We start from the raw sequence: 115,343 nt of genomic DNA, 5'->3' as shown, positions 1-115,343 counted from the left end.
ATAGAATAATCGACCGAGTGTACACGGTGAAACGTTTTTTAGGTCGTATCTAATTTTTTAATATAATTACTTGGTGTATCATTTTTAATCATTTTGAAAGCTTTGTTAAAAGTAGATTTAGAATTAAACCCAGAATCTAAGGAAAGTGCTAAAATAGTATGCTGAAAATGTTCTCCTTTTTGAATCTTGGAAATAAATTCTTGTACTCTATACGTATTGATGTAATCATAAAAACTACATTGATGTATGTTATTTAGTAACCAGGACACATTATTGCTAGATGTATTTAGTTCTTCGGAAAGATCTTTTAACGTGAGTTCATTATTAAGATATATTTTTTTATGTACCATAAGCTCTTCTAGCCCTTTCTTCAATATCTCCAACTCTTCTCCATCCAATCGCTCTTTCTTAACTTTCCGTTTCTTAATCACAGGAATTCTAAAAATTTCTGGTTGTTTTAGACTAAAAAAGCCAACAATATAAATGAATATCGGTATGGAAATCCAAATCAAATGATAACTGATAAAACGTAATTCTTTTAATCTCAAAAAATAATTAGCATACCCTATAATCCATAGAATTAAGAATACAAAAACTCCCGATAACAAAAACCATAAGAAAGTGTGTACATTTTGTGCATAAGATAAATTATTCTTCTCTTCGATTTTATACACTCTAATTAATTGATATGATAAAAAAACATATAAGATATTTGATAACAACCCAGTAGTCTCCACAATAAAATAGATGACGTTAAAATCACCATTATTGATCATGGTTTTTATGTCATCAGAGGAATAAAACAAGGTCCAACTAAAAAAACATAGGTGAAGAGCAGCTGGAATAAAATGATACCTTGAGATTTTATAATTAGGAGATTCTTTAAAAGTCAATCTTCTTACGTATGTATATAATAAAGGGCTAAAAATAAAAATAAGCGTATCTACAAAACTTGCAATTCTGAAAAAGAAAACTCCTTGAAATTTTGGATAAAATATTCTACCTACAAGCATTAAAGAAGCAATCAATAGTATAAACGATAAAATCTTGTTGGCAGGTTTATTATTATTGTGCAACAGAGAAAGCGTTATAGCAAGAAAAACACCTTGACTAATTCCTAAAAATAATATCAAATCTACTATTCCAAAAGAATTCATATATAAAGTTAAAAGTTATACTCAAATCTAATTCTATTGAGAAAAATGAGCGACCGATTGGGTACATTCGTACTTTTTAACCAATAAGAAGGTAAAATGGAAAACAATATGTTTTTAGTAAACCACATTTATCGGTGGTTCTCGTAAAAAGCAGGTTTATTACTATTTTGAATCAATCCGTACTCCTCATCACCTAATGCTTTTAATTTAGAGGTTGTGATACTCTCTAGCAAATGTTGTTCTGTCCTGATTCCAATTACCGCAGAAGTAATTGATGGATGTTTCAATACATATTGAATTGCCGTTTGACCCATTAACTTATCTTCTCTAGACACATTTTTTAATACCTCAATAGTTTTTTTCACTTCTGAAGTTGTATAATTTAAATAGTCAGTTACTGGTTTTCCTGCTAACAATCCTTTGGCAACAGATCCTCTCGCGAGAACTCCAATAGTATGCTCTTGTAATAAATTTAAGCAAAACTCTTCCGGTCTGCGATCCAAAAGACTATACTGCATCATCACACTAACTATATTAGAACACTTTACATATTCTCTAATCACATTAGGTCTTATAGAAGAAATACCATAATACCTAATCTTCCCTTCTTCTTTTAATTGTTCAAACGCCTCAATAGTTTCATCAATGGGATCATCAATTGTACCGCCGTGTAATTGATATAAATCAATATAATCTGTTTGTAATCTTCTCAGGCTTTCTTCAACTGATTTTATGATATATTTCTTACTTGGATTCCAATCCCAACCACTTCCATCTTCTCTTAGTTCATTTCCTACTTTTGTACCTATAATTATTTTATCCCTAAAGCCTTTTATTGCATTACCTAACAACACCTCGTTTTGACCATTTTGATATAAATCTGCTGTATCGAAATAGTTTATTCCTTTGTCAAAAGCAAGCTGAATTAATCTCATTGCGTTTTTAAGGTCTCCCTGTAAGGACATACATCCAAAAGAAACTTCACTAATTTTTAATTCTGAATTACCAAGTTTACGATAGTTCATTTCTTTTATCTTATGATGATTAAAATAGTATCAAAAATGATAAAAAGCATCCTCCAAATGTTCAATTCTGGTTCCTAGTTTATTTTTTATAATTGCAACAATATCAAAACGTACTTCGACATCCAGATCGTGTTCAAGTACATAGTGATCAATTGCTTTTACCAATAATTGAATCTGTTTAGGTTTTACAAAATCCTGAGGGTCTCCAAACTCGGGAGTGCTTCTTGTTTTTACCTCAACCACTACAATGATATCTCCTTTTTGAGCAATGATATCGATTTCGGCTTTAAGATATCTATAATTTTTTTCCAAAACTACATATCCGTGTTTCTCTAAGAATTCAACAGCTAATTTTTCTCCTTCTTTACCGAGCTTATGATGTTCTGCCATTTTTACAAATATTTTAAGGTTGTTACATCGTCGGAAACATGTAACGAAACCTCAGCTCCCAAAACCAATGCTCTGTTGTCTTCTATATGACCCATAGGAAAATCAAATGCTACAGGAAAATCATACCCTTTTACCACATCCCAAATAATTTCTTCAGCATTTTTCCCAAAAGAAGTATTATTATCGTGCATTTTAGTCATCCCACCAACAATTAAACCCGCTAAATCGTTAAAATATCCGTTACGTTTTAAATTCTGAAGCATTCTGTCGATATGATATAAATATTCATCCAGATCTTCAATACATAGTATTTTGCCTTTAGTATCCACTGAAGATACAGAACCGCAGAGCGAATACAAAATAGACAAATTCCCACCTATAAGTTTCCCACTGCAATTTCCCAATTTATTCTTTTTGGAAGAAGTAATGGTATAATTTTGCTTCCTACCAAATAATGTGTCACGCAGTGAGTGTCTAGACGCTTCAGTACCTTTATGGATATCAATGGGCATAGCTGCGTGCAATGTTGCGATATTTAAATTATGAATATGAGAATGTAATACTGTAATGTCAGAATATCCAATAATCCACTTTGGATGCTTGATGAAACCAGAAAAATCCAGTTGATCCATGATCCGCACAGTGCCATAACCTCCACGAGCACACCAAATTGCCTTAATTTCTGTATCATCTAGCATTTTCTGAAAATCTAATCTCCTTTCTTCATCTGTTCCTGCAAATTGATTGTTCTCCAATCCAATTGTAGTACCAATAACAGGATGCAAACCCCAACTTTTCAGAATGTTAGTAGCTTCATCAATTTCTTTCTGAGTAATTTTTCTTGCTGTAGCAACTATTGCTATTTTATCTCCTTTTTGTAAAGAATCAGGCTTCAACATTTCTTAAAATTTCAATTTAAGATACTAATTAACAAATGTTTTCGTTCTAAACTATTATATTACAGTGAAAATCGTCCCTTAACACTAATAAACCTATTTGCCTATGATCTCTGATACTTCTTGTAACTTAGCATCTTTGGATCCTTACGTGCCTACTGTAGAGAACCCCTGGAACGTAAGTAAAATAAATCATTTATACCGGCGAGTCGCCTTTGGAGCTACTAAAACACAGGTAATTGATGCTTTAAACCAAAACAATCCGTCAGCTTTAGTAGATTCATTAATAGACGAAGCTATTGCATTGGCTCCCAACGCTGCTCCAGAATGGGGTTTCTGGAATCGGGATCAATTTGAAGCCGCCGAAATGGCGAATGAAGATAATGATACTAGATTTTACCGTAATGAAGGTAAAAGACAAATGATTTATGACTTCTTGCAAAATGGATTGCGAGATCGCTTAACATTATTTTGGAGCAATCATTTTGTTACTGAAGATCAAGTATATAGAAGTCCCGCATATCAGTACCAGTATTACAATCTCCTGCAATTACATGCTCTAGGAGATTTTAGACAATTTGTATATGACATTGGGATTTCTTCTGCCATGCTAGTATATCTTAACGGTGATGAAAACACTAGAGATAGACCTAATGAAAATTATGCACGTGAACTTTATGAATTATTTACATTAGGAGTGGATAATGGATATAATGAAATGGATGTTATCGAAACCGCTAAAGCCATTACCGGTTGGGTAGAGACGAATGATATTCCTTGGGGTCCTATTACGTTTAATCCAGCTCGTTTTAGTAATGACACCAAAACCATTTTTGGACAATCAGCGAATTTTGGATATTATGGGTTGGGCAGTCCTGATGATGTAATTGCTCATTTATTTACACAGCGTGAAACCCTGATAGCTAATTTTATCTGTGGTAAATTATACACTTATTTTGTAAGTCCAACGTGTAATGAAGCCATTGTGGCTCAAATGGCACAGACGTTTATTACAAATAACTGGCAGATTGCCCCGGTATTGAGACAACTTTTTAAAAGTGAGCATTTCTTTGATCAACAAGCAATAGGTGCTATTATAAAAAGTCCTATTGATTTATTTGTTAATTTCTTTAAACAATTGAATTTTGAATCGCCCCCTACATTAGATTCTTTGAACTCTTTACTGGGAAGAACTACTACGATAGGACAAGAAGTTCTAAATCCTATTGATGTAGAGGGTTGGCAAGGAGATGAAGACTGGATTAGCCCGGATTATTTAATTGGAAGATGGGAAGGTATTCAAAGCATTCTCAACAGTTTTTACTCACAAAATCAAACACAGTTTGGTGATTTCTTAAATGGCTTGCCTATTGGAACATTAGCAGATGGTTTTGTAAATAGTAGCTTGCAAGGAGAACAGGTAAATATTGTTGTAAAAGCGATACTGGATTATTTCCTTCCGAGAGGATTAGAAGATCAAACTTTATTTGATGAAGCCTTGGCTATTTTCAAAGAGTTTTATCCCGATAATTATTATGAGCCGGACGCAGTTGCTCCATTTATTTGGACTCTAGACTTGCCAGGAGTTTCTGACCAGTTCTACGCCTTATTGAGTCATATAGATGAAGTCCCCGAATTCCAACTTAAATAATAAGCTTATGTGTAACACACACCACCATATTAATATAAAGGAAAGCAAACCCAATTCGAAAGAAGGAGTTTGTAATACCGATGATCACAAAAAATGGAACCGTAGATCTTTTTTACAAGCTTTAGGGCTAGTAGGAGGTGGTTCTATGATGTTAGCAAATACGAATCTTACAGTTTCCAGACCTTCCCCATTATCCTTAGCATTAAGCCAAGCTGAATCTGATAAAATATTAATTATTTGTAGATTAGGAGGAGGAAATGACGGGTATAATACAATTATCCCGGTCAATCAATATGATATTTATGCAAATGCACGACCTCTAATTAAAATTCCACCTAGTGAATTTATAAATTTAGAGGAAAATGAATATGCGATGCCGAAACCTATGAATAAATTAGAAAATTTATGGGGCGACGGTATGATGAAAGTAGCTCACGGAGTTGGGTATGAAGATCAGACGTTATCTCATTTTAGAGGAACCGATATTTGGGCAAATACCAACCTGACTGAAGAAGAGCAATCTGGGTTTATGGGTCGGTATTTTCAAAGATTGTATCCTAGTTATATTACTAATCCACCACCTAGTCCACCATCTATTCAGATAGGAAGTATCGGAAATCTTATTTTTAAAGGCCCTGAAAATGATTTCTCTTTTGCCATTTCTGATCCTCGAAGATTAGAGGCTTATATTGAAAACCAAGGGTATAGTTTAGATCCTTCACCAGATTGTACATACGGCGATCGTCTTAATTTTATTAGAGAAAGTACCAATGTGACTTACACCTATGCTGAAGCAATTTATGAAGCTTTTAATAGATCTACAGATTTTGGAGGTTACTTAGAAGATGATAACTTTGCCAGACAAATGCGAATTGTTGCGCGGTTAATTAAAGGAAACTTAGGAACCAAAGTATTTATGGTCACGTTGGGTGGATTTGATACTCATAATAATCAAGTACAAAGGCACCAGCAATTACTGAACTCTTTTTCTGAAGGAATCAGTAATTTTTATGCAGATTTACAAGCTTCCGGATGGGATGATAAGGTATTAACTATGACGATCTCGGAGTTTGGAAGAAGGTTAGTAGAGAATGGTTCTCTAGGAACTGATCACGGTACCGTAGCACCAATGATGTTTTTTGGAACAGGATTGAACGGAAATGGTTTTATAGGAGATCATCCTGAACTTCCACCAAACCCTACTGTAGGATTTAATGCAGAGCAAACCAACGACTTCAGACAAATCTATTCTACCATTATGAAAGAGTGGTTATGTATTCCAGAAAATATCGTGAGTGAAGCATTACTTGGTGCAGAATTCGAATCATTAGACTTAGGTTTTTCTTGTGGAGGAGTAAGCCCTAACATACCGGGAGATGGAGAAACACTGTCACATATAGTAACGTATGATGGAGGACAAACCTTTATTAATATCAATAATCCTGAAACAACTCACGTAGATATTACTTTGTTTAATATCATTGGACAAAAAGTAGCAACACTAAGAAATGAAATGCTTCTTGAAGGTCAGCATATAATTAATGTCAAAGAATCTGCTGGAAACCGGTTAAGTACCGGTCAGTATATATACAGGATTGAAACCGGCACAGGTGAATTCAGTAAGTCTCTGTTGATTTCTTAAGAACATTATAATATTTAGATTTAGAAAGCTCTGATTGTAAATAATCAGAGCTTTTTTTGTTTCAAAACACCTTCTTTCTCAAAATAACAACAAGCTGTTTTTAAGAAGATTATAACTTCTTTTAACGTGTTTTAACAGTCATTTAAAGCGTTAAAAAACAAATACTCACTGATCCACACCGAATACTAAAAACATCAACATATCTGATCTTAATATCCCTAACTTTAAAAATTGGTTTTTTGTTTGAAAGATTTAATATAAAAAGATAACAAAACAAAAAATTGTCACAACAAGAGCTAAACGTTTCTTAACAAAAGACTAACTATCAAATAATTACGTTTCAAAAATCTAACTAACATAAATTCTTAACTAACACAAACTTCTATGATGACAACAAGTACTTCTTGTAATGTTGCTTCATTAAATGTCTATTCCCCAACGAATATAAATCCCTGGAATAGACAAAAGGTAAATCATATGTACAGAAGACTTGGTTTTGGGGCAACTCCTGAGATGGTGGATAATGCTCTTAACCAAAATCCTTCTGTTTTAATTGATAATCTAATTGATGAAGCACTGAATCTAAACCCAACTCCCGCGCCAGAATGGGGTTATTGGGTAAAAGATGACTTTGATGCTACACCAGAAAATCCTTCTGCATACAGAAGAGAATGGAAAAATCAAATGGTAGCAGATATGTTTCAAAACAACCTACGAGATCGTTTGACTTTATTTTGGAGTAATCATTTTGTAACAGAAGACAGTGTATACAGCAGTCCTGCTTATATGTTTCAATATTATAATTTATTACAACTCCACGCATTAGGTAATTTTAAAGACTTTACGAGCGATATCGGACTTTCTTCAGCGATGTTGATTTACCTTAATGGGAACCAAAACACCAAAAATAGACCCAACGAAAATTATGGAAGAGAACTTTATGAGCTATTCACATTAGGCGTAGATAACGGATATACCCAAAATGATATCGTTGAAACAGCAAGAGCACTAACCGGCTGGAATGAAAGAGAAGTGCGTTGGGGACCTATCACCTTTGACGAAAACAAATTTGACAATGAAGAAAAAATCATTTTTGGTCAAGCCGGTAACTGGGATTATTACGACGTAATTAGAATTCTTTTTGAACAAAGACCGCAACAGATAGCCAAGTTTATATGTGGTAAATTCTATAGATACTTCGTTAGTCCGGTTGTTAATGAAGATATTGTAAATCAACTTGCGCAGACCTTTCTCGATAATAACTTTGAAATTGCACCGGTACTAAGGCAATTATTCAAAAGTGAGCATTTCTTTGACCAAAGAAGTCTTGGAGTCTGCATTAAAAGTCCTGTCGACATACAGATCAATTTCTTTAAAGATCTAAATTTCGAATTACCGGCAGATTTTGCATTCAACAACAAAATACGCGCTGGATGCCAAGAACTAGGACAAGATCTCCTGAAACCAGTGGATGTTGCTGGATGGCAAGGAGATAAGGATTGGATAGACTCCAGTACTTTAACCACCAGATGGGACAGGATAGGCTGGTATCTTTGGAGATCCTGGAGACATAACGAAGAACAGTTTAAAACACTTGCGATTAATATTATGGGTGGTAATTCTAGCGATGTGGAACTTGTGTCCAGATCGATTTTAGATAATTTTCTTTCTAAAGAGTTACTAAGTGCCACAGAATATAGCCAAGGATTGGAAATTTTTAAAGATCAGGTTCCCGAAAATTATTTTGAAGATGGTACCTGGAGTCTTGAATGGAACACCACTCCTAGACAAGTCTACAGGCTTTTACAATTTCTTATAACAATTCCTGAATTCCAACTTAAATAGAAAAACCATGTGCGATACTCATTATAAAAACTTGACTCCAAAACCTGGTAGTTGTGATAATCAGGAACATAAAAAATGGAACAGACGTTCTTTTCTGCAAGCTTTAGGTATTGTTGGTGGTGGTACCGTAGCGTTTGCCAACACAGCATTATCTGTTTCAAAACCTTCACCTCTATCAGCTGCTCTTAACGAATCAGAGACAGATAGAGTACTTATTATTGTAAGACTTAAAGGGGGAAACGATGGATTAAACACGGTAATCCCAATTAACCAATATGACACTTATGCGAATGCGCGTCCTAATATCAGGATACCACAAAATCAGTTATTTAATCTTAATGACGATTATGGAATGCCTAATTACGCTAATAAATTTGAACGATTATGGGGCGAAGGTCAGATGAAAATAGTACACGGCGTTGGGTATGAACAAAGCGCCTTATCTCATTTTACTGGTTCTGATATTTGGGCAACATCCGATGTAACTGATGAAGAAAGTACCGGATGGATGGGAAGATATTTTGAAAATCTATATCCTGATTATTTACTAAACCCGCCCGAGCGTCCTGCAGCAATACAAATAGGAAGTAGTGGTAACTTAATATTCAATGGTGACCAAAACAATTTTGCCTTCTCTGTAGCTGATCCTAAAAAACTTTATGAAATTGCCCAAAATGGATCTCTTTATGACCTTAGTAATCTTCCTGATTGTACGCACGGAGAAAAGGTAGGATATTTAAAAGGTGTTGCGAATACTACTTTTACATACGCAGGTGTAATTAATGATGCTTATGAAAGTGCTACTGACTTTGGAAATTATCCAGACAATAAATTATCACAACAATTAAGCGTTGTATCCAGGCTTATAAAAGGAAATTTAGGAACCAAAGTATACTTTGTAACCTTAGGTGGTTTCGATACTCATAATGATCAATTAAACAGACAGGAAGAATTGATAACCCAGCTTTCAGAAACTATGTCTCATTTTTATGATGATCTTAAAGATGCCGGATGGGATGACAAGGTTGTTTCTATGACGATTTCCGAATTTGGAAGAAGGGTTAAAGAAAATGGATCTCGCGGAACAGATCACGGCACTGCGGCACCTATGATGCTTTTTGGAACCGGATTGGATGGTAATGGTTTTGTTGGAGAACATCCCGATCTTTTGAATTTAAACAGAAATGGGAACCTTTACAATACAAATGATTTTAGACAAGTATATGCCTCAATAATGAAAGAATGGTTGTGTATAGATGCCAATATTGTCGATCAAGTTCTTTTAGATGAACAATATAATTCACTGGATTTAGGTTTTAATTGTAACAGTCTTAACACAGGAGAAGAAATACCAGATCCTAAAAACTTCAATCACCTCGTTACTTATTCTGAAAATCAATCTTTTATTCATTTAACGAATGCACAGGCAGGTCATATTAATATCGACTTATTCAATATGACAGGACAAAAAGTAGCAAACTTAAAGAATGAAATGCTTTTGGAAGGAGAATACGTTGTTAATGTAAAAGAAGCAGCTAAGACGACACTATCTGAAGGGTTTTATGCCTATAGAATTACAAAAGGCAAACAACGGTATAGTAAATCCATAATGATCTTGTAACTAACATTTATAATCTTATTTTTATACAAAGCAGTATTGGTATTATCTCTGATGCTGCTTTTTTTTTAAATCACTCCCTTGTATTTTTTATCTCTAAAAATACCTTTAAAATACTTTAATAATAGTATGCCAAATAAGATTTTCATTAATTGACTAAAGCCTGTATAATTTATCTTAGTTTATTACCTTTGTGCCTCATTTTTACAAGCGTTATGAGCACACCTAAGAGATATACAATTACATCAGCTTTACCATATACTAACGGTCCTATTCATATTGGCCATTTAGCCGGAGTTTATGTTCCTGCGGATATTTACGCCAGATATCTTAGAATGACCGGAAACGATGTGGCTTTCATTTGCGGTAGTGATGAACACGGTGCCGCCATACCGATGCGTGCAAAAAAAGAAGGAGTTTCTCCGCAGGTGATTATAGATAAATACCACACCATCATCAAAAAATCCTTTGAGGACTTCGGGATTACTTTCGATAATTACTCCAGAACCTCTGCTCCTATTCATCATGAAACCGCTTCAGAATTTTTCAAGAAATTATATGAAGATGGAAAATTTATTGAGGAAACCTCAGAACAATTATATGATGCAGAAGCAGATCAGTTTCTTGCAGATAGATTTGTAACTGGTACTTGCCCAAAGTGCGGAAACGAAGAAGCGTATGGTGATCAGTGTGAAAATTGTGGTAGTTCATTAAATGCTACAGATCTTATAAATCCAAAATCAACTATTTCAGGAGCAAAACCAACACTAAAACAAACCAAACACTGGTTTTTACCATTAGATCAATATGAAGATTTTCTGAGAGAATGGGTATTGGTTGGTCATAAGAAAGACTGGAAAACCAATGTCTATGGTCAGATCAAATCCTGGGTGGATGATGGTCTAAGACCCAGAGCAGTTACTCGTGATTTAGATTGGGGAATCCCTGTTCCGGTAGAAGGAGCCGAAGGAAAAGTATTATACGTATGGTTTGATGCTCCAATTGGTTATATATCTTCGACTAAAGAATGGGCCGCTAGAGAAGGTAAAGATTGGGAACCTTATTGGAAAGATAAAGACACTAAGCTTGTACACTTTATTGGTAAAGATAATATCGTATTTCATTGTATTATTTTTCCTAGCATGCTAAAAGCTGAAGGAAGTTATATTTTACCTGAAAACGTACCTGCTAACGAGTTCTTAAATCTGGAAGGAAACAAACTCTCTACGTCCAAAAACTGGGCAGTTTGGTTACACGAATATTTAGAAGATTTTCCGGGTAAACAAGATGTATTGCGATATGCCTTAACAGCAAATGCTCCGGAAACTAAGGATAATGATTTTACCTGGAAAGATTTTCAAGATAGAAATAATAATGAATTAGTAGGTAATTTTGGGAATTTCATTAATCGAATTGTTGTACTAACTAACAAATATTATGACGGTGTAGTTCCTGCTCCAAATGAATTTTCTGAAGTAGATCTACAAACATTGACCGAATTAAGAGCATATCCAAGTGTGATTAGCAGTTCTATAGAAAGATATCGTTTTAGAGAAGCTGGTCAGGAATTAATGAATGTATCAAGACTAGGAAATAAATACCTGGCGGATGAAGAGCCATGGAAACTAATTAAAACAGATCCGGAACGTGTAAAAACGATTATGTATGTTGGTTTACAAGTTGCAGCGGCTTTAGCCACCTTGTCAGAACCCTTTTTGCCTTTTACTTCGCAGAAATTAAAAAATATCCTAGCTGTAACGTCGAGCACTTCGACTTCGCTCAGCACAGGCTCCGTCGAGACGAATTGGAATGAAATAGCTACCAAAGAAGTATTACTTCCTGCTGGTCATACCATAGAAAAAGGAGAGTTATTATTCTCTAAAATCGAAGATACCGATATCCAAAAGCAATTAGATAAGTTAGAAGCTACTAAAAAAGCTAACGAAGCTGAAAACAAAACCGTAGAACCACAAAAAGCTACAGCAACTTTTGAAGATTTTACCAAAATGGACCTAAGAGTTGGTACCATTGTGGAAGCGGATAAAATGCCGAAAGCTAAAAAGTTATTGGTGCTTAAAGTAGATACAGGAATTAACACTAGAACGATCGTTTCAGGTATTGCAGAACACTTTAAACCAGAAGATCTTATTGGTAAAAAGGTAACTGTTTTGGTAAATCTTGCTCCACGTGCATTGCGAGGCGTAGAAAGCGAAGGAATGATCCTAATGACAGAAACTCCTAATGGAAAATTAGTATTTCTAAATCCAGATGAAAATGATGTCAATCCTGGAGCAGTGATTAGTTAATGACATAATTAGTTTATGTCTGGTCGAGCGCAGTCGAGACCTAATTATGAAAACTGGATTTGAAATTATATTATGTATACATATTACAATGCTCAGATGGGTTAACCTATACTGGTGTTACCAATAATATTACCAGAAGATTTGAAGAACATCAAAAAGGATTGAATAAAAGTTGTTTCCCCTACAAACGTAGGCCTTTAAAACTTATATTCTCGCAGGAATTTAACGATATAAACCAAGCAATATATTTCGAAAAGAAACTAAAAAAATGGAGTAGTAAAAAGAAAATTGCGCTTGCCAATAATCAATTTGATCTTTTACAGGTTTTAGCAGAATGTAGAAATGCAACACATTCAGATTATAAACCTGACAATAAATATTGAGGTCTCGACTGCGCTCGACCAGATATTCTAAAACAAATTATAAATACTGACAATAAAAAATCAGAGTAACATTTTACCCAATTACAATACTTATAATGATATGAATAATACGATTAAACAATTTCTGCTATTAATCAGCATGTGCCTTATCGGTTATTCGATTAATGCCCAAGAGAAAGTGTTAGAGCTAGAAAATGGTTTTGTAAAATTTCAGTCTAAAAAGGAATCTTACGCATTACCTAATCAGCTTACTGACGATCTTATGCTTTTACTAGAAGAAGGTAGGCAATTCCACGGGCATTTACTAGATAGCAATTATACTACAATATCTAAAATTTCTACCAAAACAATCCCTTCTAAATACAAATATATCTTAGGGTATAATGTTGTAGGCAATACATATTCCATTTTCTTTAGTGATAGTTGGAGTACCAAATTTGGAGTTCAAACTTTTGATTTTGACACAAAAACTGCTAAAAACACGTTTTTAGACTTCAAGATTAAAGGCGAAAAATATGTTGAAAGCGTCGTTTACAATAATAAAATTTATTTAATCACTATTACAAAAAGGTCATCAGACCTAAATATCTATACTTTTGACAAACAATTTACACCTACCAAAAACACGATTTCCTTAAAAGAATTAGAATATCCAAATCCTGGAAGCAGAAATCATACGATAACAGGCTATTACTTACTGCTTTCTGATGCTGGAGGAATGTCACGCTCGGTGATAGATGTTGAAAAAATAGAGGGAAGTAATCCTAATGTAATTGAAACAACATCAAAAGAAAATAAACTATATCAGTTTAACAATCAATTGATTTTTAGCTTTGATTATAATATCAAAAAAACTCAACTATGTTTTATAGATTTAGAAACATTTGAAGCTGTAGTAAAATCATACGATAAGCCTTCTAAAACCGAAGAAGGATATCATAAAAGTAATTCGTATATATTCGATAATAAGCTTTTTCAGATCGCAAGTTCTAACCAAAAAATGAAATTTACTGTTCTAGATTTGGAGACTGAAAAAATCATTAAAGAATATAAAGTAACGAAAGAAGATACCATACGATTTAAAAACTCACCTATCATTCAGGAAGGTGGAGGCATACTTCCTGGTTTTTCTGAAAATCGAGTTAGAGAAATGGAAAAAACATCTAAATACCTTAGAAAAATCTCTTCCTCTGATTTAGGAATATCAGTGTATAAAGTAGATAATGAATATAATATCGTACTTGGTGGTACAAAAGAAATTACTACGAGCAATGGATATGTCGGAATGAACGGTTTTAGTGGTGGATTTGGTATGGGAGGGACTGTTGGCGGTTCTACCGGTGTTTGGATTGGTTTTAATCCGACGTTCTATAACTATGGCAGCTATACGACCACAAAATCCACATACATCAACTGTCTGTTTGACAATAACTTTGATCATCTACAGGGTGATATTAAAAAGAACAGTTATGATAGATTATTCGAATTCGAGGACAGTTTGGATATTGAAATGAAAGCGGTTAATATCTTTTTACATAAAGACAACTTACATTACGGGTTCTTTGATCCTAAGAAAAGAACTTATGAATTATATAGCTTCAAAAAATAGTTTCCCATGCTCAAAATAGCATACCATCCTATATACAAACATCCTTTACCCGAAGGGCATCGTTTTCCGATGATGAAGTATGAGTTATTACCAAAACAATTATTGCACGAAGGAACGTGTGCCGAAGAAAACTTCTTTGCACCTCAAATACCGAATCCACAGCCTATCTTAGCAATTCATACTGCACAATATTATGAAGCACTTACCGAACTCACTTTAGATAGAAAAGCAGTACGTAAAATTGGTTTCCCTTTATCGAAGGAACTTGTTGATAGGGAAGTCATCATAGCAGATGGCACCATAAAAGCTTCAGAATACGCTTTGACAAATGGTGTGGCCATGAATATTGCCGGAGGAACTCACCACGCATATACCAATCGCGGCGAGGCTTTTTGCTTGTTGAACGATCAGGCTATTGGCGCCAGATATTTACTAAAAAAAGAGCTGGTAAAAAAAGTGTTAATTGTAGATCTGGATGTACATCAGGGAAACGGAACTGCAGAAATTTTTGACAAAGATACAGATGTCTATACATTCTCTATGCACGGAGCTGGTAACTACCCATTTAAAAAAGAACAGTCGGATCTTGATATTGCTCTTGATAACGGAATAAGAGATGAAGAATATTTAAAAATACTTAAAGACACACTTCCCAAACTAATAGAAACTCAAAAGCCTGATTTTATATATTATCTCTGTGGTGTGGACATTTTAGCTTCAGATAAGTTAGGTAAGTTAGGATGTACCATTGATGGATGTAAAGAAAGAGATCGGTTTGTGCTACAAACATGTAAAGATCTTTCCATCCCGGTCATGTGCTCTATGGGTGGCGGATATTCTCCTGATATAAAAATTATCATCGACGCACACGCAAATACATTTAGATTGGCGCAAGATATATTCTTTTAAGAACGGCTGTTGTTAAATATTTCTATCTGGATGTTTAAAAAATCCATTAAACCGTATTTTTTATATCAAATCATTAATCAAACCCAGGTTTCATTTGATAAATCACTAAAATTCAACGTCAATTAAAAAGTTTTCATAAAAGTAACAACAATTTATAATAGTCATAATAGCAGAATACTAAAAGCAAAAATCCTAACGTTACCAGTTATACAAATCATAACTAAGCTTAACTAAAATGAAAAAAATCTACATCCTGCTTTTGATGGCATTTTTGGTGTCATCAAAGTACGCTAATGCTCAAGAAAATTGTCAAGGTAACTGGTTAACAGTAAATGGTAATAAATTATTAGATTCAGGTGGTAATGAAGTCTTGCTGGCCGGAGTTAACTGGTTCGGATTCGAGACACAAAACAATCTTATTCACGGTTTATGGTCTCGAGATATGTACTCTGTACTTCATCAAAGCAAAGAATTAGGATTTAATTGTTTTCGTATTCCTTGGCACAATTTAATGCTTCGTGAGGGTGTTGAAATTTATGATCCTAATGAGTGGGTACAGGATATTTTAACCGATAACAATGGCTCTGGTCCATATTCAAACTTATACCTTCAAGGAATCACCAAACCTATTGAAGCATTAGATAAAATCGTAGAATGGTGTCAGGAAAATGACATGAAGATTATTTTGGATTGTCATTCTCGTAATCCGGACGGATATCTGGCCGAAAACTTATGGTATACCGACACTGTTTCTGAAGAAGAATGGATTGCGGATTGGGTTTTTATTGCAGAACGCTATAAAAATTATGATGCAGTAATCGGTATGGACCTAAACAATGAACCCCACGGAAAAATTGATGACCCTACCGGAGCAAGATGGGGAAATAACGATCCTGCAACCGACTGGAAATTGGCAGCAGAGAAATGCGGTAATGCAATTCTCGAAGTCAATCCCAATGTACTAATTATAGTTGAAGGAATTGAAGCCTACACGAAACCCGACGGTACCAATACAACATATTGGTGGGGAGGAAACCTACAAGGCGCAAGAGATTATCCAATTATACTAAGCAATCCTAATAAATTAATGTATTCTCCACACGAATATGGTCCGACCGTGTTTGATCAAACCTGGTTTTCGGCTCCGGATTTTCCAGATAATATGCCTGATATCTGGGAAGAACAATTTAATTTCCTGAATACTAACGGAACCTCTCCATTATTTGTGGGCGAATTAGGTATACAGGGACAAGGAGGAAAAGATGAAATATGGTTTGCCAAGTTTATTGATTTTATTAAAGAACAAAAACTACATTATACCTTTTGGTCTTTAAACCCTAACTCTGGAGATACCGGAGGTATTTTAGACAACGACTGGAAGACTGTTGTACAATGGAAAATGGAGTATTTACAACCAATTTTATCAAGTCCTATACCTAACTGCTCTTCAGTTTTAAATATTACTGATTTCTCGAGCATTGCATTCAGTATTTATCCAAACCCCGCATCTGGTTTAATAAATTTCTCCTTTAAACAAGGAACAATCAAATCCATTAATATTTATGACCTTAATGGAAGAAAAGTACATCAAATTCTGGATCAAACTTTATCATCCTCTGATCACTACGTATACGATATTTCTAAGCTCGCAAGAGGAATGTATATTTCCGAAATCACTATAGCTGGCTCTAAAGAAACCTTTACTAAAAAGATCGTGATCCAATAGAAGAGAATACTATTATTTTCGAAACGCAACTTATTGAACTTTAAGTTGCGTTTTATTTTATGGTTTAATATAAATTGCATTTTATATCCATTTACAAACGTTTAATTCGGATTATTGTATCTTGCTATCAAATAATTTTTTATGCAAAAAGATTGCCCAGAATGTGGAGAGAAAATTATCGGTCGTGCCGATAAGAAATTCTGTAGTGATTATTGTAGAAATGCCTTTAACAATAAGATCAATAAGGACAGCAAAAATCTGGTAAGAAATATCAATAACCGTCTTAGAAAAAACTATAGAATTCTTGAAGAACTCAATCCAAACGAAAAAACAAAAACTACCAAATCAAAATTAATAGCCAAAGGGTTTGATTTTCAATTTTTCACCAGTATTTATACTACAAAAGCCGGTACGATCTATTACTTCGTGTATGATCAGGGATATCTTCCGCTAGAAAATGAGTATTATGCTTTGGTTAAAAGAAATAGCTAATATGTTTGATTATATTATTCTTGCTCAAATAATTTCTAATGAATATCTGATAATCATTGCCCTAATTTTGATTGCGGTTCTATTAATGTTTTTTTCTTACTATTTTAGTCGTAAAAGTAGAATACTTCGGAAACTAAACGAATTTCCTTACGGTAAAATTCAACTTTGTAAGGATAACGACTATATCAAAATAAAAGGAAAGGCTTCCGCACTTGCTTCGCCTTTAATCTCTCCTATTGGTCAAAGAAAATGTGTGTATTATAAAATAGAAGTAGAAGAAAAACGTAGTAGTGGTAAAAACCGCCATTGGAGTACCATTATTAAAGAAGAAAAATTCCAGAATTTTATCATTGAAAGTCAAGGAGAAAAAGCCCTCGTTGTGACCGAAATCCCAGAGGGCAATAAAATGACATATCTTCAAAAAGATGTAGAATATACCTCGGGAACCTGGAATGATCCACCTGAGTTTTTAGAGCACTACCTAAAATCACACGGAAAAAAAAGCGCTGGTTTTCTAGGATTCAATAAAAGTATTCGTTACAAAGAAGGTGCAATCGAGATAGGAGAAATAATTACAATACTGGGCATAGGAAACTGGAAAGAGTCTGATCATAATCTCGATCGATACTCTTCTAAAAGTTTATACATATCAGGTGATAGTGAAAACAAACTAATCATTACAGATGATCCTAAAGCACAAGAGTTAAAGAAAAAATAAAAACTATTTATCCCTCCAATTTTGACTATTCATTTTTAAAGCTGCTTTCATCACGTCTTTCTGACTAATTTGCCCAACTAATTTACCATCCTCCAAAATTGGAAAACGCCTTCTTTTAGTTTCTAAAAATTTATTGGCTGCATCAAAAATACTGATATTTCCATCTATCGTTTCCACATTTTTAACCATAAATCTCTCTACATTGGCATCATCTATTGGCATGTTATAATAGCGACTTTCATTTAATTGTTTGATGCAATCTCCTTCAGAGATGATTCCTAATAATTCGTTCTGCTCGTTAACTACCGGACCTCCAGAAATTTTGTTCTTTACTAATGTCTCCATGACCTCCATAACCGACTGTTTTGGAGAAAAAGTGATCAAATTTCTAGTCATATAATCCGATACTTTGATTGGTGTGTTATCCTGCTTTTTAACTTTGCTTCTAGCGCCCTGAAAACTTATAATTCCCATAATAATAGTGATTTAGTGAATCTTAAATATAGTCATTTTAGGTTACTTATTCAATATCATTTTAACATTTATCTTAATAAAACCATATTTTATTACCTTTATCTCAGCCAATAAAACAGATGAATTTTAGTTATTCTTAAAAATAAATAATACTTCATAGGCCCATCTTAATAGATATCGAACAAATGAAGCGTATTGAAATCAAATTGATAAAAGTTGGATTGCCAGCATTTCTTTTTTGTATTTCTACAATGCTTCCAGAATTTATCATTTTTAATCTTCATTCAAACTAACTCAAATCAATCATAACTGATGAAAAAAATTCTTTCAGTACTTACTCTTTTGTTAATTATCCTTTCGGTATGGTATACATTTTATAGCAGTATGCCACAACAGATTTCGGGGTTGGACACCCCTGAAAAAGAATTTTCCACCTTAAGAGCGCTAGAACACGTAAAAAAAATATCTAAAAAACCTCATTACCTCGGAAGCTCAGCTCATAGCGAGGTTAAAAATTATTTGATAGAAGAATTGAAAAAATTGGGCTTATCACCAGAAATTCAGGAAGGTTTTTCTATTGGTGATAAAGGAACTATGAGCAAGCCGCAAAACATTGTTGCTAAAATTGAGGGATCCCAAAAAACGAAAGCATTATTACTAATGTCGCATTATGATAGTAGCCAGCATTCTTCATATGGAGCAAGTGATGCAGGCAGTGGTGTTGCCACAATATTAGAAAGTATCAGAGCATATTTATCCCAAAACATAACTCCAAACAATGATATAATCATCTGTATTACAGATGGTGAAGAACTGGGCTTAAACGGAGCTGATTTATTTGTATCAGAACATCCTTGGGCTAAAGACGTGGGGCTTATCCTCAATTTTGAGGCCAGAGGAAGTGGAGGGAACTCTTACATGTTGATGGAAACCAATGGTAAGAATGGAAGTATGATTGAAGAATTCATAAAAGCAGATCCGCAGTTTCCTGTAACTAACTCCCTGGCATATAGTATTTATAAGTTATTACCTAACGATACTGATTTAACAGTCTTCAGAAAACATGGTGATATTGAAGGGTATAACTTTGCTTTTATAGATGACCATTTTGATTATCATACCGCTAATGACACCTGGCAGAATCTTGATTTAAACACTTTGCAACATCAAGGCAGCTACCTTATGCCATTATTAATCTATTTTTCTAATGCTGATATCAGTAATTTAAAATCGGACCAAGACTTTTTATATTTTAATGTTCCTCTTTTTAAAATCATCAAATATCCTTTTTCCTGGATCTATCCTTTATTAGGCTTAGCAATTATTCTTTTTATCTGTTTAGTCTTATATGGAAAATACAAGTCTCGTATCAAATTTGGTGAAGTAGGAAGTGGTTTTTTAGCGTTTATTATTTCAATGGGTCTAGGTGGAGTGTTAGGGTTTGGTTTATGGAAATTGGTTTTGATCATTTATCCTGAATATAACGACATACTACACGGTTTTCCATATAATGGTTATTATTATATTGCTGCGTCTGTTCTATTGGGCATTGCGGCGTTTTTTAAAGTTTATAGCATTTTTGACAATGTAGAACAACTACCAGGTATACTGGTAGCGCCTATATTTTTCTGGATAGTAATTTGTGGAGCAGCTGCTTTCTATCTGGAAGGTGCCAGCTATTTTATTATCCCCGTCCTACTTTGTCTCTTATGCCAATTTGTTCTGATCAACCAGAAACGACCTTTTCCACTGTTAATGCTTCTTTTATGCCTACCTGCTATTTTTATGATTGTACCATTTATTGCAAGTTTTCCTGTGGCCCTAGGTTTAAGAATTGCTTTTGCTTCCTCTATACTCACTGTTTTACTCTGCACTTTGTTATTACCTGTCATTGGTTTTTATACTAAAAAAAGTATGTTAGGAACGGCTGCTTTTATATTGGCCTTAACCTGTTTAGGATTGTCTCATTTTAAATCTGATTTTGCCACAGAAAGGCAAAAACCTAATAGTTTAGTATATATCATACACGAAGATCAAAATAAAGCATATTGGGCATCATATGATCACACGCTAGATTCCTGGACCAAAAATTATATTGACCGACTTAAAAATCTGGCAAAGGATTGGAATCAAAATACTATTGAAAGTAAGTATAGTAATTCTTTTAATTACGTAAATAATGCCCCCCTAAAGAAAATTCCATCTTCTAAAATAGAAGTATCTTTAGACACTATTATTAGAAATGAAAGGCTATTGGACATACGGATTAGTCCACAACGAAATATCAATAGAATGGATTTATTTGTTCGCAAATCTTTTAAGTTTGAGAGTTTACTCGCTAATGGGGCTACTGCAAAAGACATCACCGGAAAAGATCGTTTTGTACGTGGTTCATTTACAGAACGTAGCGATAACCGATTGTTAACATATCATCTAAGAGATAATGAGCCCTTAGAATTGAAAATGCAATTTCATAAAGATTCTATTCCAGAAATTGTTTTATATGAATCCTCATATGATTTGTTAGAAAATGATCAATTCTCAGTTCCAGAAAGATCTGAAACGATGATTCCAAAACCTTTTGTGCTTAATGACGCTATCATCATTAAGAAGACCTTAAAATTACGATATATAGAAAAATCAATAGATTCGACAGCATTACTTACGGCTCAACCTTTAAATACATTGAATGAGCAAACAGATTAGTATTCTAGGCACAGGATGGTTAGGGTTACCATTGTCAAAAGCTTTACTCAAAGAAGAATATTGCGTTAAGGGCTCTACAACCTCAGAAAGCAAATTAGATCATCTATTTAATGAAGGAATTTCTCCATATATCATCAAAGTATCAGAAGAAGGCCCGGTAGGTGCTATAGACTCTTTTTTGGAAGAAAGTGAAATTCTCATTATCAACATTCCTCCTGGATTAAGAAAAAATCCAGAAAGCAACTTTGTGGGCAAAATAGAGAATCTGATTCCATTCATAGAGCGATCCGCGATTCAGAAGGTGCTTTTTGTGAGTTCTACTTCTGTTTTCGAAGATCTTGAAGACTTTCCGATTATTACTTCTGAAAACGTTCCTAACGCTTCTTCAAATGCCGGAAAACAATTGATAGAAATCGAACAGCTTCTACTCAGTAACCAGAAATTCGAAACTACGATTCTCCGATTTGCAGGTCTCTTTGATACCCGAAGACATCCTGCAACAATGCTTTCGAAAAGAAAAAGCATCAAAAATCCGCTTGCACCAGTAAATCTAATTCATAGAGAAGATTGTATCGGTGTTATCAAAAAAATAGTAAAAACTGATAGTTGGAACATAACTTTTAACGCATCCTATCCAGATCATCCCAAAAAATCAACTTACTACACCAGAATCTGTAACCAAATGAATCTACCGAAACCCGATTATGACTTTGAAACCCGATCAAAAGGAAAGGTTATTGATTCGGATAAGGTGGAAACAAAATTAGGATACACTTTTAAGAGAAATCTGTATTTATTGAGAACGTAGTCCTAAATTTAGTCGCTTAATCAAGGAATCGATCAATTGTTTTTCTCGATATGGATTAGGAAGTGTAAATCGTTTACCAAATTTCATTCGATGTAATCTTTCCAGATAAAAGGAAAAACTACCAGGATTCAGATCACCACTTTTATACGCTTTGTATAAATAATCAAAATATTTATTCTTTGTTTCTATAGTCCCAGAATGATGGATTACGATATAAGGAGCTCTAGTTGCACGTTCCCCTTGTTTAGCGATAGAAGGATAAACGTATTTTTCCAGATATAATTCGATTTTTTTAAGATTGCTTGCGTCGTCTTTCATTGCCTTAAGCAAGGCCTCTTTTCTTTCATTGCTTTCAAATCCAAATTTTATTTCTACTTCAGTAACATCTTTACGCGTCTGTTGATCTTTTTCATAAATCTCTTCTAGGAAAAGTCTTTTTTGTTCATCCGTTTTTAATGAGGCTATTTCTTGAATAAGTTCTTCCTTTATTTTATCTTTTTGATTACAGCTGGTTATGGTTAATGTAATAATCAAACCTAATAAGATTTTATTCATATTTTCTAAAAATAAAAAACTTCAAACCAAGAATAATTTGAAGTTTTTTCGTTTAACAAAAATGTAGTTTTATAACGTATCGTAATACGCGACTAACCTTACCAAATCCACTTCTTTTTTAAAATCTAATCCTTCCTTAATGATATATTTTTTCAATTCAGGTTGTTTATCCGGAAATGCTTTCGCAATCTTTCTTTTATTCATTTTGACATGTACTAACTTTCCATCGATTTCCATATAGTACTTTTCTGTATCCAAGAATTTTGCCGGCTCGTTTTTATGGTACGAAGTTTGTGCCCTTTTTGGAAGTTTAAATGTCTTTGTAAGCTCTTTGTATACATTAATATCAGCATTACATCTTAGTTTTATTAAATATCCTTTCTTAGGTTCACCATAAGCATCAGTATATTCTTTATAATGATACTCTTTATTACCTATACGTACAAAAACTTGATCTGATTTTATTACAGCACTGATATCTTCACTCTTTGGATGTTCTTTAATTTCTATTTGATCATTATATACATTATATCTGAAGGACATTCCTACGATTTTTTTATCAAAACTTAAATCTATCAATTCACCTTTTTTGAATTCTTTTTGCTCATATGGTGACCCTATTGCTGCAGAAAGATCTACTCCTTCAAATTCTGATGAACGAGTGTAGTCTGGTTTAAATAACTCTTCAATTGGTGTTAATATGCTTCTGTTTATACGACTTTGTGCCTCAACATTACAGTTTAATAATACGACAACAATAAATAAAATAGTACCTCTCATTTTACTCGGTTTTGATATTTATAAATAAAAATAGATAATAAAAAGCTCTTGTAATAACCTTTTAACTTAGTTCAATTAAAACACAAACTTTCCGTTCTCTATATATTAATGTCATTCTTGCACAAAATGTTACCAAAAAGTATTCCTTTTCTACAAAAAAACTCCAAATCTTGTGATTTGGAGCTTTTTAATAATACTTTTTATTATAATTATACTTGTTACCCGGCCGCCAAAAAAGAAAGCTAGGTATCAAAAAAGACTTTATCCTTTTAGGCTTGCTTTAAGATATTCACGATTCATACGCGCAATATTTTCTAAAGAAATCCCTTTTGGACACTCTATTTCGCAAGCTCCGGTATTAGTACAATTACCAAAACCTTCTTCGTCCATTTGATTTACCATGGCCAATACTCGCTCTGTTGCTTCTACTTGTCCTTGAGGAAGTAATGAAAACTGTGATACTTTTGCTGAAGTAAACAGCATTGCTGACGCATTTTTACAGGCAGCCACGCACGCTCCACAACCTATACAAGTTGCAGCGTCCATTGCTTGATCTGCATCCTCTTTACGAATCGGAATTGCATTTGCATCAATGGTATTACCAGAAGTATTTACAGAGATAAAACCTCCTGCCTGTTGAATACGATCAAAAGCACTGCGATCTATCATCAAATCCTTTATAACAGGAAATGCTTTTGCTCTAAATGGTTCGATGTAAATCGTATCACCGTCATTAAATTTCCGCATATGCAATTGACAAGTAGTAATTAAACGATCAGGACCGTGAGGTTCTCCGTTAATTTGTAAGGAACAAGATCCGCAGATTCCTTCTCTGCAATCATGATCAAACACTACCGGTTCTTCTCCTTTAGCAATTAATCCTTCGTTTAACATATCTAACATTTCTAAAAAAGACATGTCTCCTTCAATTCCGGATATTGGATAATCTACTATCTTTCCTTTAGATTGAGCATCTTTTTGACGCCATATTTTTAATGTAAGATTCATATTATTTTAGTTTTTGGTTGTCAGTTGTTTGTTGTTAGTTTCAAAACATATACTATCTATAAACTAACAACTAGCAACCATCAACTATTTATAACTACGTGTTTTTAATTCAATATTTTCGTATACCAATTCTTCTTTATGAAGGACTGCGTCCTTTGGCTCCCCCTTATATTCCCAGGCAGAAACAAATTTGAAATTTTCATCGTCTCTTAATGCTTCTCCTTCTTCAGTTTGGTATTCTTCTCTAAAATGCCCGCCACAAGATTCATTTCTCGTTAAGGCATCTTTAGCAAATAACTCTCCTAATTCTAAGAAATCTGCAACTCTTCCGGCTTTTTCTAATTCAGGATTCATACTATTAGGATCTCCAGGAATTTTTACATTCTTCCAGAAATCTTCTCTCAAAGCAGCAATTTCTTCAATAGCTTCTTTCAGTTCTTTCTCATTACGAGACATCCCGCACTTATTCCACATGATTTTACCAAGTTTTTTATGGTAATAATCTACAGAATTGGTTCCCGATGCGCTCATTAGCTTCTCGATACGATCTTTTACATCCTTTTCTGCTTGATCAAACTCTGGTGTATCCGTTGGAATTTCTCCTGTACGAATATCTTTTGACAAATAATCTCCGATGGTGTATGGTAAAACGAAATATCCATCGGCCAAACCTTGCATCAAGGCAGAAGCTCCTAATCTATTTGCTCCGTGATCAGAGAAATTAGCCTCTCCGGCAGCGTAGCACCCTGGCACGGTCGTTTGCAGGTTATAATCAACCCAAAGACCTCCCATAGTATAATGAACAGCCGGATAAATCATCATAGGTGTTTTATACGGGTTTTCGTCCACTATTTTCTCATACATTTGGAATAAGTTACCATATTTGGCTTCTATTACTTCCTCTCCTAATTTAGTAATCTGTTCTTTTGTTGGATTATGAATACCTGATGTTAATGCTTTTTCTTTTCCGTAACGCTCAATCGCAGCTGCAAAATCTAAATACACAGCTTCTCCGGTTTTATTGACACCGAAACCAGCATCACAACGTTCTTTGGCTGCTCTGGAAGCCACATCTCTAGGCACAAGATTTCCAAATGCCGGATATCTACGTTCCAGATAATAATCTCTATCTTCTTCTGCTAATTGTGTCGGCCTGAGTTTACCAGCACGAATAGCTTCCGCATCTTCCTTTTTCTTCGGTACCCATATACGTCCATCGTTTCGCAGAGATTCTGACATCAGTGTTAATTTAGACTGATTTTCACCAGAAACAGGAATACAAGTTGGATGAATTTGTGTAAAACAAGGGTTTGCAAAGAAAGCTCCTCTTCTGTGGGCTCTCCAGGCTGCCATTACATTACTCCCCATGGCATTTGTACTTAGGAAAAATACGTTTCCATATCCACCAGTTGCCAACACTACAGCGTGAGCCGAGTGCCTTTCTATTTCTCCTGTAACCAAATTACGAGCTATGATTCCGCGAGCTTTCCCGTCGATCTTTACCAGATCCAACATTTCGTGACGGTTGTAAGCTTTTATTTTACCACGATTTATCTGACGGTTCATCGCAGAGTAAGCTCCTAATAATAATTGCTGACCTGTTTGTCCTTTGGCATAAAAAGTACGTGATACTAAAACTCCTCCAAATGAACGATTATCTAACAATCCGCCATACTCACGTGCAAAAGGAACTCCTTGAGCCACACATTGATCAATGATATTACCAGAAACCTCGGCTAAACGATATACGTTTGCTTCGCGAGATCTATAATCACCTCCTTTTACGGTATCATAAAAAAGACGGTAATCAGAATCTCCATCTCCCTGATAGTTTTTAGAAGCATTGATTCCCCCTTGCGCCGCAATAGAATGCGCTCGACGCGGAGAATCCTGATAACAAAATGTTTTTACATTATATCCAAGTTCAGCCAGTGTAGCGGCTGCACTTCCACCTGCTAATCCAGTACCAACAACAATCACATCGATGTTACGCTTGTTGGCCGGGTTTACAAGATCAATAGTATTTTTATGTTTTGTCCACTTATCTGCCAGTGGACCTTTAGGTATTTTAGAATCTAAAATTGACATATATAGTGGTTTTTAATGATTAAAATGATGAACAACTGCAATTACTACAAAACCTAGTGGAATAGCTACTGCAAATATTTTTGCAAACTTGGTAGCCCCAGCAGCATATTTGTTATTAAAACCTACGGATTGAAATGAAGAAGCAAAACCGTGCCATAAGTGAAGTGCTAAAAATACAAACGAAAGCACATACAAGCCTGTACGGATTGGACTTTCAAACTTATGTACTAATTCTTCATAGTATCGCGTAGGCATTTCAGGATTTACTTCTACATACTTGTATACAATTTCAGGAACCCAAAAATCGTAGAAATGCAATCCTAAAAAAGCCAAGACTACTAATCCTGAATAAATCATATTTCTGGATACCCAAGAAGCATTTGCGCCTCCATTATACTTTGCATACTTTACAGCTCGTGCTTTATTATTTTGAAGCTCCAATACAAATCCCATTACAAAGTGAAAAATCACCGCAAAAAGAAGGATAGGTTGTAATGCAAACTGTACTACCGGATTCGTCCCCATAAAATGAGAAATCTCATTAAATATTTCCGGACTAAAAACCGACGTAAAATTAATACTGAAATGCTGAAGTAAGAAGAATACTAAGAAGAGTCCCGAAAGTGCCATCGCTACTTTTCTAGCTATTGAAGATTTTATCAATCCACCCATTTTTAAAATGTTTAAAATTTCGATAGCAAAAGTAAGGCTCGCAGGTCTTTTTAACAACATTTCTAGTCGCTTTATATCGTATTTATAATGAATTTAAAATATAACATCCTTTTTGTTTAAGTTTTAGTTCGAAATCGTTTGCGTAATGCATTCAAGATTCAACAAAAAAATACGGATCAGTTTAAAAATATCTTACTTTTACTATATGCAAAATATCAAATCTAAACTAGCTGATGTATCAACCACCATCTTTACAATAATGAGCAAGATGGCAAACGAATACGACGCCATCAATCTTTCTCAAGGTTTTCCAAATTTTGAAACCGATAAGAAACTAATTGATTTGGTTACTCTTGCCATGAGAAAAGGATATAATCAATATGCACCCATGCCAGGATTATTGTCCTTGCGAGAGATAATTGCTCAAAAAGCTAATGATCTATACGGCAGCAATTACGATCCTGAAACCGATGTAACCGTTACTTCTGGAGCCACACAAGCGATTTTTACCATAATTTCGGCATTTATACAACCTGGAGATGAGGTGATCATTTTTAAACCAGCTTATGATTCGTACGAACCTTCTATAGAACTATTTAACGGAACGATCGTTCCGATTCAACTGTCAGCACCTAATTTTACGGTGGATTGGAAAGAAGTTGCTGGTAAAATTACCAACAAAACCAAAATGATGATTATCAACACTCCACACAACCCGACAGGAACTATTTTATCCAAAGAAGATATGCTTCAATTGGATATCCTTTTAAAAAATACCAATATCATTTTGTTAAGTGATGAGGTATATGAGCATATCATTTTTGATGGTAAGGAACATCAGAGCGTTGCAAAATATCCCGGTTTGGCAAAAAGATCTTTTATCACCGCTTCTTTTGGAAAAACGTTTCATACAACAGGCTGGAAAATGGGATACTGTATCGCTCCAAAAGATCTGATGACAGAATTCAGAAAAGTACACCAGTTTAATGTATTTTGCAGCAACCACCCTATACAATCTGCATTAGCAGAATATTTAAAAATCCCTGAACACTACGAATCCCTACCTCATTTTTACCAAGGAAAAAGGGATTTGTTCCTTTCCCTAATTAAGGGGTCTAGATTTTCCTTCACTCCTGCAACAGGAACTTATTTCCAGCTATTGGATTATTCTAAGATAACAGATGAGGAAGATGTTGCTTTCGCCGAAAAGCTAACAAAAGAACATAAGATCGCGTCGATACCAGTTTCAGTGTTTAATCTAAATCAACTGGATGATAAAGTATTACGATTTTGTTTCGCTAAAACTGATGACACTTTAAAACGTGCTGCTGAAATTTTGTGTAGGATTTAAGTCTATCGTTAACTCCTAAAAGTTTTTAGTTCCTTCGTTTTTGTAACGATCTGATTCACAATTTTTCGGTATATATTTTAAACCCTTGCTGTAAAAAAAAGAGGCAAAAAAAGCCTCTTTTGACTAGAAGATAAGCAGTTTATTCGAAGCAAGCCCATCTACCTCCAAATCCTTCAGTACAGAAACCGTCGCAATTTGATTGACATTCTGCCAGAGAGTTCCAGATACCACCTTGAATTGACTTTTGTTCGGACTTACTTAATAGTTTTCCAAAATCAGAAATGTTTTCTAACATAATAATATTATTTTGAGTTAATAAATAAGACAGAAATATACGTAAAATTATTAACTAAAAGAGGAATATTCCCTTTTCAATATTGTTTTTCAATTCTAATTTTCTATCTGTTTTTTGTACATTTAGATTAGAATTTCTATAACAGATTACTTCGACTAATTAACATTTAAGAAAATCAAGTAGCTTTCTCTAATATATAAGTAAAAGAATATGAAATCAATTTCAATGATCCATCTTAACCCTATTTGAAATCATCTTCTGAGCTTTTGTTTTTTAAAAACTATCTATTTCCCTTCAAGGCAACATAATTGACCAGCACAACTGCTACGGTATCATCTTTTAGAATTTGATTTGTTGTTAACAGATCTAAATTTATGATCGGAACTAAAACCCAAATATATTTCTTCCGATCGGGAAAATATTCATTCACAATATGATAATCCTTATAACTGGTAGAAATTCCCACTTCCGGTTGATCGTTTAGTACATCTTCTATGATCTCAATATTTCTTTTTAGTTCGGTGGTCTCTTTCTTTGTTAAACCGCCTGGCAGGTAATAACTTGTTTTGAAACCTATGTCTGAAAAAACGGGTAATACTTCAGGATAACGGGTTTCAATCAATATCTTTTCTAATGGATAATTTCGTTTCTCGAAAATACCAACCAATTTATTCAGTATTGCTTTTGCTGTTTTTTCATTTAAGTTTTTAATATCCAACCATAAATACGGATACTGTTCGTTTTCCAACGTATTCATGTAATTCTCAAATTTAAGACCTATAGAAGGTGACAAAGAATGATTGACATCCAGAAAATCTTCACTTTCATTATAAATCAAGTCTAATTCTACCCCATCATAGAACTGTAATGCCGAATGAAGCTTATCAATACTATTCGCCCTATGCGCCCATATTTTATTGTAGTATCCCAGAAATTCTAATTTATAAGGACTTAACCGATATAAAAATAAAAGAACTACGATGCCAATAACCATAGTAACTCTAAATTTGACCTGTTTGGTAAAAGTAATCATACGCGCAAATTACAGTTTAAATCAGGAACCCACACAACCTGGCGTAGAGTTTCTAAAAATCGAATTTCAATTGAATAATTTCTACTTCTTCTTTTTCCTTCTTCTTTGGATCTTTTTTACCAGTATTTAAGTTAGACAAGGAAATCCCTAATAACCGAACAGAGTTTTTCATTTCGGACTGATATAGTAACTCTTTTGAAGTTTCTAACAATATTGCCGAATCATTTACGTAATACGGTAACGTTTTACTTCTGGTCTGAAGGGTAAAATCGCTGTATTTGATTTTTAATGTAACGGTTCTTCCGGCTACTTTGCTTTTTTTAAGGCGTTTTTGCAATTCTTCAGCAATATTTTCAAGCCTTTCCAACATATAAATCTCTGAAGAGATATTCTCGCTAAAGGTTCTCTCAGCCGCCAGTGATTTTCGTTCTCGATTAGGTTTTACTTCACTCAGATGTATCCCTCTTACTATTTGATAGTAATGCCCGCCGGATTTACCGAAATGTTGTATAAGAAACTCTTTAGACTTCGCTTTTAAATCCTTACCGGTGTATATCCCCATCTGATACATTTTGGCCTGCGTTACTTTACCTACTCCATAAAATTTTTTGACATCTAAATCTTCTAAGAAACCTACAACTTCTTCTGGATTTACAGTCTTTTGACCATTTGGTTTGTTATAATCACTAGCCACTTTGGCAACGAATTTGTTTATCGATATGCCAGCAGAAGCCGTTAATCCAACCTCATCAAAAATCCGTTGTCTGATTTCTTGCGCGATCAATGAAGCACTAGGATTCCCTTTTTTGTTCTGTGTCACATCCAGATATGCTTCATCCAGAGATAATGGCTCGACTAAATCGGTAAACTCATAAAATATTTTCCGAATTCGTTTAGAAATTTCCTGATATCGATCAAACCTGGGTCGAACAAAAAGCAAGTCAGGACATAATTTTCTTGCTGTAAATCCCGGCATTGCCGATCGCACTCCAAATTTTCGTGCTTCATAACTTGCAGCACTTACTACTCCTCGTTTACCACCTCCACCTACCGCCAATGGTTTCCCTCTAAGCTCTGGGTTGTCCATTTGCTCTACAGAAGCGTAAAACGCATCCATATCGACGTGTATGATTTTTCTGTGACTTTCCATCCAATCTATCCAACAAAAATAAGAGATAAAATATATATAAAAGGCTTCACCTTGTCTTGTACCTGCGTACCAATTATATACTTCTAAAGAGTAAATAAGTGAATACTAATCTCTTCTTAAAAAATGATATTACTATATTTGTATAGATTTTATAAGATAAAAATAATATCTTGCTTTATTGATCCCAATCAATTTTGAACTAAATTATATGTAAAAAATGAAAAATTACGCCCTACTTCTACTCTTTGCTCTGATCTGTTGTAAATCAGAAAGCAAGTCTTCTAACGACACTGAAAAAAGAAATCAAATAAACGCTACCGAAAATATTGAGAATCTTAGTGCCGAAAATAGTGCTGCAATAATGATGCAAAAGACATATACAGCTGTACTGAAAGATGCTAACAATAATTTTACTCAAAATTTGACTGTTTCGTGGCTATCAGACGACACCATACAATACGTTTTGACATTTGAGAATCAGTCTTGCAAAAAAACTACTATTGGCGGAAGAGCAACAATATTGAATCCCGGTAAAGAGCCATTTATGATCTCTTACAAAGGAGCTTCTGTTGAAGTAAATAAATATCAAGATCAAAAAGAAGGTCTTAAACTTCAATTACAGATTGATACTACAAATCAAGACAAAGCTGTTGTTGATGTGTGGTCTACTGAAGATGGTGATAACGAGAACTGCAAACCTAGCAGTGTTGTGATGGTCGAACAGAAATAAGATCTTTCTGTTTTAGTCTTCGATAAAATAAAATACACTACGCTCCTTCTTGTTACCTTTGCAATATGGCCAAAACAGCGATTATCTTAGGGGCAACAGGATTGACCGGAGGAATTCTTTTACAAACATTACTGGAAGACGAACGATATGACAAAATAAAGTTATTCTCCAGAAAAACGGTTGGAGTGTCTCATCACAAAATCGAAGAGTATATTATCAACGTATTACAGCTAAACACTATAGCACCTGATTTTACCGGCGATGACTTATTTTGTTGTATTGGAACCACCAATGCAAAAACCCCCGACAAAGGTTTATATCGTAGTATTGATTACGGAATTCCGGTGACAGCTGCTCAGCTCTGTAAGCAAAATAGAATTCAAACTTTTATTGTAATCTCTGCATTAGGAGCAAATCCAAAAAGTACCGTCTTTTATAACCGCACCAAAGGTGAAATGGAAGAAGCAATACTTTCTTTGAATATCAAAAAAATCCACATATTACAACCTTCTTTAATTGGGGGTAAAAGAAATGAAAAAAGAGCGGGAGAATATTTCTTTAAGCAATTAATGAAATTGATAAACCCTCTTTTATTTGGGCCTTTTAAAAAATACGGAACGATTCATCCTAAAACCATTGTTTCTGCTATGATCTGGCTGGCTAACCATCCATATAAGACAAAAAGAATCGTTTCTGACGAAATAAAGGAGATTGCAAATTCCTAAAAACAAGTTCAATTTCTTCTTAACTTGTTAATACTACTTTATTTCATCATCTGATGAGTACACATACAGTATTTGTACTCCTTAAGCCCCATTTTACATAGGATTATTGAAAGCTGAGACTATATTTGTTTCCATTAAAAAATCTCAAAATCAGTTAAACTTATGAAACATTTAAAAACTTTATTAGTCGCCACAGCTTTGGTAACAAATCTGTTTAGTGGCATCGCACAATCCAAAACAAAATCGTACTCGTTTAATAAAGGTGAAGTATTGGATATCATATTTCTTACTACCAAACCAGACGTGAAACAAAAAATACAACATTATTTCAAAACAGCATTTCCTGTAGCAGAGAGGTTAGGTTACCACAGCTTGAAGGGTTTTACTATTAAAGAAAGTCCGACCCTTGGAAATTACCATCCACAAGCCATGATTTTTGGATACTGGAACGATCTCAACGGACGACAGAAATTCTTGGAAACTATTGAACAAACCATGCCCGATTTTCATCAGGAGCGCAGAAATATTTGGTCCACATTTGACCTTACTTATTACGAAATGAAAGAAAACACTTCTTTCGAAATTAATACTGAGAAACATAACGTAGTGACTTCTTATTGGCAAAAGGATCCAAAAGCTTTTCAGGAATACATCAAGGAATTGGAACAAAAAGTTCGAAAAGCGGGCGGTCTCATTAAAGTTGTTTTGACTAACGGAAGGTCTCCTAAAGGCTATTACCACAATCCGGATTATCTGACCATAATTGAATGGAGGGACCCATCAACTTTTGAAAAGTTTTATGCAGAGAATTTAACCCAACATCATCCTTCGGTATTGCAAGTAAATCAATTTAAAATAAATTAGTTCGTCCTTATTTACAGGTATATTTATATTTGAGATCACAAAAAATAAGTCAGGTAGCTTTTGATCAAAACTACCTGCTTTCTATCATATTATGCAATCATTTTTGAATCAACTTGTATATTTTGCTTATTTCCAGAGTCTGTTTTTGCTCATCATTTATGCATTTTCTCCTAATAAAAGAAAAAACATCAATAGTTACATAGTCGTTTTGGTTTGCGTGTTAGCCATTGGACTTACAGGAAGAGTATTCTACATTTCAGGAGTATTTGGCAATAATTATCGATGGGTCATTTTTTCAGAATTTGCCACCTTGCTTTTTGGAGCCACCATTTATCTCTTTACACGATCCAGTTTAAGAAAGAATCCTTTTTCCTATAAAGAATTGTGGCATTATGCTCCTGCACTGGTCTATAATATTTTTGTTGCCGTCGTTTTTATACTACCCTCTGATGAAATCTTACAAAAAAGAGAACTAAGCGGAGAGAGTTTTAGGTATGTTCTGCTATTTATAGCAACCGGTTTACTGTTTAATATCACATATCTTATACTAAGTTTTCGGATATTTCTACAATTCAAAAAAGAGGTTCAAAATGAGCTGAGCTATCATATAAAGTCTCAATTTTTTATGAACTTTCTGGTTGCCATAGCCCTATGTATGTTATGTTGGTGTGCTATGTTTATAAATTGGATGCTGGATTATGAGCTTTTCGATAGAATCAGTTGGCAGGTCATCTGGATTAGCATCGCCTTAATCATCTTATTTATTGCTTTTTACGGAATGAAAGAACCAGATTTATTTAAAATCTCATCTTTGATGCCTTCTAAAAAATACGCACAGTCAAAATTATCATATCAAGAATTAGAAGGGCTCAAATCCAAATTAGAGCAACTGATGGAAGAAAAGAAGCCGTATTTAAATAGGAAACTTTTAAAATCAGAACTCGCTGAGATGTTGGGAGTCAGTAATCCCGAAATCGCCCGTTTACTGAATGAACGAATCGGGATGAACTTTTTTGAGTATATCAATTATTACCGCATCAAAGAGTTTATCCAGCTAGCCAAAACAGGAAAAGCAAAGAATATGACCTTTTTCGGACTTGCACAAGAAGCAGGTTTCAATTCTAAAACTACATTTAATAAATCCTTTAAAGATTTAATGGGAACAACCCCTAAGGAGTATTTTTCCAATCTTTAACAATGAAATTAATAACTCATGTTCAAAATCATATTTATAAATATCATCACTATTGCTAGTATTCAGGCTCAATTAGCAATACCGGCATTAAGCCCCATTTCAAAAACAGTTCAAACCGTAGGATTTACCGAAATCGAAATTACCTATTCAAGACCCAGTAAGAGAAACCGGGTTGTTTTTGGCGAAAATGGTATTATTCCATATAATGAGCCCTGGAGAACCGGTGCCAACGCAGCAACAAAAATTAGCTTTTCTGATGATGTAAAAATCAATGAAACTCTTGTAAGAAAGGGGGAATATTCAATTATTACCAAACCAGGGAAAGAGCAATGGGAAATAAAATTTTATGAGTATACATCTAAAAACTGGAATTCATATGTTACCAATACCCCGATAGCAAGTTTTACTTCCAAGAATATTAAACAAATAGATGTACTGGAAACGTTTTTAATTTATATAGATCAAATCTCTTTAGATAGTGCAGAATTAGTATTTGCTTGGGAAAATAGCAAAGTAAGTTTACCTATCAAATTCCAAGTACATGAAAAAGCAATGAAAAGTATCCACAATACCCTATCGGGGCCTACCCATTTTGACTATTTTCAGGCCGCGCTCTATTTGCACGAGACCCAAACAGACCTTGACACAGCACTAGAGTATATTCAAAAAGTTACAAAAAAAGATAACCCGCTTTTTTTTCAGGTTTATAGAGAAGCATTAATTCTTGCAGATTTACATAGACCTGAAGAAGCTGTTGTAGCAGCCAAAAGATCTTTAGAACTATCCAAAAAAGCCGAGAACAAAGATTTTATTAGATTAAATCAAAGATTTATTGAAAAATGGTCTAAATAAGTAATACTTTTCATTATCGAAGAACTTTGATATCTATGAAATATTCAATATTATTTCTATTTCTTGTTATTAGCTGCAAAGAGACTGATAAAAAGGAAAAAATCATAAAAGATAAACCTGAAACACAGGTAGTCGAAAAAAAAGAAAAAGGTAAAGCATCTCACACATCTTTTGATGCTGTTTTTGTTGCTAAATTGGAAGGTACCGATGATGATTTTTTGCAGGAATTATCAATGAATTGGATTTTAGACACTAAAGTAGCGTATAAACTTAAATATGACAACCAATTATGTTCTGGCGAATGTAGTGGAGAAGCTATATTAAAAGATTCTAATATACGTACTGAAATTTTGGAATATCCTGAAGGGTCTTATGAATTTTCGTTTATTCAATTTGAAGATTTAAAAGAGGATTTTAAAATCGTCATTAGGATAGAAGCTTCAAAAGAAAACGAAGCGACAGTAACCTTTGAGTCTGAAAATGTTATTGGAGACTGTAGTCCTTATGAAGCAATTATGTTACGTATCAAATAAGCAGTGAAGCAAAACTCTAATTATGATTGAAATAGAACGCAAATTCCTGGTTACCTCAGAGAGCTACCAGCAAGAGGCTACCAAAAGTACTCTTATCGTACAGGGATTTCTCAATACAGATCCCGCAAGAACTGTTAGAGTTCGTATTAAAGGAAAACAAGCTTTTATCACCGTAAAAGGTATTGGAAATGCATCCGGCACAACACGGTTTGAGTGGGAAAAAGAAATACCTGTGCACGAAGCTGAAGCCTTGATTAAAATTTGTGAGAAAGGAGTCATCGAAAAAGTTCGATATGAGATCCTATCAGGAAAACACACCATAGAAGTTGATGAATTTCTTGGAAAAAACAAAGGATTGACCATCGCCGAAATTGAACTTTCTGATGAGCATGAAGACTTCCTAAAACCGGATTGGCTAGGAAAAGAAGTAACAGGTGACTCAAGATATTATAATGCTCAACTAAGTAAAGATCCGTTTAAAAGTTGGGATACATAAAATTTGTGTTCATTTTTTATTTTCTCAAAAGTTTCTTTTTTTATAAAGCCTATTCATTAAAGGTCATTTGCAATCCTTTTACCGGATGAAAAATCATCAAGAAAACAAGTGGCAAAAAAAGAAATCCTCAATAAACAACCTACGAAAATAGCAGTACTTCAATTAACATGTTTTTAAAGTTTTGCTGTGTTAAGTGAGATGAATTTTCCCGTCAAATACATCTTATTAACCTTAAATATTAATTTCATGTTACACAAATTAAAAACGCACCGACTTTTGGGGCTTATGTTGTTTTGCCCTCTATTCACAGTTATTGCACAATTTCCGGTCAACGGATTTTATGCTGAAAAACAGACGCTAACCATCGCCCCAAGTTATTCATACAAAAGCTTTGATCAGTTCTACAGAGGTACTGAATTATCAGAAGGAAACCCGGCAGGATTAGGAGATATTTCATCCTACATATTTTCCTTGTACGCTTCATACACTATCAATGACTGGTTATCTGCTGTCGTTACCTTACCTTACATTACTACCCAAAGCCAGGACGGAGTGCTGGATCCTGTACAACAAACAGATCGGGTAGACGGAATTCAGGATCTAGGTATTTTTGCAAAAGCAAAAATTCTAGAAAAATCGTTTAAAAATAATGCCAAAGTTACCTTAGGTGGCGCAGCAGGCATTACGTTTCCAGCCAGTGATTATGATGGAGCCGGAGTACTTTCTCTGGGTAATGAAGCGACTACTATTAACGGAGCCGCCATTGTAAATTATGTGAGCCCGTATCAAATCTTTGCAGAAGCTCAAGTGGGATATAGCAATCGTGATAGTAAGGACTTTGATATCCCTAATGCGATGTTATATGGATTCAAACTGGGGTATTTCAATCAGTTCTTTTATATCCACGCTAATTTAGAGATACAAGATTCTATGTCTGGTTTGGATATCGGAACACCAGAATTTGCGGATGCCGGAGGACCTAATATTCTTCCGGAAACCGAAGTAGATTTTACCAACCTATCTTTCAATCTCTACATTCCTGTATATCAAAATAAACTGGGTGTGTTTACAGGGTATACAAGTACTCTGGACGGTCGTAATTTTAGTAAAGAATCCGCACTAAGTTTTGGATTGGTTTACTCCTCGCTTTAATTTTTAATAAAAATGAGGAGGCTTTAAAAATACCTGTATACGTGAAATTAAACGAAGTTGAAATGTGATCGTATTTGCTTATCAATTTTTAAACCTCCTCATTTTATCTTATCACTCTTTGACCTCAATTTTTCTCTTTAATTCATTCCCTTTCTCGTCTAAAACAGTAATAAGGTGTTCGCCCGGGTCTGGTTTCACAGGCATTTCATGAAATTGTTTGGTAACTCCGATGAATAGGTTGTCTAAATACCAAAATACTCTCGTTTCTGGTTGTGTATGCGCAATTTTCAAAACCACTTCATTTGTTTTACCATCAAAACCTTTAGGTAAATACACGCTACTATTGCCCTTGGGAAAAATAAAGTCCATATTGGCTACAGATTCTTTTATGCAATCAGCTCGATATGCTGGCAAAGACCGATAATCTGCATTTTTAGTTTTATAATAATATGCCTGCAAAGGAGGTAACACAAACCAAGGCTCGTGAATCATAGCTTCTACCGGTTCACAAGAAGAATTGACCCGATATCTTCGGCTATTATCCAGATGGATCAATTGATGATAAGGACACGGTTTCGTTTTTAGCCCTAGAATTGGGATAAATGTTTCATTCTTCGCACATAATTCTCCTCCCAAAAAACCACTTTCTGTACAAATATTTGCCACCACCAAGTCATCATATGGAGTCGGAAACCATTTAGAATTGGGCAATAAATTAAACACATCAAACAAAACAGGAGCAGCAGAATTTAATCCGGTAAGCTCCGGTCTTCCTTCTCCGTCTGCATTACCAATCCAAACACCTACTACATAATCCTTACTGGCTCCTATCGCCCAGGCGTCCCGGTTCCCAAAACTGGTTCCGGTTTTCCACGCAATTTCTCTCGAAGAATCATAAAATTCCCAAGCCTCATCTCCCTGCGGACGGTTTACCTTTTTCATGGCCTCAAAAGTTAACCAGATACTACCGGCTCCAAAAACAGGTTTTTGTTTTACCTTTTTACCAAAATCTACTTTCTCATCAGTTGTAAGTATCGGTTCAACAAATTCAGTTGTGAAATATTCACTAGATGATTCTTCATAATGATTTAAGGTTCCTGCAAGTCCTGCATATGTTTTGCATAAATCCCATAAATTCCCTTCGGCGCCACCCACAATGAGTGATAACCCATAATGATCAGCACTATAGCGAAGGTTTTTTATGCTAAAAGCGTTCAACTCATCCCGAAAACGCTGTAATCCATATTGCTGCAGCAATCTTACAGCGGGAATATTTAAAGATCTTGCTAATGCTCTGTTCACAGGCACCGCTCCACTAAAGGTTTCATCATAATTTTTAGGCGTATATCCGGCAATAACGGTAGGTACATCAGACACCAACTGAGTTGGTAATAGCTCTCCTTTATCCATCATAGCCGCATACAATAAAGGTTTTAAGGTGCTTCCTGTACTTCTTCCGGCCTGGATGATATCTACATCTTTTTGGTGTGCTTTATCTGTTGGTGTATTTCCCACATAACTTAATACTTCCCTCGTATTCACATCCAACACCAGCACAGCCATATTATGCACTTCGTTTTGACGTAAATATTCGTAGTGTTGTTGTACCTGTCGATTAATCTGCTGCTGTAATATTCTATGGATAGTGGTTTGTATGCGTTTTCCTTCGTTTTTCTTTGCTAAATGATTTAATAAATGTGGTGCCGTCTGCGGAAGGCTATAAGGTTTTTGGGGCAAAGGTTCACTAACAGATAGTCTGTAAGTTAAAGAATCTATGGTTTGTTGCTCCAATAATGTTTTCAGTAATCGATTCCTTTTTTCTAATAACTTTATTTGGTTCTTCCCGGGATAAATAAGTGAAGGTGCGTTGGGCAAAACAGCCAGCGTTGCGCTTTCTGACCAAGAAAGCTGCTCTGCAGGTAGTCCAAAATATCGCCAGGCAGCCATATCAATACCTACAACGTTTCCTCCAAAAGGAGCGTGTGAGGCATATAATTTCAGGATATCTTCTTTGGACGCTCCTATTTCTAAGCGTGTGGCTAAAATTAGTTCAATCAGTTTTTCGAAATAGGTTCGTTCTTGACCTTTTCGTGCTAATCGAATGACCTGTTGTGTAATGGTGCTACCACCCCTTATCACCTTGCCTGCTTTTATATTTTGGATGACGGCCTCTGTCATAGCAACTGGATTAAAACCAAAATGCCTATAAAACTGCTGATCTTCGAATGCCAAAATACAGGATTTAAATTTCTTCGGAACACTGTCTGTTTCAGGAAACCTCCATTGACCATCTTTTGCAATTTTTGCACCCAATAACTCACCGGATTTGGTTTCTAGCACGGTAGCTGTAGGATCATCAAATAATGGTTTTGGTAACGAAAAATAATACCATATCATCAATACTGTAATGATGATGAACCTTTTGGGGTGTTCTATTACATAGCTTTTAAACCTACTAAACACGATCGCGTATAATTTGTATAGATATAGACAATGGTACTAAATTTTATGTATATGTCGAGCAATATTACTCAAAACTCTGATTCGATTTCAAAATTCGTTTATTTTTGGCTTATTCACAGACATCATCTAAAAAGTAAAATAGAGAAATATTCCCCTTTTTTATTCGAGATGCGATCTATACACACAGCTTTTCCCATTTAATTTAGGTAATAACCGCCATAATTTTAGTAAATTATGTCACTCTTAAGAACAATTTGGCTGTAAACGTGTACTCAAATCTATCTCGAAATACTGTGGCTTAAAATATAAAAATGGAACATTAGATTATTTGAATTCAAATCTCCATTTTTGATTAAAAATTGTTTTGCATTGAAAAATATTACTCCCTACATACTTGGCTTTCTATTTTTTGCTATCACCTATTCTCAAGAAAAACCTTCTTTTCAGAGAATTGATAGTTTAGATGTTTTATTGCGTAAGTCAGAAACTTCACGTAGGGATAATGATATGTATCAAGCGCTAGAATATGCGTTTAACGCCGTGAACTATGCTCATGAATTGCAAAACAATCATTATTTATCCCACGGATATTTATTAATGGGAACGGTTCAATACGAGCTTATTGATTATGAAAATGCTACAAAAAATCTCTTGAAGTCTTTAGAATATACAGAGAAGACAAAAGATAAAATACTCCTACCCTACGTTTTACATAGCTTGGCTAATATATATTACGACGGTAATAACGATCTGGAAAGCGCTCTTAAATATTATAAAAGAGCCGTTATATTAGGTAAAAATAATCCTCATATCCAGCAATATCAAATACCGCTACACAATATGATCTGGACATTGATGGATATGAAAAGATTTGAGGAAGCGGCTATATATATGAGAGAAGCAGACAGTATTGATAGCACTATACCAGATAGTATACAAATCGATCGAAGCTCTTTGTATTTATTAAGAGCCAGAAATTATGCACACCAAAGAAACATAGAAAAAGCAGAAGAAAACTTCGACAAATCATTTGAATACCTCAAAGATGAGACCTATTGGCCAAAAGGAAAAAGTTACTTTTATCAATACAGATCACAGATGTATGAGGATATTGGTGACTATCCCAAAGCTATTGCCGATCTAAAAGCGCTCAATAAAAATGACCGGAAGGTTTTTGACAATGCGCGATCCAAGAGTGATGAAACTACAAAAATCAGATTTAAGGTAGATCAATATGAAAAAGAATTACAAGTTGCTAAAAGAGAAAAGGCGCTACTAATGGATATTGACAAGAACAACAAAACCATTATATTTATATCTTCTGCTGCGTTATTATTATTGGCCGGAATGGTATTCTTTTATTACAGAGGATATCGATCAAAGAAAAAAATAAGCCAAATTCTTGAGGTAAAAAATGCAGAGCTCTATGAGGCAAAATCGCAGGCAGAACAATTAAGTAAGATTAAATCACAATTTATCTCTACGATCAGTCATGAATTACGAACCCCTTTGTATGGTGTCGTTGGTATCTCTTCTATCCTGCTAGAAAACGAATCCAAAACAGAAAAGGATAAAAAACTATTGAATTCTCTAAAATTTTCTGCAGATTACTTACTAGACCTAGTGAATAAAGTTCTGAAAGTGAGTAAAATTGACTCAGAGAAAAAAGAACTTGTTAATACTCCTACAGACCTATTTTCTCTAGCACAAAACATTTTACAGTCGTTTGAGTATCAAGCGCAAAAAAAGAACAATAAACTGGTTTTGGAGCATACGCATAGCATTCCTAAACTGGTTAACATCGATGCACTACGCATCTCTGAGGTGTTAATCAATCTTATCGGAAATGCTATAAAATTTACTGATCAAGGGACTGTATGGCTCCGCATTAGACCGCTATCAAATACTGATAAAATGATTAAAATTCGTTTTGAAGTAGAAGATACCGGTGTTGGAGTCCCCGAGGACCAAAAAGAATACATATTTGAAGAATTCTCTCAAGTAGGCAGTGTCTATGACAATAAACAAGGCACTGGACTAGGTTTATCTATCGTAAAGAATCTGGTTCAGGTAATGGGCAGCCAGATTGGTTTTGAAAGTAAAAAAGACGTGGGTTCTATCTTTTATTTTGATCTAAATGTAGAAATTGCCGAAAGTCTAAATGATAAGCAAAAGCAATTAGAAAATCCTGAGAAAGAAGACACCTTATCCGCCAAAATTTTGGTAGCCGAAGATAATAAAGTCAATCAATTGGTAACCAAAAACCTATTAAAAACGATTGGTTGCAAATGTAGCATGGTAGAAAATGGTTTGGAAGCGGTCAATATCTTAAAAAAAGAAGCTTTTGATTTGGTGCTAATGGATATTAATATGCCGATAATGGATGGCATGCAAGCCACATTAGAAATTAGAAAATTTGATACTGCAACACCAATTATTGCCTTGACGGCCTCTGAGCTTAGTGAAGTTGCCGATGAATGTAAAAATGCTGGTATGAACGATTTGATAAACAAACCGCTCAATAAAAAAGACCTTAGATACGCTATACAAAGAAACCTCTCGGTCAATAATTCTGAAACGAATGGGTGACTTTCTATTTTATCATTAATCCTTCTGACACGTTCTTACTTCTTGGTTAATTTGTTTTGATTTGTGCCATTTTTTACGATTCGATTTGTGCCACATTTCGGTAAGCTCAGCAGCCTTACTCGAAGCCCGAAGTCATAAGTCGTCAAAATGAGTATATAAGGTATGAACTGATATCGAGATGGGGATGGTTTTACTTAATGCTGCATCATTTGATATACATAAATTGCCGCCGTAACCAATATAGCAGCCACTAAGACAGCTATTTTACCTCTGATCGTGTTATTCTTATAGGACTCTCTATTTTCTTTTTTAGACCAATATAGGATCAAAAATAAGACAGACCCCACGGCACAACCTATAGCAATATTTAATTTGGTTTGTTGGTCAAATAAAGAAGTTCTATTTACAAAAAGCACGCAAATCAAAAAAAGTACAAAGGGTAGGAGCTGGATATTTTTTTTAATTATTTCCATATACTAATATATTGGTTGAATAGAAGTGTTTTTTTATAATCAGGTAAGTTACTTGTTTTGCAGATAATTTTAGAGGTAAATTAAGATATTAAATTAAAAAAGGAACTACCTACATCTTAAATGTAAAGTAGTTCCTATATTTATAGTAGTTTTACCAATTGATTATCAAAATCTCTGTATTGTTCAGGTTGCCAGTGATCAATGAATAATTCCATTAATTTTTCCCAGTTTTCACGTACACAATAGGACTCATAAATTTCTCCTTCGTACGGAAAAGTTAAAACACAATTATTTGTCCCTATTTTTGCATCACCTCCTAGAGAAAATCTTATGCCATAAGATAAAGGGTCGGTTTGCGCACCATTCCAGAAACCAGTTAAAAAAGTAAATTCGGGAGGATAATCACCATCTTCACATTTCTTACAGAGGCTTTTTTTTATGTAATCATAGTCTAAAACAACTCTATTTTTCATTCCTTCTTTTCGATTATTTGCACGCTCATACCAAACTCCTAATCGATTATCAAATCTTTTAAGTCTTTTAAGAAATATTATTAAGTCCTCTGTGGATTCTTTAATAGTTTGTAAACGATTAGTCCATATAACAGATATACTAGGAATAAAATTTTCTTTCATTTTATCTAGGAGTATGTATAAATTTAATATTTAAGTTTTCAAGGCTTAAAAGGCTTTCAAAAGCCTGACGAACTAAATCGTGTTCAAAGTGCCATTCAATAGGCAAGTCATCTGCTACCTGTCTTTGCCTTCTTGCTTGGTTAATAATAGCCTCTTGTCCATTGAAAAAAGGTTTAAATTGCCCATTAGCATCCACAAAATTAAGCATTCCAGATTTAGCTTCTTGAAAAACTGCATTTTTAATACCGTCAAATTTTACAGGCCCCGGCATTTCAAAACTTTGGTTCCAAGGTTTACCACTAATCAATTCTTGGTAAGATTTGGCGGCATCACTCATTGATTCATTTACAGTTTTCCAACTACCTTTCCCTATTACTTTTAGATAGTCAGATAATACTTGTGCGGTAATAGTACCACCACCTCTAATTGCCAGAAAAGCACCTCCATTAGAGCTTGGAGTTAAAACACCAAAAATATCAACAAAAGTAATAGCAGCATCCAGATATGCTTGGTACCATTCTCCCGCTGGAACTACATGCATTTCTCCCTGATGCTGGTACCTAACCTTAAAAAGCCTACCCAAAGTCTCATTACTAATTGAACTGGAAATATCTAAGCCGGAATTTTCAGCAATTATCCTAACAAATCTACCTTCCTCTTCATCAGAATAAAATAAATCTTCAACCATTTTAACCAAGTTGAACATACCATCATAAAAATTTATTGCTATAGAAGCTGTAAAATAAGCCATCTTAGTGCTAATATCATTAGGAAACTCATCATTACAACATTGTTGGTAAGCAGAACCTTCTAAAGCAATGTTTAATGCTTCTGATATGTTACTAGATAGAACCGCATTTACAAATCTTTTTTGTTGTAGTGTTCCTGATTGTAATACTTCTAAAGTATACCTGGAAAAATTAATAGTTTCTAAGATTTTTTCATTAGTCCCTAATAAAATAAACAATGCGTTGGCCTGATCTTCATTTATTAATTCCTGACCTAGTGCATTACCAATTTCAGAAAAAACCTTAACCGTTTCAATATTCTCGGTGCTTTCTAATAATTTGATGGCATCCTGTTTTGTGATTACATCATTAACGAATTGGTTCAGAATTTCTATCGTGGAAGCCTTGGCAGTTTCTAATTGTTCAGGATTGTCTTTAAAAATCCATAGAAAGTTCCCGGATGCATTTACCAGGTCTTGATTTGCATCAAACAATAACTGCATTCTTAGGTTACGGTCTGTAATATTTAGGAATTCTACTAGTTGATAATCATCTACACCAAACTCCCCATTGTTGATAGGGCAATCACCGGTATCGCTAATTGGGCAATCAGAGGTTTTAGCAATACCGCTTTTATTGGCTGGACAGTCTATAATAATACCTGTTGTTATACAATTGGAACCTTGTGGCCACCAAGGTGGTAAATCTCGACTTCCTCTACATTCTATTACCAATCTAATTCTGCAACCACCTCCACCAGCGTTGGTTCCACCTGTGGATGAGCCGTTATCGTATGGATCACCTCCGTCATCTCCAGTTGAATCTGAATCCCCTGAGTCTCCTGAACCAGATCCTCCACCGGTTCCGCCCAAGGAGTTGTCATTATATACGTTGACTTCTGAACAAGGACAAGGCAAATCTGCGGATTTAGCAATACCGGAATTCAAAAAGGTATCCAATGAATATTTGTTGATAGTTCCATCAAACGAATCCATCGTTTTCTGTCCGAAAAATAACCCATTGGCTAATTCTTCAGTCATTTTATATTCCAATACAAACGCAACTAATTCATCACCATCCACTGACGGATTTACGATAAGATTATAAAATGTATTAGGTTCCGGATTATTGGGATAGATTTTAAAGGTATAGTTGGTATTACCATCCAAATCAATGACTTCAGTAATGTTTTCTAAAGGGATTTGGCCAAAAGAGGTTTCTACATAGGTACCGCTACCAGATGATTTTTGCGGCAAGCCTTTCATTTTGTTAGCAACAAAGCTTTGTAAAGCGGGAACATCCTTTGCATCCACCATATTTCTAATAGTACCTTTTTCTATAGCACTATTCTCGACAGGTATTTCAAGTTCTTCCTGCTGGCAGCTGACAAAACAGCAAAGTACAAATAGCACACATATGTACTGCGTAACTAGTTTTAAATAATGTTTCATAATTAATATTTGATTGTTAATTGTTTTTAAGAAGCATAAGTAGGTGTTCAGACTTGGAGCTGGGCATTAGGGGAATCAATATTTTGCCTATCTATATCCATATTTGGATCATTCTATCCCAAATTTTGCCCTTAATAAAGGGGGCAACCCCTGACCATACCTCAAACTTTGCCTACCCTGGCCAAAATTTGGGTATGAAGGTGGGGGTCACCCCCTTACCGCTAGGGGTTAGACCCCTATCCAAATCCTAAATATGGATCGATTTGATCCAAATCTGGGGTGTTGGGTGCTAATTACTCTTCACTATCAGGAGTATTGTTGGTTCCGGTACGATTAAAGAGTACGCGCATATCTTCATGCACTGCTTTTGCTCCGGGTTCATTCTCCCCGGCAAGAAACCGGATCATTCGGTAAAAGCTTAAAGCATTGTTGTAGTTATCGTGATCGAGTAAGGTTTTCGTATCAATAAGTTGGGTAGAGAGATTTTCTAGTAGTTGTACCCTGTTTTCTATTTGTTGTCTTGCAGTATAGTCACGGTCAAACTCCGCTTTGTCTACAAATCGTGGAACCCAGTCTGGATGTTGCTCCATATAGTTTTTGGCTTTGTCTACGATCAGTTTGTTCTGATTGGCGATACGCCCATATTGTCGACGTTGATCTGGAGTAAGGTTGACGGTCTTACCATTTAGGATTTGCCGTATCCCGAGTAAATGTTGATCTAGCTGTGCTAGTTCTTCTTCTGTAAAGCTTACGCTTATCAAATTCTCTAATGCCATTTAAATAATTTTATGATTATTAAATTTGATCCGTATTTTGATAAGTGCACTTGTTGTTTTGGATCGGGGCAAATGTAATGGAGAGAAAGTGGTGGATGCAAGGAGAGGTAGTCTCAATTCGTGAATTATTGGTAGTCAATTTATGAATTGAGAGTTCTAATTATTGTATGCAAACCCTTTTTTTTCAAGCATACTAATAAAATAAGAAGGTCTAAGGCTAGTTTTTTTATAAAATGCTCTAGCAAAAGTTTCTGAGCTATTAAAACCTGCTTCTTGTGCTATGGCTTTTATTTTAAAATTTCTAAATTGACTATCATTTTTCATCCTGTCAATAACATATTCGATTCTTAAGTTATTAAGATATTGACTAAAATTAATCTCGTAATGATAATTTATAATTTTAGATAAATATTTCGAGTTTGTATCAAACTCTTTTGCCAAAGAATTGATCGTAACTTTTGAATTTAAAAACGATTTTTTACTTTCAAAGTCTTGCAGTTTTTTTAAAATTTCTTCAACTATTTCCTTCGAAATTCCTATGTTATTATTTTTACTTGGAACTTCTTTAAGTGGCTTCACTTCAACAATAGATTTTTTATTGATCAACTTTTCGAAACGTATCTTATATATTTTTTTCTTTCTATATTGATAATAAAATAATGCACTTACAGATATTAAAATAAAAATTAGTAGTGCAATTAAATCTTTATAATTATCATTTTTACCATCAATTTCTTTCAGTAACGATTCCTTTTCAGAGAGAAGCAACGGCGTGTCGTAATCAGCTTGAATTTTGTTATTTATCACTTTGTAGTTTGCCGTTAAAACACTGTCTGTATAAAGCAAATTATTCACATATTTTAATTGGTTTTTAAGATCATTCGTTGACTTGTAATAGTTCAATAGTTCTTTATATACTTCTCTATCGCGGACAGTAACATAATTTGAAATATCAATTATTGAATCTATTTTTTTATAGTATGAAATTTGCTTTTTCGTATTAGCCAGCTTTCCATAAGATTTACCAATATAAAGATATAAATCGATCAAATGATAATCTTCAAAAAATTCTCGATTGGACTTTTTTGAAAATTCAGGTATAATAGATTTTAATGTTTCGATTGATCGATTAAACTCATTATCATAGTAAGCATGAATACCGTAGTTCAATGAATATAAGTAATGAGTCTCTTTCTTTTTAAAAAAATCCCTTTCCTTCTGATTGAGAATCTTGGCAGAGTCAATTTCTTTACTGTAACGATAAGTAGTAATCAATTCAGAAAGTGTAACTATGTATGATAGAGAATCAATTTTAGTTTTATTTTTTTTGCTACTCTCATAATTTAAGCATTCTTTTAACAATTTTTTAGCCTCATTATATTTTCCTAATCTTCTTTTTAAAACAGCGATGTTGTGCTTTATTATATAGAAATAATATTCGTTTGTGTTTTTTTGTGCAAATTCCAACCCCTCCAAATAGTTATCGATAGCTTCTCTAAACATTCCCTTGTTCTTATAATAGTTGGCCTTATTTATAAGTAACAATGTTGGAAAACTTTTATCATCAAGTTTTTTACTTATTTCAATTGCCTTATCTAGATGATACATCCAGTTCTCATGATCTATTCCATAATACACCGCTAATAAATAATGCCCCCAACTTTTATAGATTTCTATTTTTTCGATCTCGGCTTTTTTCAAATAGGCTTTCGCAAAGTTTTTTGAATGTATCTTTTGAGTTTCATCGTTTAGATGCTGATAAAACTTTTTATATAAATCATCAAAAGAGTTTTCTTGGATAGTATCGGCTACATTGAGTTTTTCTTGACAATAAGAGGAAAATACAATTAATACGGATAGATATATTAAATATTTCTGAAGTCTTAATGAAGATGTTATAATATTTAGTTTAGTCATTTTTAATGACGATTTGGAATAAGGTATAAATAATTCTAATGTAGATTTATAAGAATAAACAAAAATCAAAAATAATCTAAAAAGTAATAACAAAATTCCTGAATTTCAACACTAAATTCATGAATCGAGATCACCTCCCCTTGCACTAACGCAATTCTCCCCCATATATTTGCTTCGAACAAAATGTAGTTCTAAAAATCTGATCAGTTACAAAACTACAGTAAAAATCAATACTAATTTTATAGAATTCCGTAATGGCATTAGAGAATTTAATAAGCGTAAGCTTTACAGAAGAAGAGTTAACACAACTAGATGGGCATCTGTTAGGGATCAGACAAATCTTAAATGGTAAGACCGTAAACCTAACCCCAGATCAACGCCGACAGTATGGGCGTATTGCCAATCAAAACAAACTGATCGTAGACAAAGCCAAAAACTATATGGAGCAACATCCTAACTGGATCCCTAGTTTTTTGGATAAGCAAGAATTTGATAGCGATTATATCGCCCGCCAACAAGTAGAGGGTCGTGTACAGCTATTAGAAAATCTTACACAACAACTGGTAGATACCAAAACACTACTGGATCATGACAACTATACCAATGCACTTAGTTTTTATCGTATGAGTCGATATCTGGCCGGAGAAAATGAACCAGGAGCCAAAACCGTCTATGAGGATATGAAAGTACTGTTTAGCAAAGCGACGACGCCTAATAATGAGGACACAACCTCTTAGTTTACTAATTACAAGAGATGAGTTAGCCAATATGTCTCATAGTATACCACTCACAAGTATCATACAAATAGTGGTTACCCCACCCAACAGCACTTCGAAGGATCAATAAACTATTTCGAAGGATTAAAATACTAGTTATAACCCCAGGAAATAGGGCTGATAACCTGTACATCGAGCCTTATAAGCCATCAAATAACGTTTATAAGGATCAAATTGATTCCTAGAAGTGCTTAGTATAAGGCTGATGAGTATTAAAATGATGCTTATAAATAGTAATGTAACAGATAAAAATACTATGAAAAGGGGTTAGCAGTCTAGATGCGTCACATCGAGTGCGTATCGAGATGAAGGAGTTTGGAGCACTACGACCAATAAGAAATAAAAAATCTAAAGATCGCAAGATCCAATAATCCAATAATCGAAAGATCTAATGGATCAAAACAAATAAGCCGTTACGCAGCGGACAAGGTGGAAACCGAAAAGCCTTTTAAGAATAGAGTAGGTAATTAAAACAATTTTTAATAATAGTTATATGAACAAGTCATTTTATAAAATAGTAACCGTAGTATTAATTGGTATTATCACTTTTTCTTGTGCAGAAGAAGAGGACGAAGCTCAAATTCAACCAACGTTTGAAAACTCGGCTGTGATTATCCAAAATGGATTGAACAAAGGAAAAAGTGATGGTGCTGAAGTTAAAACTATTGAAATCATAAGTTTCAATGAAGAGTACCAATTAGCAGAAGGATATAATATCGAAGGAAATAAGTATAGTGATGATGGACAGTTTAATGATGAGCAAGCTGGTGATGGAATCTATACTTTTATAGAGGATGATAAAAATTTTAACCCAACTGAAAACACTAATGAACAGCTTACTACTATAAATTTTGGGGAAAACTTTAAACATCTTGATAAATTAAATAGATATTTAAAAATTTCAGGATTGAATAAAGTAGGAGGTAAAATAGGGTGTAGCGTAAGAACAACTACTTGTGTAGAAACTAGCTGGTGGAATAGCTGCTGGCCAATGAAAAGTCCTTGCACTTGTGTAGAGTTTTATGATTGCAAAATTGAAGTGTCTTTTTAATATCCTATGTAAATTTTGTGGATTTAATAAGTAAATTACCTTTGAAAAAGCTTCAAAGCATTTATATCTCGATGATCGAGTGAATTTAGAAATCAGTACAAAAAAATGACCACATCCTTTAAGACCCTTTTTACAGTTTTATTGTCCGTATTAGTGATCAATACAATAGTTACTAATGTAACCTTATGGTCTGAACTTGGTTTAGAGCCGCAATTTATAATACTGAGTTTGTGGAAAATATTACTTACGGGTATGGTCATCGTTGCGATAAAGAAATGCAAGTTGGATACAGTCTTAGCGTATAAGAAGAATTTTTGGCCCGTTTTGTTGGGAAGCAGTATAATTATTCTATTGTCTTTTTATAATGTTAACAGAGCCTTGCTTTTTGATGGACAGGAAGTAAGCTTGAGTTTACAGCTATGGTATCTGTGTTCAGCCCTTAGTACAGGAGGTTTTGAAGAAGTTCTTTTCAGAGTTTTTGTATTTAATTCTTTGTACACTCTTTTCTCTAAACAGGAGATTAACATTAGATATTTACACAGTATTATATGGACATCCCTGTTGTTTGGGGGTGTTCATATGGTCAACTTATTAAAATCCGATTATGATCTTTTTTCGGTTATAAGTCAGATAATCATAGCATTTGGAATTGGAGTTTTGTTTCAGAGTCTATTGATTAAATATAAAAACATATTAGTTGTCATCACATTACATGGGCTCTTTAACTACTTTGGGATGTATAGATTTTACTTGTATACCAATACTGATGAGATAGTTCATAATACAGTTAATGATTATCTAAATTCTCTTGTGTTGACCATTGTATTTGCTGCTAGCATTAGCCTAATAGGTTTTCTGCTGATAAGGAAGAATATATCTAAAGAAACATCCAAATGATTCAACAATCGAACATGTCTAATTATCTAAAGGTCTAAAAAGATCTAATTAATCCATAACAACTTTTTACTGCAATAAGAGATTTGCAGCCTTTATAGACGGTGTCTCAGGATACCGAAAGGGTACTTCTATGTCAATTTTTAAAGAAGAAAGTAGTCAGTAAGTATGGTAGCGGTGAGTCTTTGAGGACAGTGTCTACAGGGACTGTATGTCAGTACCTATACGTCTCTGGAGGAAGCTCAGTGCCCGAAGCCCGAAAAACTAATAATCCAACAATCGAAGGATCCAATAATCTAATAATCCAGTAATCGAATAATCTAAACAAAGTAAGGAAAACAACTCATGAACTCAACAAAAAATCAACAAATCATAGACGGAATCATCGCTGGGGATAGTGCGGTTCTAAAAGCATTTTATAAAAAAAACCTGCCGCCGGTAAGAAAGTTAATTCTTCAATATCAGGGCACAACAGAAGATGTAGAAGATGTGTTTCAGGAAGCGTTGGTAGTACTGTATCACAAACTACGGGCAGGCAATCTAGAATTTCAGCAATCATTGCATTCCTATTTTATAGGTATCTGCAAAAATATCTGGAGAGCACAGTTTCGTAAAAAACAAATGTTGGCATATGACGATTTCGTACTACATAAAATAACAGACTCTTCGGCAACGGTAACGGATAAGATGATCCATAAACAGCAGCAGGAGGTGTACCATAAACATTTTACCAGGCTTGGTGATACAAGTAAACAGATACTGGCAATGTTTTTTGAAGGAAAAAGCATGCATGATATTGCTACCAGTACAGGTTATACCGAAGGATATACCCGAAAAAAGAAGTGCATCATTAAAGAAAAGTTACTAAACATGGTACAAAGTGATCCATTATATCCAGAGTTAGTTTGCTAATTAGTAATGAGTACAAAGCATGAAGTATTAGGTAAGTGGTGAGTTTGTGAGGACTTTATGTATCAAAGTCCAAAGTCATCACATCGAGTGCGTGAGGTACGAGCGTGTATCGAGATGGAGACCGTGTGAATACTGAATATCAAATACTAAATATAAGATGTAAAAGTATGAAGCAGTTAATGAGTTTGTAAGTGGTGAGTATTTTAAAAGCTAAGCTTACTGTTGGGCCGACACAACTCTAAATCTGAATTACGAAACCCCTCTCCTTTGAAGGAGACGTTGGGTGACGATGTTATCCTAAAAACTAATCATCAAAAAAACTAAACAAAAACTCGTTGCGCAACGAACAGGCGGAAACCGAAAAGCCTTTTATAATAGAGTAGGTAAAAATGAATTAATTTTTTAAAAAATGAAAAAATTTAAAGATTTCAAAATTGAAAAACTTAGCTTGAATAGTATTCATGGAGGTACTAAATACGTGGATACTTCTTTTGGAAGCGGTGATACCGCTCAATGTGATTGTTTAGAAGATACTAACGAGAACGGAAAAGCTGATGCAGGGGAATGCATGGAAATCATCAACTGTCAATAGAGTGTTAATAATTTAAATTTAATATTATGAAACGAATTAAAGATTTTCAAAATTCAGAAATAAAAAGGACTTCCTTGAGTGCTATTAATGGAGGTAATCATTCTCCAACTGGTAAAAATGCTAATGGCCAATATACCGATGTATGGGAAGATAGTAATGGAGATGGAAGATTTGGAGTGGGTGATATGTTTTGTTTTGTAGAACCTTATGACGTACGTTAATAAGTTTTAGGAGATAAAACTCCTAAGATTTGTATTAAAAATAAAGAGATAAGGATTCTCTTTGAATACTCTTATCTCTTTATATAAAAAGTTATATTTTACACGGATCAATTTTAAAACCTAAAGCATGAAATCGCAATATATTTTCCTAATTTTTATATCTCTTTTGTTTTCTTGCGGACAACAACCTACAGATGAAGAAATCGAAAAAGCTTTTCAGCAAGTTAATAATGAGACGCTTTGGAAAGAATTGGAGGAAATGGTCTATAATGATCAATATTATCGAAGTCAGAAAAGTGGACTTGATAAAGATGCTTTGGATTATCAGAAAAAAAGAGATTCATTAGAAAATATTAGAATAAAAAATGATCACAAAAACACCAGAAGAATTATAGAGATCACGGAAAAATATGGATTTCCTGACCCCGATAGAACGGGTAAACCAATCTCTGCTTGGGTATTATTGCATCACGCTCCTACAGAGTACCACGAAGAAATTAAACCGTTGATAGAGAGAGAATATCAGGCCAAAAGAATGGATAGTATGACCTATGTAATGCTCAAATGGCATGTAAATGGTAGACAAGGATTGCCATAAAGAACAATTATTAAAACGGAAAATATATGAAATCATTTATAACCTTAAGTATTTGCTTACTTGCAATAGTTTCTTGTACACAAAACATACGAACAGATCAAGAAATAGAACAGGCTTTTCTGAGCTTAGATAAAGCTAAATTATGTAAAGAATTAGAAACAATGACGGAAAACGATATGTTATACAGACGTCCATTAGATTCTTTATATAAGATAGGGCAGGCACCACCAAAAAAACAATGGGATTCTCTCTGGAATTTGCAAACACAATTAGATGATCAAAATACACGTAGATTGATAGAAATCACAGAAAAATATGGGTTTCCAGGACCCAAAAGAGTTGGAAAGCCATTGCCAATCTGGATTATATTTCAGCATTCGGATGAAAAATATTGTGATCAGTTGATACCCTTGTTAGAACGTGAGCTGGAGGCTAAACGTATAACGGTTGGAGAATATCAAATGATTCAATGGAATTTGGACGGAAGAGATTCCATACTACCTTTTAAAGTAGTTGTAAAAAACTAATTCTCTAACACATATTTTATAATTATGATACTTGTAATTGGTGATGCTAATGACATTACCACTAATATAACTATGGAGTGGATTCAGCATTATACATCTGATGTCAAGAGAATAAACTTCTCTGATTTCACACCATTAAACGGTCTAAGATTAAGCAATGACACCAATAGCGTGGTGTTGGCAGATATCGATATGAGTACTGTGCATAAAATATGGCATAGACGTGGTAGTATTCGGTTCTTATCAAAAAAACTTAGAGCAAATACAAGTCTATATCCCTATCTAAAAAAAGAAGAAGACAGTTTATTGAAATCATTAGAAGATATGCTGGGAGATCATTCAGAATATATAGGAAGTTATCACAAAGAAGTCGAAAATTATAAAATAGATTATTTGATCACTGCAAAAGAATGTGGGATCAGCATTCCGGACACCTTGATCACCACTGCTAAAAAAGAACTAAAATTGTTCTTTAATACATATGACCAGATTATCACAAAAGATATTAGATATGGCATTAAGATTCATCAGGCAGAGCAGAGCTTATATTCTGCAGGAACGTTTATTGTGAACCAAGAGATGATAGGGTCTATGAATAATACATTTGCTCCGACACTGGTACAGGAAAAAATAGAAAAGAAATATGAGATAAGGGTTTTCTTCTTTAAAGAAAGGCTGTATCCAATGGCAATTTTATCTCAGAACGATAAACAAACTACCATAGATTATCGTAATTATAATAGAAAAAGACCCAATAGAAATGTACCAGTATTGTTGCCAGACACTATTGAAAAAAAAGTACTTGATTTTATAGGGAAATGCGGACTTTCGACCGGATCGATAGATATGATTGTAGATACGTTCGATAATTACATTTTTCTGGAAGTGAATCCACAAGGACAACTGGACTGGGTTTCTAAAAATTGCAATTACCATATCGAAAAAGAAATTGCAGAATATCTGATCTCATAAACCAATAAAAAATGATATGCAAAGCATAAACGATCTAAAACCAAACTTGCCGCTCACTTTTCAGAAAGTAGAAATTAAAAGAAGTGAGGGCACCAAACCTCATAAAACAATTACAGTAGCGTATATCGATACAGATGCGATGACTCCATACAGTTTTTATAGACCCATTTCTAAAATGATATTATTATGAAACTGAAACAAATAGTTCCATTTAAATTAATTGCAAGTTGTGTTCCGGTAAAAGGCGCTCAGAGAAGCACAATTTGTGATCTACAACGTGGTGATGTTAAGATGATTCCTAATGATCTATTTAAAATACTTAACGAACATGAAGGGAGAAGTATTAAGGAAATTAAAAAAACATATCATAACAAATATGATAGCATCATAGATGAGTATTTTCAGTTTTTATTGGATCACGAATTTATCTTGTTTACTTCAACACCAGAATTGTTTCCAAAGATGTCAATGGATTGGTATGAACCTGCAGAGATCACACATGCGATTCTGGATATTGGTGAAGAATCCAACTATGATATATATAAAGCACTTACAGAGTTAAATGATTTGCACTGTAAACATATAGAGTTTCGTTCTTTTAAAAATATCAAATTAAAAGAATTAATAGCTATAATTGAGTTTATAGAAGCATTAAAGTCATCTATTATATCGATAGATTTTACAATTCCTTACTCTTGTGATTTTGAAACTGAGATCATACAGAAGTTCCTGTTTGATTTCCCAAGAGTTTCCTCGTTTAGGTTTTATGGAACCCCTGAGACAAAATTCATTCCACCTATTGATGGTAAAAGAGGGTACATTATCTATGCAGAAAAAATGTTAAAGAATGAAAAGTTTTGTGGGATTGTTGATTCAAGTTTATTTTCGGTAAATATTAAAACTTTTACCGAATCTCTAAAGCATAATTCTTGTTTGAACAGAAAAGTAGCTATCGATAGAAATGGAGATATTAAAAACTGTCCATCTATGAGTAAGTCATTTGGTAGCATTGATAAGAAATCGATTAAAGATGCTTTACAAAATACTGATTACAAAAAGTATTGGAATATTCATAAAGATCAAATTGAAACTTGTAAAGACTGTGAGTTTAGATATATCTGTACAGATTGTCGGGCATATATCGAAAATCCTAAAGATTTATATAGTAAACCTTTAAAATGCGGATACAACCCATATAACAATACTTGGGAAGATTGGGAAACCAATCCCTTAAAAAAAGAAGCTATGAATTATTACGACCTATTAGAATTAAAAGATGTTAACGAATAAAGAAATAAAAAGGTAACATTTCATCTCTTTCTGACACTATACCATAGGAAACCATCAATTAACAAACAAATGAAAAAACACATATTCCTAATTATAATACTTTGCGCTCAAATGAGTTTTGCTCAGCAAGGATTCGAGCCTTGCTTTCGGTTTGTAGCAAAAGACAGTGTACGAATTCATCTAGACAAAGAAGAAAAACCAGTAACCCAGGACTGTGCCTATTTCTATAGATTGGCCAAAGTAAATCCAGAGAACCTGAATATCGAAAGTTACTTCGAAGATTATTATATCCATAATGATACTCTTGCCGTAAAGGCTTCGGTAAAAGAAGGAAAGTTGGAAGGGAATTCGATTGTGTATTACGATAATGGAAATAAAATGATGGAAGGAGCCTACAAAAACGGAAAGAAAACCGGAGAATGGAAACACTGGTACGAAAATGGAAAACCATATATTACCTATTTATATAAAGATGGTCAAGTTCGTATTTTAGAATATTTCTCCAGAAAAGGAAAGGTAAAAGTGAAAGATGGAAACGGGACATTCAAAAATTCAAGAGGAAAAAGACACGCAACCATTGAAGGAAAAGTAAAAAACGGATTACCAGATGGTGTCTGGACGTTGACACATAAATCAAATGACAGAAGGATCTATACAGAAACATACGAACTAGGGAAATTTATAAAAGGAGAAGGTTATCTATTTGGAAGTTATACCAAAACAACTTATACCGCTGCCCCTTTTATTGCTATTGACGGAGATTTAGAAGCAGCAGAATCCTTAAACCTAAACGATTGTAATTCTTGTGAAAAGCATATGGTAGGGTATAAAAACATTGATTACCAATCCGCATTAGGAACTGATAACTTCTACTCTTATCTGGCAAAAATATATACTACTAATAATAAAAAAGGATATGCCTTATGCAGTTTTATAGTTTCTGAAACTGGTCTGCTTAAAGATATTAGTATTAATAATAGTAGCGCTGTTGTAAATGATGATACGGCTGAGTTAAAATCGTTGATTCTAAATTCCGGTACATGGACTCCACGAATACTAGATGCCATTATGACAAAAAGAAAGATTCCGGGAATTTCTCGTAGAATGGTAAAAAAACCGATCCCAACAGTTATTAATTTTGTGATTCACTATACCGATAAAGGCTATCTTTTGTATCCCGAAGCTTTTACTGGTGCTGCTATTAGTGCGAAGAAGTGATAAAGTATCAATTACAAAGTATAAAGTATTGAGAAGTTATTTTGAAACAAGCTTGTTGGTAGTAAGTTAGGTAGGTAGCTATTTGCGAATGGGTATATGTATACTGAATTTACGAGGACTGAGGCTCTCGAAGTTCGAAGTTAATTGATAAGAATGTGTGTTTGTGAGTTTTGAGTATTTGAAAACTGAGGTTCCTCCAGAGATGAACACGTCTCGAGGCTCATAATCTAACCAATCTAATCATCTAGAAAAAATGAAACAAGAACAACAATTGTTATACAAAGTGATGCGCAATTTTGAGGGCATGCAAAAGATAGAAGTTTTTGACCTTTTACATAGAATAGAAGTATTACTCTATTATGCAAAGAGTCCCCTCAAGGCTGAACACCTTAAAAGAATCATCTGCACCAACTTGGATCAGGACACCGAGGTAGACCCTTTTAGCTTTACCATCTTACCTAATGGTAACTTTTGTGAGTTTGAGGGTTCAAATGACTGGATCCATATTTATAAAGAAATCAAAAGAGGTTTTGGTAGCTGGAATCCTATTACCACCTATTATTTTAAGACAAAATATGCTCCTTTAGAACTTCTAAAACTCACCAAAAAGAACCTGATGGAAAATATACATAATACCCCACACGAGTTACCGGTTGCTATGTTTCTGTCAGCAAACAGGATCTCTAAAAAAAATTCGACTACATCGAAAATGTTGTTATTGGAGGTTGACTAGGGAGAATAATCCTTATTTTTTACAAATAGAATGGTAACATTCGGGAAGTTAGAAACACTTACTACTAAAGAACGTTTGGAATTTAATAATCTCTTGTATGTGTTTGTCATCCTGAACTTAATTTAAGATCTCATATATAACAAGCAGACTTTAAGTTAAATAAGATGCTGAAATAAATTCTGCAAGTTGTAAAAAGTCCTTTCTACAAAAAATGGAGAATTATTAAAAAATAATATTGAATATGGCGCACCCTAAAATTAGCAATACCAGAACTTTTACAGACGAGTTTGCCGAACCATTAGGATTATCTGCACAGCAAGTAGATACTATTGACGAATCAACGTATCTGTTTTTAAGAGAGCATACTTTTAGTATAGATCCCAATTATGATGAAAAGAAGGCTATGTTTACATATTTTTTGTCCATTGCGCGGGAACTCGATAAAGACCAAAAAATCATCCTTAAAGAAATCATTAAAGCCCGAAAAGAAAAAAATACTACGTCAAGTTTTGAAGCTATTAGATCCAAACAAATAGTAGATAAATATAAGACCCTGAACCTATCCGAGGATCGCTTCGAAAAATTTAGAAAAAAAATGGATGAAGTTGACATTCTTGTTAGAAAAATCGTGAACGAGTCTATCTTAAATAAAACTTCCAGAAAACCACATCATAAAAGATTTAAAGAAGTTGCTAATACCGTATTAAAAGATTTTCTATCTCCTGAAGAACTATCAAAATTCAACAAAATTGAAGATGATGCATATCAACTCAGTTTCAAAACCAGAATAGAGGTCTTACAACATGGATATTCCTCTACTCTAAATATAGATGAAAAACAGGCTTCACAAATTTTTAACTATGAAGAACAAGAATCCATTTACGACAAAAACGGTCAATACTATAGTGACTTAAAAAAATTGGATCTTTACAGAGATTTTATGAAATCTATTTTGAACAAAGACCAGTTTACCAAGTATATCCCAATATGGGAACAAAATAAAAAAGTCATTGAAGATGGTATCATAGCGAATAACTTACGTAAAGAACAAGAAGTAATCAGATTAAACAATAAAAAAGAGTTCTTACAGCATACATATCTTCCCGTAATCTGCGAATGGAGATCAGAAATAGAAATGCTATTAGACGACAACCTAAAACAAAAGATTACGCTTTTACGAATAGCATATCATAAAAACATTATTTCTAAGTGTCAAAAACATACGGCAGAAAGCATCAGATATTATCAGAATTTATGCCCTAATAACATTTTACAAATACAAACAGAATTTCAAATAAGAGCACTAATTCCGGACACAAATTATATGATGGAAACGATGGACTTATTTTCCGACCTATCACCAGAATTAAGAAAAACAATCTTATTACCTCCTCCAGCTGTTGAACACATTAAAAAAGAGTTCAATCAATTTCAGATCAATAATTATGAAAATACCGGAGGTACATATGGGGGTTGGATACACGTGAATCGAAGGCTTAGAGGCGAAAAATTAGAAAATAGGGCTATTCTCTCGACCTTACTCTTGCAACCCCTAATTTCTGACAATATTTCTCATATGACGAATATGTCATATAGTTTTAATAGATAAGTAAGGACTATTACCATAAATATAATATGATTAAGTTATGTCAAACTCATCGTAAATGCGTTGGTTTTCGTAAAGCCGAACTGATGGTAAAAAGATTCCAAATCTGGTTTGGTATTCAAAAATATCTGCTCAATTTCTGTTAATTGATCCAGTAATTCTTTTACGATACTGTTTCCTAAACCCTGTTTTCGATAAGCAGCATCAATAACTATATCATCCAATAATGCCCGACAAACACCGTCTGATAGTGCTCTTCCAAATCCAATCAATTGCTCCGTATTGGTAGTTCTTATAACCACAAAACAGTTGTGTTTTGCAATAATACGCGGATTGTTTCTAATGATCTGTCTTTTGCCCAACTAGTTTGTTCAAAGAGGTTTTGAAGCTCTTTTGCTTCAGGGAGTACGTCGGTGTTAATGGTATACTTCATATATTTTTCTAAAAAGAATCCCTAGAAAATCTAGAGCACGCCTGCTCTTACATAACTGTGTCCTTTTGATAGGTTTATTGATATCTTTTGTGGTCTTCGATTATTTTTTCGTAAAATGAATAATCTCGACCTGTTTGCCTCCGTGCCTACAAGGCAATCTCTTATCAGAACACTGGAATTGCCTAGTTTTTATTTAAGCCTCGAACGATCTAAAAGACACAACCATAAGTTATGAGGCATCAACTATTAACGATCAACAAAAAAAACGATTAGCTATCCACTCCTACTTCACCACCTCAACCCATTTACCTTGTGTACGTACTAAATAATCATTGTCATACATCGCTTCACATTGAATTCCCGGTAAATAATATTTTCCTAGATATGAGGCATTGAGCAATAAGGTTACTGTTTTACTTTCTCTTGGTTTTAGACCGAAATAAAAATTAACACGATCATCTCTGATATCGGTATATGTAACTTTATTGGCCTTAAAAGATCCGAAATCAGTAAAGCGAGTATTGACTACTTCCCATCCGGATGGAAAAATCTCTGTTAAGGCAATATCTTTTACTTTACTTCCTGTTGTGTTGGTAATTGTTACTTCTGCCACAAAATCAGTTCCTTGCTGTAATTGAGTGATATCAATTATTCTACCTTCTCTACTCTTATAATCGATGATTGCCTTGAAATTACTTTGTATCACTTTTTCCTGACCAACCGGAAGAATTCCGCTAGTTGCTAACTGTATAAAAATGGTGTTATCCTTATTATTTTTAAGTATCAATTTATTGTTTTTAGCAATTGATAATTCTCCCGAAGAAGCCAGTGTTTTAGTGGTGTTCGCTGTATTCGATTCTCCGTTAAGTGTATAAGTTACCTCTACACCTTTTCCTCCAACATATGCTGCATATTTGGCCATAGCCATCAATGCATAAGAAGTTGTTTGAGTACTCATCCATTTGTTTGAAGATAACTCCTTAGCCAGTTCCTCCGCAATCTTTTGTGCCTTCACTTTTTCCTCTAGTAATACTAATGTCTCTAAAGCCATCGCTCGATTACGGTTCGTTGATCCGTAAGTATAGTAGTAGTTCTTTCTGGGTTGAAAATCTATATTGGCACTAGAGAGCAATTTATCTGCTGCGGTCTTTTGACCCACTAAACCATAAGCCGCTGCCAATCTCAATTTGGCGTCATTAGAAAGACTTGAAGTCTCTCTTAATCTATTCATGGATGACAGATCAGGACTTCCTGCCAAAGCCAATGTATATAATCGATAGGCTTGTGCCAGATCACTATCGCCACTTCTCCACCGCTTTGCCTGTTGCTGCTGATAATTGATCCAACCGCTTTTAAAACCAATGGGTAAGACATAACCTTTTTTATTAGCTTCTAATAGGAAATGACCTGCATAACTAGTTCCCCAATCATCCGCACTTCGATATCCCGGCCAATAAGACATCCCGCCATTAGGCTGAATAAACCTCTTCAGCCTATAAATAGCAGCTTCCATATTACGCTGAATTTTTTGTTGTTTTTCTGAGGGTAATGTAAATACATCTCCTAAATATAACTGAGGAAAAGCCGCTGATGTAGTCTGCTCTACGCATCCGTGAGGATACCGAATCAGATATTTCAATCTACCTTCAAAATTCATAGGTGGCAACGAAGACATCTCGATCACAACGCTGTTACTTCCATCAACTCCAAAGGATGCAAAATCAATTTCTTGTAGGCTATTTGGCTCTAAAACTACAGAAGTAATTTCTGTAGTCATTGGATTTGGATTGATCACATCTATAGGAACGCTATAGGAGGCTTTTTCTCCATTTCCACTGGCAACTACCTCGATATCTGTAATAGACGCCCCTTCTATCACTTCTATATCAAAATACACCATTTTTTCATCCGGTTGCGAGAAATTGAGCTTTTGGCTTGTTTCTCCTAACACAGTGAATCCCTTATTGGGTTTTAGTGTTACATTTACGTTTTTCACTTTATTTTCCATAGCAAAAACGGTCACAGGTATGGTTACTTTTTCGCCTGGTGTTATCTTTCTTGGAATCGAGGTTAATACCATCAGCGGTTTTCTAACCGGAGTTGTTTTTTCGGTACTTCCATAAGCGGCTTCTGTAGCATCCGAGGCTACAATCATGGTTCTAACGGAGCCTATATATTTAGGAATTTTAATTTTATGAGATTTGGTTTCTCCTTTTTTTAGTTCAAATGGACCTTTGTAAACCACCATCGGCTTAAAACGATTTGCTTTTTTGGCTTTGCCACCACCAGCTTCAGCATCACCACCAATACTAAATATTTGATTTATACTTCCGCCATAAGCACCAATTACATCATCATACACATCCCATGTTTTTACGCCTAATGCTTCTCTGGCATAAAAGGTATCCCAAGGATTTGGTGTTTTATAACGGGTAAGATCTAGTAAGCCTTCATCAACAATCGCAATAGAATAGGTCATTGCTTTTCCATTGGTTTCACTGACTTTTACATCAATCATTTCCTCTGGCCGCAATACGTCCGGCATCTTTACTACCGGTGTAATTCTTGTGGCCGGATTTTCTACCGAAATCGGAATTACACCGTACATACGTATTGGCAGATCATTAGCGGTAGAGCTATGTGGCTGTAACAAGGTAATATTTATATACACGTTAGGCGTATATATTTCATCAATCGGTAATTCGAATTTAGTTTCTCCTTTTTGCGGTGTTACCCATAAAGAAGACAATACTTCTGTACCATTTTCTACAGTGACCAATGCTCTTCCTCCTTCACTAGACGGAAAAGTAACCGTTGCTGTTTCTCCTACATTATAGGTGTTTTTATCTGTAGAAAACAATAACATTGTTGCGGCAGAAGGATCATTCTTATTGGCTCTACCTGCCCAGCCTGGCCAATCAACATAGATCGCTTTTCCGGTAGCGTGACCACCTTTTGGATCTACAACACGAACCAGATACCTTCCCCATTCCGGATGTTTGATTTCAAAATTGAAGTTTGCCTTACCACTACTGCTGGTAGTCACTTTCGTTTTAAATACTTCGTTACGATAAGATCCTCGATTATAGGATGACAAATTATCTTCTGAAGTGTCCCACCACCATCTCCAGTTTACTTTATACACAGAAACTTCTAAATCTTTTACCGACTTTGGTTTTCCGTCTTTGTCCACAGCAACCACTTCAAAGTTATGTTGTGTGTCTGTAAGTAACATTCCACGTGCTTTATCACCTTTTGGAACGTTTAATCCAATATAAGTTTCATAGGGTGAAAAATCTTTGGATACTACATCTGTACTGAAATCACCACCATTTTCGTATACTTTGGTTATAAACGAAGCTTTTAGCATTCCGGCTGCTTTATTATCCAGTTTTGGTTTCATAGAAAAGTTGACTTTTCCTTCTGAAGAAAGTTTACCACTGAAAACTTCTTGCTCTTCGGTGCCAAATCTTCTCGAAGGATCGTCAAAAATATATCCGGGGAATGTTTTAAAAGTAGTTCTTTTCGGATTGAATCTAACATTGATATCTGTTTGAAGGTTTTTAGCGACTGCTCCGTGCAACCACAAAACTTCCAAATCTCCTGTAATACTTTTATTAGCACCCAATACTTTGTCTGCAAAACTTGTTTTGACTTTTAAACGATTGGGTTTAATGGTTTCAATCTTTAAAGATTTGGTAAAGCTAGCTCCTCCCACGTTTACTTTTGCCTGCCAATTTCCGGTAGGTGCTTCATCAGATGTGGTAGTGATAAACTTATAGAAATTACCTGTTCCTTCGGTTTTGGTTTCTTGGTGTACCACTTTTCCGTAAGGGTCTTTTAATTCGAATTTTACCGGATGTCCTTTTGGTAGTTGATTGGCATTATCATTGAGCATAAATGACAAAAACAGGGTGTCTCCGGGACGCCAAACACCTCTTTCTCCGTATATATATCCTTTAATTCCTTTTTGCAGACGTACTCCAGACACGTCAAATTTACTAACCGACAAAGCATTACCATCATTTAGTTTAACGTAGGTCTGTTGCTTACCAGAGTTGGCTATGGCAAAAAATGCAGGTTTATCTGCATCAAAACCAGACATTCCTTCTGCATCGGTGGTTGCTGTGCCAATTTCTTGTTGCTGATAATTATAAAAAGTAACTTTTGCGTTAGGAACCGGATTTGTAGTCACAATATCATTAACCGTTATTGAATACGAATTGTTCAATCCCTTTTTGATTACTACGCCCAGGTTTGTAGCCAATACATTTGCTGCAATTTTTTTATTTCTGTAAAATGAATTATCGCAAGGGTTATCTCTTTCGTTCCAATCGTAATCGTAATAGTAATCATCGTAGTAATACTGAGAACTATCCCAAAAACTGGATTCTTCGGCTTCATCATAATTATCTACTAATTCCTCTATCGGCGTATCATCAATAGCCGCACCCTCACATTTATAAATAGAATATGCTTTTTTAAAGCTTAGCTCTACTCTGTAAATTGCACCCGGATCCGGTGAGATCAGTTCCTTCAAATCAACGGCAAATGCATTCCATTTGCTTAAATTTAATGAAGCGTTTTCCTTAAGATTGATCAGTTTTTTTGCTATTGGTCTGGCCACACTTCTTAGATTACTAGATCCATCAAGGTTATTATTTTGTAAAAATTGCAGGATATTGTTCTGATACACTTTTACTACCTGAACCTCTACTGCTCTTAAGTTGATTGCCTCAAAATTAAACTTCAGATTATCCGAAGTAGGAAGGATTACACCACTCTGTAACAACTTAATCTCGGGTTTTGGTTGCTGAAATGAGATATTCTCTGAGTACGTATTCTTTAATTTATAATTGTCAACACTTTTAATTCCTTCAAAAACGGTTACTTCCAAGGTCCCTTTAAGCTCTTGTTTTGGATAAACCTTCAGATCCTGACCTTTCACGGTATACTTTAGGTCTTTTGTCCCGGCTATAACTACCAAACCGTCAAAATTTTGATTTTTCTTTAAAGGATCCGAAAAATTAATTTCTACATACTGATCCTCAAAATTAGATACCGAAACGCTGATTACAGAAAAATTATTCTTGCCTGGAACCAACAAAACATCCTCTCCTTCTGTATCTATGTCAAATGACTTTCCGGACCATTTTATTTCTACTTCAGAATCATCTTCAAAACGTTGAATACTATCTATTCTAAAGCTAAACTGGCGACTTTTTTCTAGGGATTCTCCAAAAGTAACCGGAACATTTTTACCTTTTTGAGTAGCCGTAATTAATTGTTTAGCAGTATCAAAACTTAATTGATCACTTGCGGTGATGGTACCATTAACGTATTGCCAGCTTTTATTATAGGATTGAAGATTATCTGTTAAAATGGAGAATTGTTGTTTTAATGTCCTTACACTAAACACAAATTCTTCATCCAGATCACTGGGTAAATCTTTGACCAAATTCTCAAGATCAAGAGTAAAAGTATACTCTGTATCTTCTTCAAAACCGACCTCCGGCTTAAAAGAAATAGTCTGGTTATTCACAACAAATACTTTTCCTTTTACGGCTGGAGATACCGAAAGTATATCTTTAGAAAGTTCTTGGTTATCATCCCATCCTTCTACCGGTGTTTGCAGCACCACATATACATTATCCAATACCGAAATTACACCTGTTGAAACGTCAGAAATATAATCTTGATATTTATTTAGTTCTGAAGCATTTGCTTCTGCCATTGCTTTGGCATCTTTCTTTTTACAGGAAAATATAATGGCTACGCATAAGAATAAATACAGAATTCGTGATGATCGCATATAGAATGATTTTTGTTGACCACATAAATGTAAGACATTTTTACACGTAGTAATCCCCCGAAAATGGTGAATTTAAAGTTTTATCAATAGAAATTTCAGATTCGAACCAAAAATAACACCCCAAATTCTATTTTTTTAACTGATCTGTCTCTTATGAAAATCAATTAAAGCAATTCTACCCTGAAAAAATCGAAATGTGATATTGGCCATATTTCCTTCATTATCCTCTAAAGAAATAGCAGTATCTAGCTCAAAATCATACGGTTGATGTTTACCTCCTTCTATCGCTATGTTATCGGCATATAAACTTAACCCTTTATCCGGTCTCAGTACAGGCTCAATTTTACCTGAAATACCTGGAATACCGCCAGATTTATTAATAATTACTGAACCAGAATTTATGGACTTTTCAATGGTTACTTCGATATCCTCTTTAGGATTGATCTGATGAAAAACAACCGCAGGATATGCAGTATGCGCAATAAGAACTGTATACATTTTTCTGGTTCTGATGACAAAATGAGCCAATCCGTTCTCATCGGTAAATCCCTCTAAATAAGTAGAATTGTTCGCAATTAAAACTACTTTGGCGTGTTTAACCAGTTGCTTCTTTTCATCTACCAGCTTAATTGTAAATACAAAGGGTTTTGGATTAATCATAGTAGAGAGTTTCGACCATCGGTTTCTGAGAAATGTCTGATCCTTCTTCAACTTATTTTCGATCAGAATGGCTAATTCTTCAGGAGTCTTATTTTCCAGATTGATATAACCGATTGTTTTGAGTATTCCTGGAATCTCTGTATTGTCAAATCTAGCAGGTAAAATATACTCCCTACTCTCCTGAAATGCTCGCGCTTGCATCGAAACTCTCTCATGATTTGTCCATAACTTCTTATTATAAAAACTGGATACAAATAGCACTGTGTATCTTGCTTTGTTTTGATATATATCTGATAAATACTCATATAAGTTTTTCCCCCACAAATTAGCTTCTTCAAAAAGATCATAAAACACCTTAACTCCCTTATCTTTCAGGCTATTTGCCACCTTCTCCACATATGCCCTATTCTCTCCTGCAAAAGATAAAGCAACATCATATTCATAACTTCTATTCTTCATCACTGACTATTTTTTTAACCTAAATCCTACCTATTACAAAATTACTTCCTTTATTTGGAATTATTCCATTTTTTATTGGAAATATTCCAACAAAAGTTTTACTTTTAAACCGTAAAAACCAGAAGTTTTGGATCAAAAAAAATTCATCAAAGGAAGAGGCGCCCAAGAAAAAGTACATAATCGTTTCTCTGCCAATCAGAATGAACTAAGAGATGATTTTCTTAATTATCTACAAAAAGAAGGAGAATCTATTGAATATAAGACCTCGTTTATAGAAACTTTTCCTAAAACCATTGTCAACAAAGTCTCAAGTCCTGATGTCGGCATGATGTACTCGTTAAATCCATATCAAGGGTGTGAACACGGCTGCGTATATTGCTACGCGCGAAACTCTCATGAATATTGGGGATATGGTGCAGGATTGGATTTTGAAAGTAAGATTTTGGTTAAGAAAAATGCGCCGGATTTATTAGAGAAAAAGCTGAAAAACAAAAATTGGAAAGCATTTCCCATTGCGCTTTCAGGAAATACTGATTGTTATCAACCGATAGAAAAGAAACTTAGAATTACCCGGAAACTATTAGAAACATTCCTAAGGTATAAACATCCCGTTGGAATTATCACCAAAAATGCTCTTATACAACGAGATGTTGATATTCTTTCTGAATTGGCAAAAGATAATTTGGTATCTGTTTTTTTATCTATTACTTCATTACAAGAAGAAACGAGAAGAATTTTGGAACCAAGAACTGCTAGTGTTAAAAAAAGATTACAAACTCTAGAAAAACTAAACTCATTGGGAATTCCAACAAGTGTGATGATGGCTCCTATCATACCATCTATTAACAGTCACGAAATACTCACGCTATCTAAAGAAGTTTCAAGAAGAGGGGCAAAAAGTTTAGGCTATACCGTTGTTAGGTTAAATGGTGCTATTGGACAAATATTTACCAAATGGTTGGAAAACACACTTCCTGATCGCAAGGATAAAATCCTCCATCAAATTATGGAATGCCACGATGGGAACCTGAACGACAGTCAATTTGGAAGACGAATGAAAGGTTCTGGAAACATTGCAGATCAGATCCACCAAATGTTTGCTATTGCCAAGCAAAAATATTTCAGGAAAGAAGATAAAATTTCTTTAAACTGTGATTTACACAATTCTTATAAAGATGCTCAATTGAAGTTGTTTTGATGCTTTTTTAGTTATTTTTGGACTGTATACCTCTGGTAATAGTCATTCTTTATGAGATTACATCGCTTACTTGTTTTTTTTATAATACTATGTTCCAACTGTCTTCTTGCCCAGATCGATGACCTTATAGTTAGTAAAAATGTAGAAGATATTCGTCGTCAAATTGAAGCGCTTGATGATAGTAAAACAAATGAGATTATTTCCTTAAGTAATATCCTGTATAAAATAGCATATGATAATGAAGATTTTGAGGGCATGATAGATGCTTTGACGTATCTCAGCATTGCAAATCTTAACTCGGGAAATAATAAACTGGCTATTGAGTATTTGCAAAATGCTTCGGATATCGCATTTAAAGAAAACCTTTCTAGCGAAAATGTTTTAATAACCAATCTTATTGGAAACCATTATTTTGATATTGAAGAGTATGACAAATCAAGTGCTGCATATTCTAAAGCACTTTCGATGGCAGAGGCTATTAATAAGCCTACATATGTATCAGTAATCAAAACAAATCTTGCCTTTATAAAACTACGAACAGGTGATTATAGAAATGCATTACGAGAACTTAAGACCAGTGAAGAAGAATTACTAGCAAATCCATATCGCAGTAGCCAAAAGAGAATCAACACAGGTGTGATGTTATTTAACGCAAGAATATCTGAAGCCTATATTAAACTTAATCTATTAGATTCTGCCCTTTACGCTAATGATAAAGGTTTGTCGTATACAAAGAAAGTAAAAGTCGATAATGTACACATAGACCTGCTTCTACATCGAGGCATTATTTACAAGAACAAAGGAGATTATAAAAATGCTCTTAGTTTTTTGAATCAAGCAAAAAGTCTATGTTATGAAGCAAATGACATTATCTTTCTTGGGAAAATTTTAAATCTTATTGGAGAATGCAAATTAGATGTAAAAAAATACACAGAGGCTGTCACAGTGCTCTCCGAATCCCTTGAAATTCTTACTAAAAAATATAGTAATTCTGATGAGATAAGCAAATGTTACAAGCTACTCGGCCAAGCCTACAAAAAGATCGGAAATTTGGAAAAATCCAATTTATATTACGAAAAACATATCCTAAGCCTTAGCAAGCTGAATATTAAAAAGTCATTCGCCACCAGAAAGGTTCAGGATATCACCATGAGTGATTATAAAAATGAAATCAGTACCCTCGAAAATCAAAAGCAGCTACAAAAAAGCAGACTTACTTATTCGCAAATTGGTTTATTAATTGTGGGAATCGTTTTAATACTGGCTTTGTTTATCTTTCAGAAAGAGAAAAAGAAAAATAAAAGCAAATTTGAGGCTTTACTTACCAGAATACAAGAAAAAGAAAATACTAACCTATCCGATAATGAAACCAACGATGAAACTTCTCAAAAGATAATCGACACCAAGGATGTTTCTTTAGAATCTGGCCCTACTGACCTGGACATTAGTGATGAATTATATGAACAGATCCTCATTGGCTTAACAAAAATAGAATCTCAGGAATATTATTTAAAAACCGAATGCAATCTTTATAACGTGGCTAAAAAAATTCATACCAATACTTCTTATTTATCGAAGGTAATTAATGCTCACTTTGGAAAAAACTTTAATACTTATATTAATGATCTGAGAATAAATTATGCTATTCTTAGGTTAAAAAACGATTCGAAGTTTCGTTCATATTCAATTAAGTCCATTGCCAAAGAGGTAGGTTATAAAAGTGCAGATTCTTTTACTAAATACTTTAAAATGCATACGGGATTGCTTCCGTCATTCTATATCAAACAGTTAAAATCAACAAGTCAATCTTAAATTATTGATAGCAAACCTATTCAAACTCGTCCTAAATTAATAAATATAGGCTTGTTCAGTTTTCATATGACAAACGTAAGTTTTCCGATTTAAGTAATTGATTATTAGATTTTTAAAATACAAAAAGCAACCCGTTTTTCTTTAAAATAGGTTTACTTCTCTTGTAAGTATTGTTTTTTTAAAGGTTCTTTGATACAGTAATCAGTACAACATTTATTGTGCTAAACAGATGCATAATGAAGAAACAGTTTGTTTTATTTTCTATGGGCATTATAGCTGGGATTTTGACCTATGCCTTTGTTGCGGGTAATAAGACAGAGGATAAATCAAGTGCCATTTTAAAGGTCTTGCAATCCAATTGTGATTGTGATCAGATAAAACAGTTTATATATGTAAAAGGTTTAGCAGTTTCTGATCAAGGAGTTTCTACAGAAACAGCAGAATATGAATTAAAAAATTGTAAGTATTCTGATTTAAATACTGAAGCCAATAGAATTAATCAACTATTAATTAAAAAAGTAGATGGGTATGAAAAAATTGATCGGTTTACTTTAGAATTTGTAAATCGAAATTCATCCAAACTTGTAATTATCAATAACGGAACCATAAATCACTAATCATGATCGCACTCACAAAATTATTAATCGACTTTATCCTGAGTATTTTCTTATCGTAGTGGAATTTGTAATCAGCATTTTCGCATAATCAAAAAACGAATAGTTATCAATCAAAAAACGGGCGTTGGAATACAAAGACAGGTAGGCATCTCATCAATGTCTACCTTCCCACTCTTTATAAAATTGTTTTAAAAAACTTTCCATAAAACTGTGTCTGTCTTCTGCCATTCTTTTACCAGTTTTAGTATTCATTCGGTCTTTTAGCAAAAGTAATTTTTCGTAGAAATGGTTAATGGTAGGTGCCGTGGAGTTTTTATATTCCTCTTTTGTCATATATAAGTTAGGGACTATTTCAGGATCGTATAAAGCCCTGTTCTTAAAACCTCCATAATTAAAGCATCTGGCGATTCCTATTGCGCCAATAGCATCCAGGCGATCAGCGTCTTGAATCACGTCTAGCTCTGGGGAAGTAAACTTCTGTTCAACATTTCCTCCTTTAAAGGAGATATTTTGGATAATCAAGACAACGTGATTAACAATATCTTCACTTACGCCTATATTTTTTAGAAATTCTCTCGCCATCTCAGGTCCCACCGTTTCATCGCCATTATGAAACTTAGAATCTGCAATATCGTGCAACAATGCTCCCAGAGAAACGACCAATGGATCTACCTTTTCATCTTTGGCAATGGTTTGTGATGTTTTAAGCACACGATGGATATGAAACCAATCGTGCCCGCCTTCTGCTCCTTTTAATGTGCTTTTTACAAATTTTATAGTCTTACATATGATCTGATCATCTGTCATACTACTGTGTAATCTATTTAACTAAGGCCGGTTGCACCCATTTAAATTGAAAAACTTCTTCAGGAACCACCAATCGTTCGCTGATACGCTGCATTCTTGCAGGTAATTTCATCACAAAATCACGTGCTTTTTCAGCTTCATCACTAAGGTCTGTCAGCTTATCTATTTCCCATTTATCAATAAGACGTTGCATAATGTCAATATAGTCTTGTGCTGTATAGACTCCTAATCGTTGTGCTGCATTAGAAAACTCCTCAAATGCTGAGCCTATTGCATTTCCGGATTCTCTTAAGAAAACTGCGGGCATCACAATTTTATGTTTCATCATATCACTAAAAGCAACCATCATCTGGCTGGGATCTACTTCAAAAATGTTTTTCACGAAATCACTATAAGCGTTGTAATGACGCATTTCGTCACCTGCAATAATTTTACACATTTTTGCCAGTGATTTGTTAGAATATCCTCTAGCTAGTTTGGCCACCCTGCTGTGAGAAATATTAGTTGCCAATTCCTGAAAACTTGTATAAATAAAGTTTTTATAAGGATCACGATCTGTTCCAATATCAAATCCATCATTAATTAGGTGCTGCGTAGTGCGCTCTACCTCTATCATATTTACTCTTCCTGATAGATATAAATATTTATTTAAAACATCCCCGTGTCGATTTTCTTCGCTGGTCCAATAACGCACCCATCGAGACCAACCGTTTCCTCCTTCTCCTTCGTGTTGATTAATTCCTTCTACATCCATTAACCACGATTCATAGGTAGGAAGCGCTTCTTCTGTGATCGTGTCTCCCACTAAAACCACCCAAAAATCATACGGAAGTTCCTTGGCTAACTCTCTTAGCTCTTTTACCTCATCAAAGAATGTATCTTCATTCTGCGAATCCGGCAAAAAGTCAGTGGGCTGCCATACCTTGTCTATTGGAATCAAAAATTTATCTATAAACGATTCTATCTTTTTTTCCAATAACTGCATTACTTCTAATCTTATATTATCTATAGCCATGACTATTTTATTTACGTTTTTATGGTAGATATTACTCTCTTTTCTGTAATATCCAGTATTTCTTCTGTTGTTAAATTTTCTCCATCTACGGGCTTTTTAACTTCCAAAGTAAGATGTAATCCAATTCCCATTGGGAAATTTCCAAATCGAACCAGTTTCCAACTATTATTAATCGTTACCGGAACTACAATCGCCTCTGGAGCATTTTTAAACAGTATTTTAAGTCCGGTATGCGCAAACTGCTTTGGTGCTCCATCTCTACTTCTGGTTCCTTCTGGGAAAATTACAGCCGAAAACTTATTAATTGCAATAAACTTCGCGAATCTGGATATCTCAGGTATGGACTGTTTTGCATTTTTTCTATCAATTAATGCATGACCTCCATGTCTTAAATTAAAAGATATACTAGGTATTCCTTTTCCTAATTCTATTTTTGAGATAAATTTAGGCTTATGTTTCCTTAAATACCAAGAAATTAAGGGAATATCGAACATACTTTGATGATTCGAAACAATAATTAAAGAACGATCTGTTGGCAATTTATGCTCATTCTTAAAGCTAAAGGTTACTCCTAGCAAGTGTAAGCAGCGCAAAAGACAAAGGTTCATTAAGTTAACCATACTTCGATGTCCTTTTGCCCCTCCAAGTTTCATTCCCAGCCATTGCAAAGGGTGAAAAACCAACAGTGTTAAACCAAAAAATAAATAGAAAACTATTGAAAACGGATACGAAATGATCCTTTTTAAAGCCCCCATACCTTCTCTTAGCAATTAATAATTTTGACTTGTGTTACTGTAGTGCAAGGTCTGATATTATTTTCAGTTAGCCAATTGTTTAGTATATAAAATTACAATGGCTAAAAACATAAAATTACTATTCTAAAGTAATTAACGATACTAAAACAAAAATCGTCTGCAAATGCAAACGATTTTATAAAATATCATAACTATAAGGTAAATCTTAACAATGCTCGTTATAAGCATCTTTAAGATTTTCTGCAATCATATCTGCAGGCCTTCCTTCAATATGGTGACGTTCTAACATATGTACCAGTTCACCATTTTTAAACAGCGCCATGGATGGTGAAGAAGGAGGAAACGGAACCATATATCCTCTGGCTTTTTCAGTTGCCTCACGATCAACTCCTGCAAAAACTGTAACTAAATTATCTGGTTTTTTATCATTAGCCAATGAGGCTTTTGCCCCTGGCCTGGCATTGGCCGCAGCGCAACCACAAACCGAATTTACGACCACTAATGTGGTACCTTCTTTTGCGATCGCTGCTTCTACATCTGCTGCCGTTTGTAATTCATCAAAGCCTATACTGGTTAGGTCTTCGCGCATTGGTTTTACTAAATCTGCTGGATACATATTTCTTAACTATTTTTTGTTTTAAACTTTGACGTAAAGATACAAATAATGTACCATACCTCTATAGCTGTCAAGCCGTCGTAAACAGTTTATACACTTATGTCCTAATTTTTTTGGTAACAAAACTAAGCAGAACCTTACTAATTGGGTATAAATAAGATTGTATAAATAATTAAATTATCTTTACACCCTCAAAATTGACAATGAATGATTAAATGGATTGCCGCATTAGTGGGAGGCATATTTTTTAGATTCCCTGGAGCCATATTGGGTTTTATACTAGGTAGTTTACTGGATGCAACCAGAAGCAAAGGAAGTGGTGGTTTTACTCAAGTATTTACTCAGGAAAAGCAGGTAAGCCCAGGAGATTTTGAATTAAACTTACTGTCATTATCATCCATTGTGATCAAAGCAGATGGACGTATAAATCAAACCGAATTAGATTATGTGCGTCAATATTTTGTAAGTGCTTACGGAAAAGAACGCGCCAATGCTACCTTTAGAACCTTTAACGAGATTATTAAGAACCGAGAGATTTCGGCACAACGTATCTGTATGTTTCTTACACAACGTACACGATATGCGGCCAGATTACAAATTCTTCATTTTTTGTTCGGTATTGCCAATGCAGATGGAAGTGTTAGCGAAGCTGAAGCAAGAGAAATTCAAAAAATGGCCGGTTTTATGCGTGTTAATTTCAGTGATTTTGAAAGTATTAAAGCTATGTTCTTTAAAACAGGGGGACACGCATACAAAATCCTTGAGGTTGAAAAGACTGCTACCGATGCTGAAGTAAAAAAGGCCTACAGAAACATGGTTAAAAAATACCACCCTGATAAAGTCCAGCATATGGATCCTGTTCATATTAAAGGAGCCGAAGAAAAATTTAAAGAAGTGCAAAAAGCTTACGAACAAATTCAAAAAGAACGCGGCTTGATATAATTTGTGGTTCTCTTTCAAAATACATCTAATAGTTGTAACTTATTTGGTTCAATAATTGATACTAAAATAGCCTATGCATACGCTGGTTTTTTTTGTTTTTATAAGCTTACTCTCGATTTGTAGCTCTTATAGTCAAGATTTTGACAACATTGACGCTATTGTAGATGGATATCCCAAAAAATTTAAAACTTCTAAAAAGCTGGCTGAGCAGATTGCAAAAGACTTTGATTCTGAATTAGATAAAGCGGTAGCATTGTTTTCGTGGATCACAAAAAACATATCCTACGATTATAAAGAATCAGGAAAATATTATGCAGATTATGCAAATTCATATAAATCCGTACAGCACAATCCTTTTCCGAGTTTTCGATCTACCAATTATATGGATTATGACAAAACAAAATCCGGCTCTAAAAAACATTTAAAAACAGAAAAAAAATATAGAGAGAAAATTGCTAAACGAGTAATTTCCAATGGGACGGCTGTTTGTGAAGGGTATACGCAACTATTTAAAGATGTCTGCGACCATCTGAGTATTACTTGTTTTTATGTTTTAGGAAAGGCAAAAAATCAAATTAATCATATAGGAAAAGACTATCGTATTGATCATGCCTGGAATATTATTGAAATTGAATTTAAAAAATATCTAATCGATGTAACCTGGGGAAGCACCGGTTATTATGATATCAAAACCAAACAGTTCATTGAACAGCCTAATTATTTTTACTTTGGAACAGCTCCGGAAGTTTTTATAAACGAACATTATCCTGACTTCTATGAGAACAGTTTATTAGAAGAAAAAATAAGCAAAGAAACTTTTTCCAATACTCCATTATTCTTTAATCACGAAAAATCAAAAAACTTCTCGCTAGTAAGCCCTTTAGAAGGAATACTCGCAAAAAAGGAAAATTCGTCAAAGCAATTTGTTATTGAATATAACGAGCCCATCTATTCTGTCATTTATTTGATTAACAACAGACAATTTAATTATCGCGGAGAAACAACATATGCTAATGGAAAAGTTACATTTGAAATTGATTTATCAATTGTTCCAAATGCTAAAGAACTTTTGATCGTAATTAACGAAATTCCTATGGTCGGATTTAAAATTGAATGACCCTCTGTTTTCAGAATAATCTCTTCCAGACCATCTTTAAAAATTTCACAGCTGGCATCGTGGACATAATTTTCAAATCTTCTATAATCGATGTTTCTTCATTTAGAAATTTTAATATTCTGGTCGTTCTATTCCTTCTAAATAGTCTAGAAAACAATGCGGCTCCATTTTGATTTTCTTTGGATAACAAGTCAAGAAATAATAGATCATAATACCAAAACTTAGATCGTTTTTCAAATTTGGATAGATCATCATTATGTTTGAGGAATGTCATCAGTGCTACCACTTTCTTTTCTGTATTTCGAAATGTAAAACCCGTACTGGCTTTTGTCCACCCACCAGCGGTGCCTATATGTAAAACATTCTTAGAATTTTGCTTTCTGAATTCATAACTTGTCATCGGTATACATCCTTTTTCCTTTTCTGTAATCCGGTATTCTTGAATTCCTTTAGTATTTAAATATGAATCAATAGCTTGCTCATATTCTTTATCCTTTAAAAGATCTTGCGAAAACAAGGTATACTCAAATAAGGCTTCTGTTTTAGAAAGAGGCAATACATACATAAATCTGGTATTTCCTTTCTGATCCAAATCAAAATCCATAAAAGTGGCCGTTGTTTCATCAAAAATCGGAGCTTCTGTCTTTATAAACCACCCTATAAAATGCTGGTTTAAGAGTGGATATTTATTTTGGATTTTAAACTCCTGAGACAACAATACGCTATTAAAAACTTTATCACACAGATATTTGGCACGATCAGTTTCGACCTCTACAATACTCCCCTCATCCGCAAACCCTATCAAAGTTTCCTTTATGATCGTGATGTTGGACCTCTTATTCAAAAAAGAAAAAACAAAGTCGTAAAAATCCTTACTACGAATCAGTTTATATTGATATGGCAGAATATTTACCGTATCCGAAAAGTGTTTACTTCCAAAAAAAATTTGATTCCATTTTTTAGAAACAATAGCATCCCAGTTTCCTTTTCCTTCTTCCCAAAAACACCAGGTTCTATCATTTTGATTCTTTATTTCTTTGTCAATTAACAACACCCTTTTCTTATCAAAATATGAATCCTGCATCATATGATATACCAGCATCAATCCTGATGCTCCTGTACCCGTTATGATGTAATCATATTTTTGCATCTAAAAGAATAAAAAAGCGGTGAAAAAAATAAAAATAGCTAAGAAAATATGAACAGACAGTGTGAACTGTAAGTTTTTCAAGATTTTCTGAAATACAATATGGGCTACAAAGGCAGTTGCTAACCATCCTAAATAGTTTTGTATGGGAACCACTCCACCTTTAAATTCCCAAAAATCAAATCTTGGTGCAGAGACCTCAATAATAACATCCAACGCCACCATCAACACTGCTGCTATGAAAGAGGAGATCACTATATTTTGATGTATTTTCTTTGAAATAGCTGCAGTACAATACACCAATAGAGCCCAATTCACACCAATAATCCAAGGCACTCCCAAGACTTTACTCCCAAGATTTTCACCGTATTGATAATTACCAAAAATCAATCCGTGGTTTACGCCCAAATATTCTGTAATCATTCCTATACTGAAAGGAACTAATAATGCGAGAAATAATGTGACATTAATTCTTGAATTCCAAAGGATCAGCATCAAATACAACAACAAATTAAGCGGTGTTAGTGACAGGAACCAATCCTCATAGCCAATTAAAATTCCGATAATTCCAGAGATATTGAATAACCAGATGAGTATGATCGATATAAGTAACTTTCTTTCTGGACGCATTTTTTAGGATTTAATATCTTTTTGAATTAACTCTGAAACTATCTTGCCTGAAAGTAAACATAGAGGAATGCCGCCGCCCGGATGGACACTGCCGCCGCAGAAATAAAGATTTTTAATTTTTTTAGAAAAATTAGGATGCCTCAAAAAAGCAGCATATTTATTATTACTACTAGAACCATACAATGATCCCTGAAAGGATTGAGTATTCTTTTCGATACTTCTGGGATCCAGAATTTCTTCAGTTTCAATCAATTCTTCAATATTTGTACCTAATAGTCTTGATAGCTTAACTATGATGTTCTTTCTAGATTTGTCTATTATTTTATTCCAATCTTGTCCTTCATCACCGGGTACATTGATCATCACAAACCAGTTCTCGCAACCACTAGGCGCATCGCCTGGTTCATTTTTTACGGTGATATTGACATACACCGTTGGATCATCACACACTTCTTTCTTTTCAAAAATATATTCAAATTCTTGTTTGTAGTTTTTCGAGAAAAAGATATTATGCAAATCCAATACTTGAAACTCTTTTTTAACCCCCCAATAAAAAATCAACGCAGAACTTGATCTTGGTTGTTTTAGGGTTTTTTCAGGTGATTTTTGATCAGGTAACAACGTACGATATGTGGGCACTACATCCATATTAGACACTACAATATCAGCTTTTATAGATTTACTTCCAACTATTACTCCTGTTGCTTCCTTATTTTCTACAATAATTTGATCTGCCTTGGATTCAAAATGAAAAATAACCCCTAGATCCAAAGCCAATTGGTATAAACTTTTGGTGATACTATGCATACCTCCTTTTGGAAAAAAAGTTCCATAGTACTGTTCTAAATGTGGTATCATAGACATAATACCGGGAGTAAGGTATGGAGAAGAACCATTATATGTGGCAAAACGATCAAAAAACTGAACTAGCCTAGGATCCTTAAACTGCTTTGCATTTAAACTGTGTAAATTTGTATTAATTCCCAGACTGTTGATTCTTGTGATAGCTCTTATGGTATCTAGAGATAAATAGGTTGATAATTTATGTAGTGATTTATTGAGAAACAAGGAGGATGTTAGATCATATTTCAGCTTGCTACTTTTAAAATAATCAAGCAATTGTGCGCTCTTTACCTCAAATACATTTTCTGCCTCTACGGCAAAAGCTTTAGAATCTGCTTGTGCAGAAAATCGCGTTCCATCTTCATAGAAATAATTGCAAACAATTTCTTTTTTTTTATACTCAAAATAGCGCGAAACATCCTTATTAGCAATAGTAAATAATTCTTCTACAAACTGCGGCATAGTAAACAACGATGGACCACAATCAAAGCGATAGCCCTTGGTACGAATTTCTGTTAATTTACCTCCAGGATACGAATTGGCTTCGTATACATCAACATCAAAATTTAGATGACGCAATCGGATAGCACTAGCTAACCCGGCAATACCAGATCCAATTATTATTACTTTTTTATTCGACATATTCTGTGCATAAAGATATTGGGAAAAATCTAGAAGTGATCATGTTTTCGATAATTTGGTATAGTTTTTTGTATACCTTTAACGTTCACTTAAACGTATCCTTGTTATTTAGAAGAATATGCAAAGTCAAGAAATTAAAATACGAGCATTAGAATTATCTGATATCCCAATCCTAGCCAAGCTTGCAAATAATTGCAAAATATGGGATAATTTGAGAGATTATTTTCCTCATCCCTATACCGAAAGTGATGCAAAAGTATTTATTAACATGACCAGCAAACAACATCCACAGCAAAGTTTTGGAATTACCTATAAAGATGTGCTTTGCGGCGTAATCAGTTTAGTAATACAAAATGATGTTTATCGTCAATCTGCAGAGATTGGATACTGGATAGGGGAACCTTATTGGGGAAAAGGAATTGCTACAAAAGCTGTTGATTTAATAACCCGATATGGATTTGAAAAACTAAATTTGATACGAATTTATGCAGGAATATTTGAAAATAATGTGGCATCTATGAAAATATTAGAAAAAAACGGCTATGTTAATGAAGGGATATCCCCAAAAGCAATTACGAAAAATGGGGTGATATTAAATGAGCACAGATATTATTTAATAAATAACTATTACAAAGACAACCAAAGTAACGAAATAAGCCATATCAGTAAATAGAATCCAACTGATATGATGATATAAGGATTCCATCCGGCCTTAAAGAATAATAATTATAAACAGATGAAACGTTTAATTTACACACTTTTAATTCTTAGTCCTTTTTATATAAAAGCTCAAGATAATACTGAAAAAGTGAAGCCTCCACAAATCATTACCAAACTTAAACCCGGTAGTACAATTAATTTTAAAGATTCCAGCATCAAATTTTTAAAAGTACTTGAAGACTCCCGTTGTCCTACTGATGTAACCTGTGTCTGGGCAGGACAAGCAAAATTGCTTTTGGGTATTTATAAAAATGACACGCTATTAGAAGAAAAAGAAATCATTATTGGAGCAAAAGGGATTACACCAACCAATCCTGAAGAACTTTTAAAATCCGAGGATAAGATCGTTTATGGATATAATCTAAGTCCATATCCGTCTAGTTCTGAAAAGATAAATCCTACGGATTACTATCTGGAGTTGCTAGTTAAATAAATGTTACTACCAACACCCTTCTTTCTTTATTTAATTTATTTGCAGGATGATTTCTAACCAGGCCAAAGCACACATTGCATTATTAAGTGTTAATATAATCTATGGCGCAAATTATCTCGTTGCCAAAGGGTTGATGCCTGATAAAATTGGCCCCTCGGCCTTGGTTTTCTTAAGAATAAGCGGAGCTGGACTCTTATTTTTTATACTTAATTTTTTTATTAAAGAACAAGTACAGAAAAAAGATATTCCTAGATTGCTTCTTTGTGGCTTTTTGGGAGTAGCCACAAATCAATTCTTTTCTATGAATGGGCTGAGTTTAACCTCTCCCGTAGATGCTGCTATTATTGTTACAGCAATGCCGATATTTACGGTAATTATAAGTTATTTTCTCTTAAAAGAACCTTTAACGCTGACCAGAGTTCTGGGTATATGTATTGGAGGCGGCGGTGCAGTTTTACTAATTTATTTAGGAAACTCAGGTTTAGGGACAGGATCACTAAAAGGAAATATATTTATCGGAATTAATGCATTGGCCTTTGCTTTTTATTTAGTCATTGTTAAACCAATGATGATAAAATATAAACCTATAACCGTTATTACCTGGACCTTCTTTTTTGGATTTATTTTAATGTTTCCGTTTTGTATTGGCCAATTATTAGATACTACATTTGATGTTTATCAATCTACGACTTGGCTATCCCTATTTTATGTAATTATTGGACCAACATTTTTAGCGTATTTATTGAATATGTTTGCATTACAATTTGTAAAACCTACAGTTGCCAGTAGTTATATCTACGTACAGCCTGCGGTCGCGATGTTATTAGTGGCCGGCATAGCGTATTTTGCAGTAAATAGTCAATACAAAGAAGATATTACCCCGGAGAAACTCCTGTGCTGTGTCTTAATTTTTGTAGGCGTATATTTGATTAGTAGTAATCGATCTTTACGCAGGATACCAAGAAAACAGATTACATCTTCAAAAGATGTTTTGTAAATAAACTAAGAGGCAACACAACACTGATTCCTAAAACTGAATATAGAATTCCAAGATTCGGAAAAAAATAAGGAAATATAAAAAAAAGGAGAAGTACGATTACAAATACCAATCCGCCTCTTAGATCCGAAACAAATTGATTTTTGTTGTTTTTATAGTCAAACCAATACGCTATTAGGATAATAACAGTAGTCATAGTTCACTATTAATGGCAACCACAATCATTTTTACCACAAGAGCCAGGTAATTTTTTATGCGTAGAAGAAACCTGTCGTTTCCAAAAGAATTTTTTAATCAAAAATCCAATTGCAATTGCAAATACTATAAGTACTAATATGTTTTGGATAAGAATATTCATATTTAATCAGTCGATGAAAGATACAAAAACTAAATTTTTATTTTAAAATTTGATATGCTACGAGCGCTACACTGTATGCTAAAACACTCATAAAGATAAGCTGTACCATTGGCCATTTCCAGCTATTGGTTTCTCGCTTAACAATAGCTAATGTACTCATACATTGCATCGCAAAGGCATAAAATAATAATAAAGATATACCACTAGCCAAATTAAATAGAGGCGCACCAGTTACCGGATTTACCTCAGCGGCCATTCTGTTTTTTATGGTTTCCTCTTCATCACTACCAACACTATAAATTGTTGCCAGTGTTCCCACAAACACTTCTCTTGCCGCAAAAGAGCTTATAATTCCGATTCCTATTTTCCAATCATATCCCAGAGGAGCCACTATAGGTTCTATAGCTTTGCCTGCGTATCCTATAAACGAATACTCCAATTTATAAGAAGCTATCTTCTGATCTAATTCCTCTTGCGAGAGATCAGCATATTGAGAGGTCACTATCTCTTTGGCATTACTAAAATTTTCATTAGGCCCAAAACTTGCCAAAACCCATAAAACTATAGAAATCGCTAAAATTATTTTACCTGCACCAAAAACAAATGCTTTTGTCTTTTCTACCACATTAATAACCACATTTTTTAGTAGCGGAATTTTATAGCCTGGCATTTCAATAACAAAATAATTTTTGCTTTTGATCTTAAGCATATTATTTAATAACCAGGCAGATCCAACTGCCGCTCCAAAACCTATAAAATATAACAACATAAGTGTAAGACTCTGATAGCTAAATATCCAACCTACTTTCTCCTCTGGTATCACTAAAGAAATAATAATCAAATATACAGGTAGTCGTGCAGAGCAAGTTGTAAATGGCACTACAAGAATCGTGATAAGACGTTCTTTCCAATTCTCAATGTTTCTGGTAGCCATCACAGCCGGAATTGCACAGGCAGTTCCTGAGACTAACGGAACAACACTTTTTCCGCTTAAGCCAAATCGACGCATTACTCTATCCATCAGGAAAACAACACGACTCATATAGCCACTTTCTTCTAGTATAGAAATAAAAAGAAACAAAAATGCAATCTGAGGTATAAATATGACGATGCCTCCTAATCCGGGTATAATACCATCTGTAATCAAATCTACAAAAGGTCCGGATGGTAAAATTGATTTGGTGGTTTCACTTAGCCAGGCAAATCCTTCATCAATGAGATCCATTGGATAAGATGACCAGTCATAAATCGCCTGAAAAATTAATAGTAATATAGCAAAGAATATAAAATATCCCCAGAATTTATGAGTTAAAACTCTGTCCAATCTCGCTCGCATTCCTGTAGCAGCACGTTCATCCACAACCAATCCTTTTTTAAGAACCTCATTAATGAACTGATATCTTTTGATCGTCTCTTTTTGTTGAAATCGCTTCAATTCACTTTCGGATTTAATCTCGAAATCCGGAGTTATTGAGGGTTTCTTTTTGTCAACTTTTCTGAAGTTAACATCTTGGGTAATTACCAGCCAAAGTTTATAAAGTGATTGATTAGGAAACGCTTTCTTCAGCCTTTCAAAATACTCTGGAGCAAAGGTCAGGGCATTAACACACGGTTTGGTTGGTAATGATGTGTATGAAAGAATTAATTTTTTGAGCTCCTCAATACCCTGATTCTTTCTAGCACTTACTAATGCGATTTTAGTATTCAATTCTTTTTCAAGTAATGGAATATCAAGCGAAATCCCTTTTCTTTTCATACGATCTGCCATATTAATGACCAAAATCGTCGGAATCTCTAAATCCTTTATCTGGGTAAAAAGTAATAAATTTCTTTTAAGATTTTCTACATCACTCACTACAATTGCTACATCAGGAAAATCTTTATCTTTTTTATTTAGTAAAATCTCGATGACCACGTTTTCGTCTAATGATGAAGCATTAAGACTGTAAGTACCTGGTAAATCTAGTATATGTGCCTTTACACCACGTGGTAGTTTACAAATACCTTCTTTCTTTTCTACAGTAATACCGGGATAGTTACCTACTTGTTGGTTTAATCCTGTAAGCAAATTAAAAACAGATGTTTTACCTGTATTTGGGTTTCCGATAAGTGAAACTTTAATCTGCTTGGCCATAAAAAATAATTCGGTTAAATAATTTCAATCTCAATCTGTGAAGCAATTTCTTTTCGTATGGCGAGATGACTACCATTAATTGTTAGGTACATAGGGCATTGGAACGGTGCAGTCTGCAAAAGCTGAACTTCATTACCCGGCAGACATCCCATTTCTAATAACTTAAGTGGAATGATATCTGAGGTTATTTCCTTAATCAACCCTCGCTGACCGCGTTTGAGATTTGCAATAGTTGTCTTCAAGTGCTTATTTAGATTAATTTTAAACAAGGCAAAAGTAGTGGAAAAATATGTATTGGGAAAGCTATCTTTTAGAAAAACCTTTTACAAATAGTTAAAAAAATCACCAGAACTACTTCCTTTTTAATCGTGCTTCTTTAAAACAACCGTTTTTAACCCTACACCTAATAGGGCAAATAACCCAAAATGCGTCCGGAATCTTTGAATTTCAAAATTTTCGGATATCCAGACGCCACCCTCCTTGTAATTTCATCCTGTCTAAATTTAGCAAAGGCGGAAACTGAAAAGCCTTGAAACAGAGTAGGTATCGTAACTCATAAAACCTTACAATAATGAGAAAATTAAATATCAATATATGGATGTATTCATTTATATTACTTCTGATCTCCTGTGAGAAAACAGATATACATGAATCAAAAATCAATAATTCAGAACAGCTTACTAAAACTTCAGATACCGAAGCTAAGATTACCTTGTCTAACGGAAACACTATTCGTTTTCATAAAATTGATGATGGAGAGCTTAAAGGCGCTTTTATTCTGGAAGAAAGTGATTGTAACGAATGTTCTGTACTAAACAATATTACCAAAATCGCCGGAAAAGAATTATCTGAGCAAGAAGCTTTCTGGGCACTTTCAGAACCGGGAACCGAGATTCCAACTTTTCTACAACTCAAAAATGAAGAAATTCCTTCTAAAAACAGTGAATTACAACAACAAGGATGGGCAAGAAATGTAGCATTAGACCTTCCTTTAGGTAATGAAGGAATTCCCCGAAGAGTAATCGCGTGCAAGAATAGTGATTTTACCAGCTCTATTGCATATGGATTTTTAGGAACTCCGGAGTTTGTGGAACTGGATAAAACTCCAAACAATTATAACGGATTTGTTAATGATTGTGCCAGCATACCTGCCTCATACTGCAATAAGGGTCCCAGATACAAGCTACATGCCGTGATGAATAAAATCAATAAGTGGAAAGGTAAGATTTGTGCTAAAGCCGTTCAGAATAGCAATAATGATCATATTGCATCTAATATATCCGGTGGTTTTTGTCAAAGTCCTCCTTGCTCTGCCTATGTCGGACCAGAATTATACTTTGAATACTACTCTAATGGTAAATGGAAATCCATGAAAAATCCTAATGGGGCATATCCTGAAGGTTTTGAGGTTCCGGCCAACGCAACTAAGGTATATACATATTCTTGGAAAACCACAACAAATACCTCATTTCGCTTACGTGTAAAAAATGCTATGGGTCAGGATCAATTTGATTTTATGATGGATCGAGAAGATGTGGTTATCGAAGATGATGACGATGATAATGGTGGTGGAGGAAATGATGGAGGTAACGGAAATGATGGCTCTGTGATTCCAAACTATATAAGCTTAAGTAGCGGGGATAAGATGATTGTTGACTTTACTTCTTTGGCAGACGATCAACCGAATCCAGAAATTACCATTCCTACTTTTGCGTTAGAAACTTATTTTAATAACGAAGGTGGTATTGTGATACCCGATACTTTTTGCGGAATCAAAATAGTAGAAGCTAGTAGTTTCCAGTGGATGAATAGCAGCAACCAGGTTGTAGCAGACACTATGTTTAATCAGGTTGCTGATTTATACAATTATGATGAATTTGATGAATTTTATGCTCTGGGTGGAATTCAATTTACCGGACCTTTGGACAATTGTGATGATAATCCTGTGAATTGGGATTTTCAATTTCCATTATCCAATAACAGTCCAACCTTATTTACTGAATCTCTTAAACTGGTGATCCAATTAAATTCTAATTCAGAAGTAACTTTTTTAGAGTAGATAAGTAAGTTGTTTTACTAAGTAAAACCTAAACATTGTTCTCGACAGTGTTTAGGTTTTTTTAATTCAAAAACGTTACTCTTTTGAAGATTCTTGTTTTAAAACCTTGATATCTTCCAGCAAACGTTGTATTTCTTCTTCGTTGGTACCATCATAAAAACCGCGGATTCGTTTCTTTTTATCAACCAACACGAAGTTTTCGGTATGGATCATATCATAAGGACCTCCATCACCATTAGATTTTACCACCAGATACGATTTTCTTGCCAAATCGTATATATGTTTTTTGTCACCGGTTACTAGATTCCATTTTTTATCATCTACTCCTTTTTCCAGCGCATACTTCTTCAGTTGTGGTACATTATCCGTTTCAGGAATAACCGTATGAGATAACAATAATACCTCAGGATCATTTTTTAATTTTTCCTGAACTATTTTCATATTACCTGTCATAATGGGACAAATCGTCTGACAAGTAGTAAAGAAAAAATCTGTTACGTAAATTTTATCCTTATAATCAGCTTGTGTAACCACTTCTCCATTCTGATTAATCAGATTGAAATCTGAAATTTTATGATATTTACGCACGTGCTGCACTGTACTGTCTACCAACTCTAAACTTACCATATCCGGTTCGTACACCTGAAGTATTCGTTTTGGTTTTAAGATGGAATATATGATAGAAATAATAATCGCCGATAAAACGAACAGCACAATGGCAAAGAATTTGTACTTAGCAAAAAATCGAAGCATACTTATATTTTAGAGTTGCAAAATTACAAGGATTATCTTTTATAGGATTACGGTTTTCGCTAAAAAAATATTAAAAGCCAAATCTGTATACTAGATTTCTTTCATAAACTACTCTAAAAGGTTACTTTTGCGTGATTTAATTTTGAATAAGACCTTATGAGTCCCATTATTGTAAAAGCATTACAGCTGTTATTAAGTTTGTCTATACTGATCGTTTTACACGAGTTAGGACACTTTATTCCTGCTAAGTTATTTAAAACCCGAGTAGAGAAATTCTATTTGTTTTTTGATGTAAAATATTCATTATTTAAGAAAAAAATTGGCGAAACAGTTTATGGTATCGGATGGTTACCACTTGGTGGATACGTCAAAATTGCCGGGATGATTGATGAGAGCATGGATAAAGAACAAATGGCCGGACCTCCTCAACCTTGGGAATTTAGATCCAAACCAGCCTGGCAGCGTTTAATTATTATGCTTGGTGGTGTAACAGTAAACATCATTCTTGGGTTTTTAATTTATATGATTATCATTTTTACTTGGGGAATCACCTATGTTTCTGTAGAAGATATTCCTGATGGATACGAAGTTGCTGAAATGTTTGAAGCATATGGTTTTCAGGATGGTGATAGAATATTACAGGTAAACGGAGAAGATTTTAAAGATGCTACCGATATTAATATGTATCTCTTTTTAAGAGATGTGAATACCATTACAGTTTTATCTGCCAATGGAAATACCAAAACAATTGATATTCCTGAGGATATTGGCACCCAAATGTTTGAAGAAGGTGTGATGGAGCCTTTTGCAGTGCGACTTAAACCGGTATTGGATACCGTATTAGTAGATAAACCTGCATATGCTGCCGGACTTAGGAATGGTGATGAAATTCTATCTGTGAATGGAAAAAAGATCGACTGGTGGCACGAGTTCCAAAAAGAAGTAAATGCTGAAAAAGAAAAAGGAGTTGCTATTACCTATCTAAGAAACGGGAGCGAGAACACGATTACCGTAAAAACGGATGATAAAGGAACTGTAGGCGTATTACCTGTTTTTTATAAGATCAACAGAGACGAATATACTTTTGGTGAAAGTATTAGTAAAGGATTTGATTACAGTTATTGGAAACTTCACGATTATGTAGCTCAGTTTAAATATGTATTTACTAAAAAAGGAGCAACGCAAATTGGTGGTTTCGCAGCCATTGGTAATCTATTCCCTCCTGTATGGGACTGGGCAGCTTTTTGGAGTACTACTGCTTTTATCTCTATTATTTTAGCATTTATGAATATTTTACCGATTCCTGCATTAGATGGTGGACATGTGATGTTTTTGTTATACGAAATTATCGCAGGTAGAAAACCTAACGATAAATTTATGGAGTATGCCCAATTAGTTGGTTTTGTTATCCTGATTGCTTTACTTCTTTTTGCAAATGGTAACGATATTTATAGAGCAATTTTCGGAAATTGATAAAAAATTAAAAAAATCTTTTTGAGTATCAAAAATTAGTATATATTTGCACTCGCAAAAGAGAAAAACACTCTATATTTGCAAAAGCAATAGTCCTCCTTAGCTCAGTTGGTTAGAGCATTTGACTGTTAATCAAAGGGTCCTTGGTTCGAGCCCAAGAGGGGGAGCAAAAGTTCAGCAGCAATGCTGGACTTTTTTGTTTTATATCCTTCTATCAAAGCATACTTGAAAAAAAATTTCAAACAGGATATTTTGTAAAAAACAGTAGAACTAAAAAAGATTGTTGTGCTATAAGAACATTCTTTTTTCATGATTTGGCTCGATAATCTTTAGGCGTTTTACTGGTGTGTTTTCTAAAAGCTCTGTGAAAAGATGATTTAGAATTAAAGCCAACTTCATACAGAATCTCCAAAATATGACTAGACTTCCTGTTAGGATCTTTAAGAATTTTGATGGCCATCTCTACTCTATACTCATTAATGAAATCAAAAAAATGCTTCCCTATATACCGATTGATTAAAACTGACAGCTCTTGGGTTTCCATTCCAACATCATTAGCAAGTTCTTTTAAACTCAATGAAGAATTGAGAAAAGGTCGATTAGTTTCAATATGTTGTTTCAATTTTGCTATTTTTTCTTGAATTCGTTTTTTATCATTTACTATGCTCGGATTTATCTTCTTAGAGCTATCTGCATACAGATCTTTTACCAGTTTATGTTTAGTATCAACCGCACGGAAGATTTCTGGCGAATACAAACTTTTAAGTATTAACCACGATACAAACATTAATAAATAAAGAGTGTGAAAAATTCTAATGTTTAGTATTCCCTCATTACTCCCAAAATAAATAATAGCTGTTCTAAAGAATGAAAAAACAAATAATACGATCAACAAAAAAGTTAGTTGATTTAACCATTTATAATTAAAATATCTTTTGTCTGAATAATTCTCCGCTAGTATCGATTTATACTTTTTTAGCTCTACATACATAAGTATTAAGTAGAAACTTATAGTAACTATATTTAACACAGCATATAATTTTGCTTCTAAATGAGAATGATATGACTGATAAAAAATGATTCGCTCTGGTTCACTCACGAAAAAAAATCTTGGAATGAAAATAATAGTTACCAAAAAAAAGGGTGTCAGATGTAATAGATGTTTTCTACTTAACTTAAAATCAAGATATGTAGATGAAATTAAATGTAAATAAAGTAAAGGTCCGGAAAAGAGTATTAACTGATCTCTTACCTGCTCAAAAATCAAAGGTGTTCTGAAGTAATCTGAATAAAGAAAAACACTAATATGAATTGCTAATACCAACAAAAACAACCCCATTGATCTATTACTAACTTTATTGTGTTTTTTACTTTTAACAGTAAACAAAAAAAAAGCTAAAACCAATGCAATGAAAACTACAATTATTGTGGCTTTTTCCAAAATAAAATCTTGACTCATAAAAAAACAGTAATATAAATACTAAAATAAGCATGTTCAAATAACTACTGTTTAAAAAGTATTACAAATACAAACTTGATTAATTGTTCTTTAGCTCTTTTATTTTGGCTTCCATTTGTTTATTGTAACCCCACTCATTATCAACATTTAGCATAATTGCTTCTTGGTAAGAGGCTATAGCTTTTAAAGTATCACCTTGTTTTTCGTATGTTTCTGCCAAACCTGCTTTAGGAACCCACCATTTTGTAAATGTTTCTAGAAGAATATTATAAACATCAAACGCTTCTTCCTCACTATTATAATTTAGTGTATTTCCTATCCCGTTTATGTTCCACTTCAAATTGTCGAACTCACTTTCTAGATTTTCTGACATCAGTCTTTTAAATGCTAATTCTGCTTTCTTATACTTTTTGTTCACAACCAGATTCATAATATCCTCTTCTAAAGTCAAATCTTTAGCTTTTAATTCTGGAATTATCATCCTGGAAATATCATTTATCACGATATCATACGCTGGATGTAAATAACCATTTGAAAGCAAAATAATAGTCGTATTACTGTTTAAAAATTTTCTAAATCCTACACAATTCCCTCCAGAAAAACCAATGGATTTTATGTCATTTACCGGATATACTCCCCATCCGTGCAAAAACTTATCCTTTTTATTTTTAAAATTAAAAGGTGCCCATAATCTCTTTTTTGATTCATTACTAAGCAATTCATTATTGTCTAGTTTTGTATTCCATTTAACAAACTCATTAAGAGTAATATTTAATCCATTTCCAGAAAAGCCTCTTGTCCCACTGTTGTTCTTATCTTTATGAAACTCCTTTGTTTCATAATTATAGAAATACCTTGTTGCTCTTTTAGGAATATCATCTGTAGCGTTAGACGAAAACAATACATTATCGTAAGCATCATTAAATTGATTTTTCAATACAAATTCTGAGAAAGACAATCCCGAAACTTTTTCAATGATCTTAGAAAGAAGCCAATAATTAGTTTGATTGTATTGGAATTGACTTCCTTTTTCGAAACCCATATCATCGTTGGATAGTTTCTCCATTAATTGATCATCAGTTAAATCCCATTTATATTTAATCATATCAGGCAGACCTGATGAATGACTTAATAAATGAATAATTTGGATATCACCCCATTTCATCGGTAAATTATCAAGGTATTTTGAAATTTCATCTTTCAAGCCAATTTTCCCATTTTCAACAAGCTGAAAAACAGCTACAGATGTCATTAGCTTCGTAGCAGAAAACATTCTAAACAATGTATGTTCATCAACATTTTTATTTTGCTCCAATGAAGATTTTCCTAAATAATTTTGATAGATCACACTATCATTCTGTATAACGGCAATAGCGACACCCGGTATATTATGCAACTTCATTGCATTCGTAATATAAGTATCGATATTGTTTTCTAAATCATAAGTTTTGTCTACACTTTTCCTATCGGCACAGGAGATATTGATAATTACTAATATTAAAACGTACAATAGGTCTTTTTTCATTTTTTTACTTTTGATTGATGATGATATACTAATAAAAAAGAATTTGTATCCTTCATTTATCGTACAAAACTAGTTCTTAGAAATGAATTAAAAGTCCCACTTAAAAAAAGCGAACTTATTATTTTCCAAAAATTCGATTATCAATTTGTTTAGATTTGATTGTATTATTACTTTTTTTTGAGAAATAAGTTTGAAGATCAAAACCAATTGTTGCGTTTATACAAATACTTTGATTCCTTTAAAAAGGAAGAATTAAACATTCTTGAGACTTCTAATCTATACTCTATAAACTTTGGCTATAACATTAGAGAATCCTATTGAAACAAGAATAATGATCAGCATACCCTATGAAACTATGAATCAGAACCGGAAAAGTATGAAATATTCACATTTATCTTTGAATATTGAACGAACTGCCATATTTTAAAGGAGAAATTAAAATTAAAGTAACGATGAACGTAGTTGCAGGAATTGATATTGGGGGTACAAAGACCAAGATAGGTTTGGTAAATCAACAAGGAGAAAGTTTGGTTCAAACCTTCTTTAGAACCAAAGATTATCCAGATCTAGATCTGTTTTTGGAGAAGATAAATAGTACGATTTCAGAGCTTAAAAATCAAGCGTTAGATGATACGAATATACTTGGTATCGGTATTGGCGCTCCAAATGCCTCCAGCAAAAGAGGAACTATAGAAAACGCCTCAAATCTAGTCTGGAAAGGTTCTGTACCTCTACTTGAAAAACTGAAAGAAAAAATCAATCTACCTGCAAAACTGATGAACGATGCTAGTGCCGCTGCACTTGGTGAGATGCTTTTTGGCGATGCCAAGGGAATGAAAGATTTTATTGTGGTCACCTTAGGTACCGGTTTTGGAGGCGGAATTGTTGCAAACGGGCAGCTAATTGATGGTTATGATGGTTTTGCCGGAGAATTAGGACATATTGATCTCACTCTAGGCGATGGTCGTTTAACAGGTCTTGGTGTGCGAGGCGGATTAGAAGCTTATGTTTCTGCCACGGGATTAAAACGTACGATTTTATATATGCTATGTAAATACAATGAAGAAAGTAGATTTAGAAGTATCGCATACAATGATTTACATGGCGAAGAAATAACCAAGGCCGCAGAAGAAGGTGATCCCATTGCAATCAAAGCTTTCGAATATACAGGAAAAATTTTAGGTTTTGCACTTGCTAATTTTACCGCTTTTACTCAACCGGAAGCTTTTTTCTTACTCGGAGGCTTGGCAGGAAGTGACAAATGGATATTCGAACCTACAAAAAAGTATATGGACACCTATCTTTTGGATATTTATAAAGGAAAAGTAAAACTATTACCTTCTGGATTACAAGGTAAAAATGCTGCCATTTCGGGAGCAGCAGCTTTGATTTGGTCAGAATTTAAAAATTAGTTGGCATGTATCCTCCATAACAATAAAATCTTGAGACGATCCAAATAGTAGTATCTAATCACCAATTACCTCATTGAAAAAACTCTATAAACCTTCGGAAACAAGAAAAATTAAAAACATAGATTAGTTAAACTCTAAAATCTCATATACATATTCTGCTCTTAAAAACTGTACATTCCGTAAACTATCCACCCGATAACTTTTGCGTTCCGCATTTAGAAATAGCCCTGTTTTATTTTCATATTTGATGTTTTTTATGAAACTATAGGTTGGTGCGTGATATACCATATTACCGATCAGTTTATTAGTTTTTTCATCAAAATAATACCACCAAGTATTTGCAGGAGACCCATCTTTATAAACATAATTAGCTCTGATTACGTTTACCGATGCTCCGTCTATAACCTCTTTACCGTTATAAGAAAGTGTTACATCCTCCTTTAACAGCTTATAAGGTTGCCAAAAAACATAATTACCCGCAATAATCGCGTTGTAATAGTTTTGTTCTAGTTGTGGATTCGCTTGAAGCTCATTATTAAAAAAAACAGAAACCTCATCGTTCTTTAGTACAGCTCTTTTTTGAATAGAATCTTCTATCCATTTTATTTCTGCAGAAAATGTTGGGTACAATCTATTTTTATGCGTCTGAATCATTTTGTTTTCGATATTCCCAACACTATCGTACAAAACGGTTGTTTTACGATAGGTAATTTCTTTGATGCTTTCCCACTTTTGGATACCGCCGTGCGATTGTAAAGAAGATTTTATAATATTTATTGGATCTGTACTGTTATTACACCCTAGAAACAGTAGACAAAATCCTAAGCGCAGCATATTTTTCAGGTCATTCATATTATGGTTATCAAAGAGTATTAAAAATAAAGATAACTTTTGAAAAGAATGGATTCGTCACATTTTCACCCCTTCTAAGTTTAAAATATTTTTAAGCATAATTTTAAATCTTAGAAATCTGCTATATTTTAAGTGTTTCGGTTTTTCCTCTATCTTCTTATAAGTGTTAATACCCGTATTTATAAAACGAAGTATACAGTTCTCTAGAATCTAAAAATAAATCACCTCCTGTAGAACAAATTAGGGGGCACAAAAAAGCCCTGCATTGCAGGGCGATGTCCTTTACTTAAATTAGTATATATAATTGCAAGGGTTTGCTTGGTGTTGTTGGTTCATCAAGGTAGCTTGACCTTCTCCGGGTGGAATGCTGGTTCCTCCTTTTATTTTATTAAGTGCTGAAGTGTCAATCTTAGCAATAGTAAGTTTTTTAAGGTTTAATTTTTGCGAATTTTGGTCTTTCATCTATTCTCTAATTTTAGTTAATTTTTAATAATTTATCAGGATTGCTTTACCTGATGTCATCTTAGTTCTCGAAGGTAATATAGTTATTTTAAGGTATTCTCACACATATCGTTACCCTAATTTGTACAATTTAGGGGATTGGAATGTTCAATTTTCGCAGGCTTTTACCTGCTTTTCTAGGTTCTTAATATAGTATGATGGATTTAAACCAGTTTTAGCTTTAAAGTGTTTCGCAAAAGAGTAATCACTTTTATACCCTATTTCGTTCGCAATGGATTTGATAGAGAACGACCTAAACTTTTTATCATTTTTTAGACGTTTTACTGCATACTCAATTCTAAGGTCGTTAATATAATCCGTAAAACTTTTCTCTCTATAGGTACGCACGATCTTAGATAAATAGGTGTGATTTGTTTTTAATTTTTTTGCAACATCCCTTTGGTTACAATCCAATCGTAAGAAATACTCTTCTTTCTCCAGTTTATCCAGTCGTTTCAAGATTTCGGTTACTTTTTCCTCATCAATAGTCAGATCCTTAGGTTTCGGTTTTTCAATATTTTCTTTTGCCCTTTTATCCGTTTCCAGCTGACTAACTTTAATCATTAAATCATCAAATATCTTTTTATTCTTTTTTTGTTTTGTTCTGTACTGAAAAACGATATAAATAAATATCAATAGTAAAAGAATCAAGGCAACTGTAATAGCTTGTTTCTTTTGCTCACTGGTTTCATTTTTTTCTTTTAATATATTTATTTTCTTTTCTAGTTTCTCTGCTTCTTTTTCATAAATGGTATTTACAATTTCGTCTCTATTTTCCTGAAAGTCTTTATGAATTCTTAAATATTCATTGTTATAAAAAAGTGCCTTTTCAAAATTCCTTTTTTCTCCATAACAATTAGCCAATAATAAATACGACTGTACCACTAAAGGTTTTATGAGATCTTCTTCTGTTAAAGATGCTGTAGTTTTTTCTAGCTGATTGATGGCTTTATCATAATCGCCTTGCTCATAGTAACAGCTAGCCAGAAAATAATTGATATTTATGAAAGGAAAAAAACGGTTGGTAATTTCATTGTGCTCTAAGATATTCTGTGCATCTAACAGATACCTGAATGAGTTTTCATAATTCTTCTCATAGTAAAAAATCATTCCTTTTTTGATATAAAAATCTATCAAACCCTCTTTATACTGAATAGATCGACTTATACTAATCCCTTTTTCTGCAAATGAAAGTACTTCTTGATAATACTCTAAAGCTATGTGTATGTCACTTATAGTGGTAAGAATATCCACGTGTGTTTTGGTATTGCTATATGAAGTCTTGTCTATTGTTTGAAGAATTTCTGAAGCAATTTTATAAGCCTTATCCAACTGATTCATGCTTTTTAGAACTAGGACCAACCCAGAATTCGCTCTAACTTGCTGGTCTAAATCTCCCGTTTTTTCTGTAATAGCTAATGCACTATAATAGGCTTCTATAGCTTCTTCATTTTTACCACTTAGTAAATAAGAGTGACCTTTTCTTATATCAATGATACTGATTAATGAATCATTTTTTATTGCTGAAGCTATTTCTCTGGCTTTATCAAAAAAAATTAAACTTTTATTGTATTCCCCTGAGTTATAAAGTGCCTTGCCCTTATTTATATTTTCTTGTACATCCGCGGCAGTGTATTGAGGAAAAGAAAATGTAGCTATTCCGGAAAGGAAAAACACAGAGCACATCCAGATTCTTAGTATATCAGCAACCATTCTAATTTAAATATCAGGTGTGTTTTCAAAAGTAAGGATTTAGTTCTAATAACAAATTGAGAAGAATAGAATCTACGAAATAAGAGTATTATTTTTTCTTGAATTTTCTAATACCCCACTCTACTTTGTATGTTCTAAACAACAAATCATAGATCACCATTTCGTGCAAACGGTTTTTAGATCTAAATAGCCTATTCATAAGCATATGGATATAGCTACTCATCATATCATCTAATTCTGCTTTGGTTACTATAGATACTATTTCTTTTATAAGTGCTTTACTGTGATTACTTTTTTCGTTTAAAACTTCTAAAACTGGGACATACTCCGGTTCCATTTCTTTTTCATAATTTAGAAATCTCTTGATCTTATCATGTTCGTCCCTAAATTTTTTGTCCATCTGCTTCTTGAGTCCTTTATTCATTCCAAACTCTGCTCCGAACCCTGTCTTTAATCGATCCATCAAACTAAGTTTTTCATCTTCGTCATATCCAAAATCTCGAAGCAATTGGTCTATTGCCCTGGCTCCGAACAGCCATCTTAATTCTTCGCCTTCATCTCCATCAATCATGTCCAAAAAATCTACAATCATTTTACTGTCCAGAAAGAAAAGTTGCTCGGCCTGATCCATTGTTTTTATTCCATACCGTTCTATTTCTCTTTGGTAGGTGTCCAACTGTATTTTCCAGATTAAATCTTCTTTAGAAAATTCTTGAAGAGACGAATACAATGTATTGATAATTCCGGCAACATTTTGCGGTTCTTGATAATGAAATCGAACTCTTATATGGTGTTTTGGATCACTATATCTGATAAAAAACCACTTGTCAATGACGCCCTTTTCTAGTAAGTAGATTGTAGCAGGTCTTATAATTTCGGTAAGTACTAAATCAGAAGTTTTTGGACCTGTATATATTTTATAATATAACCATTCGCTTCCTACTATAAATGATCTTTGTACATCGTCTACCATCAATTCTTTATGTTTTTCAGTTTCTTTTCGTTATAAAAAGATACCACGATTTGATTTGTAAATGTGTTTATCCCTTCTTTTACCATATTGCCTTCTGTATGTAAAAATTCCTTTAATTTAAATTTATTTCTTTTCTTCACCGTATTGAGCAACATTTTCATTGATGTTATATTCTTCGCATTAATCAGTAGCTCATTGTCTCCATCGACCAAAAGCACAAATTGAGGTAAATTTTTACGGTCTGCAAATTTCTTTAATTCATCCCAGAACCGGTTATCATTGTCCAGATGCTGTAGTAAAGGTTTAATTTCTAATGATGAGATATTCCAGGTTGCATTAGAAAATATAATATCCTTATACTCTACTCTGGGTAAATAATCATATTCGTCGGCAAACGGCCCCCAATCAAAAGAAATACCTCCTCTTAGGTTCTGAGTTTGCAGGTTAGCCAAAAATTGATAGATGGGTAAAGCGTTACTAGAATAATTATGCGCATTAGTTAAATGTGGAACTACTTCTTTGTTGAATTTTTTAGAACGTAATGTTATTTTTCCTCTTGAGGTTGCAGAGATCATTAAGTCATCTAATAAAAGTTGATTTTCTTTATTCAAAATAGATTTTGCCAGATAAGGAATTTCATATTTTCGAAAAGCGGGTCTCATTAAAATATTACCTACTCTGGATTCAGGCAAATGCACAATTTCTGCAAGAATTTTATCCGGATTTAATGTTTCTTCTACCGCGATGATTTCTTTCGTATATGCATCTAATTTTTCATCTCCGTGACAAAAACGCCCTAAAAGGTTTGCTGCACTTGAACCACCACAACTAGACATGATTATTTTTTCGGTGTTATCTATTTTTACTAACTCTATCATCGAAGAAATGGTATCCGGTAGATCGTCCCAATTTTCTTCTAATCCCTGAAAATCTTTATCCTCCAGAAATAGGGTTTTCTTTTTATCCTCGATACACTTTACCAATTTTTTATGTAGCATAGAATGTATAGAAGACCACTTCACATCTCTAACTCCGACTTTTTCTTGTCTGAACGGTAGCATTAGATCGTCTACTATTCGACTCACGTCACCAGAATCTTTGTCCTGTAAAAAACCTATCCCCAATTCTACATCTAATGCTTTTGATAAAGGAACCTCCCTACTCTCATATCGCTCGTAAAAAGCATTTCTAAATCGAGAAATGAGTGTTTCTTGAGGTGGTAATGTAAGTTTGTTAAGTACTGTTAGTCCTTTTTTAATCTTTTTAAGGGTATCATAGCTGATCTCATTCGTTTTTAACGTCAGGTTCATATCTGTCTGAAACATGTACTTCAATTCAAAACCTGTTCCTAGCTTTTTTAATGATTCGCTCAGCTCAATATATTCGTTAGCAGTATTTCCAATACTCTGATCAATTTTTTGGAGTATCTGTTGTGCATTTTCTAGTGTCGATACAACTGGCTCGGTTCCAGTAAGTTTTTTTAGAACAGGTATTATTTGATCTAAAAACTCAGGTCCTGAAACAGATGGTTCCAACTCACTAATTAGCAACTGACTTTCCACTAATTGATCTATGAATCCTATGGCTTCTTCTAGGGTGATTTCATCATCTACCAATAATGCTGCCAAGTCACTTAAACGTGATCCAGATCTGGCTTTTGATAATACGTTCTGTAAATACTCTGAATTTTCTACTGCTACGATGTGATGTACCCTTCTACTTTCTACATATATATATTCTACATAACGAAGCTGTTTTCCTGCTTTATAGATACTGGTGTTAGGGTAGAACAAAAGTTGGTCTCTGATCATTTTATCTTTAACAATATCCTGAGATAATGCCACCAGATAATTCATGTCTAGTCTTGTATGACGATCATTTTCTGATTTGGCCAAAAGTTCAATAGCTGTATTGTCTGAAAAAGCTCCAACCGCCGTTCCTGCAAAAATTCCAAATGGTGTGCATCGAGATGACATCCGGCTGATGTATTTTAGTACGGAATACATCATTCTATCAGATGCTGCTTTTTCTTTAATGCCTCCATTCAGCCATTTTTCAAACTCCTGATATAAAGAGGGCGATGCTAAAAAGGTTGCTTCCTTAATAATCCTATCTGCACATATTTGTTTTAGCTTATCTTCTTCTAGTAGGGATTCTTGGGTTAATTCTTTATAAAACGATAGAGGGAATAATGGAGTACGTAAAACGTATTTTGGAAAATTCTTATATGTCATATTCTATTTGGTATTCTTAAGGATTAGCCAATCATTAAACATTCGGTCCATTTACTTTCTGAAGGGTTCAAATAATATATCATGGATAATCCAATTCCCGCGATACCTTCTAATAAATTGGTTTCATTTTTCCATTTTTCTAAATCACCTCTCCATTGTTTATAACCTGCGTAACCTTCTTTGTGTGAGTCCATTTTTAACACTTCATCCATCCAAAAGTCTGCAGTTTCTTTAAATAAAATCTCATTTGTTTCCTTATACATATACTGAAAAATAGTAATGATCCCAAACATTCCGTGACATAGCCCTGTATCGATAATTCTTGCTTCATCTGCATTTCTTCTCTTAGCCGCATGTTTTACTGTTTGTAAGGCTAATTCACGATAAACTTCTTCCCCAAGTGCTTTACCAACTTTCCATAACGAAATTCCTATGCCTAAATCTCCGTAACACCACGCTAACCTGCTGTTGCTATATTCTTCCATTTCGGGATATACCCAACTAGGAAATAGAGAGGTTTGATCTTCTTTAGGATATTTACAACTAATGATAAAATCTGTAGCTCCAATTAATAAATCCCTTGAAGAATTTCTGAATTCTTTATGGATATACAATCTACTTAAAAAATTAATCACACTCGCCATTCCGTGTGACAAACTTAAATTAACACCTTGTAGATTCTCCTTTTTGTTTAAATCGTATATCCAAAAGGTACCTCTTTGATCTTTTTGCGAACTATTTTTTAATGCATTGATAAGATGGAAAAGATACTGTGCATACTTATCTTTTAATGAGTCTGATGTTGTTTTTTCAAATCGCTTTAAAAAATAATAACCATAACCGATCGCACCGTGTAAGAAATCAAAATATTCATTTTTTATATTAGATTTCATGGATTCGAAAAGATAGTTGTCTAAATCTGATAAAAGTTCGTCACTATCAATTTCGATAAACTCCTCTTCACTCAACAATTCTAAAACCCAACCTGCTCCTGCAATACCAGTGCAAAACGTTGGGAAAGAATATCCATCATTCATGCGCTGGATGGCCTCAGACATGGCATCTACTCCAATATCGGCAATCTGTTCATCTTCTATAAACCGAGCATAATAAAACTGAAATAGCGAAATACCTGAAATACCCGATAACACTCCTATATGATCCGAATGTTGGTAGTTTTCTTGTAAAATACTATGGATTTCTTTTAATTTCTTACTTAAAATTTGGGTAGTATTCATTAACGATCAATTAGCTTTACTTTTGTTTGTGGACTAATGTAATATCAAAAAAATGAAATGAAAAATATACATCCTTATATTAGATAAAGTAAGGAAAAATCTGATGAAATGGAAATACCCTTGTTTTTAGCTACTGTAAATTAAGAAAACCAAATATCGTACAAAAGTGAAAACAACAAACATGTTGGATCAATATTGTGTGATGATCTAAATGTAATGATTCTTTTTAAAACACTTTTTTAATGTATTGCTTTACTAGGAGAAGAAAGTTCTTCTAAAAATTAATCGTGCAACTTTGTGATTGTCCGAACCATTTTACCCGATTACGGGAAGCCGTTTTATAGATTCCATCTCGAATCATTCGGGGAATAAAAGCCAGCAATGCTGCTACCCGTTTCCATTTAGGGATTTTAGATACAATTCTTAAAAAACCGTCAGAATGTGTATGTGGATAGTTTTCGTCGATCAGAATCACTGTATCTAACTGTAGAGTAGGAAATCCATACTTTTCAAGTAATTGTTGTCCTTGAGGAGATTGAAAAGGTATAAAATGAAAAAGATTTTTTGGAGCAAATTTCATCAACCAACCTACTACACCATTGCATAAATTACACTCTCCGTCAAATATAATAACGCTTTTATTACGAATATTCTCCATTTTATTGGTTTTTAGGTTTTTATAACTCTACAGTCGAATAAAACCATCAATCATTTCAACACTTCGATGAGAATTTTGATAAATTTTAGAATCATGGGTGGCAATAACAACTGCTTTGTTTCTTTGTTCTGTTATTTCTTTAAGCAAGTGGAATATTGATTCAGAGTTTTTTTGATCTAGATTCCCTGTTGGTTCGTCAGCTACAATCAAAGACGGATTATTAATTAATGCTCGTGCAATTGCTACTCGTTGCTGCTGTCCTCCTGAAAGTTGATATGAGGGTCGTTTTGCAAAAGCTCTCATGCCGACTTCCTCTAAAAGAGACAGGGCGTCTTTTTTAATCTCTTTATTACTTTTGTTGGATAATTTCATTGCCGGTAACATTACATTTTGCAAAACATTGAATTCTGGTAGCAAATAATGAAATTGATAAACAAATCCAATATGTTTATTCCTAAAATCTGTCAGTTGAGCAGCTGTCAAATTTTGAATATCTTGATTACATATTGACAAGTCTCCTCCAAAATCGGTATCCAAAGTTGATAGAATATACAACAAAGTAGATTTCCCGCTTCCTGATTCTCCATACACTGAAACCAATTCCCCTTCTTTAAGCGATAAAGAAATATCTCTTAATATCTGATGCTTTTCCGGCTCCAGAAAATACTTATCTATATGTTGTGCTTCTAAAATCATATTCCTCTAATAATAGTTACAGGATCTACTTTACTTGCCTTTTTAGATGGAAAATATCCCGCAAAAATGGTGGTCAACAGTCCAAATAAAAATCCCAAAACATAATATGACATCTTAAAATTAATTGGATAAGTATCTACAATAATAAAATCTGATGTGTCCAAAGGTGTAATTGAAATAAAATAACTAATTAAGTATCCGAACAATCCTCCAAAAATCGCTCCTAACACTCCAATAATCAGTGATTGTATAAGAAAAATAAAGACAATATCATTACTAGAATATCCAATCGTTTTAAGTACTGCGATATCCTTTCTCTTTTGGATTACGGTAACATTTAGAATATTATAAATCCCAAATCCCGCTACTAACAGCAATGCAAAAGAAACTGACCAGGTAAGAATATCACGTACCTTATTTCCTATCACAATGGTCTTATTACTATCTTTCCAATCTTCTGTTATGATGCCATCAATACGTTTAACGAGATCACTTTTAAGACTGACATCATCTCTATCTTTTAGTCTTATATGAATATTGGTAATACTATTTTTTTGGTCTAATAAATTCTGTAAAGTGTTACCTGAAATATAAGTTCTAACATTATCAATCGTGGTAATCCCAAAACTAAATATCCCAGAAACTCTTAGCTCTTGACTCTTTCCGTTGGGAAGTATCATTTTAAGCTGATCTCCAACTGAAACGTCTAATCGTCTGGCCAGACTTATTCCCAGAAGAATATTATTATCATTTTGTAAACTCTCAAAACCTTCGCCTGCTATCAATCTCCTGTTAAGATCTACCATTTTACTTTCCTGAGAAGAAAACACTCCATTCATATTACCGGGAAATTGTTTAGTATCACTAATCAAAATTGCAGGGGAAATGATTTGATGAGCAAAAGATTGGACGTTTTTATCTTTTGTCAAAATAGCATCAATTTTGTATATATGTTCTATATAATTTGTAACTGCAGTAGTTGCTTTGGTCTCTAGTTTTTTTGTCTTAGCACTAACGATTATATCGGGGCTTCCATTAAACACGGCATCATCCAGAAAATCATTAACACCCGTCATAAAATTGATCATGACAATAAAGGTTGTTACGCCTAGTAGCACTCCTATCATTGCCAAAAAACTTTGCTTTTTTCTGGCGGACAAGTATTGTAATGCAATGAATATGTTTGTTTTATTGAAAACTTTGTTAGACATACCTCATAGGTCGAGAAAGTAACAGAGAGATTACAACCTTAAGACAATAGCATGAAAAACAGCTATCAAAAAATCTTTAATCCCAGAAAATTCATTTTCTTTTCTTACTGCTTTCTGCCATAGGATTAAAATCCAAACATAATTGAATCCAGTATTCCAGATCTTCATCCAGATCAAACCCTTCGGGTGTCACAAAAACATATCCTTTCATTGGTCTGCCTGTAAAATCCATAGGATGGCAACCTTCCTTTTTAATGGCCTGTTTATAAGCATCTTCTCCAATACGTGCCATCAAAAGATCAGTTTCTTTCTTTTTGTCATAATGGATCCCGCAACACATTTTATCATCTACCATAAAGCAAAGACCTCCCATCATTTTTTTAGCATAGAAATTGACCTTTTTCTCGTGAAGAATCTGATGGATTCTATCCGAAATATATTCACTATACGCCATAAATTATTGTATTGCATTTGACAAGTAACCGTAAGTTAAACAGCCCAATACTACACCATCTTTATAAGAAAAGAAGGTGATTTTAAACTCCATTCCCATTGGTTGCGGTTGCGTATCCAAAAGTTCATTATAGAACTTGACAGCACATTTAAAATTAGTACTCGGAATTTCAAACCAGTTCATTGCATTTGACATAATGTATAATGTATTGATTAAGAATAGCTTAAAAGTAAGTGATAATATTAAAATAAAAAAGTGCTATTTTTGAAAAAACATAGGTCTCTAAAATGAAAAAAAACGAAGAACTGTTCTTTCTGATCAAGTCATTAACCAAAAGCGAAAAAAGATATTTCAAATTAAGCTCTAAGGGAAATGAAGCTTCAGAATATCTTGCTTTATTTCAAGCGATTGATGCTCAAAAAAAATACGATGAAATCCAAATTAAAGAACTGTTTAAAAACAAGGTTTTTGTGAACCAACTAACCACCATCAAAAACTATCTGAAACAACGAATATTACAATCCTTAAGAAATTATCACTCAAAAATTTCTATACAGGCGGAGTTAATTGACATCCTACGCAACGTAGAAGTTCTATTTCATAAAGGATTGTACATCATTTGTGAAAGCGAATTAAAACGTGCAGAAAAAAAAGCATTACACTTTCAGCAAGATTTATTGCTCTTTCAGCTTCAGGAATGGAAAAGAAAAGTCCATCAGGCATTATATCCACAAGATTTTGATACACTTAAAAACATTATTAGCAAACAGAAGCATTTATTAAACTCTACTACAGAATACATCAATCTTTTACTAGCAAACACTGACCCTATAAACTCATCATTATCACACAAGAAAACACACCGATTACAGAACGAAACCCTTAAAACACTTCACTTATATCGCAAACAGCTTGCTGCAAAAAACAACGAAAAAGCAAAACAGACCATAGAAAACTTGCTAAAGCAATGGGAGCAATATCCAAAACTACTAAATGAATATTTTGTTACGTATTTCTCTGTCTACAATACTTATCTTGGATTTCTGCTCTTTAACGGATTGCATAAAGAAGCTTTTATTCGAATCTTATTATTAAAACAAAAGATAAAGGAGATCGAAAGCTTTTCTGCTGCCATAATTAAAGAAACTTTACGTCTATACAATATGGAACTGGAGATTCATAGAACCCTCAAAGACCTGCACAACACAGAAGATGTTGTAGAGAATATTCAAGATTTCATAGAAGAAAACAGTACTAATATCCCCGGCGATTATAGACTTTCTTTTCGCTTTCAGTTTGCCAATATTTACTTTCAAAAAAGGGAATATAAAAAATCGTTACGATGGATTAATGATATTCTGAACCATCAAACAAAAAAAGATCGAAAAGATTTAATTACACATACCTACTGGCTCAACATATTGGTTCACTATGAACTTGAAAATGGATGTACACTTAAATATCTTATAACTGTATTCAAGAAATATCTTAAAAAACACAAAAACATAGATTCCTATGAAAAGGTACTGTTTAAGTTTTTGGCAAAAACAGTAGAATATCCTCGAGAGAAAAAGAAAGAAGCATTTCGAAAACTTTCAGAAGAATTAAAGGAACATCCAATACCTAAACACGTTTTAGAATATATTAATTTTACTAGTTGGATCGATCTGAAGTATTAGTTTTATGTCAACTTCTAAAAGTAGTGTCAAGAAATTATATAGATATTTCTTTTCATACAATTGATTATCAATAATTTACAGGTTGTCATTATTATATTGCCGATGCTTAGGATTTCTTCTTTATGGTTGTGGGTTTAACGTTTTAACCGTTTTTTTAATCAAAAGTTAATTTGTCATCAAAAAGTAATATTTATTAATCTTTTGGGTTTCTTCTAATGTTAATAACTAAAACACAAACTCAAATGAAAATCAAAAAATCAATTCTAATTTTAAGTACGGCAATGGCTGTATTTGCTTGTTCAGAAAATGAACCAATTTCTGAATTAGAAAATCTGGAACTAGACAGTCAGGTCTTCGATGGCGCTGAAAGGGCTAATTTTGGTAAAGTCGGAACGATCAAAGAAGGATATTACGCAGGATTACCTATTACTTATGAGGCTATTGATGAAGATAATATTTTTGAAGGAGATATAATTCTTCCAAAAGATGAAATCTATACACAAGACATTAATTTTGTCTTAGAGGATGGGCAGGATCCTGCACTAAGCAGAAGTGTAGGACGGACCTCTGGTAGATGGCCTAATAATACGGTATATTATACTATAGCCAGTGACCTTCCAAATAAATCGAGGGTAACCAACGCGATTGCTAGTTGGGAGAATAATACCAACCTTACCTTTGTAGAAAGAACAAATGAATCTAACTACATCTATTTTAGACCTGGTAGCGGGTGTTCTTCAAGTGTAGGAATGATCGGCGGAAGACAAAACATCAACTTAGCTAGTGGCTGTAGTACTGGAAATACTATTCACGAAATAGGTCACGCAGTTGGATTATGGCACGAACAAAGTAGAGCTGATAGAGATCAATATGTTACTATTAATTTTCAAAATATTCAATCGGGTCGAGATTTCAACTTCAAAACTTATGTAGAACAAGGGTATGATGGAGATGAATACACTAGCTCTTTAGATTTTGGATCAATTATGATGTATGGAGCATATTCGTTCTCTAAGAACGGTCAACCAACAATTACCAAAAAAGATGGAAGCACATACTCTGTTCAGAGAAATGCGTTATCGTCAGAAGATTTAAAAGGAATTGATAAAATGTATCCCGATGGTGGTGATGGCGGTGGTGAACCGACTTATGAAAATGGACAATATTACACCGTTTATGGACTAAGAGTATATCGCTATAATGATAAATGGTATTATTATAGCTCTCGAGGATGGAGAGAAGTGGTTTATGTGAATGGTGCTTGGTACTACGCATAATTTAAATATAACTGAATAACAATTTCAAGCCTTTGGTGAACATACCAAAGGCTTTTAGTTTTTAGTTGCAACGAGATTCCCTATTTTTGGTCTGTTATTGAAAATGTAATAATGAAATCACTTTTATCCGTATTATTGGTAATTACTATCATCTTTTTTGGGTGTAAAAAAGAGAATACCACTGTCAAAAATGAGGAAATTGAAATTGTAAAGCTTGATAGCCTATCCAAAGAAAAAGCTAATATAGAACTACTTAAACTTTCTCCAAAAGCTGCTAAAGATCTGGAAAATTTTGAAGACTTTCGGAATCTTAAAAATTTAATATTGTCCTTGAGTGAATCCAACCCTTATTATGTCAAAAAATATGCTGATAGCGTAGATCTCTTAATACAAAGTTTTAAAGAAAATTTATCTGAAGATCTAAAAGTTAACAACATAAAATCTAGAATTGCCGTCTTGACCACAGAATCAGGACTTTTAATGCAACTTACTGAAAATAAAAATCCAGGTCCGCAGCAACTGATGGATGCCAACATAAGATTGTTAACCTCTTATAATAGCTTAATTATACAATTAAATGAATTATCATTGGCTATCCCGGATGATATAGAAAAAGAACTCCTTAGAGAACGAGATATCTTAAGAGATTCTATTTTAGACCCAGAAAAAGAAAACATAGAAATTGAAGAATAATTATTTATGAAAAAAATCTTTGCTATATCCTGCCTTATGATTACGATCATCTGCAGTTCTCAGACCAATAAAACTACTTTGACAGATGCCAAACAAAAAATCAACCATACTTTAGAAAAATGGCATAAAGCAGCAGCTGATGCTTCTTTTGATTCCTATTTTGGACTTATGACTGAGGATGCAATATTTATTGGAACCGATGCTACAGAAAATTGGGAAATGGCTTCTTTTAAAGCATTCTCTAAACCTTATTTTGACAAAGGAAAAGCTTGGAGCTTTAGTACATTAGAAAGAAACATTTTTGTGAAACCCGAAGCTGAGCTCGCTTGGTTTGATGAGTTGTTAGATACACAAATGGGTATCTGCAGAGGAAGCGGTGTATTAGAAAAAACCCAAACCGGCTGGAAAGTAAAGCATTATGTATTGTCTATTGCCATACCCAATGAAAATGTTAAGGATATTACTTTGCTGAAAGAAAAGTTTGATGCCGATTTAATAAATAAATTAAGAAGCAGAAAAAACTAGCATAAAGTTTTACTAAATTCCTTCAAATCTGAATAACATTTGGTAGCGCCGTTTTTGATCAATTTATTTCTATTTCTGTTTCCTATACCTACAAAATCCAAAGATAACTTTTGAGCAGTTTTTAAGTCCCATAATCCATCTCCCAAGGAAACAATATTTGAGAACAATGATGTTTTATAGAACTTTTTTGCTCTATCTATAGCATCGAGAACAAAACCTTCTCTAGGTTCGTGTGTCTTTGAAGTTGCCAACAATAACTCATCGTACCAAATATCACACTGATCTAATTTTAACATAGCTGGTTTGGGCAAAGCTCCAGTAGCGAAGCAAAATGGAACTGAATTATCCCTGAAAAGCTGTATTAAAGATTTGGCTCCAGGAATCTCTTTCACTGGGTCAAAATGATGCATCTCTTTAACTAACTCCTCTTCAAAATCTTTGAGAAGATCTGCCGAAAAAGGCTGCTCAAAATTACGCTCATAATTATAACGCAATGCGTAACTATCCGTGTGGTGCTTATAATTATTATAATCTGTATCGATATCCTTTATTCCCAAATTGATCATTGCCTTAGTCACGGATAACAAATACATTGATACGCTATCTGTTAAAGTTCCATCAATATCGAATATGTATAATGTATCTTTCAAAAGAAATTGTGTTTATAAAGAGTATTGTAAGGATAAAATAAAGTTTCTGCCGGCTCCTGCAATACCAGAAGAGTATGGCCTATATCGCTGATCCGTAATGTTTTCTATAGTCAAAGTAGCTTCAAAGGCTTTAGTAAATTGATACTTAGATCGTACGTTAAGTGTATACCAAGAAGGTGAATACGGATTCCCATTTTCATCACTTGCGTACAAAAAATCATTATTCTGTTGTGATGGTGATAAATCTTCAAAATCAAATTGTCCATTGTAAATGGCAGAAAAGTCAATCATCAATTTGTTATTAGAATACCTTAGATTTGTATTCCCAAACTGAGGTGCTACGTGTCTTGAAGGAGAAATAGATCCGTCGTCAAGTTCTTCTTCTCCACCGGTAAAAGTATATTTTGAAGAAAGATTAAAATTCTTTGCAAAATCATAACTTATTCCAGCCTCAAACCCATAGATCTCTGCATTGGCTGCATTTTGAATCGCTTGTACATTACTTAATTCACCTCCGAATAATATTTCAGTTTCTCCATTCAATGTAAAATCTCTACGCACCAATGCGTTATCTAATTGAGTATAATAGGTTGCTAAATCAATCTTACATTTTTTACCCAGATTAGCTGTTACTCCAATTTCACCATTATAGGCATATTCCGGTTCTAAATCCGGATTTGGCACTACGACAGAACCAGGTTCAGAATCAAAAACTTTACCAACGTCATCAATGTTTGGAGCTCTAAATGCCGTTGAAAAATTTAGCTTCCATTGTAGCATCTCATTTGGCAACCAACTAATTCCGGCTGTTCCTGTAAACGCTTCTGTATCCAAATTAGCTTCGGTAAATGGAAAATCAAAAAAAGTATCCTCAAATTCTGAGTATAAGATAATTCGATTATACCGTATACCGCCCTGAAACCTTAATTTTTCACTTAGCTTACTTTTTAAACTTACATAAGCTGCAATAGATTGCCAGGTAGATCCATCAGGATATCTCGATGGTGCCGGCGTGATTTCATTTGTTGTACTATTTAATTCAGATCCATCAGAAGAAACTTGATTTAGAATATACTCTAAACCATAGTATGTAGTTGTTTTGTCGTCGAATTTCTTTTCGAAATCAAGATTGGCAGAATACGCGTCCACATCTTCTTTTGTTCTTGATAATATGTTATCTCCAAAATCCCGGTCATTTCTACTTTCCTGAAAATTTTGATAAGCAGCAGTAAATTTTACCTTATCATAAAAGCTATTTTTCCACTTATTCGTTAACTGAATGTTTCCCATTAACCACTTCTGCGGACCATAAAACCACTCTGCAGATCTTAAATTACCATTTGTACGACGAATTAAACGATCATATCTAGGATAATCAGATGTTTTGGTATATATAAACCCAGCATTGACATCCCATCTTTCATTAGGTATAAAATGTATCTTCTGTAAGAAATTAATTTGATCATATCCTGTAAAAACCTGCGTTTCAGGGTCATCATTCTGAATAACAGTGTCTACTCCATCAATAGTTTCTATATATTCATTTCTTAAATAATCATTTGGACCGTGACTCCCCATTTTGAGGTCATCAAAATCGGTATAACTTACACTTGTTAAAAATGCCCATTTCTCCAAACCTATATTAAAATCGATATGACCCGTTTTTTCATTACTCGCACTGGCATATCTTGCAATTGCTTTTCCACTCAATTTATTTTTACCGCTAATAGCAAACATTGGTTGAGGAGTATAAAAATTCATTACACCTCCTATTGCATCGCTTCCGTAGACTACGGACCCCGGACCTAGAATTACTTCAGTTCGATCAATAGTAAAGGGATCTATAGCTATAACATTTTGCACATTTCCACCTCTAAAAATTGCATTATTCATTCGTACTCCATCGACTGTAAGTAATAACCTATTAGTAGAAAAACCTCTTATAATTGGACTTCCACCTCCCAACTGACTCTTCTGTATAAATACTTGTCCGCTACTCTGCAATAGATCTGCAGATGTTTGCGGGGTAGAAAAGGCGATCTCATCAGAAGTAATGCTAACAATTTTTTGGGTAACATCCTTCTTGTCTTGTTCCCATTTGGAAACAGAAATTACAACTTCGGATAGCTGGTTTTCATCAATTTCAAGATATACCTTATTACCTGATGCAAGAATCTGAGATTTGGTAAAGGTTGTTTTTATATGCGAAATATGCTCGAAAAATAGTATTTCAGAGGCTGAAAATCCTGAGATATCAGCTATTCCATCAAAATCAGTTAGTACTATTTGGGATTTTGTTTTATTATATATAGTTACACTTGGAATAGGTTGATTATTCGATCTACTGATCACTGTTATACTCTGAGCGGTAATATCAGTGATAAAAAACATAGTGAATACAACAACTATAAATAAGCGCATTACTTAACTAAAAATTTCGTTCAAAATCGAAAATGACTTCGGTTTTCTAAAACCGTGCAAATGTAGTTCAAAATATACTAATAACGTGGTGAGCATTTCATTTCTTACCATTCTTGACATTTTAATATTCATACTCTCTTCAAATGTCGTGCCCAAAAATTCTTTGAATATTAAAACACTATGACCTTCAATACAATAAATATTAGATGCTTCATTTTGAAAACAACCCTCTTGCAAGTTAAAAACAGATAAAGTTATATCAGAGATATCAGGGTAAAAACCTAAATATTGCGTAAGCTTGATTAAAAAAACAATATGAAAATTACTAATATTATTGTGAGAATCTAACCAAAGAAATGTGGTTTCTAAATAATGGAAAAGTTCTTCATTAGCCTCTTCTTCTTGGATTGTATTTTTTAAAACCTCAGAGAGGAAGAAAACCAATGAACTTTTAACAAAATCAGTATGTAGTGATTCGTAAGGCACTAGGATCTTCGCTTCTTTGATTCTTTCCAAGGTACCTTTGTTCTTATGATTGGCTTCAATATCTAATAAAGTCAATGGTTGGAATAAAGAAGATCTTATTTTTCCTCTTTTAGACTTTAATATGCCTTTTAATAAATAAGAACGTAATCCACTGGTTTTGGTAAATAATAGAACTATAAGGTCGCTTTCACCATAGCGCAAAGAATGAATCACTATGGCTGGAGTATTGACAATCATTATCTAACGATCAATAGCTTAGAAACTGTTGTTTCGGTCTGATCTGCTCCTGTTACAAGAATTAAGTAAACTCCAGAAGCTACTCTATGCCTACCAAAAGCAGTTGTATCCCATTGTATACTTCCTCCTTCACTTATCTCTTCGTACACTAAATTACCTTCAATATCAGTGATTTTTACATTAGCTCTACTTGTTAGTCCTTTTATGGTTACACTACCGCTAAACCCAGGTCTCACTGGATTAGGAAATGCCACTACATTATCTAGATTGTTTTCAGGTCCAGTGGCTGTTCCTTTAAACTCCAGTATTCCTTTTCCTGTTGCAAAATAAACTGAGCCCGTAGAATCATCTATAGAAACATCTATAACACTATTTGTGGGTAGCGGAGAATTATCTGCTGTAAAATGAGCTAATGTTTCTTGTCCATCAGGTGAAAAATAGAATACTCCGGATGATTCAGTAGCCACCCACTTATTATTCGACCCATCCACCTCTATATCCGTAATTGCTTGCTCAAACAGAAGTTCTTGAGGGACACCTTCATCATCAAGAATTATAATTTGATTGGTTCTTGGATTACTTTGCTGAAAAACCCCTGAGGTATTAAACAAAACCCTAAGACCTCTTAAAGTACCTATCCAAAGTTGATTATTTCTGTCTACTTCTAAGGCAGTGATATAATCTCCCGGAAGATTAGCCTCTGCTGCGCCGACAAGTTTAATTAAATTTCCCGTGTTAGAATTATAGCCAATTACTCCTGAACTAAAACTTCCTAAAAAAACATTTCCATCTCTATCAATTACTGTATCAGAAAATCCCAGGTTTCTCCGGGGGTCTGATATCAAACTACTTAGGTTGACATCGAAGGTTTGTGTTGATCCCGGAGTAAACCTTTTTAATCCATTATCAACTCTAGAATTACTAATCCATAAATTACCTTGATTATCAAATGTAGACCCGTTAAGAAATACAAAACGATCGTTTTCAAGAAAACTTTCAAATCCACTATTAGAATTGTCATATAAATCAGTTACCTCATTGTCATTAATTTCTAACAAGCCGTCCTTAAGGCTACTTATAAAAACTTGATTTTCATTGTTAGGGTTTACACTGATATGACATAACGAGGTTGCACCTAATACTGCATCATTGGAAATATTAAACCATCCATCCGAACTCAATTTACTAATCCCACGTTGCCTAAGAGGAAATGGGTTAAAAGTAGAATTATACTCGCCATAAACCACCCAAAGGCTATTATTAAATGCTTCAATTCTAAAAGCAAAATTATTTAAAGGTCCTTCTGGAAATGCTGGTGTTTTGGTATCAGAGTTATCTAACTCCACTTCTAATAGACCTCTTAAATCGGTTCCTAAATATGCACGGTTGTTTAATATTGACGCCGAATTAAGAAGAAAAGAATCCTCTGTAGTACTAATTATTGATGCTATTTCCTGATAGTTTGTATCAAACAAGCTAACGCTTTCTGGAGTAACTACTGTTAAACCATTTGAGCTTACGGACACATCCTTTACAGTAAGGTTGGCTGTAATCGTTGTAGTTAATATTGTCCCCTCTAATCTACGGACCAAATTATTATTTTCCCACACCAAAATCTGATCATTAAACAGGGCAATACCGTTATATCCACCTGAAATTAAAGTGGTCCATTGGCTAAAATCGACAAGATTGGGATTATTAACAGCAGCAGTTAATATTCCATTACCAGAAGTTGTTGCATATATAGTATTATTAAATACCGTGGTTCCTGTAACATTGATTTGGGATCCTGCAGGTCCGATAAAAAATGTATCGCCAAACTCCACTCTATCTAAATTAAACTCTACGATTCCAAAACCTGTTGAAACATATAAAGTATCCTGGTTTTCAAAAAAGTGGTTAATTCTTTTTTGAGTTGGGGGAATGGTAGGTTTATCTGCGATATCAATAAACGTTCTTACCTCATCATCAATTATTAATTCTAATAATCCACTTTCATATCCTATAACCGTAATATCATATGTCGTACTATGATAAATTATACTTATAACATCTCCTGACAAGCCATTTACCGTAGAAAACGTCTCAGAAGTTTGCGTATCCGTATCGTAAATGAAAACTGCATTTTCAGAAGCAGCATAGACTTTATTCTGGATCGCATAGGTATCACTAATCTTAAAATAAGAATAATGCCCTGTCCATTGATTACTAAAATCCTGTGAAAAAAGGCAAAATGATAAAAAAAAGAATAATAACAGTTGGAAGTATCGCATAATTTTTTGAGTGGTATTAACTCCGTTTTGATAACACGCTAAAATACTAATTATTGCTTTTAAATAATGAAAAAAGCCGTTCTATTGTAGTTTAGAACGGCTTTCAAAATTATTCTTGACGACTTCTAAATAACCCCTTGCGCTAACATCGCATCAGCAACTTTTACAAAACCTGCAATGTTTGCACCTTTTACATAGTCGATATAACCATCTTCATCAGTTCCATATTCCACACATTTTTCGTGAATATCGTTCATGATCTGCTTCAATTTTTCGTCAACCTCTTTTCTTGTCCACTTAAAACGAAGCGAGTTTTGGGTCATCTCTAATCCCGAAGTAGCAACGCCCCCTGCATTAGAAGCTTTACCAGGAGCAAAAAGAATTTTTGCATTATGAAAAGCGGCTACAGCATCAGAATCACAAGGCATATTTGCTCCTTCGCTAACACAGATACAACCGTTGTCAATTAAAGCCTTCGCATCATCACCATTTACTTCATTTTGTGTAGCACATGGTAATGCGATATCACATTTTTCGTTCCACGGTGTTTTTCCTTTATGAAATTTAGCAGAGGTATATTTATCAACATACTCACTAATACGACCTCTTTTTTCATTTTTAAGTTCCATCACGAACTTAAGTTTCTCTTGATCAATTCCATCTTCGTCATAGATATATCCCGAAGAATCTGAGAGGGTAACTACTTTAGCTCCTAACTGGATAGCTTTTTCTGTTGCATATTGCGCTACATTACCGGATCCCGAAACTAAAACAGTTTTTCCTTCAAAAGAATCATCTTTTAGTTTTAACATATTTTCTGCAAAGTAGACAGTACCGTAACCTGTAGCCTCTGGACGAATTTCAGATCCACCCCAACTTAATCCTTTTCCGGTTAAAACTCCGGTAAACTCATTTCTCAACTTACGATACATTCCAAACAAGAACCCTATCTCTCGCGCACCCACTCCAATATCTCCAGCAGGAACGTCGGTATTAGGGCCTATATGTCTAAAAAGCTCTGTCATAAAACTATGACAAAAACGCATGATTTCGTCATCGGATTTTCCTTTTGGATCAAAATCTGAGCCTCCTTTACCTCCTCCCATAGGAAGGGTGGTTAAACTATTTTTAAAAACTTGCTCAAAGGCCAGAAATTTTAGGATGCTTAAGTTTACAGAAGGATGAAAACGTAATCCTCCTTTATAAGGACCGATTGCAGAATTCATTTGAATTCTGTATCCTCTATTTACATGTATTTCCCCTTTATCATCTACCCAAGGCACACGAAACATTATGGCTCTCTCCGGTTCTACCATTCTTAACAGAATATTTTTACCGTTGTATATTTCTTGTGTAGCTATGTATGGTATTACGGTTTCTGCAACTTCTTGTACAGCCTGTAAGAACTCTGGCTCATGGGTGTTACGAGCTCTTACTTCTTCCATAAATGCATCTATTTTTGCTTGCATATGTTAATAGGATTAAAAG

The 115,343-nt window shown here is 34.0% G+C and carries 102 protein-coding genes and 1 tRNA gene; 53 read left to right on the top strand and 50 right to left on the bottom strand.

The genetic code is table 11. The annotated features are described in order from the left end of the window. Window positions 1-38: 38 nt before the first annotated feature. The 4 genes from ACE94K_RS05340 to ACE94K_RS05325 form a co-directional block, all read right to left on the bottom strand. Complete coding sequence (locus tag ACE94K_RS05340) at window positions 39-1,157, bottom strand: helix-turn-helix domain-containing protein (protein WP_378181005.1); 1,119 nt, start codon at window positions 1,155-1,157, stop codon at window positions 39-41. A gap of 128 nt (window positions 1,158-1,285) precedes the next feature. After that, window positions 1,286-2,182 carry an aldo/keto reductase gene (locus tag ACE94K_RS05335; protein ID WP_378181002.1) on the bottom strand — a complete coding sequence of 299 codons (897 nt, stop codon included), beginning with the start codon at window positions 2,180-2,182 and terminating at the stop codon, window positions 1,286-1,288. 30 nt (window positions 2,183-2,212) lie between these two features. Next, the gene (locus ACE94K_RS05330) at window positions 2,213-2,572 is read right to left on the bottom strand and encodes a YraN family protein (protein WP_378180999.1); all 360 of its coding nucleotides are present in this window, start codon (window positions 2,570-2,572) and stop codon (window positions 2,213-2,215) included. A 2-nt stretch (window positions 2,573-2,574) separates the two neighbouring features. Then, window positions 2,575-3,471 (bottom strand): LD-carboxypeptidase, encoded by an 897-nt coding sequence (locus ACE94K_RS05325; RefSeq protein ID WP_378180996.1) that lies wholly within the window; start codon window positions 3,469-3,471, stop codon window positions 2,575-2,577. Between the two features lie 103 nt (window positions 3,472-3,574). Here ACE94K_RS05325 and ACE94K_RS05320 point away from each other — a divergent pair, with 103 nt between their 5' ends. The 11 genes from ACE94K_RS05320 to ACE94K_RS05270 all read left to right on the top strand — a co-directional run bounded on the left by ACE94K_RS05320 (window position 3,575) and on the right by ACE94K_RS05270 (window position 18,367). Further along, the gene (locus ACE94K_RS05320) at window positions 3,575-5,119 is read left to right on the top strand and encodes a DUF1800 family protein (RefSeq protein ID WP_378180993.1); all 1,545 of its coding nucleotides are present in this window, start codon (window positions 3,575-3,577) and stop codon (window positions 5,117-5,119) included. 7 nt (window positions 5,120-5,126) lie between these two features. Continuing rightward, window positions 5,127-6,761, top strand: a complete 1,635-nt coding sequence (locus ACE94K_RS05315) for a DUF1501 domain-containing protein (RefSeq protein WP_378180990.1) — start codon at window positions 5,127-5,129, stop codon at window positions 6,759-6,761. 384 nt (window positions 6,762-7,145) lie between these two features. Next, entirely contained in the window at window positions 7,146-8,606 is a 1,461-nt protein-coding gene (locus ACE94K_RS05310; RefSeq protein ID WP_378180987.1) for a DUF1800 family protein, read from the top strand. 7 nt (window positions 8,607-8,613) lie between these two features. Then, the gene (locus tag ACE94K_RS05305; RefSeq protein ID WP_378180984.1) at window positions 8,614-10,227 is read left to right on the top strand and encodes a DUF1501 domain-containing protein; all 1,614 of its coding nucleotides are present in this window, start codon (window positions 8,614-8,616) and stop codon (window positions 10,225-10,227) included. Between the two features lie 212 nt (window positions 10,228-10,439). Beyond that, window positions 10,440-12,530, top strand: coding sequence for a methionine--tRNA ligase (metG, locus tag ACE94K_RS05300; RefSeq protein ID WP_378180981.1), 2,091 nt, complete (start codon window positions 10,440-10,442; stop codon window positions 12,528-12,530). A gap of 59 nt (window positions 12,531-12,589) precedes the next feature. Beyond that, a complete protein-coding gene (locus ACE94K_RS05295; RefSeq protein WP_378180978.1) occupies window positions 12,590-12,913 on the top strand; it encodes a GIY-YIG nuclease family protein in 324 nt (107 codons plus the stop codon). 100 nt (window positions 12,914-13,013) lie between these two features. Next, complete coding sequence (locus ACE94K_RS05290; RefSeq protein ID WP_378180975.1) at window positions 13,014-14,522, top strand: hypothetical protein; 1,509 nt, start codon at window positions 13,014-13,016, stop codon at window positions 14,520-14,522. A 6-nt stretch (window positions 14,523-14,528) separates the two neighbouring features. Continuing rightward, window positions 14,529-15,431, top strand: a complete 903-nt coding sequence (locus tag ACE94K_RS05285; RefSeq protein WP_378180972.1) for a histone deacetylase — start codon at window positions 14,529-14,531, stop codon at window positions 15,429-15,431. 235 nt (window positions 15,432-15,666) lie between these two features. Beyond that, on the top strand, window positions 15,667-17,157 hold the full coding sequence (locus tag ACE94K_RS05280) for a cellulase family glycosylhydrolase (RefSeq protein ID WP_378180969.1): 1,491 nt from the start codon (window positions 15,667-15,669) through the stop codon (window positions 17,155-17,157). Window positions 17,158-17,298: 141 nt separating this feature from the next. After that, complete coding sequence (locus tag ACE94K_RS05275) at window positions 17,299-17,649, top strand: hypothetical protein (RefSeq protein ID WP_378180966.1); 351 nt, start codon at window positions 17,299-17,301, stop codon at window positions 17,647-17,649. Then, window positions 17,624-18,367, top strand: a complete 744-nt coding sequence (locus ACE94K_RS05270; protein ID WP_378180963.1) for a hypothetical protein — start codon at window positions 17,624-17,626, stop codon at window positions 18,365-18,367. Before ACE94K_RS05275 ends, ACE94K_RS05270 begins: the two co-directional genes overlap by 26 nt. A 3-nt stretch (window positions 18,368-18,370) precedes the next feature. Here the strand turns inward: ACE94K_RS05270 and ACE94K_RS05265 are convergent, their stop codons facing one another. Next, entirely contained in the window at window positions 18,371-18,841 is a 471-nt protein-coding gene (locus ACE94K_RS05265; RefSeq protein WP_378180960.1) for a CBS domain-containing protein, read from the bottom strand. 312 nt (window positions 18,842-19,153) lie between these two features. On the opposite strand from ACE94K_RS05265, the gene ACE94K_RS05260 reads away from it, so the two are divergent. Further along, window positions 19,154-21,547, top strand: a complete 2,394-nt coding sequence (locus ACE94K_RS05260) for a M28 family peptidase (protein WP_378180957.1) — start codon at window positions 19,154-19,156, stop codon at window positions 21,545-21,547. Then, the gene (locus ACE94K_RS05255; protein WP_378180954.1) at window positions 21,531-22,355 is read left to right on the top strand and encodes a hypothetical protein; all 825 of its coding nucleotides are present in this window, start codon (window positions 21,531-21,533) and stop codon (window positions 22,353-22,355) included. Before ACE94K_RS05260 ends, ACE94K_RS05255 begins: the two co-directional genes overlap by 17 nt. Here ACE94K_RS05255 and ACE94K_RS05250 read toward each other — a convergent pair. From ACE94K_RS05250 to ACE94K_RS05230, 5 genes are all read right to left on the bottom strand, one after another. After that, window positions 22,341-22,910: a hypothetical protein gene (locus ACE94K_RS05250; RefSeq protein WP_378180951.1), complete on the bottom strand. Its 570-nt coding sequence runs from the start codon at window positions 22,908-22,910 to the stop codon at window positions 22,341-22,343. The genes ACE94K_RS05255 and ACE94K_RS05250 overlap by 15 nt on opposite strands. A gap of 69 nt (window positions 22,911-22,979) precedes the next feature. Then, window positions 22,980-23,690 (bottom strand): hypothetical protein, encoded by a 711-nt coding sequence (locus tag ACE94K_RS05245; RefSeq protein WP_378180948.1) that lies wholly within the window; start codon window positions 23,688-23,690, stop codon window positions 22,980-22,982. A 261-nt stretch (window positions 23,691-23,951) separates the two neighbouring features. Further along, window positions 23,952-24,698, bottom strand: coding sequence for a succinate dehydrogenase/fumarate reductase iron-sulfur subunit (locus ACE94K_RS05240; RefSeq protein WP_378180945.1), 747 nt, complete (start codon window positions 24,696-24,698; stop codon window positions 23,952-23,954). A gap of 84 nt (window positions 24,699-24,782) precedes the next feature. After that, entirely contained in the window at window positions 24,783-26,786 is a 2,004-nt protein-coding gene (locus ACE94K_RS05235) for a fumarate reductase/succinate dehydrogenase flavoprotein subunit (protein ID WP_378180942.1), read from the bottom strand. 12 nt (window positions 26,787-26,798) lie between these two features. Continuing rightward, window positions 26,799-27,458 (bottom strand): succinate dehydrogenase cytochrome b subunit, encoded by a 660-nt coding sequence (locus ACE94K_RS05230; protein WP_378184228.1) that lies wholly within the window; start codon window positions 27,456-27,458, stop codon window positions 26,799-26,801. Between the two features lie 205 nt (window positions 27,459-27,663). Between ACE94K_RS05230 and ACE94K_RS05225 the strand changes: the two genes are divergently transcribed. Next, window positions 27,664-28,809 carry a methionine aminotransferase gene (locus ACE94K_RS05225; RefSeq protein ID WP_378180939.1) on the top strand — a complete coding sequence of 382 codons (1,146 nt, stop codon included), beginning with the start codon at window positions 27,664-27,666 and terminating at the stop codon, window positions 28,807-28,809. A gap of 139 nt (window positions 28,810-28,948) precedes the next feature. On the opposite strand, the gene ACE94K_RS05220 is transcribed toward ACE94K_RS05225, so the two are convergent. The 3 genes from ACE94K_RS05220 to dinB form a co-directional block, all read right to left on the bottom strand. Further along, window positions 28,949-29,104 carry a hypothetical protein gene (locus ACE94K_RS05220; protein ID WP_378180936.1) on the bottom strand — a complete coding sequence of 52 codons (156 nt, stop codon included), beginning with the start codon at window positions 29,102-29,104 and terminating at the stop codon, window positions 28,949-28,951. 280 nt (window positions 29,105-29,384) lie between these two features. Beyond that, the gene (locus tag ACE94K_RS05215) at window positions 29,385-30,137 is read right to left on the bottom strand and encodes a hypothetical protein (protein WP_378180934.1); all 753 of its coding nucleotides are present in this window, start codon (window positions 30,135-30,137) and stop codon (window positions 29,385-29,387) included. A gap of 52 nt (window positions 30,138-30,189) precedes the next feature. Then, on the bottom strand, window positions 30,190-31,287 hold the full coding sequence (dinB, locus tag ACE94K_RS05210) for a DNA polymerase IV (protein WP_378180931.1): 1,098 nt from the start codon (window positions 31,285-31,287) through the stop codon (window positions 30,190-30,192). 217 nt (window positions 31,288-31,504) lie between these two features. Here dinB and ACE94K_RS05205 point away from each other — a divergent pair, with 217 nt between their 5' ends. The 8 genes from ACE94K_RS05205 to ACE94K_RS05170 all read left to right on the top strand — a co-directional run bounded on the left by ACE94K_RS05205 (window position 31,505) and on the right by ACE94K_RS05170 (window position 37,834). Further along, window positions 31,505-32,017 (top strand): hypothetical protein, encoded by a 513-nt coding sequence (locus ACE94K_RS05205; protein ID WP_378180928.1) that lies wholly within the window; start codon window positions 31,505-31,507, stop codon window positions 32,015-32,017. 65 nt (window positions 32,018-32,082) lie between these two features. Continuing rightward, window positions 32,083-32,742 (top strand): NAD(P)H-binding protein, encoded by a 660-nt coding sequence (locus ACE94K_RS05200; RefSeq protein WP_378180925.1) that lies wholly within the window; start codon window positions 32,083-32,085, stop codon window positions 32,740-32,742. A 162-nt stretch (window positions 32,743-32,904) separates the two neighbouring features. Then, window positions 32,905-33,606, top strand: coding sequence for a hypothetical protein (locus ACE94K_RS05195; protein ID WP_378180922.1), 702 nt, complete (start codon window positions 32,905-32,907; stop codon window positions 33,604-33,606). 103 nt (window positions 33,607-33,709) lie between these two features. After that, window positions 33,710-34,801, top strand: coding sequence for a helix-turn-helix domain-containing protein (locus ACE94K_RS05190; protein ID WP_378180920.1), 1,092 nt, complete (start codon window positions 33,710-33,712; stop codon window positions 34,799-34,801). 18 nt (window positions 34,802-34,819) lie between these two features. Then, window positions 34,820-35,653, top strand: a complete 834-nt coding sequence (locus tag ACE94K_RS05185; protein ID WP_378180917.1) for a DUF2911 domain-containing protein — start codon at window positions 34,820-34,822, stop codon at window positions 35,651-35,653. A 35-nt stretch (window positions 35,654-35,688) separates the two neighbouring features. Then, entirely contained in the window at window positions 35,689-36,186 is a 498-nt protein-coding gene (locus ACE94K_RS05180) for a hypothetical protein (RefSeq protein WP_378180914.1), read from the top strand. Between the two features lie 22 nt (window positions 36,187-36,208). Then, window positions 36,209-36,682 carry a CYTH domain-containing protein gene (locus tag ACE94K_RS05175; RefSeq protein ID WP_378180911.1) on the top strand — a complete coding sequence of 158 codons (474 nt, stop codon included), beginning with the start codon at window positions 36,209-36,211 and terminating at the stop codon, window positions 36,680-36,682. A 246-nt stretch (window positions 36,683-36,928) separates the two neighbouring features. Next, window positions 36,929-37,834 carry a hypothetical protein gene (locus tag ACE94K_RS05170; protein WP_378180908.1) on the top strand — a complete coding sequence of 302 codons (906 nt, stop codon included), beginning with the start codon at window positions 36,929-36,931 and terminating at the stop codon, window positions 37,832-37,834. Between the two features lie 111 nt (window positions 37,835-37,945). Here the strand turns inward: ACE94K_RS05170 and pbpC are convergent, their stop codons facing one another. Next, window positions 37,946-40,297, bottom strand: coding sequence for a penicillin-binding protein 1C (pbpC, locus tag ACE94K_RS05165; RefSeq protein ID WP_378180905.1), 2,352 nt, complete (start codon window positions 40,295-40,297; stop codon window positions 37,946-37,948). Window positions 40,298-40,666: 369 nt separating this feature from the next. Between pbpC and ACE94K_RS05160 the strand changes: the two genes are divergently transcribed. Continuing rightward, on the top strand, window positions 40,667-42,886 hold the full coding sequence (locus ACE94K_RS05160) for a response regulator (RefSeq protein ID WP_378180902.1): 2,220 nt from the start codon (window positions 40,667-40,669) through the stop codon (window positions 42,884-42,886). A 194-nt stretch (window positions 42,887-43,080) separates the two neighbouring features. Here the strand turns inward: ACE94K_RS05160 and ACE94K_RS05155 are convergent, their stop codons facing one another. The 5 genes from ACE94K_RS05155 to ACE94K_RS05135 form a co-directional block, all read right to left on the bottom strand. Then, the gene (locus ACE94K_RS05155; protein ID WP_378180899.1) at window positions 43,081-43,359 is read right to left on the bottom strand and encodes a hypothetical protein; all 279 of its coding nucleotides are present in this window, start codon (window positions 43,357-43,359) and stop codon (window positions 43,081-43,083) included. Window positions 43,360-43,499: 140 nt separating this feature from the next. After that, on the bottom strand, window positions 43,500-43,994 hold the full coding sequence (locus tag ACE94K_RS05150; RefSeq protein WP_378180896.1) for a hypothetical protein: 495 nt from the start codon (window positions 43,992-43,994) through the stop codon (window positions 43,500-43,502). A 1-nt stretch (window position 43,995) separates the two neighbouring features. Beyond that, entirely contained in the window at window positions 43,996-46,173 is a 2,178-nt protein-coding gene (locus tag ACE94K_RS05145) for a Tox-REase-5 domain-containing protein (RefSeq protein WP_378180893.1), read from the bottom strand. Between the two features lie 293 nt (window positions 46,174-46,466). Further along, complete coding sequence (locus ACE94K_RS05140; RefSeq protein ID WP_378180890.1) at window positions 46,467-46,949, bottom strand: hypothetical protein; 483 nt, start codon at window positions 46,947-46,949, stop codon at window positions 46,467-46,469. 156 nt (window positions 46,950-47,105) lie between these two features. Beyond that, a complete protein-coding gene (locus ACE94K_RS05135; protein ID WP_378180887.1) occupies window positions 47,106-48,866 on the bottom strand; it encodes a helix-turn-helix domain-containing protein in 1,761 nt (586 codons plus the stop codon). Window positions 48,867-49,120: 254 nt separating this feature from the next. Between ACE94K_RS05135 and ACE94K_RS05130 the strand changes: the two genes are divergently transcribed. The 14 genes from ACE94K_RS05130 to ACE94K_RS05065 all read left to right on the top strand — a co-directional run bounded on the left by ACE94K_RS05130 (window position 49,121) and on the right by ACE94K_RS05065 (window position 60,259). Beyond that, on the top strand, window positions 49,121-49,603 hold the full coding sequence (locus ACE94K_RS05130) for a hypothetical protein (protein WP_378180884.1): 483 nt from the start codon (window positions 49,121-49,123) through the stop codon (window positions 49,601-49,603). Between the two features lie 532 nt (window positions 49,604-50,135). Then, the gene (locus tag ACE94K_RS05125; protein WP_378180881.1) at window positions 50,136-50,693 is read left to right on the top strand and encodes a hypothetical protein; all 558 of its coding nucleotides are present in this window, start codon (window positions 50,136-50,138) and stop codon (window positions 50,691-50,693) included. 105 nt (window positions 50,694-50,798) lie between these two features. Continuing rightward, window positions 50,799-51,590, top strand: a complete 792-nt coding sequence (locus ACE94K_RS05120; RefSeq protein WP_378180878.1) for a lysostaphin resistance A-like protein — start codon at window positions 50,799-50,801, stop codon at window positions 51,588-51,590. Window positions 51,591-51,932: 342 nt separating this feature from the next. Then, entirely contained in the window at window positions 51,933-52,499 is a 567-nt protein-coding gene (locus tag ACE94K_RS05115) for an RNA polymerase sigma factor (RefSeq protein ID WP_378180875.1), read from the top strand. 409 nt (window positions 52,500-52,908) lie between these two features. After that, complete coding sequence (locus ACE94K_RS05110; RefSeq protein WP_378180872.1) at window positions 52,909-53,091, top strand: hypothetical protein; 183 nt, start codon at window positions 52,909-52,911, stop codon at window positions 53,089-53,091. 26 nt (window positions 53,092-53,117) lie between these two features. Next, window positions 53,118-53,312, top strand: a complete 195-nt coding sequence (locus tag ACE94K_RS05105; protein WP_378180869.1) for a hypothetical protein — start codon at window positions 53,118-53,120, stop codon at window positions 53,310-53,312. 127 nt (window positions 53,313-53,439) lie between these two features. Continuing rightward, window positions 53,440-53,910, top strand: coding sequence for a hypothetical protein (locus ACE94K_RS05100; RefSeq protein ID WP_378180866.1), 471 nt, complete (start codon window positions 53,440-53,442; stop codon window positions 53,908-53,910). Between the two features lie 26 nt (window positions 53,911-53,936). After that, window positions 53,937-54,437, top strand: a complete 501-nt coding sequence (locus tag ACE94K_RS05095; protein WP_378180863.1) for a hypothetical protein — start codon at window positions 53,937-53,939, stop codon at window positions 54,435-54,437. Between the two features lie 24 nt (window positions 54,438-54,461). Further along, entirely contained in the window at window positions 54,462-55,409 is a 948-nt protein-coding gene (locus ACE94K_RS05090) for a hypothetical protein (RefSeq protein WP_378180860.1), read from the top strand. Between the two features lie 16 nt (window positions 55,410-55,425). Further along, window positions 55,426-55,599, top strand: a complete 174-nt coding sequence (locus ACE94K_RS05085; RefSeq protein ID WP_378180857.1) for a hypothetical protein — start codon at window positions 55,426-55,428, stop codon at window positions 55,597-55,599. Continuing rightward, window positions 55,596-56,699, top strand: a complete 1,104-nt coding sequence (gene gwsS, locus ACE94K_RS05080; protein WP_378180853.1) for a grasp-with-spasm system SPASM domain peptide maturase — start codon at window positions 55,596-55,598, stop codon at window positions 56,697-56,699. The genes ACE94K_RS05085 and gwsS overlap by 4 nt, the downstream gene beginning before the upstream one ends. Before the next feature lie 69 nt (window positions 56,700-56,768). Continuing rightward, entirely contained in the window at window positions 56,769-57,917 is a 1,149-nt protein-coding gene (locus ACE94K_RS05075; RefSeq protein ID WP_378180850.1) for a toxin-antitoxin system YwqK family antitoxin, read from the top strand. Window positions 57,918-58,170: 253 nt separating this feature from the next. Further along, complete coding sequence (locus ACE94K_RS05070) at window positions 58,171-58,650, top strand: hypothetical protein (RefSeq protein WP_378180847.1); 480 nt, start codon at window positions 58,171-58,173, stop codon at window positions 58,648-58,650. 241 nt (window positions 58,651-58,891) lie between these two features. Further along, window positions 58,892-60,259 carry a hypothetical protein gene (locus ACE94K_RS05065; protein ID WP_378180844.1) on the top strand — a complete coding sequence of 456 codons (1,368 nt, stop codon included), beginning with the start codon at window positions 58,892-58,894 and terminating at the stop codon, window positions 60,257-60,259. Between the two features lie 35 nt (window positions 60,260-60,294). On the opposite strand, the gene ACE94K_RS05060 is transcribed toward ACE94K_RS05065, so the two are convergent. From ACE94K_RS05060 to ACE94K_RS05045, 4 genes are all read right to left on the bottom strand, one after another. Further along, complete coding sequence (locus ACE94K_RS05060) at window positions 60,295-60,558, bottom strand: GNAT family N-acetyltransferase (protein WP_378180841.1); 264 nt, start codon at window positions 60,556-60,558, stop codon at window positions 60,295-60,297. Then, window positions 60,549-60,689: a hypothetical protein gene (locus ACE94K_RS05055; RefSeq protein ID WP_378180838.1), complete on the bottom strand. Its 141-nt coding sequence runs from the start codon at window positions 60,687-60,689 to the stop codon at window positions 60,549-60,551. The genes ACE94K_RS05060 and ACE94K_RS05055 overlap by 10 nt, the downstream gene beginning before the upstream one ends. Before the next feature lie 283 nt (window positions 60,690-60,972). Beyond that, a complete protein-coding gene (locus tag ACE94K_RS05050; protein WP_378180835.1) occupies window positions 60,973-66,501 on the bottom strand; it encodes an alpha-2-macroglobulin in 5,529 nt (1,842 codons plus the stop codon). A 135-nt stretch (window positions 66,502-66,636) separates the two neighbouring features. Continuing rightward, window positions 66,637-67,620: a TIR domain-containing protein gene (locus ACE94K_RS05045; protein WP_378180832.1), complete on the bottom strand. Its 984-nt coding sequence runs from the start codon at window positions 67,618-67,620 to the stop codon at window positions 66,637-66,639. A gap of 127 nt (window positions 67,621-67,747) precedes the next feature. On the opposite strand from ACE94K_RS05045, the gene ACE94K_RS05040 reads away from it, so the two are divergent. From ACE94K_RS05040 to ACE94K_RS05030, 3 genes are all read left to right on the top strand, one after another. Next, window positions 67,748-68,818 (top strand): PA0069 family radical SAM protein, encoded by a 1,071-nt coding sequence (locus tag ACE94K_RS05040; protein ID WP_378180829.1) that lies wholly within the window; start codon window positions 67,748-67,750, stop codon window positions 68,816-68,818. Window positions 68,819-68,869: 51 nt separating this feature from the next. Further along, window positions 68,870-70,630, top strand: coding sequence for a tetratricopeptide repeat protein (locus ACE94K_RS05035; protein ID WP_378180826.1), 1,761 nt, complete (start codon window positions 68,870-68,872; stop codon window positions 70,628-70,630). A 236-nt stretch (window positions 70,631-70,866) separates the two neighbouring features. Beyond that, a complete protein-coding gene (locus ACE94K_RS05030; RefSeq protein ID WP_378180823.1) occupies window positions 70,867-71,247 on the top strand; it encodes a hypothetical protein in 381 nt (126 codons plus the stop codon). A 153-nt stretch (window positions 71,248-71,400) separates the two neighbouring features. Here the strand turns inward: ACE94K_RS05030 and ACE94K_RS05025 are convergent, their stop codons facing one another. The 4 genes from ACE94K_RS05025 to ACE94K_RS05010 form a co-directional block, all read right to left on the bottom strand. Next, complete coding sequence (locus ACE94K_RS05025) at window positions 71,401-72,054, bottom strand: HD domain-containing protein (RefSeq protein ID WP_378180820.1); 654 nt, start codon at window positions 72,052-72,054, stop codon at window positions 71,401-71,403. Window positions 72,055-72,067: 13 nt separating this feature from the next. Beyond that, the gene (locus ACE94K_RS05020; protein WP_378180817.1) at window positions 72,068-73,069 is read right to left on the bottom strand and encodes an acyl-ACP desaturase; all 1,002 of its coding nucleotides are present in this window, start codon (window positions 73,067-73,069) and stop codon (window positions 72,068-72,070) included. Between the two features lie 11 nt (window positions 73,070-73,080). Next, on the bottom strand, window positions 73,081-73,722 hold the full coding sequence (locus tag ACE94K_RS05015) for a lysophospholipid acyltransferase family protein (RefSeq protein WP_378180814.1): 642 nt from the start codon (window positions 73,720-73,722) through the stop codon (window positions 73,081-73,083). A gap of 307 nt (window positions 73,723-74,029) precedes the next feature. Continuing rightward, complete coding sequence (locus ACE94K_RS05010) at window positions 74,030-74,440, bottom strand: BrxA/BrxB family bacilliredoxin (RefSeq protein WP_378180811.1); 411 nt, start codon at window positions 74,438-74,440, stop codon at window positions 74,030-74,032. Between the two features lie 207 nt (window positions 74,441-74,647). Here ACE94K_RS05010 and ACE94K_RS05005 point away from each other — a divergent pair, with 207 nt between their 5' ends. Both ACE94K_RS05005 and ACE94K_RS05000 read left to right on the top strand, forming a co-directional pair. After that, window positions 74,648-75,382 carry a TerB family tellurite resistance protein gene (locus ACE94K_RS05005; protein WP_378180808.1) on the top strand — a complete coding sequence of 245 codons (735 nt, stop codon included), beginning with the start codon at window positions 74,648-74,650 and terminating at the stop codon, window positions 75,380-75,382. A gap of 73 nt (window positions 75,383-75,455) precedes the next feature. After that, window positions 75,456-76,499 (top strand): transglutaminase-like domain-containing protein, encoded by a 1,044-nt coding sequence (locus ACE94K_RS05000; protein WP_378180805.1) that lies wholly within the window; start codon window positions 75,456-75,458, stop codon window positions 76,497-76,499. 10 nt (window positions 76,500-76,509) lie between these two features. On the opposite strand, the gene ACE94K_RS04995 is transcribed toward ACE94K_RS05000, so the two are convergent. From ACE94K_RS04995 to crtD, 3 genes are read right to left on the bottom strand one after another with little or no spacing between them, the layout of a single operon-like run. Further along, window positions 76,510-77,649 carry a lycopene cyclase family protein gene (locus ACE94K_RS04995; protein ID WP_378180802.1) on the bottom strand — a complete coding sequence of 380 codons (1,140 nt, stop codon included), beginning with the start codon at window positions 77,647-77,649 and terminating at the stop codon, window positions 76,510-76,512. Next, window positions 77,650-78,276 carry a carotenoid biosynthesis protein gene (locus ACE94K_RS04990; protein ID WP_378180799.1) on the bottom strand — a complete coding sequence of 209 codons (627 nt, stop codon included), beginning with the start codon at window positions 78,274-78,276 and terminating at the stop codon, window positions 77,650-77,652. A gap of 3 nt (window positions 78,277-78,279) precedes the next feature. Beyond that, window positions 78,280-79,761, bottom strand: a complete 1,482-nt coding sequence (gene crtD, locus ACE94K_RS04985) for a 1-hydroxycarotenoid 3,4-desaturase CrtD (protein WP_378180796.1) — start codon at window positions 79,759-79,761, stop codon at window positions 78,280-78,282. A gap of 118 nt (window positions 79,762-79,879) precedes the next feature. On the opposite strand from crtD, the gene ACE94K_RS04980 reads away from it, so the two are divergent. The 3 genes from ACE94K_RS04980 (at window position 79,880) to ACE94K_RS04970 (ending at window position 81,911) form a co-directional block, all read left to right on the top strand. Continuing rightward, window positions 79,880-80,434, top strand: coding sequence for a GNAT family N-acetyltransferase (locus ACE94K_RS04980; RefSeq protein ID WP_378180792.1), 555 nt, complete (start codon window positions 79,880-79,882; stop codon window positions 80,432-80,434). 63 nt (window positions 80,435-80,497) lie between these two features. Next, window positions 80,498-80,914, top strand: a complete 417-nt coding sequence (locus tag ACE94K_RS04975) for a hypothetical protein (protein ID WP_378180789.1) — start codon at window positions 80,498-80,500, stop codon at window positions 80,912-80,914. 46 nt (window positions 80,915-80,960) lie between these two features. Further along, window positions 80,961-81,911: a DMT family transporter gene (locus tag ACE94K_RS04970; protein ID WP_378180787.1), complete on the top strand. Its 951-nt coding sequence runs from the start codon at window positions 80,961-80,963 to the stop codon at window positions 81,909-81,911. 395 nt (window positions 81,912-82,306) lie between these two features. Here the strand turns inward: ACE94K_RS04970 and feoB are convergent, their stop codons facing one another. Further along, on the bottom strand, window positions 82,307-84,403 hold the full coding sequence (feoB, locus tag ACE94K_RS04965) for a ferrous iron transport protein B (RefSeq protein ID WP_378180784.1): 2,097 nt from the start codon (window positions 84,401-84,403) through the stop codon (window positions 82,307-82,309). 14 nt (window positions 84,404-84,417) lie between these two features. Next, window positions 84,418-84,645, bottom strand: coding sequence for a ferrous iron transport protein A (locus tag ACE94K_RS04960; protein WP_378180781.1), 228 nt, complete (start codon window positions 84,643-84,645; stop codon window positions 84,418-84,420). A 329-nt stretch (window positions 84,646-84,974) separates the two neighbouring features. On the opposite strand from ACE94K_RS04960, the gene ACE94K_RS04955 reads away from it, so the two are divergent. Beyond that, a complete protein-coding gene (locus tag ACE94K_RS04955) occupies window positions 84,975-86,462 on the top strand; it encodes a hypothetical protein (protein WP_378180778.1) in 1,488 nt (495 codons plus the stop codon). 75 nt (window positions 86,463-86,537) lie between these two features. On the opposite strand, the gene ACE94K_RS04950 is transcribed toward ACE94K_RS04955, so the two are convergent. Beyond that, a complete protein-coding gene (locus ACE94K_RS04950) occupies window positions 86,538-87,215 on the bottom strand; it encodes an SCO family protein (protein ID WP_378180775.1) in 678 nt (225 codons plus the stop codon). Between the two features lie 156 nt (window positions 87,216-87,371). Here ACE94K_RS04950 and rseP point away from each other — a divergent pair, with 156 nt between their 5' ends. Continuing rightward, window positions 87,372-88,688 (top strand): RIP metalloprotease RseP, encoded by a 1,317-nt coding sequence (gene rseP, locus ACE94K_RS04945; protein ID WP_378180772.1) that lies wholly within the window; start codon window positions 87,372-87,374, stop codon window positions 88,686-88,688. Window positions 88,689-88,781: 93 nt separating this feature from the next. Then, window positions 88,782-88,855 (top strand) — tRNA-Asn (locus ACE94K_RS04940). Between the two features lie 140 nt (window positions 88,856-88,995). Here ACE94K_RS04940 and ACE94K_RS04935 read toward each other — a convergent pair. Beyond that, on the bottom strand, window positions 88,996-89,787 hold the full coding sequence (locus ACE94K_RS04935) for a helix-turn-helix domain-containing protein (RefSeq protein ID WP_378180769.1): 792 nt from the start codon (window positions 89,785-89,787) through the stop codon (window positions 88,996-88,998). 439 nt (window positions 89,788-90,226) lie between these two features. Then, window positions 90,227-91,672, bottom strand: a complete 1,446-nt coding sequence (locus ACE94K_RS04930) for a serine hydrolase (RefSeq protein WP_378180766.1) — start codon at window positions 91,670-91,672, stop codon at window positions 90,227-90,229. A gap of 452 nt (window positions 91,673-92,124) precedes the next feature. On the opposite strand from ACE94K_RS04930, the gene ACE94K_RS04925 reads away from it, so the two are divergent. Continuing rightward, window positions 92,125-93,084: an ROK family protein gene (locus ACE94K_RS04925; RefSeq protein ID WP_378180763.1), complete on the top strand. Its 960-nt coding sequence runs from the start codon at window positions 92,125-92,127 to the stop codon at window positions 93,082-93,084. Window positions 93,085-93,207: 123 nt separating this feature from the next. Here the strand turns inward: ACE94K_RS04925 and ACE94K_RS04920 are convergent, their stop codons facing one another. From ACE94K_RS04920 to ACE94K_RS04875, 10 genes are all read right to left on the bottom strand, one after another. Continuing rightward, window positions 93,208-93,936, bottom strand: a complete 729-nt coding sequence (locus tag ACE94K_RS04920; RefSeq protein ID WP_378180762.1) for a hypothetical protein — start codon at window positions 93,934-93,936, stop codon at window positions 93,208-93,210. Between the two features lie 291 nt (window positions 93,937-94,227). Beyond that, window positions 94,228-94,398, bottom strand: a complete 171-nt coding sequence (locus ACE94K_RS04915; RefSeq protein WP_378180759.1) for a class I lanthipeptide — start codon at window positions 94,396-94,398, stop codon at window positions 94,228-94,230. Window positions 94,399-94,545: 147 nt separating this feature from the next. After that, entirely contained in the window at window positions 94,546-96,150 is a 1,605-nt protein-coding gene (locus ACE94K_RS04910) for a tetratricopeptide repeat protein (RefSeq protein ID WP_378180756.1), read from the bottom strand. An 88-nt stretch (window positions 96,151-96,238) separates the two neighbouring features. Further along, a complete protein-coding gene (locus ACE94K_RS04905; protein ID WP_378180753.1) occupies window positions 96,239-97,123 on the bottom strand; it encodes a thiopeptide-type bacteriocin biosynthesis protein in 885 nt (294 codons plus the stop codon). Continuing rightward, on the bottom strand, window positions 97,123-99,357 hold the full coding sequence (locus ACE94K_RS04900) for a lantibiotic dehydratase family protein (protein ID WP_378180750.1): 2,235 nt from the start codon (window positions 99,355-99,357) through the stop codon (window positions 97,123-97,125). The genes ACE94K_RS04905 and ACE94K_RS04900 overlap by 1 nt, the downstream gene beginning before the upstream one ends. Window positions 99,358-99,380: 23 nt before the next feature. Then, window positions 99,381-100,595 (bottom strand): lanthionine synthetase C family protein, encoded by a 1,215-nt coding sequence (locus ACE94K_RS04895; RefSeq protein WP_378180747.1) that lies wholly within the window; start codon window positions 100,593-100,595, stop codon window positions 99,381-99,383. Between the two features lie 274 nt (window positions 100,596-100,869). Then, window positions 100,870-101,253 carry a thiol-disulfide oxidoreductase DCC family protein gene (locus tag ACE94K_RS04890; RefSeq protein ID WP_378180744.1) on the bottom strand — a complete coding sequence of 128 codons (384 nt, stop codon included), beginning with the start codon at window positions 101,251-101,253 and terminating at the stop codon, window positions 100,870-100,872. Window positions 101,254-101,280: 27 nt separating this feature from the next. Beyond that, window positions 101,281-101,949, bottom strand: a complete 669-nt coding sequence (locus ACE94K_RS04885; RefSeq protein ID WP_378180741.1) for an ABC transporter ATP-binding protein — start codon at window positions 101,947-101,949, stop codon at window positions 101,281-101,283. Further along, window positions 101,946-103,160, bottom strand: a complete 1,215-nt coding sequence (locus ACE94K_RS04880; RefSeq protein WP_378180739.1) for an ABC transporter permease — start codon at window positions 103,158-103,160, stop codon at window positions 101,946-101,948. Before ACE94K_RS04880 ends, ACE94K_RS04885 begins: the two co-directional genes overlap by 4 nt. Window positions 103,161-103,251: 91 nt before the next feature. Next, window positions 103,252-103,614, bottom strand: coding sequence for a TfoX/Sxy family protein (locus ACE94K_RS04875; protein ID WP_378180736.1), 363 nt, complete (start codon window positions 103,612-103,614; stop codon window positions 103,252-103,254). A 287-nt stretch (window positions 103,615-103,901) separates the two neighbouring features. On the opposite strand from ACE94K_RS04875, the gene ACE94K_RS04870 reads away from it, so the two are divergent. The 4 genes from ACE94K_RS04870 to ACE94K_RS04855 all read left to right on the top strand — a co-directional run bounded on the left by ACE94K_RS04870 (window position 103,902) and on the right by ACE94K_RS04855 (window position 107,788). After that, a complete protein-coding gene (locus ACE94K_RS04870) occupies window positions 103,902-105,293 on the top strand; it encodes a hypothetical protein (protein WP_378180733.1) in 1,392 nt (463 codons plus the stop codon). 242 nt (window positions 105,294-105,535) lie between these two features. Next, on the top strand, window positions 105,536-106,570 hold the full coding sequence (locus ACE94K_RS04865) for a M12 family metallopeptidase (RefSeq protein ID WP_378180730.1): 1,035 nt from the start codon (window positions 105,536-105,538) through the stop codon (window positions 106,568-106,570). Window positions 106,571-106,681: 111 nt separating this feature from the next. After that, window positions 106,682-107,263, top strand: a complete 582-nt coding sequence (locus tag ACE94K_RS04860) for a hypothetical protein (RefSeq protein WP_378180727.1) — start codon at window positions 106,682-106,684, stop codon at window positions 107,261-107,263. A 6-nt stretch (window positions 107,264-107,269) separates the two neighbouring features. Continuing rightward, a complete protein-coding gene (locus ACE94K_RS04855; protein WP_378180724.1) occupies window positions 107,270-107,788 on the top strand; it encodes a nuclear transport factor 2 family protein in 519 nt (172 codons plus the stop codon). Here the strand turns inward: ACE94K_RS04855 and ACE94K_RS04850 are convergent. The 5 genes from ACE94K_RS04850 to gdhA form a co-directional block, all read right to left on the bottom strand. After that, a complete protein-coding gene (locus ACE94K_RS04850; RefSeq protein WP_378180721.1) occupies window positions 107,785-108,438 on the bottom strand; it encodes an HAD family hydrolase in 654 nt (217 codons plus the stop codon). The genes ACE94K_RS04855 and ACE94K_RS04850 overlap by 4 nt on opposite strands. Before the next feature lie 12 nt (window positions 108,439-108,450). Continuing rightward, a complete protein-coding gene (locus ACE94K_RS04845; protein ID WP_378180718.1) occupies window positions 108,451-110,859 on the bottom strand; it encodes a TonB-dependent receptor domain-containing protein in 2,409 nt (802 codons plus the stop codon). 3 nt (window positions 110,860-110,862) lie between these two features. Further along, window positions 110,863-111,582 (bottom strand): DNA repair protein RecO, encoded by a 720-nt coding sequence (recO, locus tag ACE94K_RS04840; RefSeq protein ID WP_378180716.1) that lies wholly within the window; start codon window positions 111,580-111,582, stop codon window positions 110,863-110,865. Beyond that, on the bottom strand, window positions 111,582-113,855 hold the full coding sequence (locus tag ACE94K_RS04835) for a two-component regulator propeller domain-containing protein (RefSeq protein ID WP_378180713.1): 2,274 nt from the start codon (window positions 113,853-113,855) through the stop codon (window positions 111,582-111,584). The genes recO and ACE94K_RS04835 overlap by 1 nt, the downstream gene beginning before the upstream one ends. Window positions 113,856-113,980: 125 nt before the next feature. After that, on the bottom strand, window positions 113,981-115,324 hold the full coding sequence (gdhA, locus tag ACE94K_RS04830; protein WP_378180710.1) for an NADP-specific glutamate dehydrogenase: 1,344 nt from the start codon (window positions 115,322-115,324) through the stop codon (window positions 113,981-113,983). Between the last annotated feature and the right edge of the window lie 19 nt (window positions 115,325-115,343).

The organism is Aquimarina besae (assembly GCF_042434905.1).
GTDB lineage: Bacteria > Bacteroidota > Bacteroidia > Flavobacteriales > Flavobacteriaceae > Aquimarina.
This window is presented reverse-complemented; position numbering and strand designations above follow the sequence as displayed.

Bases quoted from the DNA above. Each gene is read 5' to 3' on its own strand.
- ACE94K_RS05025 (WP_378180820.1), bottom strand. From the start codon at position 72,054: ATGACAGATGATCAGATCATATGTAAGACTATAAAATTTGTAAAAAGC.
- ACE94K_RS05195 (WP_378180922.1), top strand. From the start codon at position 32,905: ATGAAACATTTAAAAACTTTATTAGTCGCCACAGCTTTGGTAACAAAT.
- ACE94K_RS05290 (WP_378180975.1), top strand. From the start codon at position 13,014: ATGAATAATACGATTAAACAATTTCTGCTATTAATCAGCATGTGCCTT.
- dinB (WP_378180931.1), bottom strand. From the start codon at position 31,287: ATGGAAAGTCACAGAAAAATCATACACGTCGATATGGATGCGTTTTAC.
- ACE94K_RS04885 (WP_378180741.1), bottom strand. From the start codon at position 101,949: ATGATTTTAGAAGCACAACATATAGATAAGTATTTTCTGGAGCCGGAA.
- ACE94K_RS05140 (WP_378180890.1), bottom strand. From the start codon at position 46,949: ATGGCATTAGAGAATTTGATAAGCGTAAGCTTTACAGAAGAAGAACTA.
- ACE94K_RS05260 (WP_378180957.1), top strand. From the start codon at position 19,154: ATGAAAAAAATTCTTTCAGTACTTACTCTTTTGTTAATTATCCTTTCG.
- ACE94K_RS05220 (WP_378180936.1), bottom strand. From the start codon at position 29,104: ATGTTAGAAAACATTTCTGATTTTGGAAAACTATTAAGTAAGTCCGAA.
- ACE94K_RS04910 (WP_378180756.1), bottom strand. From the start codon at position 96,150: ATGGTTGCTGATATACTAAGAATCTGGATGTGCTCTGTGTTTTTCCTT.
- ACE94K_RS05270 (WP_378180963.1), top strand. From the start codon at position 17,624: ATGCTTTGGTTAAAAGAAATAGCTAATATGTTTGATTATATTATTCTT.
- ACE94K_RS05050 (WP_378180835.1), bottom strand. From the start codon at position 66,501: ATGCGATCATCACGAATTCTGTATTTATTCTTATGCGTAGCCATTATA.
- ACE94K_RS05110 (WP_378180872.1), top strand. From the start codon at position 52,909: ATGAAAAAATTTAAAGATTTCAAAATTGAAAAACTTAGCTTGAATAGT.
- metG (WP_378180981.1), top strand. From the start codon at position 10,440: ATGAGCACACCTAAGAGATATACAATTACATCAGCTTTACCATATACT.
- ACE94K_RS04900 (WP_378180750.1), bottom strand. From the start codon at position 99,357: ATGACATATAAGAATTTTCCAAAATACGTTTTACGTACTCCATTATTC.
- ACE94K_RS05200 (WP_378180925.1), top strand. From the start codon at position 32,083: ATGGCCAAAACAGCGATTATCTTAGGGGCAACAGGATTGACCGGAGGA.
- gdhA (WP_378180710.1), bottom strand. From the start codon at position 115,324: ATGCAAGCAAAAATAGATGCATTTATGGAAGAAGTAAGAGCTCGTAAC.
- ACE94K_RS05340 (WP_378181005.1), bottom strand. From the start codon at position 1,157: ATGAATTCTTTTGGAATAGTAGATTTGATATTATTTTTAGGAATTAGT.
- ACE94K_RS05145 (WP_378180893.1), bottom strand. From the start codon at position 46,173: ATGAAACATTATTTAAAACTAGTTACGCAGTACATATGTGTGCTATTT.
- ACE94K_RS05100 (WP_378180866.1), top strand. From the start codon at position 53,440: ATGAAATCGCAATATATTTTCCTAATTTTTATATCTCTTTTGTTTTCT.
- ACE94K_RS04920 (WP_378180762.1), bottom strand. From the start codon at position 93,936: ATGAATGACCTGAAAAATATGCTGCGCTTAGGATTTTGTCTACTGTTT.
- ACE94K_RS05230 (WP_378184228.1), bottom strand. From the start codon at position 27,458: ATGGGTGGATTGATAAAATCTTCAATAGCTAGAAAAGTAGCGATGGCA.
- ACE94K_RS04975 (WP_378180789.1), top strand. From the start codon at position 80,498: ATGAAACGTTTAATTTACACACTTTTAATTCTTAGTCCTTTTTATATA.
- ACE94K_RS05000 (WP_378180805.1), top strand. From the start codon at position 75,456: ATGCATACGCTGGTTTTTTTTGTTTTTATAAGCTTACTCTCGATTTGT.
- ACE94K_RS04865 (WP_378180730.1), top strand. From the start codon at position 105,536: ATGAAAATCAAAAAATCAATTCTAATTTTAAGTACGGCAATGGCTGTA.
- ACE94K_RS05120 (WP_378180878.1), top strand. From the start codon at position 50,799: ATGACCACATCCTTTAAGACCCTTTTTACAGTTTTATTGTCCGTATTA.
- ACE94K_RS05305 (WP_378180984.1), top strand. From the start codon at position 8,614: ATGTGCGATACTCATTATAAAAACTTGACTCCAAAACCTGGTAGTTGT.
- ACE94K_RS05175 (WP_378180911.1), top strand. From the start codon at position 36,209: ATGATTGAAATAGAACGCAAATTCCTGGTTACCTCAGAGAGCTACCAG.
- ACE94K_RS04915 (WP_378180759.1), bottom strand. From the start codon at position 94,398: ATGAAAGACCAAAATTCGCAAAAATTAAACCTTAAAAAACTTACTATT.
- ACE94K_RS05010 (WP_378180811.1), bottom strand. From the start codon at position 74,440: ATGTATCCAGCAGATTTAGTAAAACCAATGCGCGAAGACCTAACCAGT.
- ACE94K_RS05015 (WP_378180814.1), bottom strand. From the start codon at position 73,722: ATGAAACTTGGAGGGGCAAAAGGACATCGAAGTATGGTTAACTTAATG.
- ACE94K_RS05330 (WP_378180999.1), bottom strand. From the start codon at position 2,572: ATGGCAGAACATCATAAGCTCGGTAAAGAAGGAGAAAAATTAGCTGTT.
- ACE94K_RS04995 (WP_378180802.1), bottom strand. From the start codon at position 77,649: ATGCAAAAATATGATTACATCATAACGGGTACAGGAGCATCAGGATTG.
- ACE94K_RS05280 (WP_378180969.1), top strand. From the start codon at position 15,667: ATGAAAAAAATCTACATCCTGCTTTTGATGGCATTTTTGGTGTCATCA.
- ACE94K_RS04870 (WP_378180733.1), top strand. From the start codon at position 103,902: ATGAAAAAAAACGAAGAACTGTTCTTTCTGATCAAGTCATTAACCAAA.
- ACE94K_RS05180 (WP_378180914.1), top strand. From the start codon at position 35,689: ATGAAATATTCAATATTATTTCTATTTCTTGTTATTAGCTGCAAAGAG.
- ACE94K_RS04905 (WP_378180753.1), bottom strand. From the start codon at position 97,123: ATGGTAGACGATGTACAAAGATCATTTATAGTAGGAAGCGAATGGTTA.
- ACE94K_RS05315 (WP_378180990.1), top strand. From the start codon at position 5,127: ATGTGTAACACACACCACCATATTAATATAAAGGAAAGCAAACCCAAT.
- ACE94K_RS05095 (WP_378180863.1), top strand. From the start codon at position 53,937: ATGAAATCATTTATAACCTTAAGTATTTGCTTACTTGCAATAGTTTCT.
- ACE94K_RS05125 (WP_378180881.1), top strand. From the start codon at position 50,136: ATGAACAAGTCATTTTATAAAATAGTAACCGTAGTATTAATTGGTATT.
- ACE94K_RS05320 (WP_378180993.1), top strand. From the start codon at position 3,575: ATGATCTCTGATACTTCTTGTAACTTAGCATCTTTGGATCCTTACGTG.
- rseP (WP_378180772.1), top strand. From the start codon at position 87,372: ATGAGTCCCATTATTGTAAAAGCATTACAGCTGTTATTAAGTTTGTCT.
- gwsS (WP_378180853.1), top strand. From the start codon at position 55,596: ATGAAACTGAAACAAATAGTTCCATTTAAATTAATTGCAAGTTGTGTT.
- ACE94K_RS05170 (WP_378180908.1), top strand. From the start codon at position 36,929: ATGTTACACAAATTAAAAACGCACCGACTTTTGGGGCTTATGTTGTTT.
- ACE94K_RS04990 (WP_378180799.1), bottom strand. From the start codon at position 78,276: ATGCGTCCAGAAAGAAAGTTACTTATATCGATCATACTCATCTGGTTA.
- feoB (WP_378180784.1), bottom strand. From the start codon at position 84,403: ATGGCCAAGCAGATTAAAGTTTCACTTATCGGAAACCCAAATACAGGT.
- ACE94K_RS04895 (WP_378180747.1), bottom strand. From the start codon at position 100,595: ATGAATACTACCCAAATTTTAAGTAAGAAATTAAAAGAAATCCATAGT.
- ACE94K_RS04880 (WP_378180739.1), bottom strand. From the start codon at position 103,160: ATGTCTAACAAAGTTTTCAATAAAACAAACATATTCATTGCATTACAA.
- ACE94K_RS05335 (WP_378181002.1), bottom strand. From the start codon at position 2,182: ATGAACTATCGTAAACTTGGTAATTCAGAATTAAAAATTAGTGAAGTT.
- ACE94K_RS05215 (WP_378180934.1), bottom strand. From the start codon at position 30,137: ATGATTACTTTTACCAAACAGGTCAAATTTAGAGTTACTATGGTTATT.
- ACE94K_RS05105 (WP_378180869.1), top strand. From the start codon at position 53,118: ATGAAACGAATTAAAGATTTTCAAAATTCAGAAATAAAAAGGACTTCC.
- ACE94K_RS05325 (WP_378180996.1), bottom strand. From the start codon at position 3,471: ATGTTGAAGCCTGATTCTTTACAAAAAGGAGATAAAATAGCAATAGTT.
- ACE94K_RS05250 (WP_378180951.1), bottom strand. From the start codon at position 22,910: ATGAATAAAATCTTATTAGGTTTGATTATTACATTAACCATAACCAGC.
- ACE94K_RS05045 (WP_378180832.1), bottom strand. From the start codon at position 67,620: ATGAAGAATAGAAGTTATGAATATGATGTTGCTTTATCTTTTGCAGGA.
- ACE94K_RS05275 (WP_378180966.1), top strand. From the start codon at position 17,299: ATGCAAAAAGATTGCCCAGAATGTGGAGAGAAAATTATCGGTCGTGCC.
- ACE94K_RS04955 (WP_378180778.1), top strand. From the start codon at position 84,975: ATGAGAAAATTAAATATCAATATATGGATGTATTCATTTATATTACTT.
- ACE94K_RS04950 (WP_378180775.1), bottom strand. From the start codon at position 87,215: ATGCTTCGATTTTTTGCTAAGTACAAATTCTTTGCCATTGTGCTGTTC.
- ACE94K_RS05185 (WP_378180917.1), top strand. From the start codon at position 34,820: ATGTTCAAAATCATATTTATAAATATCATCACTATTGCTAGTATTCAG.
- ACE94K_RS05030 (WP_378180823.1), top strand. From the start codon at position 70,867: ATGAAGAAACAGTTTGTTTTATTTTCTATGGGCATTATAGCTGGGATT.
- ACE94K_RS04970 (WP_378180787.1), top strand. From the start codon at position 80,961: ATGATTTCTAACCAGGCCAAAGCACACATTGCATTATTAAGTGTTAAT.
- ACE94K_RS05245 (WP_378180948.1), bottom strand. From the start codon at position 23,690: ATGAGAGGTACTATTTTATTTATTGTTGTCGTATTATTAAACTGTAAT.
- ACE94K_RS04845 (WP_378180718.1), bottom strand. From the start codon at position 110,859: ATGCGCTTATTTATAGTTGTTGTATTCACTATGTTTTTTATCACTGAT.
- ACE94K_RS05005 (WP_378180808.1), top strand. From the start codon at position 74,648: ATGATTAAATGGATTGCCGCATTAGTGGGAGGCATATTTTTTAGATTC.
- ACE94K_RS05235 (WP_378180942.1), bottom strand. From the start codon at position 26,786: ATGTCAATTTTAGATTCTAAAATACCTAAAGGTCCACTGGCAGATAAG.
- ACE94K_RS04980 (WP_378180792.1), top strand. From the start codon at position 79,880: ATGCAAAGTCAAGAAATTAAAATACGAGCATTAGAATTATCTGATATC.
- ACE94K_RS05150 (WP_378180896.1), bottom strand. From the start codon at position 43,994: ATGAAAGAAAATTTTATTCCTAGTATATCTGTTATATGGACTAATCGT.
- ACE94K_RS05135 (WP_378180887.1), bottom strand. From the start codon at position 48,866: ATGACTAAACTAAATATTATAACATCTTCATTAAGACTTCAGAAATAT.
- ACE94K_RS04860 (WP_378180727.1), top strand. From the start codon at position 106,682: ATGAAATCACTTTTATCCGTATTATTGGTAATTACTATCATCTTTTTT.
- ACE94K_RS05020 (WP_378180817.1), bottom strand. From the start codon at position 73,069: ATGGCTATAGATAATATAAGATTAGAAGTAATGCAGTTATTGGAAAAA.
- ACE94K_RS05075 (WP_378180850.1), top strand. From the start codon at position 56,769: ATGAAAAAACACATATTCCTAATTATAATACTTTGCGCTCAAATGAGT.
- ACE94K_RS04875 (WP_378180736.1), bottom strand. From the start codon at position 103,614: ATGGCGTATAGTGAATATATTTCGGATAGAATCCATCAGATTCTTCAC.
- ACE94K_RS05035 (WP_378180826.1), top strand. From the start codon at position 68,870: ATGAGATTACATCGCTTACTTGTTTTTTTTATAATACTATGTTCCAAC.
- ACE94K_RS05090 (WP_378180860.1), top strand. From the start codon at position 54,462: ATGATACTTGTAATTGGTGATGCTAATGACATTACCACTAATATAACT.
- ACE94K_RS04925 (WP_378180763.1), top strand. From the start codon at position 92,125: ATGAACGTAGTTGCAGGAATTGATATTGGGGGTACAAAGACCAAGATA.
- ACE94K_RS05310 (WP_378180987.1), top strand. From the start codon at position 7,146: ATGATGACAACAAGTACTTCTTGTAATGTTGCTTCATTAAATGTCTAT.
- ACE94K_RS05085 (WP_378180857.1), top strand. From the start codon at position 55,426: ATGCAAAGCATAAACGATCTAAAACCAAACTTGCCGCTCACTTTTCAG.
- ACE94K_RS05240 (WP_378180945.1), bottom strand. From the start codon at position 24,698: ATGAATCTTACATTAAAAATATGGCGTCAAAAAGATGCTCAATCTAAA.
- ACE94K_RS05070 (WP_378180847.1), top strand. From the start codon at position 58,171: ATGAAACAAGAACAACAATTGTTATACAAAGTGATGCGCAATTTTGAG.
- ACE94K_RS05055 (WP_378180838.1), bottom strand. From the start codon at position 60,689: ATGAAGTATACCATTAACACCGACGTACTCCCTGAAGCAAAAGAGCTT.
- ACE94K_RS05285 (WP_378180972.1), top strand. From the start codon at position 14,529: ATGCTCAAAATAGCATACCATCCTATATACAAACATCCTTTACCCGAA.
- ACE94K_RS05255 (WP_378180954.1), top strand. From the start codon at position 21,531: ATGAGCAAACAGATTAGTATTCTAGGCACAGGATGGTTAGGGTTACCA.
- ACE94K_RS05065 (WP_378180844.1), top strand. From the start codon at position 58,892: ATGGCGCACCCTAAAATTAGCAATACCAGAACTTTTACAGACGAGTTT.
- ACE94K_RS05225 (WP_378180939.1), top strand. From the start codon at position 27,664: ATGCAAAATATCAAATCTAAACTAGCTGATGTATCAACCACCATCTTT.
- recO (WP_378180716.1), bottom strand. From the start codon at position 111,582: ATGATTGTCAATACTCCAGCCATAGTGATTCATTCTTTGCGCTATGGT.
- ACE94K_RS05205 (WP_378180928.1), top strand. From the start codon at position 31,505: ATGAAAAATTACGCCCTACTTCTACTCTTTGCTCTGATCTGTTGTAAA.
- ACE94K_RS04835 (WP_378180713.1), bottom strand. From the start codon at position 113,855: ATGCGATACTTCCAACTGTTATTATTCTTTTTTTTATCATTTTGCCTT.
- ACE94K_RS05115 (WP_378180875.1), top strand. From the start codon at position 51,933: ATGAACTCAACAAAAAATCAACAAATCATAGACGGAATCATCGCTGGG.
- crtD (WP_378180796.1), bottom strand. From the start codon at position 79,761: ATGTCGAATAAAAAAGTAATAATAATTGGATCTGGTATTGCCGGGTTA.
- ACE94K_RS04890 (WP_378180744.1), bottom strand. From the start codon at position 101,253: ATGGAGAATATTCGTAATAAAAGCGTTATTATATTTGACGGAGAGTGT.
- ACE94K_RS05130 (WP_378180884.1), top strand. From the start codon at position 49,121: ATGGCATTAGAGAATTTAATAAGCGTAAGCTTTACAGAAGAAGAGTTA.
- ACE94K_RS05265 (WP_378180960.1), bottom strand. From the start codon at position 18,841: ATGGGAATTATAAGTTTTCAGGGCGCTAGAAGCAAAGTTAAAAAGCAG.
- ACE94K_RS05155 (WP_378180899.1), bottom strand. From the start codon at position 43,359: ATGGAAATAATTAAAAAAAATATCCAGCTCCTACCCTTTGTACTTTTT.
- ACE94K_RS04855 (WP_378180724.1), top strand. From the start codon at position 107,270: ATGAAAAAAATCTTTGCTATATCCTGCCTTATGATTACGATCATCTGC.
- ACE94K_RS04930 (WP_378180766.1), bottom strand. From the start codon at position 91,672: ATGAAAAAAGACCTATTGTACGTTTTAATATTAGTAATTATCAATATC.